The organism is Myxococcus eversor, assembly GCF_010894455.1.
GTDB classification, from domain to species: Bacteria; Myxococcota; Myxococcia; order Myxococcales; family Myxococcaceae; genus Myxococcus; species Myxococcus eversor.
Map to the genome: position 1 here is coordinate 1 of NZ_JAAIXY010000028.1, position 115343 is coordinate 115343.

Consider the following 115343-nt stretch of genomic DNA (forward strand, 5'->3'; position numbering starts at 1 on the left):
CCTGGCGGGTGTCGTGCAACCGCGCCAGCGCGGTGTAGCGCGCGCGGGATTCCACGTGCTCGGCCAGTTCGGAGAAGCGGCGCGCCAGATGCTCTCGCGTGTCGGCTTCGCGCCGGGCCAGCACCGCCTGCGCTCCAGCCAGCAGCACCAGCAGGCCGGCCACCGCCGCGAGCAGCAGCTTGCGCCAGTGCCTGCGCGTCAGCCGCGACAGCCGATAGGCCGTGCCCACCGCGCGCGCGAGGACCGGCTCCCCGTCGAGGAAGCGCTGCAGGTCCTCCGCGAGCGCGCGCGCCGAGTCGTAGCGGGCCGCGCGCTCCTTCTCCAGACACTTGAGGACGATGGCCTCCAGGTCCGCGGGGATTTCCGGCGCCAGCTCGCGCGGGGGCTTGGGGTCCTCGACGGGGATGCGGCTGAGCACCTCCAGCGCGTTGCCACCGGGGATGGGCGGCTGGCCCACCAACAGGGCGTAGAGCGTGGCGCCCAGCGCGTAGACGTCCGCGCGCCGGTCCAACCGGTTCACCTCGCCGCGCGCCTGCTCGGGCGCCATGTAGTGCGGCGTGCCGAGGATGGAGCCCGTGGCGGTGGCCCCTTCGCCCGGGTCCCTGGCGAGGCCGAAGTCCATGACGTAGGGCTTCCACTGTCCGTCGGCCGTGCGCTCCACCAGGATGTTGGAGGGCTTGAGGTCCCGGTGGATGAGGCCCGCGCGGTGGGCGGCGTGCACGCCCTCCGAGGACTGCGCCAGTATCAGCGCCTTCTGCTCCAGCGTGAGCACCTCCGCGAGCTCGTGCAGCGGCTTGCCGTCCACGTACTGCATGGCGATATAGGCCCGGCCCTGGACCTGGCCCACCTCGTACACCTTGCACACGCGCTCATGGTCCACCCGCGCCTGCGCCTGCGCCTCGGCGACGAAGTGCCGCGCGCGTCCCGTGTCGTCGTCCCGCACGAACTTGAGCGCGACGTGACGCCGCAGCACCGTGTCCCGCACCAGGAAGACGCGCCCCATGCCCCCCTGGCCCAGGAAACGGAGGGGCGCGTAGCGCTCCCAGCCCGGGACGGGGAAGGACGGCTCCGCTCCCGGAGGCTCCGGCTCCAGCGTCCTGGGCGGGCCGACGTGGGCGGTTGCCGTGGGCGCGCCCACCAGCGCGCCTGCCTGGAGGAGGGCCGCGCCTCGCAGCGAGGCGAGCGTGTCCTCGGACAGTCGCCCCCGCTCCTTCAGCAGCTCCAGGGGCGCGGTCTGTCGGCGCAGGGCCTCTGCCCGCAGCGCCTCCACCTCGTCGTCGGAGAGCAGGCCCTCGAAGAGCAATGCCCGCAGCTGCGCCTCTAGGTCCTCGCGCATCGCCCGTTCCCTGGCTCCCGCCTTGCGTGGCCTTCGTTCCCGAGACGTCGAGGGGAAGGGTTCTAGCACCCGCCCCGGCGCCATATCCCCCGTGCACGGAGCGCGAGGCGTTGATATGCAGGGGGCGCCGGACGGCGAGCGTCGTCGTCCCGCCTGTCCCCTGGAGGCTCCATGAACGCCGACATTCATCTTGCCGCGGTGGGAGTCCTGTTCACCCGGAGGACGCGGGCCTGGTAGGGCCGGCGTGCAGGCCCGTCACAGCGCGGTCCACGTCTCCGGGTGCCCCTGAAGAACCGAGGTGCGCCGCAGGCACCGCTCTGTCCGGAGTCCTTCCCCGTGTCACTTGAAACCTTTGGTTGGGGGCCCGAGCTGGCCCAGTCGTTCTCCACCGTCGTCGCGTCGTCCCCGCTTCCCCTCGTCCCCGGCCGCGTGGTGCGCCAGGAGCGTGGGCTCGTCACCGTGCTGACTTCCGAGCGCACCCTGTTGGCGCGCACCTCGGGAAAGCTGCTCCACCAGGCCCCCGGCGCCGAGTCGCTGCCCACCGTGGGGGACTGGGTCGCCATCCAACTGCCCCCCGGAAAAGGGGAGGGCATGCTGCACGCCGTCCTGCCGCGCCGCAGCGTGCTCGTGCGCCGCGAAGTCGGCGGGCAGCAGGGCGCGGGCCAGCTCATCGCCGCCAACCTGGACGTCGTGCTGCTCGTCTCCGGGCTGGATGGGAACTTCAACGCCCGCCGCATCGAACGCGCGCTCACCCTGGCCTGGAGCAGCGGCGCCACCCCCGCGGTGCTGCTCACCAAGGTGGACCTCCACGACGACGCGACGGCGCTCATCCAGGAGGTGGAGGCGCTCGCCCCCGGCGTCCCCGTGCTCGCGATGAGCTCGTGGACCGGCGAGGGGCTCGACGCGGTGCGAGCGCTCATGCCCCCCGGCAAGACGGGCGCGCTGCTGGGCTCCTCCGGCGTGGGCAAGTCCACGCTCGTCAACCGGCTCTTGGGTGAAGAGCGCCTGGCCACCCAGGCGGTCCGCGTGGAGGATGACAAGGGGCGTCACACGACGACGCACCGAGAGCTGTTCCTCCTGCCCCATGGCGGGCTGCTCATCGACGGCCCCGGGATGCGCGAGCTGGGGCTGATGGGGGACGAGGAGGAGGCGCTGGAGCAGACCTTCGCCGACATCCTCGAGCTGGCCGACGGCTGCCGCTTCCGCGACTGCACGCACCAGAACGAGCCGGGCTGCGCCGTGCGCGCCGCCATCCAGGCCGGAACGCTCCCCCCCGAGCGGCTCTCGAACTTCGAGAAGCTGCAGCGCGAGAAGGCCTTCCAGTCGCGGCAGACGAGCCCCGCCGCGCAGCGCGAGCAGCGCAAGGTGGAGAAGGGCCGCACGGTGACGGGGTGGGAAGTCTCCCGCTCCAAGCGCCGCAAGGGCTGAGCGCGGGGGAGAAAAATCTCCGCGGAAATGTCCCGCTCAAGGATTCCCGCGCGTCGCGTTTGGATATTTCGAAAGGTGGGGACATCCGGGCAGAGCCGGGATGTCCAAGGGGTTCAGACGCAGAGCGTCTGAAAGGCGGGTGGGGGGAGTGTCCGGGCGGTTCGCCGGCACTCGAGTTTTCGGACGCACCGCGTTCGAGGGGGGATGAGGCGCGCCGGGGGGCTCGCCTCTGACCTTGCGAGGGGGCGCCCCTGGGGAGGGGCGTGGCTTCCGGAGGGCATGCCGAGGGGCGCGCCCGAGGTTGGACCGGAAGTTCGACTTTGAGCAGTCCATACGGCGGGGAGCGCGTCGAGGGGGCGCGCTCCCCGCGGTTCTTTTCAGGGCCTGACGGCCCGCCGCGCGTGAGCTACCGCGCGGAGTCGGACGAGGGCATCAGCTTGATGGGCTGGCCGTCGTCCCCCGTCACCACGTCACCCTGGGTCTTCTGCTGCTCCACGCTGGGCTCGCCCACGGAGAAGCTGGCCACCTTCGTCAGGGGAGCGCCTCGGAAGGTGCCGCTGACAGTGACGACCAGGTGCGAGCGCCCTTCGCCCGGAGCCAGGTCCACCTCCAGCGTGGTGGTGGTGGCCTGCTCGAAGCGGGCGCCCCGCAGGGGCGTGGAGTCGCTCGTCACGCGCAGCCCGTCCACGCCGGAGAGGCCCACCTGGACGTCTTCCGCGGGGCCCTGGAAGCGCAGGGTGATGGTGGCCTTGTCGCCGGCCACCTTGGCGCCCACCTCCACGGGCGCGCTGAGCTTGGCCATGGTGGCCCCGTTCGCTTGCGACGAGGTGTCCGCCGTGCCGCCCCCAGCGGTGCTGCTCTTCGCCGGAGAGGTGCAGGCCACCGGCGCCAGGAGCGCGAGGAGGCCGGAGAGGACCGCGGGTGCGATGCGATTCATGAGAACTCCTGGGGGAGACTGAAAGAGGCGAGGTCCGTTCATGGGCTGGTGATGGAGACGGAGTAGTTGTAGGTGCCCGTGCTTTCCTTGAAGCCCGTCACAATCAGCACGTATTGACGGTCCGCCTGGCTGGAGAAGCTGAAGGTCTCCGTGCCGGTGAGGAACTTGTCGGCGGAGCCCGCTTCGGTGCCTTGCTGCAGGGCCAGGATGCCCACGTCCTCGGTGGAGTTGGCGGAGACGTTCACCGTCCTGCCCGTGCCGTTGAAGACGTAGTACCGGTTCTGCTGCTGCTTGTTGGACTCCTCGCCGCCCGTGAGGGTGCCGTTGCTGTTGTACGGCAGCGACGCCACGGTCGTGTACATGGCCGCCAGCCGGCTGTCGCCCTCTCCGAAGGCGGAGCGAATCGAGCCAATCTGATAGTGGGCCGCCAGCGTGTCCAGGGCCGTCGCGTTGACGCCCGGCTGCGCCTTGAGCCCGTGGATGAAGGAGCCGATGGTCGTCAGCGCGGGCGTCGTCTTCTGCGGTCCCACCAGCACGTCGTACAGCGTGCCGATGCCGACGGAGACCTGGTCATACGAGGACTCGGCCGCGGTCGGCCCGTCGAAGATGTCGTAGAGCAGCCGCATGACGGTGAACTCGGAGAAGACGCCCGGCGTCGCGTCATCCGTGGGCGAGGGTGGCGTCTCCATGTCGAAGCCGAAGGAGGTCAGCCGGCCCCCTTGCCAGTAGGTGTCCGCGTAGACGGGGTCTGGCAGGAGGATGGCGGAGAGCGCGTTGCCGTAGCCCTCGCCGAAGGCGATGCGCGGGTCCAGCACGTCGCCGCCGGTGTGCGGGCCGCCCGGGTTGTCCGCGCGGGAGAGGTTGGCCTCGAAGAAGTGCCCCCACTCGTGGGCGATGACGTGGTTGTCGAACTCGTCGGTGTCCACGTTCTCCTTGCCCAGCACGTAGACTTCATTCTCCGTGGGCGAGAAGTGCGAGGTGCCAATCTGCCCGCTGGCGGTGTTGCCGCGCTCCGGGACGTTGTTCGGGCTCCAGTTCACCTTGAGCGGCGGAAAGGGGACCGTGCGCACGGCGAGGAAGGCCCGTGACGCGGTGTACAACGTGTCCAGGATGGCGAAGGGCGCGGCGACGCGCTGGGCCGCGTTGTAGGAGGAGCCCGTCCAGCCGTGGCCCGCGTGCAAGTCCCTGCTCGTGGCGCCGCCGGAGATGGTGGCGGACACGGCCCAGATGGCGTTGCCCGACGTGTTGTCCTCCACCTGGATGGAGGGCGTCGTCGTCTTCGCCAGGGTCGCCAGCGTCAGGTTGGCGCCGGTGCCCGCGGTGTAGGTGAGCTGGTAGCGACCGTCCTCGCCCGTCAACGCCGTGCCGAGCACGACGGCGCCCCGCATCACCTGGACGGTGGCGTTGCGCACGGGCCTCACGCTCGTCTGCGGGAAGGCCAGGGTGCCTCCACGGGTGGGCGTGGTGGTGAAGGTGGCGGGAACGAAGTCGTACGTCACCCTGCCGCTGAGGGTGGCGGTGACTGGAGGGCCCGCATCGGGCTCGGGTACCCCTGAATCGGGCTGACCTCCCCCGTCGGGCTTGTCGTCGTCATTGTCATCCCCGGGACAGCCGAACACGGTGAGACTGAGCGCGAGCGCCAGAATCGCGCTGGTGCGGCCCCAGACCGATTTGCGAGACACGTACATTCCGTCCTCCCCCTTCCTTTCGCTTTCGATGGGTGGTGGGCATTCTCGGCGCGTCTCTCCGGAACTTCAAACGCCCCGACGCGACAAGTCCCCTCGGGACGCGAATTGTCGGGGAAGGATGGCCACCGGGGCGCCAGGAGCGTCCTGGCGGTCGGACCCGCCTTCGTGGCTCGCCGGGCGGGTTGGCCCGGGCCTGGGACCCGGGTGTGGGTTGGCGGTGGAGCAGAGCGCGCGCAACGTTGACCCAGGTGTCGCGCGCGGGCGGCGAGCGACCCGCCGACGCACCGTCTCCTCGCCATGCCCTCTTCGAGCGACAGCCCGAGCCTGCCCCTCCACGTCGGGAAGGGTGTGTCCGGCGAGGAGGAGGAGTGCCTCTTCGAGGCCGTCGTCACCAGCATGGCGGAGGGTGTGACGGTGGCGGACGAGCGGGGCCGTTTCGTCTTCGTCAACCCCACCGCGGCGCGATTGCTGGGCGTGAGCGTCGCCGACACGGACCTCTCCCACTGGTCCGAGCACTACGGGCTCTTCCTTCCGGACCAGCGAACCCCCTATCCCCCGGAGGACCTGCCCCTGGCGCGCGCCATCCGGGGCGAGTCGATGAGCCAGGTGGAGATCTTCCTGCGCAACCCGGTGAGGCCCGAGGGTGCCTGGCTGCTGGTGAGCTGCCGGCCGGTGTGGGACGCGCGGGGCGCCATCCGGGGCGGGGTCGCCGTCTTCAACGACATCACCGAATTCAAGCGGGCCGAGCAGGCCCTGCTCGAGAGCGAGCAGAAGTACCGGACGCTCTACAACAACACGCCGGTGATGATGCACTCCATCGACTGTGACGGGCGGCTGGTGAGTGTCAGCGACTGCTGGCTGGCCACGCTGGGCTATTCGCGCGAGGAGGTGCTGGGCCACCACTCGGTGGAGTTCCTGTCGGAGGAGTCCGCGAGGTATGCCAGGGAGAAGGTCCTCCCCGTCTTCTTCATGACAGGCACCTGCAAGGACGTGCCGTATCAGCTCGTGAAGAAGAACGGCGAGCGCATGGACGTGCTGCTGTCCGCCATCGCCGAGCACGACTCGAAGGGCAGATGGGTCCGCTCGCTCGCCGTGCTGCTCGACGTGACGGAGCGCAAGCGCACCGAGGAGGCCCTCCAGCAGAGCGAGCGGCAGCTGCGCGCCATCCTGGACAACGCCAACTCCCTCTTCGTCCTGCTCGACACCCAGGGCCGCTACATCTTCGTGAACCGGCAGTGGGAGCGGCTGTTCCATCGCACGCGCGAGGAAGTCACCGGCAAGACGGTGCATGACGTCTTCCCGCCCGACATCGCGGACGGCTTCCAGGAGATGACCGAGTCGGTGCTCCAACTGCGCGCGCCCCTGGTCCAGGAGGAGCGCATCCCCCAGGAGGACGGCGTCCACACGCACATCACCCAGAAGTTCCCGCTCATGGACGCCTCGGGAGTGCCCTACGCCGTCTGCGGCATCTCCACGGACATCACCGAGCGCAAGCGGATGGAGGAGGCGCAGCGGTTCCTCGCCGAGGCGAGCCGGGAGCTGGGCACGTCGCTGGACTACGAGGCGACGCTCCAGCACGTCGCGGAGCTGACGGTGCCCCGGCTGGCGGACGTGTGTGTCGTCTTCATCCCGGGAGAGGGCGCGCGACTGCGGCCCGTGGCGGTCGCGGCCCATCAGCCCGGCCAGGCCGAGGACGTGCGGGAATTGCTCGCGGCCCACCCGCTGCTTCCGGATGCGACGCGGGGGCCGGTGGCGGTGATGGCGACGGGGCGCTCGGAGTGCTCGCTGTTGCCGGGGGGCATCCTGGACGACCAGGGTGAGCGGCTGGACGCGAAGCAGTGGCGCCGCGTGCGAGAGCTGGGCGGGCGGCCCTCCCTCAGCGTGCCGCTCCATGCGCGCGGCCGGAGCCTGGGGGTGCTGACGCTCCTGGCGGCGTCGCGGTCCTCGCGAAACTTCAGCGAGGACGAGGTGGCGCTGGCGGAGGAGCTGGGACGCCGCGCGGCCTTCGCCATCGACAACGCGCAGCTCTACCGCAAGTCCCAGGAGTCCATCCGCGTCCGCGATGAGTTCCTCTCCATCGCCTCGCATGAGCTGAAGACGCCGCTCACCTCCATGAAGCTGCGCATGCAGCAGATGGGGGCGCTCCTGTCGCGGCCCCGTCCCGACTCGCCGCTCGCGGCCCGGCTGTCGAGCATGCTGCTCGTCTGCGAGAGCCAGCTCTCCCGGCTGTCACGCCTGGTGGAGCACCTGCTGGATGTCTCCCGCATCCACGAGTCGCGGCTCGCGCTGCGCCTGGAGGAGATGGACCTGGCCGTGGTCGCGCGCGACGTGGCGGCCCACCTGCGGGAGCAACTGGAGAAGGCGGGCTGCGAGCTGGTCCTGGAGGCGCCGGAGTCGTTGCCGGGCCGGTGGGACAGGCTGCGACTGGAGCAGGTGATGATGAATCTGCTGACGAACGCGGTGAAGTATGGGGCGGGCCAGCCCATCTGGTTGCGGCTGGCCTCCCACGGCGAGCGGGTGTGGCTGAGCGTGGAGGACCGGGGAATGGGCATCCCCCGGGAGGCCCAGGCGCGCATCTTCGAGCGCTTCGAGCGCGCCGCCTCACCCAACTACGGCGGGCTGGGCCTGGGCCTCTTCATCACCCGGCAGATTGTCGAGGCCCATGGCGGCCGGGTGTGGGTGGAGAGCGAGCCGGGGCGGGGCGCCCGCTTCGTCGTCGAGCTGCCCCAGTGGACTCACGGCAGCGGGCCTTCCACCAGCCGCAGCACGTCCGCCAGCACGCCGGACGCCGTCACCGCCGCGCCCGCGCCGTAGCCCCGGATGACCAGCGGCGTGGGGCTGTAGCGCTCGGAGAGGAAGCTGAGCGCGTTCTCTCCGCCCTTCACCGCCGCCAGCGGGTTCTCCAGCGGCACGGCCTTGAGGCCCACCGCGCAGCCTTCCTCCCCGACGCTGCCCACGTACCGCAGCACCTTCCCCTCGTCGCGCAGGCGCTCCACGCGGCGCTGGAAGTCCGCGTCGATGCTCGGCAGGCGCGCGAGGAACGCGTCGAGCGGGCCCGTCGCGTCGAAGTCCGCGGGAAGGAGCGACTCCAGGGCCACCTGCTCCAGCTCCACGACGCGCCCCAGCTCCCGGGCGAGGATGAGCACCTTGCGCGCCACGTCGGTGCCCTGCAAATCGTCGCGAGGGTCCGGCTCCGTGAAGCGCTTCTCCATGGCCGTGCCCACCGCCTGGGACAGCGGCACGCCCTGCTCGGTGAGGCCGAGGATGAAGGACAGCGAGCCGGAGAGGATGCCCTCAATCCGGCGCACCTGGTCTCCGGTGCGCAGCATGTTCTTCAGCGTGTCGATGACGGGCAGGGCCGCGCCCACGTTCGTCTCGTACAGGAAGCGGCGCTGGTGGCGGGAGGCCGTCTCGCGGATGGCGCGCCAGTGGGCCATGCGGCCCGCGTTGGCCTTCTTGTTGGCGGTGACGACGTGGAGCCCCGAGGCCAGGAGGGACGGGTAGGCGAGCGCCACGTCCTCGCTGCTGGTGCAGTCCACGAAGATGGGGCGTCCCGGGCGTCTCTCCCGCGCCTGCTCGCGGAAGGCGTCCATCGACGCGGACACGGTGCCCGCCTCCAGCTTCTCCTTCCACTGCTCCAGGGGGATGCCCGCGGGCTCGATGACGCCCTTGCGGCTGTTGGCGATGGCGCACACGCGCAGGTCCACGCCCTGGGCGCGCAGGTGGGGGGCCTGCTGACGAATCTGCCGCATCAGCTCTCCGCCCACGCTGCCCACGCCGGCCACCAGCAGCTCCACCACCTCCGTGGTGCCGAAGTAGCGGTGGTGTACGTGCGCCATGGCGCGGGGGCCGTCCGCCTCGGTGATGACGGCGGAGATGCTGCGCTCGCTGGAGCCCTGGGCGATGGCGGCGATGCTGCAACCCACGTCCGCCAGGCCGCTGAAGAAGGTGCCGGCCACGCCCACGCGGTGGCGCATGCCGTCGCCGACGATGCTGAGCACCGCCAGCTGTCCCTGGCGCTCAATCGCGTCCACCTTGCCGGCCTCGCGCTCCACCTCGAACTCGGACTCCAGCGCGCGCACGGCGGCCTCGGACTCCGCCTGCTGCACGCAGAAGCTGATGGAGCACTCGCTGGAGCCCTGGGTGATGAGGACCACGGAGATGCCGGTGCGGGCCATGGCCGCGAAGACTCGCGCGGCGGTGCCGGGGACGCCCTTGAGGCCCGCGCCCGCGATGTTGATGAGCGCCACGTCGCGCAGGAAGGACAGGCCTCGCACCGGGTGGTCCGGCGGGGCGGCGGAGTCCGTCACCAGGGTGCCGGGGTGCTCGGGGCGGAAGCTGTTGCACACGCGCACGGGGATGCCGCGCTCGCGGGCGGGGGCAATCGTCTTGGGGTGGAGTACCTTGGCGCCGAAGTACGCCAGCTCCATCGCCTCCTCGAAGCTGACTTCCGCCAGCGGGAAGGCCTCCGGGACGAGGCGCGGGTCGGCGCTGAAGATGCCGTCCACGTCCGTCCAGATTTCGAGCAGCTTCGCATCCAGCGCCGCCGCGGCCAGCGCCGCCGAGTAGTCCGAGCCTCCCCGGCCCAGCGACATCGTCTTGCCGCGCCCGTCGCCGCCGAAGAAGCCCGGCATCAGCAAGAGCCCGGGGCCCGTGTCATCGCGCAGCGAGGCGAAGCGCACGCGAATCTCGTCCATGCGGGGCGTGGCCTGCAGCGGGTCCCCCGAGCAGATGAGGATGTGACGCGGATCCACCGCGTGGGGCGCCAGCTTGCGCGCCGACATCAGCGCCTCCAGCAGCAGACAGGAGGCGCGCTCACCCAGGCCGGACAGGTGGGCGAGCACCGAGGGAGAGCACTCGCGCAGCAGGCCCACGCCCTGGAGCAGCCCGCGCAGCTCGGTGGAGATGGCCGCGAGCCCCAGCTCCAGCGGCGCGAGCGCCTCCAGCTCGCTTCCCAGCTCCCGGGCGATGGAGAGGTGGGTCTGCTCGAAGCGGGAGAGCGCCGCGTCCACCTCGCCGCCCTCCTGGGCCACCCGCGCCGTGTCCACCAGGAGGTTGGTGATGCCGGTGACGGCCGAGGCCACCACGCACACCCGCGTCTGCCTGCGCGCCTGCTCCACCAGGTCCACCACGCGCCGTATCTGCGCGGTGCCGCCCACGCTCGTCCCCCCGAATTTCATCACCCGCATGACGGCACCTCGCGGCGGACGGAGGGGCGCGAGGCGGCGGACTGTCGGAGCGTCGTCGGAGTCTGGGTCTGCATGGGGTTCCGTCTGGGTGTGGAGGGAAACGAAAAAAGCCCCGCGCCGGGGAGCGCGGGGCCAGGTCGGAAGTGCTGCCGGTTCCGAGCTAGACCTCCCGCGCTCCGCGGGGAGTCGTGGTGGTGGTCGTCGTAGTCGTCGTGGAGGGAGCGGTCGCCGCGCGCGCGAAGGACGAGGACGTCTGTCCCGGGGTCCACGCGAAGTCGGAGCGCATGCCGTTCACGAAGTGGAACGCTGACCGATGACCCCGGTGCGAGTCAAGCCGCCCTCCCAGCCGGGCAGGCGAGGGCCGCGTCGCCTCAACCGTCCCAGGCCACCTGGTGGAGCGTCAGCGCGTCCTGCTTGCCCTTGACCCGGGTGGGCGGCAGCGTCGTCAGGCGCCATGTCGAATCGCGCAGCCGCGTGCGCGTGGCATCCGAGAGGACGACCTCTCCCGCCCGGGCCACGCCGCACACGCGACTGGCCACGTTGGTGACGTCGCCCAGGGTGGCGTACTGGAGATAGCGCTCGGAGCCGATGTTGCCCGCGGCGGCGGGCCCGCTGTTGAGGCCCACGTGGATGCGCAGCTCCGGATGTCCCTTGGCGCGAAAGCGCGCGTTGAGCGCCACCAGCGCGCGCTGCATGTCCACCGCGGCGCGCAGGGCCCGGTCCGCGTCGTCCTCGCGGGAGAAGGGCGCGCCCCAGACGGCCATCAGCGCGTCGCCGATGTACTTCTCCAGCGTCCCCTCGTGGCGGAAGACGGCGTCCGCCATCACCGGGAAGTACTCGTTGAGCATGTCCACGACTTCGCGCGGACGCAGCGACTCGGACAGCGGCGTGAAGTCGGAGATGTCGGCGAAGAGCACCGTCACCTCCGTCTCCACCACCTCCAGCATGGCGCCCGGGGACGCGTTGAGTCTGCGCACCACGGCGGGCGGGAAGAAGCGCAGGTACGTGTTGCGCAGCACGGCCTCCTCTTCCAACCGCCGCGAAAGCCTGGCGTTGTCGATGGCGACCGCCGCCTGGTTGGCGAAGGCGGTGAGGAACTCCAGGTCCTCCTCGGTGAAGAGCCCGCCCTGCGAGCGGTTGTCCACGTAGAGCACGCCCAGCCAGGTGTCGCGGGGCCGCAGGGGCACGCACATGGCGGAGAGGATGGCCTGCGCGCGGATGGAGGCGGAGCTGTCCAGGCGCAGGTCGCCCTGGGCGTTGGCGAACAGCGACGCCAGCCCATGCTCCCTGACGAAGTCGACGATGCGCTGGCTGTAGAAGCGCTCGGGCGGCGTCTCACCGTTGGCCGCGCGTGTCACGCGGGGGCGCAGCTCACCGGTGGCCTCGTCCACCAGCAGCAGCGCCGCGCGGTCCACGCCGAGGATGCGGAAGACGAGCTGGAGGATGCGCTCCAGCAGCGTGTCGAGCGCGCCAGGGGACGAGAGCAGCTGCGCCACGGCGAGCAGCACCTGGAGCCGCTCCCGGGTGAGGTCGCCCGCGGGCTCCGGCCGCACCCGCAGCCTGGGCGCGTCCGCGTCCAGCAGCGTCTCCAGGGGAGACAGGGTGAAGCGCGTGTCCAGCGTGCGCGTGTGCAGCGGGCTCAGCTCCTCCTCGGGCGCCGGGTCGCCCGCGAGCAGCTGGAACCACACCTCGCCGCAGCGGAAGGCGTCGCCCTCCTGGAGGATGTGTCGCTCGACGCGGACCTCGCCCAGGAAGGTGCCGTTCTTGCTGCCCTGGTCCACCAGCACCACGCGCGAGCCCTGGCGCTCCAGCCGCGCATGGCGCCGCGAGAGGCTCTTGTGGAGCACGCAGACGGAAGCCTCGTCCGTCCTGCCGATGGTGGTGGTGCCCTCGGGGAGCAGGAGCTCCTGCTCTCCCTCCCGCCCGGGGTTGAGGATGAGGCGCATGGAGCGGGGGATGCTAACACCCGCCCGCGGGCCTCCCGAAGGAAGTGGCCGGCGCGGGCGGGCGGACGCGGCGTGAGGCTCAGCTCGCCAGCCGGACGACAATCTGGGTAAGCCCGTAGACGAGCAGCGCCATGAGCGCGGCGGCGGGGATGGTGATGACCCAGGCCCAGATGATGCGACCGGCCACGCCCCACTTCACCGCGCGCCAGCCGCGCGTGGAGCCCACTCCGACGATGGCGCCGGTGATGGTGTGGGTGGTGGACACGGGGATGCCCAGCTCCGCCAGGGCGATGATGGTGACGCCGCCGCCCGTCTCCGCGCTGAAGCCGCCGATGGGCGCCAGCTTCGTGAGGCTGTGGCCCATGGTGCGGATGATGCGCCAGCCGCCGAAGAACGTGCCCAACGCAATCGCCGCGTGACAGGAGATGATCATCCACCAGTCGATGTGGAACGGGCGGTCCTTCCAGATGGTGCCGAAGAGCACCACGGCGATGATGCCCATCACCTTCTGCGCGTCGTTGGTGCCATGGCTGTACGAGAAGATGGCGGACGACACGAGCTGGAGCCGGCGGAACCACCGGTCCACATAGGTGGGCGTCTGCTTGTGCACCACCCAGGTGCTGATGAGCATCAGCGTCATGCCCAGGAACGTGCCGATGAGCGGCGAGAGCACGATGAAGGCGGCGATCTTCGCGATGCCCGCGCCCATCAATCCCTTGAAGCCCAGCACCGGCACCGTCGCGCCAATCATTCCACCGGCGAGCGCGTGCGACGAGGAGGAGGGCAGGCCCCACCACCACGTCAGGAGGTTCCAGGCGATGGCGCCCATCAGCGCCGCGAAGATGACCGACAGCACGGCCGAGGGGCCCGCGCCGCGCAGCATGTCGAAGTTGATGATGCCCTTGCCCATGGTGTTGGCGACATGGACACCCCCGCTGAAGGCGGCGATGAAGTTGAAGAAAGCGGCCCACGCCACGGCCAGGTTCGGTGACAACACCCGGGTGGACACCACCGTGGCGATGGAGTTCGCCGCGTCGTGGAAGCCGTTGATGAAGTCGAAGATGAGGGCGACTCCAACTATCAGGATGACGGCCGCGAGTAGCATCTCAGGAGTGCTCCAGCACCACGCCCTCGATGACGTTCGCCACGCCCTGACACTTGTCCGTGGCGGTCTCGATGAGGTCGTAGATCTCCTTCCACTTGATGATGGTCAGGGTGTCCACGCCGCTCTTGAAGAGCCGGCCCAGCCCGGAGCGCAGCACCTCGTCCGCCTGCGTCTCCAGCCGCTTGATTTCCTTGCAGCCGGCCAGGATCTGCTCCGGCTTCTTGATGAGCCGCAGCGCCGCCACCACCTCCTGCACCTTCTCCGCGGACATCACCAGCAGGCGCGCCAGCTCCGTCGCGTCGGGCAGGCTGCTCTGGATTTCGTAGTAGTGCAGCCGGGACGCGGCCGCGTTCGCCAGGTCCAGCACGTCGTCGATGCGCGACAGCAGCGAGTGGATCTGCGTCCGGTCGAACGGGGTGATGAACTGCTTGTGCAGGCGATTGAAGGCGGTGTGGGTGACTTCGTCGCCCTGGTGCTCCACGTCCTTGAGCGCGCGGACCCGTGCGGGCACATCGCGATAGTCGCTCAACAGTTCGTACAGCATCTTCGCGCCTTGAACTGTCGCGGCGCACTGCTTGTCGAAGTCGTCGAAGAACTCATCCGACTTGGGCATCAGCCTTTCGAGCATGGCTACCTCCCGGTTGGGCACGCCCGGGATGTCACCTTGTCGTGACGCTCCCGTGGCGCGCCCGTGACTACCTCACCTGAGGATAATCGCCAGCCTTCCTTTTTGACTTGCAAGTGAAAGCTGGCTCGCCTCAGAGGGCGGCCGTACTCACGGCAGGTGCTACAGGCCCGTCTCACCCGAGGTGGGCAGCTGTCGTCCTGGCGCTCCTCTGACTCCAACCATGAGCCGGCCTTCACGGGCCGCGCGCGACGGCGCGACTCAGAGCCAGGCGAGCAGCTCCTGCTCCAGCCGGGCCCGAGGCATCGCGCCCACGAGCTGCCGGACCACCTTGCCCTCCTTGAACACGAGCAGGCAGGGCAAGGCGCGGATGCCGTAGCGCTGCGCCGTCAGCTGGTGGGCGTCCACGTCGATTTTCGTCACCTTCAGCCGGCCCCGGTATTCGATGGAGAGCGCGTCCAGGATGGGAGAGATGAAGCGGCACGGGGGACACCACGTGGCGGTGAAGTCCACCAGCACCGGCCCCTTCGCCTCCAGCACCTCCCGGTCGAACTCCGCGTCTCCCAGCTCGATGACCTCCGCCGCCATGTCCTGTCCTCCTCGTGGGGCACGGCACCCGGGCCGCGCCTTTGCGTGTGGAGGCAAGGTGTAGTGGCCGGGCGGCGTGGGGACGAGAGCCCCTGGCGGAACGCTGGGTTGCGGCAGGTGCCCTTACCGCGCGCGCGTGGGGGAGGTGGCCTCTTCCCACGGCAGCGCGGCACCGCGCTCCCCCAGGAGCGTCAGGAAGGCGCGGACCTTGGGCGGAAGCTGCCGGCTGCTCGGGTAGACGGCGAAGATGGGGATGCCCGGAGGTGTGGCGTCCTCCAGGACGGGGACGAGCAGTCCGGTCCTCACGTCGTCGACGACGAGCGACGCGGGCAGCCGCACCACGCCCAGTCCCGCGCGCGCCGCCGCCTGGCCCGCGCGCACGCTGGGCACTCGCAGCCTTCCGGTGACGTGCACGCTCCGGGCGGTGCGGCCCTCGCCGAAGAACCAGACCTCGTCGGTGCCGGGCTCGGCCAACACGACGCAGGCGTGGCCCTGGAGTTCAGAGGGTGTCTTCGGAGTGCCCTGCCGGGAGAGGTAGGCGGCGCTGGCGTAGTAGCCGGTGCGCAGGCGTCCCAGCTTGCGCGCCACCAGCGACGAGTCCGCGAGCGGCCCGGTGCGCAGCGCCAGGTCGTACTCCTCCGCGATGAGGTCCACGTGGGCCTCGGCCAGGGAGACCTCCACGCGCAACAGGGGGTGGCGCAGGAGCAGTTCGGCGATGACGGGCGTGAGCAGCTCGCCCAGGAGGGAGAGGGTGGCGATGCGCAGGGTGCCCTGGGGCGTGGCGCGGGACTCACCCAGGGCGCGGTTCACCTCGCGGGCCTCGGCGACCAGCCGCGCGCAGTGGGTGTGGTAGTCGCGCCCGGCCTCGGTGAGCCGGAGGTGGCGGGCGTTGCGCTCCAGGAGGCGCACCCCCAGGCGTTCCTCCAGCGCGGAGAGCCGGCGGCTGACGGTGGACTTGCGCAGGCCCAGGCGGGTGGATGCGGCGGTGATGCCGCCCGCGGTCACCACCTCCGAGAAGAGGAGCATGTCATCCAGGAGGGGCGGGCTCGGGGGCACGGGGGCAGCCTAGCCGGGACGGTTGTCCGGCTCCTCTCCCTTCGGGCCCCCGGGCTTCACTGGGGGGTGGGCAGGGGAGGGAAAGCCGGGTAGATGAAGTCCGATGCCTTCCCGACTCATGCCGTTGTGTGTCGCGCCGATGATGGACTGGACGGACCGGAACTGCCGGTACTTCCACCGTCAAATCAGCAGGCACACGCTGCTGTACACGGAGATGCTGACCACGGGCGCCGTGCTCCATGGAGACCGCGAGCGGCTGCTGGGCTACGAGGCGGCCGAGCACCCGGTGGCCATCCAGCTCGGAGGCTCGGAGCCGGAGGCCCTGGCCGAGTCCGCGCGCATCGCCGAGTCGTGGGGCTACACCGAGGTGAACCTCAACGTGGGCTGCCCCAGCGACAGGGTGCAGTCCGGCCGGTTCGGCGCGTGTCTGATGGCGGAGCCGGAGCTGGTGGCGCGGCTGGTGGGCGCCATGCGCGCGGCGGTGAAAATCCCGGTGACGGTGAAGTCGCGCATCGCCATCGACGAGATGGAGGAGTGGCCCACGCTGGAGCGCTTCGTGCGTCTGGTGGCCGCCGAGGGCTGCACGCGCTTCATCGTCCACGCGCGCAAGGCGTGGCTCCAGGGCTTGAGCCCCAAGGAGAACCGGGACGTGCCGCCCTTGCGCTACGACCTGGTCCACCGGCTCAAGCAGGAGCTGCCCCACCTGGACATCAGCATCAATGGCGGCATCAAGACGCTGGACGCCGCCGCTGAGCACCTCGCGCAGGTGGACGGGGTGATGATTGGCCGCGCCGTCTACGAGAACCCCTACCTGCTCGCGGAGGCGGACCGTCGCTTCTTTGGCGCGGAAGAGGCCCCGCGTGAGCGGCACGAAGTCGTGGAGGCCATGCTCCCGTACATCGAGCGGAGCCGTCAGCGGGGCGCGCCGCTCGGCGCCGTCACGCGGCACATGCTCGGACTGTTCCAGGGACTTCCGGGTGCGCGCGCGTGGCGCAGGCACCTGAGCGAGAACGCGCACAAGCCGGGCGCGGGGCCGGAGGTGGTGGTGGCCGCGCTCGCGAAGGTGCGTCGCGAGCCGGAAGCGGACGTCGCTGCCTGAGCGCCGCGTCGCGCTGTCGGCGTGGGCGTGGTGGTCCTCAGGGAGGCGAGAAGCGCCCGATGCGTCCCGCCTCCTCCGCGAACCACAGGGCTCCATCCGGCCCGACGGTGATGCCGTGGGGCTCCGCTTTCTGAGTGGGAATGGCGTACTCGGTGACGACTCCAGACGTCGTCATCCGTCCGAGGTGATTGCTGCCCCACTGCGTGAACCACAGGGCCCCATCGGCCCCCGTGACGATGGCGTGGGGACGCGCTCCCGCGCGGAGCAATGGGTACTCGGTGATGCGCCCCTCCGTCGTGATTCGGCCAATCCGGTCCGCGAGAATCTCGACGAACCAGAGCGCGCCATCCGGCCCCCACGTGATTCCCACGGGCCCCGCCTTGGCAGTGGGCAAGTCGTAGCCGGAGACCTGTCCATCCACGGTGATGCGCCCGATGCGGTTGCCCTGATTCTCCGTGAACCAGAGCGCGCCATCCGGCCCCGGGGTGATGAACGAGGGATAGCAACCGGCCTGGAGCGCGAACTCGGTGACGTCGCCTTCCAGGTTGATGCGTCCAATCCGATGCACGGTCATCTCCGTGAACCAGAGCGCTCCATCGGGTCCGGCGCAGATGCCGAATGGACCGGCTTGCGGCGTCGGCAACGTGAACTCCGTCACCGCTCCGCTCATCGTCACGCGGCCCACGCGGTTCGCCTTCTGCTCGGTGAACCAGAGCGCGCCATCGGGCCCGGCGGTGATGATGGACGGCCCGGCTTCGGGTGTCGGGAGCGGGAAGCCCGTCACCCGGCCATGGATGTCGATACGACTCACACGGCCCACGTGAACCTCGGTGAACCACAGCGCCCCGTCCGCTCCCCCGACGATTCCGTAGGGGCCCGTGGATGCGGACGCGAGGGGGTACTCGACGAACTGGCCATGCTCGGAGCCAGGGGCCTGCGGCATCGGGTGTCTCCAGGAGGATCGTGAGGTGGCCGCCGAACCCTCTCCCGCGCTGTCACCGACGTCCAGCGAGGAGCGACACCTGTCGCGCGCGTGTTCCCCTCAAGACAAGACAAGGCCCGGGCCTCCTCGCGGGGACCCGGGCCTTGGGCGAAGCGGTCCGGCTCAGCCGATGACCAGCTCGCCGGGCAGCGGCTGCTTGCCGCCGTCCATGAACAGTCCGAAGTAGCTCTCCGCCAGCTTGTACTCGTTGTACGCCGGCGAGCAGGCCATGGTGCGCACCGCCCACAACGCGTCGGTCGGCTTGCCGTCGTAGTCGGTCAGAATCATGTTGATGCCCATGTGCCCGCCGTTCTCCGCCTGGATGCCGGAGCGGCGCTGCAGCTCCTTGACGTCGTCGGGGGTGAGGTTGAGCGTGATGGGCCGGTCGTGCTCGCGAGCGGCCTTCGCCTTCTCCGCGTCACCCGTGTACGAGTACACCAGCAGCTCGCGCGCGTTGTCGTCCGTGGTGTCGAACTTCATCGCGAACTTCTCGGAGCCGGGGATGAGCTTGCCGTCGGTGCCGTACTTCTGCTCGATGGTGATGTCCGGGTGGTCGCCACCGTAGGTGATGTCGGACGTCATCGACTTCGTCCCATCCGGGTGGTGGGTGATGAGGTACTCGCCGGTGTTCGTGGTGCCGTCCGACTCGATGCTGAAGGGACCCACGTCGATGCCGACCTTGCCGCCCGTCGACTCGTAGTTGATCTTGTCGAAGCGCAGCGTGTTGGCCACGCCCGGGCCTTCCTTCTCCGGCATCCGGCCGTCCTTCGCGAAGGCCTCGTAGGCCTTCTTCCCGTCCGGGTTGGACAGGTCGAACTCGGCGGTGCGCAGCTTGTACTCCTTCAGCGTGTCCGAGCGACCCACGCTCACGGACACCGGGCCCACGCCCAGGCTCACCTTGCCGTTGTTCTCGATGAACTCCGTGGGGCCCGCCGTCATCGACAGCTTGTCGCCGTTGCGACTCACTTCGATGGACATGCCCTTGCCGGACTTCACGTCGCCGGAGATGCCCAGCTCGGCCGCGTGGTAGGACAGGCCCACGTCCAGGCCGTAGCCGGCGAACTGACTCTGCTCCATCTTCACGGAGGCGCCGTCCGGAATCGCCTCGGCGTTGAGCGGATGCGGAGGCGCGATTTCGCCCGCCTTCAACTTCTCGTAGTCCGCCTCCTTCATCTTCACTTCGTACGTCATCGTCTTGCCGGCCTCGACGCTCCCCTCCACGGAGGCGCCCACGCCGACCTTGGCCTTCTTGAACTCCACCGACCCGGTCGCGGACACCGACGTCTCGGCGGTGATGGAGACGGTGACGTACCCGTCCTCCTTCTTCACGTCCTTCTCGAGCGTGTCACTGAACTCGACTTCCACCGGCCCGGCCTGACCCGGAATCTTGATTTCGTGCGGCTCGGTGGTGGCGGCGTTGGGCGCGGCGCCGATGTCCGCCGGGGAGTCGGCGACCATCATCTTCTGCAGCTCGGGGGACACGTTCGCGTCCGCCAGGGCCTGGGCGCGCTCGGGCGAGCCGGCCTCGGTGGAGAAGATCTTCGCGGCGGACGTGCCGGAGAGGGTGCCCGCCTCGCTGTAGTGCGGCTGGTCCTTCAGGTACGCCGGCATGTCCTCGTAGCTCTTGCCGTTGCTCGGGTCCAACACGCGCTCGCCCTGGCGAACGACGACGTGGCCCGACTGGCCCTCGGCGCCCGGGCGCGAGTCCTTGAGGAACACCAGGTCCGAGCGGCTCTGCAGCTCCGGCGAGGACTTGCTGACGAAGTCCGCCGCCTTGTCCAGGCAGTTGACCTTGCTGTCCTTGCTGTTCTCATTGAACAGCGTCGACGAGGGGGCGCCCTGGCCGTCCAGCTTCAGCTTGTTCTTGGCGCCCGCGGGCTCGAAGGACGACTGGTTCTTCAGTCCCTCCGCCACCTTGCGAGCCGCCGCGGCGGCCTGCTTCGCCGCTGCCTCCGCCGCCTTGCGCGCTGCCTCCGCCGCCTGACGCGCCGCGGCCTCCGCTGCCCTGCGAGCCGCTTCCGCCGCCTGACGTGCCGCCGCTGCGGCTCCACCGTCGCCAATGCGCTCGGTACCCATGGTGTGTCTCCTCGAAGTCGTACGGATTTCCCAATTCTCGGGAGATGGGGCTGGAGGTTGCGTCCCGGCTGGAAATTCGGAGGTTTTTCCCTGGGAGCCCTGTCACGGAGTGAGAAAGCGGAGCTGTGCCCGTACCTGGGGCGTGGGGAGTCACCGGCCGTGCGGCTGGCGTGCTCACGCCACGTCGAGGCGGTGGATCAGCGCTTGGAGGGACTGGCGCGGAAGCGCTGGAGCTTGGTGCGGTTGCCGCAGACGGCCATGGAGCACCAGCGTCCGGAGCGGTTCTTGGAGGTGTCGAAGAAGGCTTCCTGGCAGGCGCCGGCCGCGCAGACTTTCAACCGGGGCCAGTGGCCGTCCTGTTGGGTGGAGACGATGGCGGCGAAGAGTCCGCCCAGGACCTTCCAGCCTCCGGTACCGGCGGGACGCAGCCGCACGCTGTCCGGGCTGAAGCCCAGGGTGAGGGGACTCAAAGCGGCCACGCGGTCCAGGGTGCGGAGTTCGGCGGGGGGCAGGGGCTCTCCGGTGTGGGAGAGCAGCACGGCGCGCAGGGCCTCGCGGGCCTCGATGGCGGCCTTGAAGGCTTCGGGGGAGAAGGTCTCTCCGGGGGACAGGAGGCCGCGCGCGCGGGACCAGGTGGCGAGTGCGTCCGAGGTGGGCACCGCGTCGACGAGCTTCTCCACGTCCAGCGTGTTGACGAAGTCGAGCAGCAGCACGACATCCGTCGGAAGCCCGGGGCTCTGCGCATCGGCCATGGCTGGGGCCTATCGCGTCCTGGGCGTGGGCACCAGGGCCCCCAGCCCCGTGGCCAGGCTGTCCACCAGCGCGCGGGCCGCGTGCCGCTCCGGGTCCAGGCTCGGGTCATAGATGGTGACGTCCATTCCCACCGCGAGTCCGGACGCGACGAGGTGGGCCACCAGCTCGCCCAGCTCCTCCACGCTCAGGCCGTCGGGCTGGCGGGAGTCGACGGCGGGCATGACGTCGTCGTCCATGACGTCGGCGTCCAGGTGCATCCAGAAGCCGCTGACGCCGGAGGCGCGAAGCCGCGCGACGGCCTGCTCCACGCTGGCGGCGATGCCCTGCTGGCGCAAGGTGCCCAGGTCCAGCCAGCCCATGGCGGTGTCTCGCACGTGCTCGGCGGAGACCTGCGCGCCCCAGTGCTCCAAATCCCTGACGCCGAGCACGGCCACATCCGCGTCCCGCACCAGGGGCCCTCGTCCTTCCAGGTTGGACAGCACGGCGGGGCCGCGCCCGGAGGAGAACCAGAGGTCCATGCCGGCCACGCCGCCCAGCTCGGAGGCCTCGGGGGGCCAGAAGTCGGTGTGCCCGTCCATGAAGGCGAGGCCGTGGTGGGCGCCGGTGCGCTTCAGGCCGAGGAGGCAGCCGAGAAGGATGCTGCAATCACCTCCGAGCACCAGCGGGAAGCGCTTGTCCCGCACGACCTCTTCCACCACGTCGGCGAGCCGTGAGCTGAACTCCGCGATTCCGCGCGGGTTGATGACCCGGGTCTCCTGGTCGCGCTGGGGGACGTAGGGACCGGGCTTCACGGTGTGCTCGACCTGGGCCTTGAGTCGGCGTCCCAGGCCGGCTTCCAGCAGGGCCTCCGGCAACAGGTCCACCCGGGGGGTCCGGCTGTCAGGGCGACTCAGTCCCAGACCGGAGGGCGCGGCGATGAGGGCGATGGGCGGGGGCATGGACACTCCTCGGGTCAATGGGTAACCACTGTATGTGTATTGGTGGTTTTTCGAGGGTAGGCCCTGTGTCGGGCGGTTGCAACCACTAAAGATGAATGAGTGGTTACTTGGGGTTGATGGACGGGATGGAGGCCGTGGCCCGCCCGAGGCGCGAATGTGCGTGTGGATGGAGCCCTTCGCGCTGGTCTGGAAGGGTACTTCTCTGGGAATCATGGGCTTCCGTGGAGCGGCCCCGGCCATCGACAGCTGAACGCGTCACATCCATGACGCGAAGGGTCGCATCGCCGTGTGGAACCCGTAACATTCCCCGCCATGCACTTGCGACGCTCGCTCCTCTTCTTGTTGGTTGTCTCCCTCGCAACCGTTCCCGCACTCTCTGGCTGTGGCTCCGATGACGACACTCCGACGCCGGACGAGGGCCTTGATGCTGGCACGGGGTCTGACGCTGGCACGAAGCCCGACGCGGGCACCGGGTCCGATGCGGGCACCGAGTCTGATGCAGGCACCGCGTTCGACGCCGGTACCGAGTTCGACGCCGGTACCGAGTTCGACGCCGGCACCGAGTTCGACGCGGGCACCGGGTTCGATGCAGGCACCGGGTTCGATGCAGGCACTGAGTTCGATGCAGGCACTGAGTTCGATGCGGGTACCGCGTTCGATGCGGGTACCGCGTTCGATGCAGGCGCTGAGTTCGACGCCGGTACCGTGTTCGACGCGGGTACCGTGTTCGATGCAGGCGCCGAGGTCGATGCAGGCACTGAGTTCGACGCAGGCACTGAGTTCGATGCAGGCACCGAGGTCGACGCGGGGACGGTGTCCGATGCAGGCACTGAGTCTGACGCTGGAAGCGAGCAGGATGCTGGTACCGCGCAGGATGCGGGGACGCCGCCTGATCCCTTCACCGTCTGCGAGGGCACCTGCCGGCAGACCGAGGCGACGGTGCAGATGAACGGCAACGAGCGTGTCCTGACCAGTGCCTACTTCGGCTATGAGGAGCCCTCGGACCCGAGCGACCCATGGACGCTGTGGATCGAGCTCAACAATGGCACCCCGGGCATTTGCCCCTCCCCGGACTCAGAGGTTCCGCCCCAGCTCATCAATGTCTACTCGGTGACGGTGCCGGTGGATGTGACGCCGCAGACCGGCACTTCCGCGGGTGAACCGAGGGCAACCCTGGTCGACTTCGAGGGCGAGCTCAGCACCGCCTTCTTCGTCCACAGTACGCAGCTCACCTTCACGCCCGTGGCGGCCTCGCTCTGCCCCACCTGCGCCAAGGAAGGCACCCCTCCCGCGTCACACTTCGTGGCCTTCGATGTGAACGCCTCCTACGAGGAGGGCACTTTCGTCGGGCACGGGTTCGCCACCTACTGCCCCTCGCTCGACGTCTATCAGTAGCGCATTGGTCATCGGCCGCGAGGCCGCGGGTCCTGGGTCGATGAGGCCCAGGACCCGTGAGACACAAGAGGGCTCAGCGGCCGCCGGCCTTCACGCGCTGGAGGAGGGCGGCGGTCCCCGTCTGCGTGGAGTCAGCCTGGGCCCGTGGGCCCGAAACCGCGGGGTCTTCCACGGGCGGACCGGAGAGCTCCGAGTAGACATCGATGACCACCGGCCCGCGGCCGCATTCGCCCGTGAGGACCGCATGGAGCGCGAGGCTGAGGACGTCATTGGTATCGAGGGAACCCCATCCAAGGGTGTAGTTCATCGTGATGGAGCAGCCCGGCTCCGGGCTCGCCGTGCAGGAGCCCGGCAGGACGAGGAAGGAGCGCGGGCCCACCATCACCGCCGGGGGACCGCACAGGTCGAAGGAGAGGGGGGCGACCTTCAGTCGGGGCGAGGGACCTTCGGGGAGGATGGCGAAGATGTCTTCCGTTTCCATCGCGTCCGTCTGACCATTCTCGGTGAAGTACATCAGCCCCGTGACGAAGTATTCGCCTGTCACCCAGTCCCGAGGGTCCATCTTCTGGGCACTCAGGGCACTCGTCTCCGAGACCTCGACGTTCGTGGCGTCTTCCGCGCCACCGCACGCGCCGAGCAGAATCGAGCCAATCACAATCCATCCATATGAACGCATCATCGTTGTTTCCTCCTGGTGATTCAGAGCGCGGGTCGCGCCCATGAGCCGGGCCGCCGCGAGGACGCGGAGACCTTTCTTGAAGCCCTGACGCAGCGGAAATCGCAGAACCTTTGTTTCCGTGTGGCGAGGAGCTGGCAGGCTCCCCTGGGGTGGATGCAGGGTTGTCCCCCTGCCACGGAGCCAAAGGTAAGCGAGTCCTTCCTGCCTGTCCGAGACCCGGGGACGAAGCGAAGAGAGCCAGGGATGAATTGAATTTCACCAGGGACGAAGTGGGACGCACTCCCGCTTCAGCGTCCGAAGACGCGCAATCCCTCTCGCGGACCCCGTCAGAGCGGGCAGTGACCGGTGCGCCGCGACAGCAGGGCCTGAAGCCGACGGCGCCCCTGGGGAATCGTCCACCGCTACTTCTCGCGCTGGCGCAGCCAGGTGGAGATGGCCTGTCTGCATTTTTCGTGATGGTCGAGAAAGGCGAAATGACCGCCAGGGACCTCCGCGTAGGTTGCCATGTCACCCAGCCGCCGGACGTAGGCCTGTATGGACGCGGTGGGCATCATCGTGTCGGTCCGCCCCTGAACCACCAGCGTGGGCACCTGAGGGATGGGGGCGTCGGTCCACGCACCCGACACGAGGATGAGCCCGCGCAGCTCGAGCCCTGGATGGGGGACGCGGTGGACGAGCACGCTGGCTCCCGCACCCCCGTTGGAGAGTCCGGCCAGGTAGACGCGGCGGATGCCCTTGCTTGCCAGCCACGCATAGGTGGCCTTCAGCGTGTCCTCACCCTGGCGCTCCCACCATTTCCCAGCGGGTCCCACGGAAGGACAGACGGTGAGCGCGGCGATGCCTTGCACCGCCTGCGCCATCTCCCAGCAGTACACGGCGAAGTTGCCGGCATATCCATGGAGGAAGACCACGGCCGTGCGCGGCGCGGCCTCGCCCTCCGGTGAGACGACGAGCGCGTCGAAGGAGTCCGCGGACTGGAGCCCCAGGTAGGTGGCGATGGCGGGCGTGGCGACCAGCCCTTCGGCGGAGTCCATCCGGTCGAAGGCGCCCTCCAGCGAGAGGAGGAAGTCGCGCGCGTCCGAGCGCGGCAGTCTCCGGGTGAGCAGCAGCGCATGTGCCGCGAGCAGCGTCCCATCCTGTTCGTCGACGACTCGATTCACCCAACGATGGCCGCCGCCCGGCAGATGAAGCGTGTCCAGGTGTGTGCCCCGCGCGAACACGAGCCTCGTCGAGACGACGAGGAGCAACAGCGCGAGGCCCGCCCAGCACAGCCACCGGCGACCCCGGACCAGGAGCCCCAGGCAGAGCCCCCCAAGGCCCGCCACGTAGCCCCAGCCGGAAACCGAGGGCCCGACCCACGCCGCGAGCCCTCCCAGGCACAGCGCCACGGGCGCCATGAGGAGCCCCAGGCAGAACGCCAGACGGCTGCCCCACCTCGGAGGCCTCGCCGTTTGAGCCAGGGCGTGAGGGGAAGGTCGTGACTCGGAGGCCAGGGCGGAGGGCGCCATGCCCTCCATCCTCTCGGTGCCCGCTGGCGAAGTGGCGCCGTCGAGCCCGAGCGGTCCAACGTGGGCTGGAAGGGCTCCGGAAGGCGGGTGGACGGTCGCGGCCCGGCGTGAGCGGTCCCCCTTGTCTCGCGCCGAGCTCCACGGCTCATGGAAGCAATTCCAACGAAGGCGACAGCCAGCTTCGTCCTCCTGACTGTCGCCCCTCCAAGGGGTGCTACTGCGCCAACGCGGGGCGGAAGGAGGCCAGGGTGCACCGCATGCGCTGCACCTGCTCCGCGCTGAAGCCCGTCATGCAGGCATCGTCCGTCAGCTCCATGTAGTTCTGGATGGGGACGGGTACGCCACCGCAGCTCGTGCTCGCCGTGCAGCCCTTGTGCGAGGTGGCGTTGGGCTGCGTGTCACAGATGCGGTCGCCCGTGGTGTAGCAGGCCGGCGCGGTGGCGGTGCCACAGCCCGAGTAGTACGTGTGGAACAGGCCCAGGTAGTGGCCCACCTCGTGGGTGACGGTCCTCCCATTGTGGTACGGCGGAAACGGGCCGACACGTCCGAATGCCAGCCAGTTGATGACCACCCTGTCCTGAGGCTGTCCCACCGCGCCCGCCGGGTCCGCGGGGAGGAAGGGCACATACCCACGCGAGCCACCCGCGCTGTTGGTGTAGAGGTTCAGGTAGCGCGTCGAGTCCCAGGCGATGGTGAGCCAATAGCTGCCCTGGTCCTGGTACCAGGTCGTGTTGCAATAGCGCCGGATGCCCGTCGTCGGATTGCCCGCCGGGTCCACGGTGGCGAGGAAGAACTCAATCTTGCTGTCCACCCCAGCCCCGCCAGGGCTGCCCGCCACGGCGCGAAAGTCTTCGTTGAGGACCGTGAGCTGACTGTGGACCAGGGCATCCGTGACGTTGCCATTCGCGCACGCCGCATCCGAGATGACATGCACCACCACGGGGATGCGCCGCAACGCCGTGGGCTGCCACAGCGGACCCGGAACCGTCTGGTCCATGGAGCAATCCGAAGGGGCGAAGCTGGCCCCCCGGAAAGAGGGAGCGGGCTCGGGGGCGGTACAGCGGTCGGAGTGGAGGGAGAAGGCATCTCCAGACAGGAGCGCCAGGACGGAGACAATGAGGGAGTGGGCTGGGAGCATGGGAGCCTCACGCTATCGAGTCGCCCCGACACCCTCCAACCCATCTGCCTCGCGGCGACAAGCCCGCTGGAAGATTCCTCTGTCCCATGTTGCTGGCGTTGCGCGCCACCGCTCCGAGGACGAAGTGCCTCGGAGCGGCGGCGTCAGGCTTCAGGGAAGCTCGAGCTGGCAGGACGCACTGCGGCCGTCCTGGCCGCGCAGGTTGCCATCGTCGCACTGCTCACCGGCGGCGAGGTGGACGACTCCGTCCCCGCAGCGAGGACCGGTAGGAGGAGCCCGTGGTGTGGCGCTCCGCCCGGAACACGGCGAGCTGATATGCGAGTCCAAGACTCGCATCGGGCCCATGTCCCCGTCGACTCGCCGGGGCGTGCAGGTGTCGGACTCCCTCACCATCTCGAGTCGATAGATGCCGTCCCCTCCCTCCTCGTTCTCGCCTCCGCCTCCGCACGCGGTGAGAGACAGGGCTGCCAGCATCACTACGACAGTCGCGCGACAGCTCATCAGGGCCCCAGGAAACGAGGGAGGTGGCGCAGCGACGTGGACCTGCTCCGGATACTCATCCGGATTTCGGCCCCACTTTTCGCGGCGGCTCGCGGAAAGGGCGCGGCATGACACCCAGGGGAAGGAGATTGCGCAAACAGCGGGCGGGTGCTTGCGCCGTGAGAGGCATCTGGCGCCTCCAATGGGGGACCGGGGTTGTCCGAGCGCGGTTCGGATGTCTTTCTTTTCCGGGAGGTTCTCGTGCGGACAAGGCTCGTGTTGTGGGTTTCGGCGTCTGTCGGATGGCTGGTGGCGTGCCAGGGCGGCGGAGTGGATGCGGCGGCGGAGCTCGGAGGGGGCGAGCCGGGCGTCATCGCCTCCCAGCCGGAATCAGTCTCTGGCCCGCTGGTCCGTGCGGCGGACACGGTGTCGGTGAAGCGCACCACGCGCTTCTTCACGGCGGTGGGGAAGGGTGAGCAGGCCGAGGGGGGCTGGCCCGTCGACCCTCCCGTGCTCTTCATCCCCAGCGAGGACGGCTCCACCTTCACCCGGAACCTCGGCTCGGCGCGGAGAGGCGAGTGGTTCTTCCAGGGTGTTCCCTCGCGGCCGTATTTCCTGCGCACGGGGACGACCTACATCCTCACGGGCGAGCGCGAGGTGGATATCGGTAACAACAGACTGGGGCGGATGTATGCCATCTACACGCCGGATGCCCCTTCCACGTACGCGGAGGTCCACGTGGAGAATCTGGCGCCGTGGCAGCCCCGCGTGAACAACCAGCATCCGGGCTCCAGCCTCCAGTTCGTCTCCAGGCAGGTGGACGTCTCCGGCCCGATAGATTTCTTCGAAGAGCCCTTCGCGGGGCAGACGTCCATCCACACCGACATGGCCTGGGCCTCCTCGTACTTCGGGGTGATGCCCATGTTCGAGGCGGCGGAGGGCGACAAGGTCTACATCAACCAACACAGCGAGCTCAGCGCGGGCACGCTGCCTGGCGGCACGTCCCTGGGCTACTCCGCGGTGGTCCGCTCCGTGGAGACGGAGGCGTTCAACGCCTACCCTGGGGGATACCTGCCGCTGACGGGCGTGCTGGAGCCGTTGCCGATGCGCGAGGTCTCGGTGGATTGGCGGCTGCCCGAGTACACCCGCCATGCGAACGAGGTGCACCCCGGGGCCCGGGGTGTCGTGCCCGTCCTCTCCATCTCACCCGCGGCGCACGGCCTCGCGAACGGGTGGGTGGGGTACTCCGGCGAGCTGCTCAACCTGTATCTGCCCCTCGGCTCGTCGTTCGACTTCTCGGCCCCCCTGCGGTTTGGCAATCCGTTCCCCTCGGACTGGGGTGTCGCCGCCGCCGTGACCTATCCCTTCCGCAGCCTGCGGCCAGTCCCAGATGATTCGGGGAATGCCGTGTACGTCCGGGGGGCCCTCACATCGTTCGTGTCTATCGAGGAACTCAGCGCGGGGCCGGTGGCGCCCCAGATGACGCCGCCGCTGTCGCTGACCCTCGACGGGATGCCCGCGTTCACGGTGCGCAAGGTGCTCTCCACCAACCCGGTCCTCGCGTGGAGTCCGCCGAGCGTGGGTGTTCCCTCGGCGTACCGCGTGTTCGTCTATGAGTACGAGCCGAGCCTGAACCAGCCGGTGTACCGCAGCTCCCTCTATGTCCCCGGCTCCGTCACCCAGGTGCGGCTGCCGCCCGACATGCTGGACCCTGCCTCCATCTACTATCTGCGCGTGAGCGCCATCGCCGCGCCGGGCTTCGACGTCGAGCGCTACCCGTTCAGCTCATGGAGTTACCTGCCCCAGCACAGCGCGGAGGTCGCCAGCACCCTGTTCCTCACTCCGTGATTCGCGCGGGCCGGCCCGCTGCTTCCTCCGCGCGGCAGCGGGCCAGGTCCTCGACGTCGAGGACGGCGCACCGCGCCACCCGCACCGCGACGAGCACAACGCGGTGCGGCCACCCAGGCCCGCCCACGACGGAGCGGGCGTCTCATGCTTCGCGTCATCCAGTCCGTGCCTTGTTCGTTTTCCGAGAAATCAAATATTCTTGGGAAATGACGGTCAGTGCCGTTGTTCAGGTGAAGCAAGACAGCACCGTTCCGCGCCAGTCAGCCCCTGGGCTGGCGCTGACGGGGACCCGGGACGAGCATCCTGGCGGCCTGCGCGATGCGACAATGTTGCATCTGTATCGGCTCATCGACTCCTTCGCCGCGAGCCCCCTGCCTGTCCTGGTGATGGGCGAGACAGGCGTGGGCAAGGAGGTCTACGCGCGGACGCTCCATGCCCGCTCCGCGCGAGCCGGCCAACCCTTTCTGCGCGCCCACTGCGCCGCATGCTCCGAAGCGCAGCAGGAGGGCGAGCTGTTCGGCGCGGAGCCCTCGCGAGCGGGACTGTTCGAGTCCGCGGACTCGGGCACGGTGCTGTTGGACGAGGTCGGCGAGCTGTCGCTGCCGCTCCAGGCGCGGCTGCTGCGGTTCCTGGAGAGCGGCGAGGTGGTCCGCGTGGGAGGCGTGACGCCCCGCCGCGTGGACGTGCGGCTCATCTGCGCCACCCACCGGGATTTGGAGGCGGAGGTCGCCGCGGGCCGCTTCCGGGCGGACCTCTTCTTCCGGCTGGCGGGGCTCGGCTTGTACCTGCCGCCCTTGCGCCAGCGCCCCGACGATATCGAGGCTTTGGCCCGGTACTTCCTGGAGCGCTCCACCCGGCGACTCCAGGGCCATGAGGCGCGCCTGCTTCCCTCCGCGCTGCAAGCGCTGCGAGAGCACCCCTGGCCCGGCAACATCCGCCAGCTCCACCATGTCATGGAGCGCGCGGCCGTCTTCTGTGGGGGACTGCCGGTGGGCCCGGAGCACCTCGCGCTGAGCGTGCTCGCGCCGAGCGCCCCACGGCGAGCGGGCACCGTGGCCACGCCTCCCGGCGAGCCGCCCGGCCTGCGCGCCCACCTGGTGGCGGCGGAGCGCCAGCACATCCTGGAGGCGCTGGAGCAGTGTGCGGGCAACCAGACGCGCGCGGCCCGGCTGCTCCAGCTCTCGCGCCGGGGTCTGCTCAAGAAGCTGGACGCGCTGGGCCTGCCCCGGCCGCGCAAGAAGGGCCAGGAGGAGTGAGCCCTACTGCTCGCCGCTCTCCTCGGAGAGGACCTCGTCTCCGCTGTCCTGGTTGGCGAAGCGCGCCGGCTTCCTGACGGGGTAGTAGACGTTCTTTCCCGCCTCGCGCTCCTCGCACTTGAGGTCCACCACGTAGCCCATGTGGTGGGAGAAGTCCGCGTCCGGAGCGACGCGCGGCGTGAAGATGAAGCCCGTGGGACCGGAGGCGAAGATGATGCCCACGTCGATGCCCCCCGTGAGGGGCTGGTCGGTGTGCTTGGCCGCGTACCCGACGCCGAGCAGGATGGACGAGCCATACGGGTTGTTGTTCGTCGACAGGGGCATGAACTGGGTGTGGGGCCAGATCTCCAGCGAGGCCGCGCCCTTGGACGTGCAGAACTTCCGGTGGCCGGGAGCCGCCCGGTTGTTGACGAAGACGCACGAGGCCTCGCCCAGGAAGTTCCAGTAGTGCCGCGTGTCTCCTCCCGCGACGTTGTTGAACCCGCGCAGGCTCTGCGTCACCCGCTCCGCGTTCGCCAGACACGCCGGCACCTGGATTTCCTCCAGGCCGTTCTCCGTCACCACCGGCATCGTCTTGCCCGGCTCGTAGTTGGGGTTGGGGACACACCAGGCATTCCACTTGAACCACACCTTGGTGCCGTGCAGTTGCTTGTCCGCGCACGCGCTGTTGGGGCAGGGGAGGATGGTGCCGTCCATGTGCTCGTTGTGGCGCACGTGGTGCTCGTCGGAGAGCACGGCGATGCCCGTGGCCAGGGGCATCTTGTCGCTTACGCACTTGGGGGGCGCGGCCTGGGGCGCGCACATGGCTGCGGGCTGCCTTCCCGGTGCCGGCGCGGAGCGGAGCGCGGTGGGTTCGGCGTCCAGCGCGTCGCCGGGTCCGCAGGAGGTTAGCGCGACACACGCGGCCGCGCACAGCAATCGCACGATTCGCATCGAGCCTCTCCTCGTCAGTTGCACGTGGTGCCGTTGGGCGTCGTATGGATGCAGCCCAGGGCGGGGTCGCATTCGTCCAGGGTGCATGCCTTGCCGTCCTCGCAAAAGACGCCGCTCTGCCCCACGCACTGTCCATTCCAGCAGACGTCCGACTGGGTGCAGGCGTTGCGGTCATTGCAGGCCGCGCCGTTGCTCACCGCCACGTGCTTGCACCCCGACTCGCAGGTGAACGAGTCGACGGTGCAGGGGTTGTTGTCATCGCAATGCTGGACGGTGCAGGGACACGGTCCCGTCGGAGGCACGCAGCCGCCCGGCGGGCATCCGCCATCGGGTCCGCCGCCGGGTGGGCCGCCGTCCCCCGAGCCGCCGTCTCCACCGCCACCGTCGCGCGTCCCACCGTCGCCGGAGCCGCCATCGGAGCCGCCGTCGCCCTTCGAGCCGCCGTCTCCACTGCCTCCGTCCCCGGCGCCACCATCGCCACCGCCACCGTCCCCGGCGCCGCCGTCCCCCGCACCGCCGTCTCCCGCACCGCCGTCTCCACTGCCACCGTCTCCACCGCCACCGTCACCGGGGCCGCCGTCGGAGCCACCATCACCGGAGCCGCCGTCCCTGGGCCCTCCATCCGCGCCGCCGTCCGCGCCTCCATCCCCTGGGCCTCCGTCGCGACCGGCGTCCGGGATGCCGCCATCCCCACAGCCGCCATCGCGCCCCCCGTCGGAGCTACAGCCCGCGTCGCGGCCCGCGTCCCCGGCATCCGTGCCGACGACTCCCCCGTCCGCCGCCGCCAGCGCCTCGCCGTCTTCCCATGTCGTTTGTTCATCCCGAGACGCGGGAACGTCGCCACAGGCGAGCAGCGCCGCCAGGGGCAGCGCGAAGCCGAGTAGCAGGTGCGACAAAGAGCCCCGACTGCTCATGGCAACCTCCTCGGTCGCGCAATGACTTGCATTGAGTCGTGAAGAGACGGGTAGCAGATTCATCACCCCGGGTCCAGGCCCGCTCTCGTGCGAATCCACCCCAGGCATGGCTGTCTTTGCGCGCATCCAGGCTCGAAATGAGCATTCTCGCGCGCCGATGGCCCTCCGGGTGCGCCAACTGTGCACGCCGGTGCACCGCGTCCGTGGACCTCCTCGCTTCATATCCTCGTGCCGCTGGCGCCCGGGCCCCCTAGAGTCCGTTCCGCGCGAGCCGGGAGGAGCCGTGAAGGGGATTTTCACACAAGGGGCCTGCATCCTGATGGACCGGCGGGTGGGGCTCGACGAGGCCCTCGCCGTCCTGGGGCCATTCGCTCCCGGCCACCGGCCCGCGACGGGCACGCCCTGGCTGTTCGAGTCCGGCGCGCTGGCCATTCCCCTCCCGGAAGACTCGGGCGGAGCCATCCTCGTCGACACCATCCCGAGCCCGTTTCCGGACGGCATGGGGGACACGGAGGACGCGCCGCTGTTCTCCGCGTGGGCCCTGGGCGCCTTCGGCCCCTTCGCCTGGCCCGGCGCCCTGGAGCGCGCGCTTCAACACGGCCCCGACAAGGCGCTCGTGAAGGCCACGCGGCGGCATCAAGGCTTCGTGCGCGTGCTCACCTCGTACAGCCAGGGCCATGAGCACAGCCCCTTGCTTCCCGAGCGCTATGACGCCCTGCTGGAGCTGCGCTGCCTCACCGACGTCGTCACGGCGCTGCTCGCGCTGCCCGGAGCGCTCGCGGTGTTCTTTCCCGGGGGAGAGAGCCTGCGCTCACCGCGAGAGGCGCGCCAGGCCGTGGAGGCCTTTCGCCAGGGCGGGCCGCTCCCGCTGCCCCTGTGGTGCAACACGCGCCGCGCCACGCTCGCGCCCACGCCGGACTGGGCCCTGGTGGACACCGTCGGCATGGAGCAGTTGGACCTGCCGGACTTCGAGGCCTGCATCCCCCGCGCGGGCCGCCCGCTGGGCGACGTGGAGGGCCTGCTGCTGGACATGGCGCTCTATTCGCTCCGGGAGCGGCGCTTCTTCGATACGGGCCACACGCTGACCGACCCCGGGGGACGCCGCTGGCGCGTGCGTGTGCTCGCCCAGGGCTTGCGCGCTCCGCCCCGGCCCGTGTTCCGCTGGTTCCTCGACGACGTGGCCGTCCCGAGCGTGCTCGAGGCCGCGCCCCCCATGCCCGCGCCCGACGAGGAGTTGGAGCCGCACTACGCGCTGTGGCTGAAGCGCCAGGAGTGAGGCCCCCCTCCTGGCGCTCCGGGGTCAATCTCGTGGGTGTCCTCCCACGGGGTTGGCGGGCAGATTGGGCACGTAGTTCTGGTTCAGGTTGACCTGGATGGCCGGGTTGAGCTGGCCGCCATTCACCCAGATGGGGACGGGCTGTCCGTCGGGCCCCTTGGGCCGCAATTCCGGGTGGTACTCGAGGATGGTCTCCACGGCCCGGTGGCGGACCTGGGTCACCATCGGCTCCGCCTGCTGCGAGAAGCCATTCATGCGGCGGATGGAGGTCTCCAGTTGCGTGAGGTACTCGCCGTGCGTCGGCCTATGGCCCTGCGGATAGACGCCATTGGTGTCGGTGCCCAACCGCTTGCCTTGCACCACCCGGCCCATGTCCTGGGTCAGCACGGGGCTGCCTCCGCTGCGGCGGCCCATTGCCCGGTACTCCCAGAAGCCCACGCAGACGTCGTTGCCGTTGACGCGGAAGCCCTTCTCGAAGGTGCGGTGCTTGAGGAAGTGCGCGGAGACGTTGGAGCCGGGGTCCGTGGCGCTGTGGCCGGGATAGGCCGGGTCCACCAGGTTCTGCGAGGCCCGCCCGTACACGGGAAGGCACGGCGAATCCCCCCGGGGAATCCGTCCGCCGTGGTCCTTGCCGTACACGGCATCCTGGAGGAGGTGCTCGGACTGGAAGCCCGAACCCTTGAGCGACTTTATCTGTTGGGTGTACGGCTCCAGTTTGAAGCCATAGCCCTCCCGCAGCCGCAGCAGGCGGCCGTTGGGCATCTCCGTCGCGGAGGCCACGGGCTTGGGCGCGGAGATGGCCGCCGGCCGCTGGCGCGTCGTGGCGGGCTTGGGCGCGGCTGGACGGACGGGTCCATCCGCCATGGCCAGCATCACCGTGCCGCCCGTGTCCGGGTAGCCCCGGCCGCTGTTCTGGACGTAGCCGGCCGAGATGACGAGGCCGGACTCGCAGCCCTGCGTGGGCCTCAGCGTGGTGGCGGGCTCGCCGCTCTCGTTCTCGCCATCCCAGAAGTCGCCGCTCTGGGTCGAGACGATGCGGCCCGTCTGATACCACTCGCCGGAGCGGATGATGCCGTCGCCGCCGAGCCACTGGTTGTAGACCTCGCACGCCAGTTGCTCGCAGGCGGAGCCCGTCGCGCCCGCGCACCCGCCCTGGATGCAGACGTCCCCACCGGTGCAGGAGTTGCCGTCGTCGCACGCCGTCCCGTCCGGCAGGGGCTGGTAATCACAGCCAGACTCCGTGCACGCCCCACCGGTGTAGCAGGGGCCCGGAGGCTGGCAGGCGCCTTCCTCCGCGGGCTCGTGCGAGCAGGCCCCGGTGGAGGGATTGCACGAATCGGAGGTGCACGCGTTCTGGTCATCGCAAGGGATGGCCGCGCTGGTGCATCCGTTCTTCGGATTGCAGTAGTCCGTGGTGCAGGCGTTGCCGTCGTCGCAGGCCGAGGGCGGCAGCGGATCGTGCTGACAGCCCTTGCCGTAGTCGCACCAGTCCTTGGTGCACGCGTTGTCGTCGCTGCAATTGGTGGCGCCATTGCACGGCTGGCCGCCATCCGTGCCTGGACCGGTGCCGCCGTCGCTCCCAGGCCCGGTGCCACCGCCGTCGCCGGGATGGGTGCCTCCGTCGCCACCGGGCCCCGTACCGCCACCGTCCGAGCCCGGTCCGCCACCACCATCCGAGCCCGCGCCGCCGCCATCGCTCCCCGCGCCGCCGTCACCGCCCGCGCCGCCGTCACCGCCCGCGCCACCGTCGCCACCCGCGCCGCCATCCCGAGGGCCACCATCCGCGCCCGGGCCCCCGCCGTCCTGGGCGGGGCCACCATCGAGGCTCCCACATCCGCCGTCGCGTCCACCGTCGCCGGCACAGCCCGCGTCTGGCGCTCCCGCGTCGCGACCCGCGTCCAACGCCGGGCCGCCATCGCTCGCTGTCACCGCGGCCCAGGAGTCGCTGCCCTCCAACAGCTCGCGCTCTTCCTCCAGGGTGACGCCGCAGCCGCCGCTCGCGAGCGCGGCCACCCACAACCCCAGCAGGAGCCGCCACGAGGCCCCTCCCGTCAGGAGCCTCCGGGCCTCACGAGACCTTCGCACCATGGACAGCTCCTCGCTCGCAATGGATTGCAGCAGCGCAGCGACGCTGGAGCTATCAAATCCTCACTCGTGATTCCAGGCGCGCTGTCCCATGTCTCGGCGTGAGTCATGTGTCGAATCACGCTCGAATCGAGAAGGAATGGGCGGGGGCCGGGCCCGTCGTGCGCCAATTGCGCACCGGCGTGCACAACCGCGAGACAGGTGCCGGCGGACGCTCACTTGCAGTCGCAGATGTAGGTGCCTGGTGAGCTCTCGGGGGAGGGGTTGGGGCGGATGGTGCAGGGCTCCTCACACACCTGCACGAGGCTGTACCTCAACAGAAGCGAAGCCTCGCAGTCGCTGTCAGGCAGTCCCTCGAACCGGCTCTCTGAAGTGAGCCCGCAGCTCGCCATGTCCGAATAGCGTGTCTTGTAGCGGACCTCGACGGGACCCACGTCACTCAACAGCTCCAGGGACATCCATCGCCGCAGCTCCGGACAGTCGTGGATGCCCACGGACTCCTTTTCGAAAGGGCGGTCCTTCGGAACCCTCTCGATGAAGAAGCCAATCGGCACTTCTCCTTCGCCTACCAGGGGATAGAAGAGGGTGTACTGGTCGGGCTCGTGCGTGAGCGGCACCTGCCCGAAATCGCCCGTGCTCCGCTTGGGCGTGCAGGTGTCGGACTCCCTCACCAGCTCGAGCTGATAGATGCCGTCCTTGCTCCCTTCGTTCTCGTCTTCACCGCCTCCGCATGCCGTGAGGGCCAGGGCCGCGAACATCACCAGGACAGTCGTGCGACAGTTCATCAGGGCACCAGGAAATGAGGGTGGTGGCGCACCGACGTGGACACGCTCCGAATATTCATCACGCTTTTCTTTGCCCAAGCAGCTTTGTCAATCTGTCACGCGTTTCTGGGCGTGCATTTCATGGAGTGACAATTTGTCGCATGAGAGGGTTCAGCGCGTGACGTGGTTGCCAAGGCCGCGAAGGTGCTCGCGCGGCGCTTCAATCAGTGGCCCTGAGAGGGTGGGGCGCTGGAGGGCGTTCGGGATGCAGGCCTCCCGGCTGGATGAAGCAAGGGCCCCGGAGCGCCTGACCGTGCCCGAGGCCCCCCTCTTGTTCATGACGCAGGGGTCAGCCCGCTGGCCGTGCTACGGGAGGCGAACGAAGCGCAGGCCGTACCAGGAGCCGCCGATGCGGGTGCGACCGTAGAAGCTCCCGGCCTTCATCGAGTACTTGTAGTTGACCTGGGTGGGCGGGGTGCCCGGAGGCCCGGCGACGCCGCCATTCTTGATGTACCGGATGCCCGCATTCGCGTCGAACCACCAGGTGTTCTCGTGGCTGTAGCACTGGGTTTTCTCACCCTGGCCGGAGACCCACCTGAGCTTGTGCGCTTCGTTGATGTCACTCACCATCTTGGTGTGCGCCGCGTACCGCGTGTTGTAGGTCGAGTCGATGGCATCCATGACGTGCCGCTCGATGGTCTTCCAGATGTTGGTGTAGACATTTCCGATGAGCGTGTTGATGGCCCCGCTGATCCAACCCGTGACATCCTGAGTGGTGATGGGGCCACCAGGGCCGGGAGGATTGAGATTCACGGCGATGTTCGCCGCCTTCACCACCCAGTTGCCAATCTTGTAGTCAGCCAGACTGCTGAGCTTCGGCTTGACGAGGGTGTTGAAGTATTGGGGATAGGGAACGATGTAGCTGGTCTCGAGCTTCATGTTGTCCATTCCCACGACGAGCTCGTCGCCGTAGGACGGTCCCCAGTATCCGATGCCCAAGAAGCGCTTCTTGCGCTGCAGCTTGGCCTTGATGTCGATCTTGTGGAACCCGATTTCAATGCCGAGAATCTTGAACTGGAAGCCGGGTGACTGGGCCTTGAAGACGAAGCGCCTGTTGTCGGGCATGCCGACCGACTCGGAGCGACTGAAGTTCGAGCCGACCGTGTAGACGGGCATGTTGAACGCAGGCGGCGTCTGGTTGCAGCTGGCCGGTGGCGTGCTGGCGCCGTCGCAGATCCACTCCTGGAGGCCGGTGCCGGAGTACGTCTGAGTACAGCCCGCGGTGTTCCACAGGTTGGGGGGCTTGGCGGTGACGGGCACCGCGGTGACCGAGCTCGTCCCCGGGAAGAACTTCCGACAGTACGTGAGCGGCGCGATGCTGGCGCCCGAGCTGCAATCGGAGTCCTTGAGCCAGGCTCCGCCCGCGGCCTTGTGCGCGTTGACCTTGCCGGACCAATACGAGATTCGACCCAGCTCCGTGCCCTTGTCGCCCAGCGCCCGGACCCGCGAGTCATCCTCTGCCTGGGGTGCGCCCCGTTGCCGACCGAGGAAGTCCGCGACCTGTGCAGCCCCACTCGCCGCGGAGGGCTCTCCGGCGAAGTCCGCCATGGTCAGCGCGGTGCCGCCGCCGCCGCCCTCGGCATCGACGCCGAGCAACTTCACCGACGGCGTGCCGAAGTTTCCAACCGTGCGGATGACCCCCGGCAGGACTTGATACGAGCCGTTGGGGAGGGCGACCTCTCCTGGAATCGACAGGAAGCTGGGGTCGGTATTCATCGCATAGGCATGGGTGTTGAGCCAGGCGCGATAGGCGGGAATGGACGCCGCGTCGACCTGGAACACGCCCAGGTTGGTGAGCTGGTAGAGCTGGCCTTCGATCATCACCTGGAGGTCCTTGTCGACGATGCGACGCAGGGTGTCGTCCTCGGCGAGGAAGGCCTTGAGGTCATCGACGAACTCGGCGTAGTCGACGTCGACGATGGCATTCCCCGGCTGCTCTCCCGGGCGGGCGTTGTCCAGATACGTCTTCGCGCTCACGAACCCGGCCGGCGGCATCTGGTCCTGACCGGGCGCCGCGGTGATGGTGTAGACGACCGTTCCCTGGCAGTCGCCCGTCGAGAAGCATCCGAGCCGTACCTCGAACGTGCCCGTGCGGTCCGCGGTGTACGTGATGCGACTGCCGTGGTCGCTGCAGGCGTCGTCACTGCCGAAGATGTCGACATTGCCGTCGGCGTCGACGAGCTTCAGGTACGTGTCACCCACCAGGCCCGAGCCCGTGAGGCCGCAGGTGCCAACGTCGAGCACCTGCCCCTGCGTCAGGTTGAGGACCAGGGTGGAATAGTTGGCACTGGCGTTGTTCGTGTTCGAGCCCGTGAAGGTCCGTGCGCCGATGAGCGCCCCGTTCGCGTCGGGTGACAGGACCGAGTAGCTGACGCTGCCGCTGCAGGCGCCGGCCGAATAGCAGCCCATCCGGACTTCGTAGACCCCGTCGCTGGGGGCCGTGTAGGAGATGCGGCTGCCAGTGCCGCCGCAGGCGTCATCGCTGGACGCGACCTCGGAGCCCCCGACGAGCGACAGGCGAAGGAGGGTGTCTCCCGTGAAGGAGGCGCCGTCCAGGTCGCAGGTGCCGACCTCGAGCAGCTGTCCGGCGTACAGCCTCACCAGGAAGCTCGGGGAGTTGGTGGTGGTGCTTGCCGTGGCGGAGGCGCTGAAGGGGGTGAGGCCGCTGCTGCCGGTGCTGGTGGCGCTCCCGCCGGTGACTGAATCCATCGCGGCGTAGAAGGCGATGAAGTTGCTGGCCGTCCCGAAGTTCAAGACGCCATTCGGGAAGTTGCTGTCCACGAGCACCGTGGGTGCCGTCCATGGGCGCGGCGGATAGACGCCATCCAGGTCGATGGAGCCGCTGGCGGCTTGGAGCCGGGAGGAAGGTTCTTCTGGAGCAACAGCCTCTTCGCCGCCACAGGCCAGCAGCCCGAGCGTACAGACTGCAATCAATAACCTTCTCACACGAGTTGTCTCTGGGTTCCGCATGGAGTCTCCGCTGGAAGCCGGCGCGAGCCACGGTATGTCCGTAACTGATGCAACTGTGGAACCGCCGGGAGACCGCCCATACCCTATTTCAGGAGACACGCCAGGACGGCTCGGAGATGTCACGGCGGGCATGCCAGGTGTGGTGCCTGTTTTGACATTCCGAATCGCCCGGGATACCGCGCGCGACCCCGCGGAGGCCCAGGGAGGGATGCCGGCTCCCGCGGGGTCGGCCCTGGACAGGGCTCAGTCGATGCGGTTCGCCAGGACTGCTCCCCAGGGACTGCCTGGGAGCGGCGTCACGACGTGGCGACCGTGCCGACGTCCTCGACCAGGGGAACCGTGAAGCGGAACGTCGCGCCGTGTCCCCAGTCGCTCTCCGCCCAGATGCGGCCGCCGTGTGCTTCGATGATTCCGCTCGAGATGGCGAGCCCCAGGCCCATCCCCTCGTACCGCGCCTCGTCGCTGCGCCAGTACCGGTCGAACAGGTGCTTGAGGTCCTCGGCCCGAATCCCTGGACCCGTGTCCGCGACCGCGAACATGCACTCGTGCTCGCGCGCCTCGGCCGTGACGGTGATGCTCCCGCCCTCCGCTGTGACCTTGGTGGCGTTGCCGACCAGATTGGTCAGGACCTGGAGGATGCGGTCCTTGTCGCAAAGAATGAGCAGGGGGCGAGGCGCGACCTCGGCGGTCAGGGTCAGTCGTTGTTCCTGCGCGATGCGCTCGAAGCTCGCCAGCGTCTCGTTGACCAGCGTGCCCGCGTCATTCGGCTGACGCTTGATGGAGAGGTGCCCGCGCTCGATGTTCGCGAAGTCGAGCAGGTCGCTGATGAGCCGCATCATGTGCTCGGCCGCGCGTTGGATTCGCTCGACCCCCTGGGGAACGGGAAGCTCGGTTCGCCGCTTCGCGGCGGCACCCTGCTGTGCGAGCGCCCCGGTGGTCATGATGATGGTCGACAGGGGAGTCTTCAGGTCGTGAGACACCACCCTGAGGATCTGCTCACGCTCTCTCACCGCGACCTGCGCCTGTTGGTACAGGCGGGCGTTCTCCCTGGCGAGCGCCTCGTATCTGTCACTCGAATTCTCGGCGACAAGGCGGCCCCGGTCAGCCACGGCGCCTCGTGCCTCCGCCTCGGCACGCTCCTCCTCGGCGTCCTCGCGCCGTGTGATGTCTTTGCGCCACGCGCGGTCACGTTCGAGCGCGATCGCGAGCTGATTGGCGATGGCATTGACGAAGACCAGGTCCTTCTTGTCGAGGGAGAGGGCTCCTTCGAGCTGAAGGGCTCCGAAGAGCGAGTGCTGGGCCACCACGAGCGGGATGACGATGAACCGCTTCTCATGGTCCCCTCCCAACTGCGCCTGCCAGGGCAACAGGGTCTTTCCCGGTTGCTCACTGAGGCCGAGCGACTCGGTCGACTTCGCCCCGACGAGGTAGGCGTAGGAGGCCTCCGCGTGTTCCTTGACCGCTCGCAGCCGTTCGGAGTCACGAAGCTCGGACGGCCAGATGATCATCCTCGAGTGGCCGTTCTCCGTCTCGATGAGGACCGCGCTGTGCAAGGGCAGCGACTTCGCGACGATGCCAAGCGCCGGGTCGAAGGACTCCGCGACGCTCTCGAAGCTCGCGAAGAGCTTGCTGATTTCATACAGGTGCTCGAGCCGCCGGTAGGCCTGCTCCAGGCTCGCGAGCGAAGGGTCTAAGGGTGGGTCCCGCGTGCGCTGCCCGTCCGTCGCTGCTCGCGAATCAGGGGACGGGCCCTTCTTTCGCCGACCAGAGCTCATCAGCGCCTCGTGTCTTCGTGGGCGGCCCAGGAAGGCGTCTGGAGCTCGCTCACGGACGAACCGATTCGCAGCCCTCCCCGGGCGACTGTCATGAAGTGGGTGCGGCGATCATGCTCACTGCCGCGCGTCTTCACGACCGTCAGCGTAGGCGCCAGCCGGCCCGCTGCCTCCTCGTAGCGCAGCATGAGCAGGTTGTCGGCGATGGGGGAGAGCCCCTGGTCGGTGACTCGCTCCATGGAGAAGAGCGAGGACGACTCGAGCGTGAGGACGCTGGTGATGCCGAGGGTCTTGAAGCGGACCACCAGCTTGTAGAGGACGTGACGGAACTCGTCGATGGGTGTGTGGGCCGTCAGCAACTGCGTCGCGGCGTCGAGCACGACGCGTGAGGCCTTCAGCGCCTTGATGCGGTCCGACAGCACGGTCAGGAACTGGCCCGCGCGCAGGTGCTCCCGGGAGACGTAGAGCACCTGGATGAGGCCCGCGTCGAGCTGCGCGCGCAGCGGTAATCCCAGGGCCTCGGCGCTGGCGAGCAGTTGCTCGGGCCCTTCCTCCATCGAGACATGGAGGCCCGGCTCCCCGACCCTGGCGCCCTCCAGGAGGAACTGGATTCCGAAGGTGCTCTTGCCCACGCCCGCGCTGCCGGAGACGAGGGTGGCGCTTCGTCTGAGCAGCCCACCGCCCATCAGCCCGTCGAGTCCGGGAGTGCCGGAGCCCAATCGGGAGGAGATCTCCAGCGCGGGGGGAGGGGCCTCCACGCGGAGCTCTTCCCCGTAACGAGGGAAGATGGAGACCCCCCCGGCGCCAATGGCCATGGCGTGTCGGCCCTTGAGGTGAGCGGTGTTGCGGAGCTTGTACACCTCGACGTAGCGCTCGCGCTCCAGGCCCTCCTCCGTGGAGCTGAGGATGATGACGCCGTCCACCACGGTCTCCTCGACGCCCCTCCGGCTGACCTGATGGGAGCCGTAGGGGATGTCGGTGGGGAAGAGGCCGACGGCCTGGGCGTTCTGGACGATGCTGCAGAGGTGGAAGATCTTCTCGCGGCTGAGCTGCGGGTCCGTCACCTTGTCCAGGAACACGGAGACGGAGTCGATGACCACTCGCCGGGCCTTCATGGCCTTGATGCGCTCGCGAATCATCAGGAGGTGGGCCTCCACCATGATGTCGGGCTGGGGGATGAAGATGATCTCCACCATGCCGCGCTCAATCTCCCGGTCGAGCTCCCAGCCGAGGCCCTTCGCGGCGGCGCGGAGGCGCTCCTCGCTCTCCTCGAAGGAGAAGAGGATGCCCTTCTCGCCCGCGAGCGCGCCCCGGTAGATGAACTCGAGGGAGAGGACGGTCTTTCCGGTGCCCGCGACGCCGCTGAGCAGGAGGCTCGACCCCCAGGGGATGCCGGGCCCGAGAATCTCGTCGAGCTTGGGGATGTGCGTCTTGCAACGCTCCTGTGACTCCTCCGGAATCGACTCGCGTTTGATGGCCTCGCGGGGAGCGAACAGCTCCAGGCCGCTGGAGGTGATGAGGAAGGGATGCTCGTCCCGGCTGTGGTCCGTCCCCCGCATCTTGACGATTCGGAAGAAGCGCTGCTGCTCGCCCTGGGACACGCGCTGGGAGAGGACGAGGAGGCCGTCGACGATGGAGAAGAGGGGATTGTTCTCGTAGTCGGCGGGCCCGTACTCGCCGAGGAGCAGCGCGGTGGTCTCCCAAGCCATCAGGTTCACGGCGATTTCATAGCCGAACGTCCGGAGCTCCTTCCTCGAAGTCGCCAGGTCGTCAAAGGCCTTGAAGCTGTCGATGACGACGATGTCTGGCTTGACCTGCTTGAGGTTGTCCATGATGAGCGTGAGGGCCGCATCGAAGCTCTTCAGCCGCAGCATGGCGCCGAGGTCCACGAACTGGACGCCCTCCTCGAACTTCTTCGGGTCGAAGAACGAGAACTGCTGGAGGTGCCGCAGCGTCTTCGCGGTCGGCTCGGAGAGGGTGTTGAAGGCGAGGACGCGGTGGGAGGCCGAGGCGTTGTGGAAGCAGAGCTGCTGGGTGAGGGTCGTCTTGCCCGAGCCGGGCGGGCCGCACACGGCGGTGACGGAGCCCTTGGGCAGGCCGCCCTTGAAGAGTTCATCGAGGTTGGGGACGCCCGTCTGGAGGCGCGGGATTTCGAATCGCTTCGTCATGAAGTTGTGTCCTCGCCCGCGGCGACGCGTGGACGAACCGCCTCCGGAAGTGCGACTTTGGAGAGCTCCGCATGCAGCTCCGGCGTCAAGATTTCAGCGGTCAGGTTGCCGAGCACGGTGAGGAACTCCACGAGCACGAATCGGCTGCCCTCCCTCAACCCGGAGTCGTCCCCGGCGCGGATCCGCTCCCGAAGCGCTCCGAAATGCAGCCCCGTCGGCCGTTCGACCTTGAGGGAGGAGAAGAGCGGGAACTGCTCGGAGGCATTGTGCAGAACGCGTCCAGCGATGGCGGTCAGGGTCACTTCTCCCAGCGTGGTCAACGTCTGTTTCCAGAGCACCGTGAGTGCCGCTTCGAAGAGCTGGAGAAAAGCCTCTGTCGACAGATTCCCACCGGCTCGGTCGAGCCAGGCGTCGACACAGGCCGCGTGCTGACCTTCATCAAGCAAGGCTTCCCCCAGCCGCCCGAGCGACCCGCGCCTCTGCTGGACGGGCGTCGCCCCCGCCCTGAAGGCGGCACGTTCTCTGCGTGGTGGAGGGGGGGCCTGAAATGTTCTGAATGCCCATCGCGTGATTTCCCGCTCTCGTCATTTTAGACGTCCCGCCGGGGTAGACCGGGGCCGTACGGGCTGCGGCTCAGGTGGGCGAACGAATGCGTCAGCCCGCGTGAGTCGCGGGCCTGGGACTCCGAGGCAATATAGGGTCGATTATTTATCGATGAGCGGTTGACAGGCGGAATGTGCGCCTATTCGTATGCCAGTCAATACGACAAGGTGGGTCGCAAGGGCTCCACCGCCCGACCTCCAGGAATGTTCCGCTGCCGAGCGCCGCGCCGTGCTCGAGCGGAGCCGAGGAGGTCCGCTGACGGGGCCGGCCGAGCGGCCGCTTCGGGAGCAGCCTGCCCCTGCCGCGCTCCCCTCGGGTGCGTAGCAGGGCTCGGACCTCCTGGCTGTATTCCTCTCAAGGCTGAGACGTGGGATTTGCGTCTGTGATTGCTGGATACAGGCGCGATGACCCGGGGCGACCTCTGATAACATGAGGAACACATGGTATCGAAGCTCGTGACGCCTCTTCCCGAACCGGCTGAGCCGGACCTGTCCATCGCCTTCGAGCGCAACCTCCTCGACGAGCAGATTCGCGTGGCGAGGCGCCTGGGGGCGCTGCGTTTCGTGGGAGTGCTCGCCTGGCTCTGCCTGAGCGTGAGCCTTTCGTGGCCCGCATCCCCGGTGGCGCTGGGCGGATACCTGGTGCTCGCGGGGGTGCTCTGGGCGGTGGCGGCGGGCTTCGTCCGCTCGTGCCGGTATGCGGGCATGGCCGTGGCGCTGGTGGACGCGCCCATGGTCTTCCTCCAGCAATACTTCACCCTCCAGGGCGGAGTGCCCACCGACCTCGTGGGTCCCCTGGCCTGCGGGGTCTACTGCGCGCTCCTCGCGCTGTCGGTGTTGTCGCTGGACGTGGGCATCGTGGCGCTCTGCGCGGTGATGAGCATGGGCTTCACGGTCGCCCTGATGCAGTTGGGCCCGCCTGGCGCGTGGAGCCTCGCTCCCACGCTCGTCGTCATCCTGGGTGTCACGGCGCTGGCGCTCGGCTACGCCACGCACCGCATCCAGCGTCTCTTGCACGGCATCTCCCGCGAGCAGTCCCGGTTGGAGCGGCTGGGGCGCTATTTCTCCCCGGAGGTGGCCCGCCATATCGCCGAGCGGGGCACGGGACTGGCGAATGGCCAGCATCGCGAGGTGACGCTGCTGTTCTCGGACATCCGTGACTTCACCTCCATGTCCGAGCAGATGGACAGCCCCCGGGTGGTGGCGTTGCTCAACGAGTACCTGACGCGCATGGTGGAGGTGGTGTTCCGCCATGGCGGGACGCTCGACAAGTTCATCGGCGACGGCATCCTCGCGTACTTCGGCGCGCCGTTGGACCACCCGGACCATGCGCGCGCGGCGGTGGCGTGCGGGCTGGAGATGCTCGATGCGCTGACGGCGCTCAACACGGAGCGCGTGGCGCGGGGCGAGGAGGCGTTGCGCATTGGCATCGGCATCCACACCGGGCGCGTCGTCGTGGGGGACGTGGGCAGCACGCAGCGGCGCGAGTACACGGTGATTGGCGACGCGGTGAACCTGGCCAGCCGCATCGAAGGGCTCACCAAGCAGGTGGGAACGCCGCTGCTCGTGTCCGCGGCCACGCGCGCCAACGCAGGAGAGACCTTCACCTGGTCCCCAGCGGCCCCGGTTGCGGTGAAGGGCAAGAGCGAGCCGGTGGCCACCTTCGTGCCCGGCGCGGGCATCGCGCTGCCGGTGGCGCCTCCGGTTGGGCGGGTCGTCATCCCGCACGGGTGAGGGGGACGTCGGCTCCGCCTCTCTCCAGTTCGTCCCCGGCCCCACTCCTGGCGGGGCCGCTGCTCGCGCGACTTCTCGGGAGCGTGGGCGATTGGGAGAGGCCCCGCGCACTCAGTTCGTCCCAGTCGGTGGATCGGACTCCTTCGCTCATGCGTTGGTTCGCTGTCCCTCGACCCAAGGACTTCCGTGCTCGCTCATGTGTTGCTGATGACCCTCCTCTCCGCGACACCTCCGGAGAAGGAGCCCCCATCGGCCTGTGCGGGGCCGGTGAGCGAGGAGGAACTCGAGGAAGAGAGCCTCCTGACCCACCCCTACTGGAAGGAGTGGCTCACGGAGGTCAGGGTCAAGTCCGTCGAGGGTTCAGGCTCCCGTGAGGAGCTCGAGCTGTCCTTCACCGCCGTTCATCCTCGGTCCGACGCGCCCCCTCGTTTCCGCGCGCCGTTGGCGCTGCCGCCGCCGTTGACGGGAGCGCTGACGGTGACGTTCGCCCCCTCCGCGCGGAAGCGGGAAGGCGATACCTGCATCCAGATGTCGCTCACGACGGACCCCGACCGACAGGTGTTGCGAGAACTGACGATGGAGAACGCGCCGTTGCGGTTCCGGGCCTCCGTGAAGAACGCGGGCCTCCCCCTCCTGGACGTCACCTGGGAGGGCCAGGAGCTTACCTACAGGGAGGAAGCGGCCCACGGGCAGAGGGCTCTCTTCATTCCCTCTCCACCCACGGCTCAGTCAGGGCTCAGGGACCGCCTCCAAGTCCTGCTCGGAGATGCCCGTGCCTTCACCCAGGTCTTCGAGTCGCAGGACGAGCACGGGATGGCGCTCCTGTCGCTCACGGAGTTCGGCCTCACCTGGGAGAAGCTCCTGCGGTCTTCTCCTCCCGCGCGGGTCTCACGAGATTGGCGCCAACTGGTGCTGGAACTGATTCACAAGGACCTGGCCGGCCCGCTGGACCCAAGAGATACAAGGCGCGCGGAGAGAGTCAGGATGCTCGAACCGCTGCTCCCCCTCCAGGTCGACGCATCCGCCGAGCCGCTCTGGGGACCGCTTCTTCGCGCCTGGGCTGCTCGCCTGCGGCCTCCCTCCCGTCCTCGGGCCTCCATCGGCCAGGCCGCGCTGAGCCTCGTGCCCGCGGCCGGCGGGAACGGGACGAATGGCTCCATCGATGAGGTCTGGGTCGACGGCCGGCGCATCCTGTGCCCTGGTTGCTCCGAGCCGACCTTGAAGGGCGTCACCACCGCCATGCTCGACGTCCCCCCGGAGCGTGCCGTTCGGCTGTGGGTGCGCTGGAAGAACATGGATGGTTTCCAGGAGAGCGAGGAGTGGATGCCCCTGCTTCCCGGCACGCGCTACCGACTGCGCTACGCCTGGCTCTTCCGCTCCGCCAGCGATCAGAAAGGTCGCATCGACATCGAGCCCGAGTCTGGAGCTCGCGGAGAGCAGCCCGCGTGCGTCACCATCGAGGCGTCGGCACAAGTGGCTCCTGGACTGGGTTGGGCGGAGCTTCGAAATGCCTATGAGTCCGAGGTGGGGCCACCGTCGGGCGCGCGTCTGGTCGCCTTCGGCGCGTCGCTGCCTGCCACATCGAAGAAACACCGCCTGGCCATCTTCCCGGTGCGCGGCGCGACGGAGCTGACGCGAGACCTGTGGACGATGCTGCCCGTTCACTACGTTCATGCGGGGAGCTATCGGCTCGTACTGGAGAAGGACGGCACCGTGCGGCTCCGCTTCTCTCCCGAGGCCGTAGACTGCGCAGCTGGGCCCTGAGCATGTTGACGCACGGCCCGGAGGTCGTTCGACTCCGGACCGCATGCGCTCTCCTGGGACTGCTTCCGTGCGTCGCGCGGCCTCGCCGGAAGGGGAGCCCCCTACAGACAGTCCGCGAGGCACGCCGTCGTACACGCCGGGTCGTTGGTGCCGCACCGCTGGCGACAGAATCGATTGCAGAGGCAGGCCTGATTGTCCTCACAAGCCTGGGCGCTCACGTTGGAGTCGGCCTCCGCTGGCTGTTCGCTCACAGGGACTTGCGACTCCTCGGGCAGCGGTGCTCCACATCCAACCATCAGACCGAGCGCCGTCACTGCGGCCAACCACATGCCTGCTCTCTTCATTCTGTCGTTCCTGGTGGAGCGCGCGTGAGTGCGCGACCACGATTGTAAGGCCAGACAGCTCGCGAGGGCCAGGGTTGCGGTGTCGGCAATCACTGGAGGTCTGATGCGTTCTTGTGCGGTGGCTGACGCTCGTGGGCTGACGCACCGTCCTATTCGCATGGCTGGCTTTGACAAATCGGCCTTGCTCATGGGGCCGATTTCGCCGTCTATGCGGGCGTCGTCCTGCGTGACCTGGGGGCGCCGTCGGGCCTGTCCGGCTTCGGTGTGTCCGCGCTCGCGTTCGAGGGCGGCGGCAAGGGCTGGAAGCTCAAGGAGGTCAGCGGCCCCGAGGGCCTGGACCTGGTGGACGGCGTGGTGCACGACGGCGTCCTCTTCGGGCTCTGTTCACAGAACGGCCTGGGGCGCCTGGTGCCCGAGGGCAAGGGCCTGAGCCTCGAACTCGTTAGGGAAGGGCAGTCCGGCCTGCGCGGCCTCTTCTCCCACGGGGGCACGCTCTTCGCTTTCGGCCGCGATGGTGTGTGGATGCTCCAGGACGGAGCCCTGGTGCGGCGTCATGCCTCGCGCGCTCAAGTGCGGAGCATGTGTGCGGCACCCGAGCAGGGCGTCTACCTGCACACGGACGCGCACGCCTGGTACCTGCCTCGGAAGGGCAGGGCCCGGAAGCTCCCGCTCCCCAAGGGCGGCATCCACTCGCTGGCCTTCTTCAAGAACCGGCTGTTTGTCAGTGTCGGAGAAAAGGTGCTCCGGATGGAGAAGCACCGCGGCGTCGCTCTGAAGCTGCCCGCCCCCGCTCCTGGCTTCGCCAACCTCGTCGTCGCTGGCGGTCGGCTGTGGACGGTGTTCCCCCACCATCTGGCGTCATCGAGCGACGGGAAGCGCTTCGAGCCCATCGCGTTTCGCTGAATCAGCAGGAAAAGACTCACAAGCGCCGGAGGTCTCCCGAAGCCCCGGGCATTTCCGGCCGCATGGATTGGGCCGGACTGCCGCGCCGTACGCTCGCGTTGTACATTTTTGCCTGCGCTCGTCGTGATGCCAGGCGTCGAGGGTTGCCAGGGATGTAGGCTGCCTGGGTTCACTCCGCGTGGACAGTCTTCCCCGGGAATTGTGTAGTCTTTGGGGGGATGAACACCCTGGCCCAATCAATCTTTGCCATGGAGCGGCGTCCCGAGGATGTACTGTGGGATGTCGTCGAGCGGCATCTGGAAGAGGCGTCGTTCCTGTGGGAGCAATGGGCTCGGCACCTCTTCACGGTGGACTTCACGTTGGCGGAACTGGAGGAGCGCCTGGAGTCGCGATTGCTGGCGCATCTCCAGGGGTTGGTGGTGGGAGGCGCGCCGGTGGCCGAGCGGCTTTTGTTGCCGTTGCTCGAACTCGAAGAGGACTCCGTGGAGGAGGAGCCTTTGCGTGTCAGCGCCGGGGCGCGAGTGCTTCTGGATGGTTGGAATGAGCCCGCGGCCCATGCGGTGTTCGACTCCTTCGCGCGTGCTGGCCCGGTCCTGAGAAGTGCTCTCCAGCGGGCCCTGGAGTTCAGCGAACGGCGGGATGTCGCCAGACGCCTGGGGCCGTACCTCGTGGAGGGTGGGCCAGAGCTCCAGTCCGCCGTGCTGGAGGTCCTGGCCTTTCGTGAAGAGGCGCCTCAAGTGTCGCTGGAGGCCTTCCTGCTTGGAGAGGACCCCCGCGTCGCGCTGTCTGCTTTACACCTGCTCGAGGCCCTTCCTCAGCTCCCAATCGGGGCTGACGTGTTGCGAAAGCTGTTCGCGCACCCGGCGCTTCGCGAGTCGGCCCTCGCGGTGGGACTCCTGCGGGGGCATCGAGAGGCCTGGACCCAGTGTTCACAGGCTGTCGCCGCGCGTGTGCCGTGTGAGCGCTCGTTGTACGTCTTGACCTCGCTTCTGGGCGGACGCGAGGACCTTCGATGGTTGGTCGAGCACCTCGAGACGCCTCGGCTGAGAGGGGAGGTGCTCTGGGCGCTGGGGTTCAGCGGACGCGTGGAGGCTGCCGATGCGTGTGTGGAGTTGCTCGGGGACAAGCTCCACGGGCGCGTTGCCGCGGAGGCATTCCGCGCCATCACCGGACTGGTGCTGGAGCAGCCATTCGTCCAGGAATCTCCCGATGATGGATCGGAGGACCTCCCTCTGGAGGAGGACCTCGACGCGGACCTCGCGCTCACTCCCGAGGCCAGCCTGCCGGTGCCGGAGCCCGAGGCCATCCGCGAGTGGTGGCGGACGCAGCGGAGTCGTTTCGACGTGAAGACTCGCTACCTGGAGGGCAGGCCCTGGAGCGGCGAAGTCCTCATGGCGGCGCTCGAGACGGTGCCCATGCGGCGTCGACACGTGCTCGCCAGGCAACTGGCGCTCGAGAGCCGTGGGGCCTTCCGGCTGAACACTCTCGCGAGTACGCGCCGACAACGACGACAACTCACACACCTCCAGGAACTGCTCGCGTCAGCAGGACGCGCTGCTGGCTCTTGGAGGCCCTGGAGGGGGCATGATGATTGATAACCTGCTGGCACCGTTCCAGGCGGAGCTGGCTCTCTCCACGGACAAACACGGCCACGAGCACGTCGTCGCCGTCGTCAAGGGCACGTTCGACGTCGGGCCCGATGGGACGTGTACGCCCGCTGCGGAGCAGCGGCCTCTCGTCAGGGCCGACCTCTTTCATGGGGAGCCAGGTCTCAGCAGCGAGCGATGGGAGTCGGACTTCGCGTTGCGAAAGCCCCGCACGGATGTCCTCGTGCTGGGCCACGCCTGGGCACCCGGTGGCAAGCCCACCGAGTCGCTGCTGGTGGGGCTGAAGCTCGGCTCCGTGCGCAAGGTCCTCCAGGTCTTCGGGGACAGGGTCTGGGAGCGCGGATGGGTGGGAGGACTGCGCCCGTCGAGCCCTCGGCCCTTCCTCAAGGTGCCATTGCTCTACGAACGAGCCTTCGGGGGCGCGGATCGCACCCACTCGGATGCTCGGCGGCATGTGTACGAGGAAGCCAACCTCGTGGGCGTCGGCCTTCATGCCCGTGGCCATGAGGGCATTCGTGACACGCCACTGCCCAACCTGGAGGACCCGCAGCAGCTCATCTCCCGTCCCACGGACCGGCCTCGGCCGATGGGGCTGGGCTTCATCGGACGCAACTGGTTGCCCAGGCGCACCTATGCGGGCACGTATGACCAGGACTGGCGTGACTCGCGCTACCCCTTCCTCCCGCTCGACTTCGACGACCGCTACTTTCAGGGAGCCCCGGAGGACCAGACCTGTGCACACCTCGAAGGCGGTGAGCAGGTGATCCTCACGGGGATGACTCCCGAGGGCCGCTGGCAGTTCACGCTCCCCGTCCGCTCCGTTCCCGTCACGTTGCACTACCACTCGGGCCCACGCACGTTCCCGGGACGGCTCGACACCCTCGTGCTCCTTCCCGACGAGAAGCGGTGCGCGCTGGTCTGGAGGGCCACCGCCCGACTGGAAGGCAAGCCCACCCATCTTCGAGAAGTCCAGGTGGGCACGACCCCTGGGCGTGAGCGCGCGGCGCGAACTGGCAAACGCTACATCCGTTGGGGACGGGGGGCGGCATGAGCGTGTTGGAGCGCGGGGCGCCGGGGGCGAAGCTGCTGGTCCAGGGCGTGGGCATGGTGTGTTCCGTCGGCATGGACGCTGCCTCGGCCAGCGCCGCGGTGCGGGCTCGCATCCGCCGCTTCCAGGAGCTCCCATTCCACGACACACAGCATCGCCCTATCATCGGCGCTCATGTTCCCGAAGCCACTCGCTCGGTCCAGGGCTTCCGTCGATGTGTGCCCCTGTTGGTTCGCGCGCTGGAGGAATGCAGAGCGCGTCACGAGAGCTGGGTGGGGGCCGCGAAGAAGCCCGTGCCCTTGCTGCTCGCGCTCGCCGGACCGGAGCGAGACGACCTTCCCGAAGATCTGGGCGCTCGGGTCCTGAAAGAGGTCCAGTCACAGTGCGCGGAGCCGTTCGGTCCGGGGTCACGCGCCTTTCGAATGGGAGCAGCCGGTATCTTCCACGCCCTGGAGACGGCGGCAGGAATGTTGGCGCGTCACGAGTGCGATGCCTGCCTCGTCGCCGCGGCGGACTCCCTGGTGACCCACAAGGCGCTTCACTGGCTCGAACTCCAGGACCGCCTGAAAACGGAGACGAACTCGGATGGCGTGATTCCCTCCGAGGCCGCCGCGGCGCTCTGGGTGACGCGAGCGAAGCCGCAGACGCCCTCGTTGCTGGACATCCTGGGCATTGGGCAAGCAGAGGAGCCGTCGTTCGGGAAGCAGGACGTCGCGAATCTGGCGGAGGGGCTGGCCCTCGCGCTGCGCCGGGCCTTGGTTGATTCGAGACTCCCGCTGGGCGACGTGGACTTTCGCGTGGGTGATGTCGCCGGCGAGAGGTTGGCTTTCATGGAGGCTTCCACCGCCTTTGCCCGGCTCCTTCGCGAGCCGAGGCCTTCGTTTCCGCTCTGGCTTCCCGCAGAAGTCCTGGGGGACGTAGGGGCCGCGCTTCCCGCGAGCATGTTGGTTCTCACGGCAGTGGGCATGGCGCACGGGGACGCACCGGGACGCACGGCCCTCTTGTTCGCGTCGTCACGAGGTGCGGAGCGAGCCGCATGTGTGGTGGCTGCGCCCGGAAGGAGCGGATGATGGGAAACAATACCTATGCGAATGGACGCTCCATCTCCTGCAAGACAGGGGCGGGGCAGGTGACGGCCGCGTTCCCGGATGTCTGTCTTTCGCCGCCGGGGCCGCCCGCGGGGCCTCTTCCCTTGCCATACCCGGTCTTCTCCTCCTCGTCGGACATGACGGGCGGCAGCAAGACGGTGCTCATTGGCGGCAAGGAGGCGATGCTCCGCGACAAGTCTTATTTCAAGAAATGCACGGGGGACGAGGCGGCCACGAAGTCCTTTGGACAGGGCGTCGTCACCCACCAGCTCTCAGGCAAGGTGTATTTCGCGTCGTGGTCCATGGACGTGCAGTTCGAGGGCGAGAACGTTGTCCGTCACCTGGACATGACGACCTCGAACCACGCGAGCACACCCGGCAACGAATCCGTTCCCACGCCCGAGTTGGAGTCCATGGCGCCGCCAGACCCGGCGAAGTGCGCCGAGGTCCTGGCCCGCTATCCGGTGGAGTCGTATGGGGAGCAGAAGAAGAAGATGAAGAAGGGGGCGTATAAGGGGTCTGAGTCCCACCATCTCGTCCAGAACGCCCACTTCCAGGAGGGGCGTGGTTCGCGCCACGTCAAGACGGTTGCCGGAGGGTGCCCGAACTACACGGAGAATGCCGGGCCATGCATTCCGCTCGGTGCTGGGTCCGAAGGCACCACCGAACATGGGTTGATTTCCCGGATGCAGAAGGACCGCGCCCGCTTCTATGTGCGGCGCCACAAGGCGACAGGAAAGAATGTCACGTACTCGGAGGCCCGCAAGGACTGCCAGGACCAGCTCTGCTCACCGACTCCCGGACCCGGACTGACGAAGGAAGAAGCCGAGTGCATCCTCATCGAGGTCGATAGGAAATTCATTGAGATCTGCGGCGGGACTGGCAACCTGGAGCTTCGCCCCCCTGGCCTGCGAAAGAAGTGGAAGCCACCAACGCCGTCCACCGGGGCGAACGAGGGTGCGAATTTCTAGTCACGCCGGACTTGAATGGGATTCTGGAGGGATGGAATGAGCACCGAGCCGGACCATCGTACGAGCTTCATCAGTATCGTCGGGACGAACCTCCGTGACCTGCAGATGCTGGCGAACATGTCGCCGCCCGTGGATGACCCCGAATCCATTGTCACGGTCATCGTATCGCTGGTCCATGAGGGGAACATCACGTGGACGAAGCTGCAGGAGGTTGATGTCTGGGCGACGGACCTGTCACGGTCTCCTTCGGGACGGCTGTATGCGGTCGACATGGATGGGCAGCTTCACTTCACGGATTCGAAGGGGGGCTGGAAGATCCGGGACCTCGGCTGTCCGGATGGATTGGTGTCACTCTGGGTGGCGTCGGATGACGTGATGTTCGTCGCCGGGGACCACGGGGAGCGCGTACGAGTCTCCGGGACGCAGGTGGACGTCGTCCGGGACGAACAGGAGCGTCGGCTGAACGCCGTGCATGGCTGCTCCGCGGATGCGGTCTACATGGTCGGTGAGAAGGGCGCGCTCTTCCGATATCGGGGACAGACATGGTCGGAGCTGGAGTCTCCGACCAACTACACCTTGCTCACGGTCCTCTGTCGTTCGCCCAAGGAGGTCTATGTCGCAGGGGCTCGCGGCGTGTTGTTCAAGGGAGACGGCGATACCTGGGAGCAGCTCAATGCGCCCGTGGTGAACATCACCAGCCTTGCCTGGTATCAGGACGCTTTGTATGTCGCAGCGGGCAAGGACGGCGTCTTCCGCCTGGGCCCCCGGGGCCTCGAAAAGATCAAGGACGTCACGCTCTATCGGTTGAGTGCGATTGGGGACCATCTCTTCGGCCTCGGCGGGCGGCTCGTCGCACGGTTCGATGGCAAGGGGTGGTGGGGCGGTCAGGTGACCAGCCTCTGATGAGGACCGGAGGGCCTTGTTTCGGAGGCCCACCGGGAGCTGCTCCCGCGTGGCGGTGGAGTGCGCTTGCGCTGCTCAGGGGCAGCGCAAGCGGCATCTGTCTGGTGTTATGGGGTTGTTGCCGCGCGCCATGCGCAATCTTCGTAATAGTTTTCGACCGCATAGTCGGTCTGCGTGCCCGTGCGCGTGGGTGTTCTGTCGCAAACGCACCGCTCGGTGCCGACCGCCGTGGTGAGGGTGGCGTCACTGTAAAAAGTGATGGAGTAATTGGCGATGCAGCGAACCAGTGAATCTTCGCGTGACGTCAAATCGGACTGCGTCCCTGGGTCGGCTTCGCCTGCTCCGCAGCCGAACTGAAGTCCGAGGACGGCAAGACCCAGCATCAACAATGAACGCATTGCTCCTCCAGAGGGATGAGGCGCTCCATGTGGCTGTTGCATGAGCAGCATGCCACAACTCCTTGCGCGGCTGCATGTGGGCGAATCCGATCCAGGATATGTGAAAGACTTTGGCTTGCCTGGAGTCGGAGCCGCTGCCGGGGCCGTCAGGCGCTCTACGACGTCTGCATGAAGAGGGTGGCGTAGCTGTCGTTGCAATCCACCGCAAACAGTTACTCAGTGCCAGTCGACAGGATTCCGCAGGCCTTGCTCGGGCTTCCCAGGCGCTTCCGCCCCGAGAAGATGTTTTTCTCGGTCACCCCCTTGGCGAAGCCCCCGAAGAGCGTCTTCCAGCCTTTCTCGGGCACGAATGATTCCAGCTCGACTCCGCGGAGCGGTTGAACTCCACGGGTCGCATGGACAAACACGAAGACCGTTGTCCATGGCACTTCCTTTGACACCTTGAGATGGCTTGGATTCAGAGCGCGTTGAGCGCCGAACGCAGCGCGGCCGGCAGCGTGTCCGGGTCTCCCCGGCGCAGGGCGGACAGTCCCGCCTGGAAGTCCGCGCGCGCGCCGTCGACATCGCCGAGCCGTGCGCGCAGCACGCCGCGCTCGTGAAGCAGCTCGGGGTCGATGCCCTCTCCCTGCTGCGGGGCGAGCGCGGCCGTGAGGTCCTGGATGGACTCGGCGAGCCTCCCCAGGCGGGCGCGACTGGCGGCCCGCTGCTGGAGCAGCCAGGGGTTGTCCGGGTCCTCCGCGAGCGCGAGCGTCCAGTCCTGCTCGGCCTGGGTGTCTCGGCCCAGCGCCTCCAGGGACTCGGCGCGCTTCATGTGCAGCACGAGCGCCTTGCGATAGCCGCCGTCCACCAGCGCATCGAAGTCCGCGACGGCCTCGACATGGCGACCGAGCCGGGCGAGGCACAGCGCCCGGTGCAGGCGGGTCGTCCGGTGTCCAGGCGCCAGCTCCAGGACGCGCTCGAACCAGGGAAGGGCCTCGGCGGGCGCGCTCCCCCAGATGCCGAGCGTCATCGCCAGCTCCAGCACCACTCGCCCCAGCTTCGGATTCGCCTCCGCGAGCGAGCGGGCCAACGCGAGCGCTGTCGCGTGCCGGCCACTCCTGCGCAGCCGGTCCAGCTCGCGAAGCTTCTCCGCGACGTCGGGAGGACACGGCTCGCGTCCATTGCGCTCACCGTCCTCCGGCCGCTCCAGTGGACGAGGCCTTGGGTCGTCCCGCTTCGTCATTCCGCCTCGGACTCCCCCGGGAAATCACGGCAGAGGGCGTCGTAGTCACGCCACCACGCATCCAGCACCTTCATGTCCGAGGTCTGGGGCTCGTCGCCCGGTCCCGCCATCTCCAGATATGCGTGCAGGAGCGGCCTGAAGTGCGGATGCGCGCACTGGTCGATGATGTCCATGGCCCGCCGCCTCGGCGAGCGGATGTCCATGTTGAGCGCGTAGCCGTGCTCGGTGACGACGCACTTGATGTCGTGCTCCGTGTGGTCGATGTGCCGCACGTACGGCATCACACAGCTCACCGTCCGGCCGTCCTTCAGCTTCCGCACGGAGGGCGTGTGCACGATGCTCAGGTACGCATTGCGGAAGAAGTCCCCGGAGCCGCCCAGCCCGTTGACGATGCGCGAGCCGTCGATGTGCGTCGAGTTGACGTGCCCGTAGATGTCCACCTCGATGGGCGTGTTCATCGCGATGACGAAGAGGCGGGAGATGATTTCGGGGCTGTTCGACAGCCACATCGGCCGCAACACCAGCCGCTCCCGACACCGCTCGAACATCTGCTGGAACTTCGCGCGCCCCTCGGCCGAGAAGGACACCGCCGTGGCGGACGCGTACTCGAACTTCGCGTCGTCCTCCACGTAGCGCAGCATTCCGTCCTGGAAGACCTCGGTCCAGAATCGAATCTTCTGGAAGGGTGACGCGTACAGCTCGCCGATGATGGCGTTGGCCACGTTGCCCACGCCGGACTGGATGGGCGGCATGCGCTTGCCCCACTGGAACTGCTCACGGCAGCGCAGCAGGAACTCCACCACGTTCTGTGCAATCCGCTTGTCCGTCGCGTTCGCCGCCTTGAAGGGCACCGGGTGGTCCGGCGTCCGCGACTCCACCACCGCCACCACCTTGCTCGCGTCAATCTCCACGTAGGGATTGCCGATGCGGTCCCTCACGTTGAGCAGGGGCAGCGGCCAGCCCACGTGCGGGTGCACCGTGGGCAGGACGATGTCGTGGAACCCCGTGTAGTCCGGCACGGAGGTGTTCACCTCGAGGATGATCTTCTTCGCCTTCGCGAGCGCCTCCGCGCTGACGCCCACCGACGAGCCGAGGATGACGCTGCCGTTGGGCCGGATGCGCGACACCTCCACCACCGCCACGTCGATGTCGCCGTAGAAGCCATACATCAGGTTGCGCGCGAAGGCGGACAGGTGGACGTCCGTGAAGTCCATCTCCCCCGCGTGGATGCGACGGCGCGACGCCGACGAGGACATGTAGGGCCCGCGCTTGCGGATGAAGGGCGCCATGGGCCCCTCCACGTCCTCGGAGAGCGAGGCGCCCGACAAGAGGGTGATGCGCGTCTGGGGCGCCGTCCGTGCCAGGTGCGAGGCCAGCGCGGGGAAGAACGTCTTGGGCTCCCCCGACTTGGTGAAGCCGCTGATGGCCACCGTGTTGCCATCGGTGACGTGCTTCACCGCCTCCTCGACGGGGACGACCTTGGCCAGCAGGCCGGCGTTCTGGATGCGGTCCTTCAGCGTGCTCGGTGCGTTCATGGGCGGCGGGAGGATGACACACCCTCGTGCCCGGTTCCTCAGCGGAAGCCCGGGGGGCGCCGCTTGTCCTCGTCCGACTCGTCGTCATCGACCTTCAGGCGGGCGCCCGGGGACAGCTCGAACACCAGCCCGAACTGCCAGAGATTCACCCGCTCCAGGAAGAGGATGTTGTAGTAGTCCTGGCCGTGGATGTAGCGCGCGAAGACGCCGAAGCCCGCGCCCCAGTACGGCAGCGCGGTGGCCTCGGCGCTCACCGTGGCCCCTCGGTGGGGCGTCTCTCCGAAGGGGGCTGACACGGCGATCTCCAACTGGAACCGGTGCTGATTCCAGAGGCGCTCGCCCAGCACGCTCACCCCCCAGTTCCCGTCGCCGTAGACGTTGCGCTGGTAGTCGGCGATGCCGCCGGGACCGACGGCCGTGTTCAGCTCCAGGAAGCTGCCGCCGCCCACGAGCCAGGCGCTGTCCAGTTCCTGATCCGCCGCCAGGGCGCCCAGTGCGTGCAGCTCTCCGCGCAGGAAGTTGGTGGAGAAGCTGCCGGTCAGCTCGTTGAGCGGGAGTTCTCCTTGCTCGGGCGGGGGCGAGCAGGCGCCGTTCACCCTCATCTGATTCGAGAAGTAGCACCCGTCCTGGCCATTCGAGTAGTGGCCCACGATGAGGTTGGCCGCGAGCATCAGGCCCCGCCGCGCGCGGGCGTTCTCCTTCGGGCCCGGCAGCATGCGCAGGTGCGCCACCTGGAACGTGGCCTTGGGGATGTAGGACGGCGGGATGACGGGAGCGCTGGGCGTGTTGAGCAGCCGAAGATGGATGGACGGTGTGAGCACCGCCGACAGGAACCACTCGCCCGTCTTCTTCCGGAAGTGACCCGCGTGGAGCTGGGGAAAGAAGAGATTGGGGGCGACCTGCGCCTCGAACAGCAGCGGCGCGGGTGAATACGGGTCTCCCACGCGGCGGATGTGGCTGGGTGAGCCGAAGACGTAGCTGCGGTCCAGGAAGAAGGGGGTGGGGGCGCTGAACTCCCATCTCCAATCCGACCCGAAGGCGGGGGCGGCGACGAGCAGGAGGGCGACCAGTGCTGGCAGCGATGTCCTCGCCCTGGACTGGCGTCTTCCTGTCACGTTCCACATGGGGCGCTCCCGCCGACGAAGGGGGGCGTGAGTCGCCCGGACCGCGTCGACGGATGCTCTAGCCCGCTTCAAGGGGGCGCTCACCCGGACGGCGGGGCGTGTGTCCGCGGCCGGGAAGAGTCAGCCCCCTGAACGTGTTGGGCGCCCCGATTCCGTGCTTTGGTGCACACCCCTTTTCGTCGGGAGAAACACTTTTCATGCGCAACCTCTTCTTCGCCAGCGCGGGCGTGGCCGCGCTCGTCTCCTCCGGCTGTGCGACGACGTCCCCGGAGCCTCGCCCCGAAGTCGCCGCTCCGGCCGCTCCGAGCGAGGCCGCCGCGCCGGTGGCCCCCCAGATTCCCCTGCTGGCGAAGTGGTCCGGCCCGCACGGCGGCGTGCCTCCCTTCGCCCAGGTGAAGGTGGACGACTTCAAGCCCGCAATCGCGGCGGCGATGGACGAGTACCGCCGGGAGCTGGCCGCCATCGCGAGCAATCCCGCCGCGCCCGACTTCGAGAACACGCTGGCCGCGCTGGAGAACGCGGGCCGGACGTACGCGAACGTGGAGACGCTCTACGGCATCTGGGGCTCGTCCCTGAGCAGCCCGGAGTTCCAGGCCGTGGAGCGGGAGATGGCGCCCCGCTTCGCCGCCTTCGAGGACGAGGTCACCCAGAACGAGGGCCTCTTCCGGCGCATCGAGGCCGTCTACCAGTCCCCCGACAAGGCGAAGCTGTCGCCCGAGCAGCAGCGGCTGGCGTGGCTGCACTACACGCGCTTCGTGCGCTCCGGCGCGAAGCTGGACGCGGCGGCGAAGACGCGGCTGGGCGCCATCAACCAGCGCCTCGCGTCGCTCTACACGTCCTTCAGCCAGCACGTGCTCGGCGACGAGGAGGGCTACACCGTCGTCCTGGAGTCCGAGGCGGACCTGGCGGGCCTGCCCGACTCCGTGCGCGCGGGAGCCGCCGCCGCGGCCGAGGCGCGGGGCCAGAAGGGCAAGTGGATCATCACCAACACGCGCTCCTCCATGGAGCCGTTCCTGACCTACTCGTCGCGCCGTGACTTGCGCGAGAAGGTCTGGCGCAACTACGTCAACCGGGGCGACAACGGAGACGCGCGCGACAACAACGCCATCATCTCGGAGGTCCTCAAGCTGCGCGCCGAGCGCGCGAAGCTCCTGGGCTACGCCACGCACGCGCACTGGCGCCTGGAGAACGCCATGGCCCGCACGCCCGAGCGCGCCATGGAGCTGATGGAGGCGGTGTGGAAGCCCGCCGTGGCCCGTGTCCGCGAGGAGGTCGCCGACATGCAGAAGGTGGCCGACAAGGAGCGCGCGAAGCTGAAGATTGAGCCCTGGGACTACCGCTTCTACGCGGAGAAGGTCCGCAAGGCGAAGTACGACCTGGACCAGAACGAGGTGAAGCCCTACCTCCAGTTGGAGAAGCTGCGCGAGGGCATGTTCTGGGTGGCCGGTGAGCTGCTCGGCTTCGCCTTCACGCCAGTGACGGACGTGCCCGTCTACCACCCGGATGTCCGCGTCTGGGAGGTGAAGGACCAGGCCACCGGCCGTCACGTGGGCCTGTGGTACTTCGACCCGTACGCGCGCCCGGGCAAGCGCTCCGGCGCGTGGATGAACGCGTACCGCAACCAGGAGCGGTTCCGGGGCGAGGTGACGACCATCGTCTCCAACAACTCCAACTTCGTGAAGGGCACGCCCGGCGAGGCGGTGCTCATCTCCTGGGAGGACGCGAGCACGCTGTTCCACGAGTTCGGCCACGCGCTGCACGGCCTCAGCTCGTCCGTGACCTATCCGTCGCTGGCCGGCACCAGCGTGGCGCGCGACTACGTGGAGTTCCCCTCGCAGCTCCTGGAGCACTGGCTGGCCACGCCCGAGGTCCTCAACACCTTCGCGCTGCACCACCAGACGGGCAAGCCCATCCCCCAGGCGCTGGTGGCGCGCATCGAAAAGGCCGCGACGTTCAACCAGGGCTTCGGCACGGTGGAGTACCTGTCCTCCGCGCTGGTGGACATGAAGCTGCACCTGGCGGGTGACGTGAGCATCGACGCGGATGCCTTCGAGCGCGACACGCTCAAGGCGCTGGGCATGCCCAAGGAAATCGTCATGCGCCACCGCACGCCGCAGTTCGGCCACGTCTTCGCGAGCGACGGCTACTCGGCGGGCTACTACAGCTACCTGTGGTCCGACACGCTGACGGCGGACGCCTTCGAGGGCTTCACCGAGGGCAAGGGCGCCTACGACAAGGCGGTGGCGGAGAAGCTGCGCAAGAGCGTCTTCGCCGTGGGCAACACCGTGGACCCGGCGGAGGGCTACCGTGCCTTCCGCGGGCGCGACGCCGGCATCAACGCGCTGATGCGCAAGCGCGGCTTCCCGGTGCCCGCCGCCGCGCAGACGAAGTCGCAGCCCTGAGCGACTTCGTCCGGTGACACCCCCGGGGGCGCGAAGCACGGCCATCCGCCGCTTCGTGCCCCCGGAGCTTTTTCAGGGGTCCAGGAACGCGCGCTTCACGTCCATGAGCAGCTCGTGCCGCTTGCCCTGGGGCTCCCCGTCCCGGTGTCCCTGGTTGATGGTCCAGATGATGGTGCCTCCCAGGCCCTGCGAGCGCGCCCACTGGCCCTTGGCGAAGACGGACTGGCCATCCTCGTAGGAGATGTAGTTGCAGTGGCCCGGGCCATTCACGGAAGGGGAGGAGAGGTAGGGCGAGGCGGCCTTCTCGTCCCAGTGCCGCTCCGCCATCGGGAAGTAGTTCTTCATGATGTTGGCGTAGCTCATCGCGTTGTCGCTCTGGCCCTCGAGCACGTCGGGCCGGCCGTCCAGCGGCGTGCGAGGCTCCGTCACGCCCTGCCAGCAGGTGCCGAAGAACCCGATGCCCACGCCCAGCCGGCCGCGCGGCACGCCCGCCTTCAGGTAGCCCTCCACGGAGTAGGCGACGGAGGTGGGGCGGTTCGGGGCCTCGTCCTTGAGGGGACTGGAGTGCCAGCTCTCCCAGCCGCCCCAGTGGCCGCTCATCTTGTAGGACATGATGTTGAGCTGGTCGACGCGCTCGGCGAGCCGGGCCATGAACTTCTCCTCCACCTCCGGCATCCCGAAGTTGGAGTTGAGCCAGTTCACCGGCACGGTGATGATGATGTCCGGGCGCGCCGCGCGCAGCTCGTCAATCAGCGCGATGAGCAGCTCTCCGTCATTGCCCGCGGGCGGCAGGTTGATGGGCTCCCAGTCCAGGTCCAGCCCGTCGTAGCCCAGCTCCTCCATCGCCCTGATGAGCTCCTTCACGAAGACGATGCGGCTCTCCCCCGTGGACGCCAGCACGAAGCCGTCGTGCTCACCGAAGCCGCCCACCATCAGCAGGGACTTCTTCCCCGCCAGCCGGGCGCCCGCCGACAGCGCCTTGGCGATGATGGGCCCTTCGTAGGCGGTGACGTCGAAGTCCGTGAACAGCGTCCCGTCGTACCGGGGGCGCACGCGGCCCACCACGATGTGGGTCAGCCCGCTGAAATCCACATCCGCCGGCTTCAGCATGTCGCGCTGGTAGCCCACGTAGTAGCCCGACACCCAGCTCGCCGGCGCACCACCGGGGCGCGGCGTCACCGGGCCGGCCATCGCCGTGGGGCCCTCGCCCACCTCGTTGACGGCCCTCACCGTGAACACGTGCGGCTTGTCATTGGTCAGGTCCGGGATGCTCACGCTCGCGGCCGGCGCGTCCACCGTGACGGACCTGCCCCCGGGCTCGGCGGTGATGACGTACTTCGTGAGCGCGCGGCCCCCGTAGCTCGCCGGCTGCAGCCAGCTGACATAGGCCTGCCCGTTGCCCGCCGTCGCCCGCACGGAGCGCGGCTGCCCGGGCACCGTGGGGTTGCTGATGGACATGCCCGGCATCGGCATCACCGGCACGGACGGGACGGAGGAGATGCCCTCGCCCCGGGCATTCACCGCGGAGACCTTGAACAGGTACTCGAAGCCATTGTTGAGGCCCATCACCGTGGCCTGACGCTCGCCCGCGCTGACGATGGCGCCGCCGCACGCGGGCTGGCAGCGCACCACGTAGTACAGGAGCGGATGGCCCCCGTCGCTCGTCGGAGGCGTCCACGTCACCAGCGCCTGGGAGTCCGCTGCCTGTGCCTCCACCGCGGACGGCTCGGCCGGAAGGCCCGGGCCCTCGTCACTCTTGCCGCATCCCCCGAGCAGCGCCCCCACTCCCACCGCCAGGACGAGCTGCCACTGCGCTGCGTGTCGAGTCTTCACCTGCGCACCTCATGGACCAAGCTACCGATTATACGGGGAAGCCTGACATTTCCTGTGCTGGAATTGTGTAGCAATACTGCATGTGATTACCCCAGGACAAGGGTTTGGCCTTGTCTCATATCTTGAGAAACCGAAGGCCGGGAAATGGACGTTCCCAGGTCGCCCGGTAGCTCCTTTGCTAGGTTGGGCGCACCCGCTCATGAAACGACTCCTCCTGTCCGTGGCCCTTGGGGTCAGTCTCCTCGTCGTGGTGCTGGTCGTCCGGACGCTGACGTTCCGCTCCCGGCAGGTGGTGCCGGAGCCAGCGACGGCGCTGACGGTGGACGCGGAGGCCCTGGCCTCGCGCCTGTCGGGGGCGCTGCGACTCAAGACGGTGGCCGCATCGGAGGGCACTCCCGCGGACGACGCGGCGTTCGAGGCCCTGCATTCCTACCTGCGAGAGCACTTCCCGCGCGTCCATGCCGAGCTGAAGCGCGAGCCGGTGGGGGCGCACTCGGTGCTCTACACGTGGCGGGGCACGGACGCCTCCCTGCGGCCGATGATGCTGCTGGGGCACCTGGACGTGGTGCCCGTGACGCCCGGCACGGAGGAGGCGTGGGCCCATCCCCCGTTCGACGGCGTGGTGGCGGACGGGTTCGTCTGGGGGCGCGGCGCGCTGGACGACAAGGGGAGCGTGCTGGCCCAGCTGGAAGCGGTGGAGGCGCTGCTGGCGGCGGGGGAGAAGCCCCGGCGCACGGTGCTGCTCGCGTTCGGCGCGGACGAAGAGGTCGGCGGCCAGGCGGGCGCGGTGGTCATCGCGAAGCTGCTCCAGGAGCGCGGCGTGCGGCTGGAGTCCGTGCTGGACGAGGGCGGCGTCATCACGTCCGGCACGGTGCCCGGCGTGAGCGCGCCGGTGGCGCTGGTGGGCACGTCCGAGAAGGGCTTCGTCAGCGTGGTGCTGACGGTGAAGGGGGAGGGCGGCCACTCGTCCATGCCGCCGCCGAGCACCGCGGTGGGCGTGCTGGCTTCCGCCGTGTCGAGGCTGGAGGCCGCGCCCATGTCCACGCGGCTCCAGGGTGGCAGCCGCGAGCTGTTCACCCGCGTGGGGCCGGAGATGCCGTTCGGCATGCGGCTGCTCTTCGCCAACCTCTGGCTCACCGAGCCGCTCGTGGTCTCCCAGCTCACCGCCAGGCCCACCACCAACGCGGCGGTGCGCACGACGACGGCCGTCACCGTGTTCCAGGGCGGCGTGAAGGACAACGTCCTGCCTCCGAGCGCCCGCGCGGTGGTGAACTTCCGCATCCTCCCGGGCGACAGCGTCGACAGCGTGCTCGCGCACGTGAAGGCCACCGTGGATGACGCGCGCGTGGAGGTGGGCACGCTGGACTTCCAGAGCGAGCCCTCGCCGGTGTCCCCCACCACTTCCGAATCCTGGCGCGAACTGGAGCGCTCGCTGCGCCAGGTGTTCCCCGAGGTCCTCGTGTCGCCGTACCTCAACGTGGCCGCCACCGACTCGCGGCACTTCGTGGGCTTGAGCGACAACGTCTACCGCTTCTTCCCCGTGCTACTTCAGCGCGAGGACCTGGCGCGCATCCACGGCAAGGACGAGCGCATCGCGGTGACGGCCTACGCGCAGGCCGTCCGCTTCTACGCCCAATACCTGCGAAACGCCGCGCGCTGAGACACCGCTTGAGACAGGCCCCCTGGCATCCAGGTCAGGGCGGCCGAGTCCGGGTCCGACACGTGCGCCATGGACGGGGATGTGGGTTTGAGACACGAAAACAGGTGATTCAGTCCGCTCTTCCTTCACATCTTCGCAATCCCCGCATTTTCACGGGTGGTGCGGGATGGTGGATGCGCAACCGCGTTGACACGCACCGCGTGCACTTCCAGCATCGGTGTCCATGGCGACCGTCCCCCCTGTTGGAACGCGGCTCGCGAGTCTCGTACTCGCCTCTCTTCTCTTCTCGATAATCGCATCCTCCTGCGGAGGCAGTGGCAGTGATGGCAAGCCCGACGGCGGTGGCGGTGGCCTCCCCGACGGTGGTGATGGCGGCGTCCTCTGTGACGGCGGCCCCTGTACGTCGGACCCCTGCGGAAACGGCACCCGCGAGACGGGTGAGGCGTGCGACGACAGCAACAAGGTGAGCGGTGACGGCTGCACCGCGACGTGCACCATCGAAGAGGGCTGGTCCTGCGAGGTCCCCGGTCAGGCCTGCGTCAAGCTGTTCGGCTGCGGCAACGGCAAGGTGGAGACCCCCGAGCAGTGTGATGACCGCAACGTGCTGTCCAACGACGGTTGCAGCGAGACGTGCACCATCGAGCCGGGCTGGAACTGCCCCTCCGTCGGCGGCCGGTGCCACGCCGCCAAGTGCAACGACGGCTACCGCGTCGGCGAGGAGGAGTGCGAGGACGGCAACGTCACCCCCAACGACGGCTGCTCGCCCACATGCAAGCTCGAGGAGGGCTGGAAGTGCCCCACGGTGGGCGCGGCCTGCGCGAAGACGACGTGTGGTGACACCGTCATCGAGGGCACCGAGGAGTGCGACGACGGCAACAAGGACATGGGCGATGGCTGCTCGCCCACGTGCAAGCGCGAGCCGCGCTGCGCCAATGGCGTGTGCCAGGCCACCTGCGGCGACGGCATCATCCTGCCCAACGACACCTCCGAGCAGTGTGACGACGGCAACGCCCGCTCGAACGACGGTTGCTCCTCCACGTGCAAGCTCGAGACGGGTTACGTGTGCCAGGTCATCCAGACGGAGCCGCCCACGACCATCGCGCTTCCCGCCGTCTTCCGCGACTTCCGCGGGGCTGACCTGCCGGCGAGGAACGGGTTTCCGGCGGGCCACATCGACTTCGAGAACGGGAACGGGTCCGAGAGGGGCATCGTGAAGACGAAGCTGGCCACGACGCTCGAGGGCAAGTCCTACCCGGGTGGCAAGCCCGAGTACGCCAAGACGGGGGTCACCTCCGGCACCACGCATGGCGCGGCGGCCTTCCACCAGTGGTACACGGATGCGCCCCAGTACAACAAGACCATCGTCGGGACGCTGGACATGGTGCGCCAGGGCAATGGCTCGTACGAGTTCGACCAGGGGCGGTTCTTCCCGTTGACCAACCACCCGGGGAGCTGGGTGGCCGCGGGCATGGAGAATCTGCGCGGCGACAACGGGAATCCCTCACAGCAGCACAACTTCAGCTTCACGAGCGAGGTGCGCTACTGGTTCCAGTACAAGGGCACCGAGGTGCTGAACTTCCGTGGCGATGACGACGTGTGGGTGTTCATCAACGGCACGCTCGCGCTGGACCTGGGCGGCGTCCATGGCGCCGAGAACGGCGAGGTCCGGGTGTCGAACCAGGCCACCGCGCTCGGTCTGACGGTGGGCGGCATCTACGAAGTCGTCGTGTTCCAGGCCGAGCGCCACACGTCGGCGTCGTCCTACCGGCTGACGCTCAACAACTTCGAGACCAAGCGCACCGTCTGCGCCGCCACGTGCGGCAACGGCGAGGTGGACACGGGCGAGGAGTGCGACGACATCATCAACGCCGGTGGCTACGGCCAGTGCGCGCCCGGCTGCGTGCTCGGCCCTCGCTGCGGCGATGGCAAGACGCAGTCGGAGGCTCCGGGCAACGAGGAGTGCGACGACGGCAACACCAACAGCAACGACGGCTGCAGCTCCACCTGCAAGGTGGAGATCGGCTGAGTCGTCTGTCGTGACGAGTCGCTCCTGGCCTCAAGCGCCAGGGGCGGCTCGGGCCCCGCCGCCGCGCGCCAGGGTGTGAGGCCCGGCGCGCGGTGGGGGCGAAGCGCAAGGCCCACGCGCTGGAGCCCGGCAGGTCCCCTGGTCCCCCTGGGAACGGGCGTGGCCCTGGGGTCCGGAAGACCGCGAAGGCGGACGAGTGGGCGTCTGGTATCTTCCGCGCGACTCCATGATGTCCCTGCTCCCGCCGCGCGTGTTGCTGCTGCTGTCCCTGGTCCTGGCCGCTCCGGCCAGCGCCGCCAGTGGAAAGAGCACCCAGCCCGCCGCCGACGAGGTCATGGGCATGCTGCGCAAGGTGGAGACGGGCCGGGTGCGCGGGACGCTGCGCGTGCTCGACAGTGATTTGGAGGAGCAGGGGCGGACCCGACCCCGGGACCTCATGCCGCGCGTCTATCGGGCATGGCTCACCTTCCCGGCGGACACCTGCTGGAACGAGTTGAAGGCCCTGTCCACGCTGGAGCCGGAGAACCCCTGGCCGCACCTGGGCATGGGGCTCATCTACATCCGCTGGGGCCTCTTGTCGGAGGCGAGAGGGCCGCTGGCCGCCGCGAAGCGGACGTCGCCCGACTTCGCGCCCGCGCTGTGGGGCGAGGCGCTGCTGCTCCAGGCGGAGGGCAAGCCCGAGGAGGCGGAGGCGCGCCTGCGCGAGTCGCTCTCCAGGCTGGACGCGCCCCAGGTGCGCACCGCGCTGGGGCTGTTGCTCGCGGCCAGTCCCGGCCGGGAGGCGGAGGCGCGCGCGGAGCTGTCGCGCTCCGTGGACGCGTGGCCGGAGCAACCCGAGGCGCTGCGCAAGCTGGCCTCGCTGGCCCAGGCGGCCAAGGACGTGCGCGCGGCGGCGTCGGCGGGAGAGAAGCTGGTCGCCCTCAAGCCCGCGGACAGAGAGGCCCACCGGCTCCAGGCGGACCTGTGGTTCGCCGCGTCCGAGAAGGACAAGGCCGCGCGCTCGCTGGAGCGGTACGTGGAGCTGGGGGGCGCGGAGCCCGGGGCCCTGGCGCTGCTCGCCCGTGTCTACGCGGAGCTGTCGCGGCCCGCGGACGAGGAGAAGGCCCTGGTCCGCCTCATCGACGTGGAGCTGAAGGACGCGCAGCCGCTCTTGCGACTGGCGGAGCTGACCGAGGCGCGGGGAGATGCCGCCGCCAGCGAGGGCTTCCTGGTGAAGGCGTCCGAGCGCGCGCCGGAGCGCTCCGACATCCACGTGCGCCGGGCCCGGCTGTGCATGAAGCAGGAGCGCTGGAAGGACGCGCTGGTGTCCTACCGCGCGGCGCTCGCGGCCCCGGAGCGGAAGGTGCCGGAGGCGGAAGGAGAGACGGCGGAGTTGGTGCGGCGCTTCCGCCTGCCCGCCACGCCGGCCAAGGGCGCGTCGGACAAAATCTACAACCGGGTGTCATTGGGCCTGGTGGCGCTCTACATGGAGCGCCTCAAGGAGTTGCCGGAGCTCAAGGGCAACCTCAAGCTCGGCGTCCAGGTGGACGCGTCCGGGAAGGCCACGCAGGTGAGCGTGCTCTACGACAGCCTGGGGGACCCCTTCATCGCGGGCCACGCGTACTTCGCGTTCCTGGACGCGCAGTACCCCCCCGGCCAGGACGAGCCCGTCTTCCAGTACGTCTTCCGGCCGCCGCCCAGGTAGCGGCGGCCGGCCGGAAGGACTCCGTCCCGCGTCACTCGCCGTCGGACGGGCCGCTGCCGCCGTAACCCCGTGCCTCGCCGTTCAGCTTCTCCCAGTCGCTCCGGGCCTGGCGCTCCACGCGAAGGCGCTCGTCCACCTGGCGCTGCGCCTCCTCCGTGTTGCGCTGGGCGTTGGCCACCGCGCTGGTGAACTCGGCCTCCGACAGCTCCTTGGCGCGCACGTCATCGCTGTTGCGCAGCGCCACCAGCTCGGCCTGACGCAGGCGCGCGTCGGCCAGCTCCAGCTCGCGCTGGCGCAAATCCTTGCGGGCCTTCTGCGTGTCAATGGCGCGCTGACGCCACAGGAGCTGGGCGTGAGCGGCCGCCTGCTTCGTCTCCGTGGTCTTCAGCTCGGACTGGGCTTGCGAGATGTTGGAGGCACGGCCGGTCGCCTGCGCGGCCTCGACGGCCGTCTTGTTCGCATCCGTGGAGAGCCTGGCGGCCTCTTCATTGCGCTCGGCGACCTTTTCCGCGCGCTCCGCGTCCTTCACGGCGACCTCCGCGCGCTTCACCTCGTCCTGGGCCTTGAGGCGCTCCGCCTGGGCGTTTCGCACGTCGCCGAGCTGCGACTCGGGCACCCGCGCCATCCAGGACTCGTCGACCTGCTGTTTGCTCGCGGAGCGCGATGAGCTGCATCCGCCGAGCACCAGGGCCGTCCCCAACACCACACCTGTCAGCACCTGACGCCTTCTGTTCTGGAACATGATTCCTCCTCACCTGTCGCGAGTCGTTGCGTTGCCTGCTCGACACGGTAGGCACTCAGCGGTGGTGAGGCAGACGGCACTGCTGTGTTGCGGATGTTCGATCCGCCAGGAGCCAGGCGATGGCCGTGTCGGTCTCCTGGAGGGCGGTACCTCGGGAGAGGGCTCGTTCGCCGGCCTGCTCTCCCCAAGCGTCGCGCGGGCTTCAGCGCTTCTCGAGGATGACCGCGTAGAACTCGATGCCGACGCCCTCGCGGTCCTCCTCGGTGATGTGGTTCAGCGGCAGGCCCAGGAACTCCCGCACCGTCATCACCCCGCCGGGGCCGGGCGTCCACGGGCCGCACAGGTCCAGGTACTCGCGCAGCGAGTAGAGCTGGAAGGACTCGCCCATCTTCTGGAACATGCCGACGAACTGCTCCCACTTCGGCGTGCTCAATCCCGGGGCCTTCGTCTCGAAGGTCGCGAAGAGCTTCGAGCCGGGCGCGGCCCAGTCATACAAGTCCTTGAAGAACTTCCGGTTCTCCTCCGAGGAGAGGAACACGGTGATGCCATTGGCGCCGAAGGCCACGCGCCGCTCTCCGTCGAGGAAGGCCTGCACGTCCGGGCGTTGCAGGTAGTCGCCCGCGGAGCGGATGTCGCATTCCAGGTAGCGCGTGTTCGGATTGTCCCCGAGCAGGTGCTTGCCGGTGGCGATGGTGAGCGGGTTGATGTCGCTGTAGAGCACCTTGGCCTTGGGCAGCACGGAGTGGACGTGGTCGCTCGTGGGCAGGCCGGACGCGAAGTCCACCCAGTGCCGGAAGCCGTCCGAGGACAGGCGCAGGGCGGCGGTGCGCAGGCAGCCGCGCAGCATGCGCAGCCACTTCCGGGTGGAGGGCACCAGCGAGAACATGAACTCCGCGGCCTGGCGGTCCACTTCGAAGTGGTGGGTGCCTCCCAGGGTGTAGTCGTAGATGCGGGCGGCGTCGGGCACGTGGGGGTTGACGCCAGGGATGCGAGCCAGCTCCGGGTTGTCCATGCTGTCTCCGTCGGGGTGTGTGCTGAGGGAAAGAGGGACGGCCTTCAGGGCCGCCAGACCTCGGAGGTCGTCTCCAGCGAGCCATCGGGCGCCACGCGCGTGGTGCCCGCGACCAGGTACGCGCCGTCGCCCAGCGGGACGACCAGGTGCCCGGCGCGGCCGACGGCGAGCGGCATCCCGGGGCTCCATCGCCCGGTGTCCGGACTCCACACCTCCACGTCGGTGGCTTCACCGTAGGGGTCCGAGCGCAGCCCACCGGACACCGCGGCCCGTCCGTCCGCGAGCGCGGTGAGCGTGAAGCTGGAGCGGGCGAGGCCGAGCGCGCCCGTCGCGGTCCACTGCTCGGTGCGCGGGTCGAAGAGTTCGGCGCTCGTGAGCACGGTGCCGTGGTTCCAGCCGCCCACGACGAGGATGCGTCCGTCGGACAAGGTGACGCCGGCGGCATCGTCCCGTTCCTCGGTGAGCGGATGGGGCGCGGTCCTCCACGTCCGGCCCGAGGGCTCCCAGACCTCGGTGCTCAGGTTGAGTGGGGGCGCCAGATGCTGGCCTTCGATGATGGCGAAGCCGAAGCCGTTGTCGCGTCCACCGGCGATGATGATTCGCCCTCCGCTCACGCACACGGGGCCGGTGTGGAAGATGCGAACCGTCTGGCCCGCGGGCTCCCACGCCGTGGCGCCGGGGCGCAGCATCTCCGCGCGCGTTCCCCGCTCCAGGTCATGGTCATGGTCCGAGCCCAGCACCACCACGGTGCCGTCCGGCAGCACGTGCGCGACGGGGTTCGAGCGCGCCGCCAGCAGCGTCGGACCCGGAACGAAGCGCCGGGTGTCCGGTTCCCAGAAGAGGGTGCTGTCCAGCTCCGGGCGCGGGTTGTCCCTGCCGCCGATGAGCAGCACGCGGCCGTCCGGCAGCGCCACCGCGGCGTGGTCCTGCCGGGGCTCGGGCAGCGCGGGCACTTCCAGCCACTCCTCCCGCGAGGTGTCCCAGAACGCCGCGCCCGCGGAGGTCCGGGGCGTGGAGCCACCGCCGTCCTTGTGCCAGCCCTGTCCCCCCGCGAGCAGCGCCCCGCCGGCGACGGCCGTCAGGCTGAACCCGTCGAGCCAGAGGCCGGAGTAGGGGACGCGCCTGCGCGCGGTGGAGGGTGGTTTCACGGTCATGGCGCCATCGTATTCCGGCCCCGCCCCTGGGCGCTCCAGGGCGGGGGAGGTCTCCGGTGACCTGGAGGCGAGGTGGCACGGGAGGCTGGCGGGGCTCGGAGTCACAACCTGGGAGGGTGGGCGAGGCGTGGGTGCCCTGGGCAAAGGCTTGTCTCTCGAGCATGTCTGGTGATTCTCTGGCCGTTCGAGCCGTGCCGGGAGGGGGAGCCGACGTGGATGTCTGGGGTTGTCAGCTCGGGGCCTTCCCAGCGCGCCGGGGCTCGTGACAGGAATTGCAAGACTCGTTGTCTGGAGCAGGGGGACTCATGCAAAACAGTGGGAGAAGTGTGTCTGGCCTCATGGCGTGGTGCGGGGTGTTGTGCGCGATGTGGCTGGTGGGGTGCACCGAGCGCGGTGCGAGTGACAGCGCGGCGCGGCTCGCGTCGTCGCGCGCGGCGGAAGGGGTCGCCCGCCAGGGCACGGTGCTCGCGGGGCGGAATCACACGCTGGCGCTGCGCTCGGATGGGACGGTGTGGGCGTGGGGTGGCAACACCTTCGGGCAATTGGGCCATGGCACCATGCGCCCCCGGCCCACGCCGGTGCGGGTGTGGCGGCTCTTCAACATCAGCGCCATTGGAGCGGGTGAGCAGCACTCGCTGGCCTTGAAGGCGGACGGGACGGTGTGGTCCTGGGGCTGGAACAACAACGGCCAGCTCGGGGATGGCGGCCTCGTCTCGCGCGCGGTGCCCGCGGCCGTGTCGGGGCTGACGAACGTGGTGTCCATCGCGGCCGGCTTCTCCCACTCGCTGGTGCTCAAGTCGGACGGCACCGTCTGGGCCTGGGGCCTCAACTCAGCGGGACAGCTGGGGGATGGGACGACGACGCGACGGCTGTCACCCGTCCAGGTGCAGGGCCTGTCCGGCGTGGTGGCGATTGCCGCGGGCAACGTGCACTCGCTGGCGCTCACGGCGGACGGGCGACTGTGGACGTGGGGCGGCAACGTGGATGGCCAGCTCGGCACCGGGACTCTGGTGGGCCGCACGCTGCCCGGGTTCCTGTCCGGCATGTCGGGCGTGACGGCGCTGTCGGGCGGAGGCTCGCACTCGGTGGTGCTGAAGAACGACGGCACGGTGTGGAGCTGGGGGAAGAACGACGAGGGACAGCTCGGTCTGGGCTCCACGACGGCGAGCCTCGTCCCCACGCAGGTGCCGGGGCTGACGGGCGTGGCGGCGGTGGTGGGCGGCGGACAGCACTCGGTGGCGCTGAAGGTGGATGGCACGGTGTGGGCCTGGGGCAGCAACCAGCGCGCGCAACTGGGTGACGGGACGCAGACGCAAAGGCTGTCACCTTTCCAGGTGCCGGGCCTCACGCAGGTCAAGGGCGTGTCGGCGGGAGGCGGGCAGCACTCCGTCGCGGTGAAGGCGAACGGCGACTTGTGGGCCTGGGGCTCGAACACCGAGGGCCAGTGCGGAGATGGCTCGTATCTGATGAAGCTCGTGCCCACGTTGACGCGAGGGCTGTTGGACCGGGTGGAAGTCTCGGAGCACTACTCCCATTCCGTGGCGACGAAGGTGGATGGGACCTCCTGGGGCTGGGGGGCCAATGGAGAAGGTCAGCTCGGGGATGGCACGCTCACCAGCCGCTGGGCGCCAGTCCAATCCACGGGGCTGTCCCAGGTGGGTTCGCTCTCCGCGGGCTTCTCGCACATCGTCGCGCTCCAGGAGGATGGAAAGCTGTGGACCTGGGGTGGCAATGGTTGGGGCGCGCTGGGTGACGGGACGACGACGTCTCGCACCGTGCCGGCGCTGGTGCCCGGGCCCGTGGTGGCCATGTCGGCGGCGGCGGGCGGCAGGCATACCCTGGCGGTGAAGACAGACGGCTCGGTCTGGGCCTGGGGTGAGAACGCCTTCGGTCAGCTCGGAGATGGGACCCAGGTGACACGCACCTCGCCCGTGCGAATCGCGGGCGTGGATGGCGTGGTGTCCGTCGTCGCGGGCACCTCTCATTCCGTCGCGCTGAAGGCGGATGGCACCGTCTGGAGGTGGGGCTACAACGACACGCCCGAACTGGACGACGTCACGGGGACGGAGTTGCTCGTGCCCACGCAGGTGGCGGGGCTCACGGACGTGGTGGCCGTGGGCGCCGGGCTCTGCCATTCGCTGGCCTTGAAGGCGGATGGCACCGTCTGGTCCTGGGGGAACAATGACAATGGCCAGCTGGGTGACGGCTCCTTCACGTCCCGGCTGGTGCCCGCCCAGGTGCCAGGGTTGACGGGCGTGGTGTCCCTGGGCGGCGGTGGGTTGCAGTCGGGGGCCTTGAAGGCGGATGGCTCGGTCTGGCTCTGGGGCGCGAATGGTGGCGGGCAGCTGGGCGGAGGCATCTCCGCGTCGCGCGCCGTGCCCACTCAGGTGGTGGGCCTCACGGGGGTGCGCACGCTGGCGGTGGGCGGGACGCACTCGCTGGCGGTCAAGGACGACGGCACCGTGTGGGCCTGGGGAAGGAACACGACGGGGCAGATTGGCGACGGGAATCAGAACCGCCTGTCGATTCCGGCGCGTGCCACGAGCATCACCGTCCGCTCCGTGGAGGCGGGACTGGCGCACTCCCTGGGAGTGACGTTGGACGGGCGGGTCCAGGCGTGGGGGGCCAACGGCGCGGGACAATTGGGCGATGGCACCGTGACGTCGAGGCCGTTGCCCGTCTTCGTGTCGGGGCTCACGAACGTCGTGGGCGTCTCGGCGGGACACGGGCACTCGCTGGCGGTGAAGGCGGACGGCACCGTCTGGGCCTGGGGCTCGAACGACATGGGAAAGCTCGGCGACGGGACGACCACGGCGCGTCTGGTTCCGGTGCAGGTGACAGCCCTCTCGAATGCCCTGGCGGTGTCGGCGGGGGCGCAGCACTCGCTGGCGCTCCTGGGCGACGGCACGGTGTGGGCCTGGGGCTCGAATGCTTCGGGGCAGTTGGGGGATGGCACCTCCGTCACTCGCACCACGCCAGTGCAGGTCTCGGGGGTGGCCGAGGCGTCCTCCATCTCCGCGGGCAACAACTACTCGCTGGCCCTGGATGTCTACGGAATGGTGCTCTCGTGGGGCAACAACTCGCAAGGACAGCTGGGGACCGGAAACTCCACGCCTCGGAACTACGGCGACTACGTGGAGGAGATGAACTCCGTCGTCGGCATCGCCGCCGGAGAGACGCATGCGCTGGCCCTGCGCACGGATGGAACGCTCTGGTCCTGGGGCACCAATACCTACGGAGAGGCGGGCACGGGCCAGGCGGGGTTCAGCAACGAGTGGCCCGTGAAGGTGAAGACGCAAGCGGGCGCGGTGTCCCTGGCGGCGGGCGCCAACTACAGTGTCGCGGTGCTGGCGGGAGGCTCGGTCTGGTCCTGGGGGCGCAATCACCTGGGCCAGTTGGGGGATGGGAGCACCGTCACGCAGCGGCTGTTGCCCGTGAATGTCCCCGGCCTCGCCGCGCTGTCCGTCACCGCGGGCACCGCGCACGTGCATGCCATTCGAGGAGACAGGGGTGTGTGGTCCTGGGGTGACAGCAGCTCGGGGCAGCTCGGGACGGGCCTGTCTCCTGTCCGGGTGTTACCCGTGAGGGTCTGGTAGCGCGGCGTTGTGAGTGGAAGTCCTCGTCGTCGTCGGGCTGTCTGAAAAGGGGTGTGCCATGGGCCGTGTCGCGAGACGTGTGTCTGGAATCCCGCTGTCGTGGCTTTTGTGCGTGGTGTGGCTGGCGGGGTGCGCGGAGCCGGGCGACTTCGAGCAGGCCGGGTTGAGTTCCAGGCGCGCCGCGGAGGGCGCCTCGCGGCAGGGCACGGTGCTGGCGGGCCGTCACCACACCCTGGTGTTGAAGTCGGACGGGACGGTGTGGTCCTGGGGTGGCAATACCTTCGGGCAGCTCGGCACGGGGTCCACCGACGCGAATCCGATGCCCGCCCGGGTGTGGCGGCTGTTCAGCATCAGCGCCATTGGCGCCGGAGAGATGCATTCGCTGGCGCTGAAGTCGGACGGGACGGTGTGGGCCTGGGGTTCCAATACCAATGGCCAGCTCGGAGACGGGAGCACCACGTCGCGCTCGGTGCCGGTGCAGGTGCCGGGGCTGGCGAACGTGGTGTCCATCGCGGCCGGGTTCTCCCACTCCATGGTGTTGAAGGCGGACGGCACTGTCTGGGCCTGGGGGCTCAACGCCGCGGGACAGCTGGGCGATGGGACGATGGTGCGACGACTGTCACCCGTGCAGGTGCAGGGACTCTCGGGCGTGAAGGAGATTGCCGCGGGCAACGTGCACTCGCTGGCGCTCACGGCGATGGGGCGGCTGTGGACGTGGGGCGGCAACGTGGACGGCCAGCTTGGCACGGGCACCGTCACGGGCCGCTCCCTGCCCGGCGCGCTGGAGGGGATGTCGGGCGTGACGGCGATGTCGGGCGGAGGCTCCCACTCGGTGGTGTTGAAGGAAGACGGGACGGTGTGGAGCTGGGGGAAGAACGACGAGGGACAGCTCGGTCTGGGCACCACGACGACCCGCCTCGTTCCCACGCAGGTGCCAGGGCTGACAGGCGTGGCGGCGGTGGTGGGCGGAGGCCAGCACTCGGTGGCGCTGAAGTCGAACGGGACGGTGTGGGCCTGGGGCAGCAACGTGCGAGCGCAGTTGGGGGATGGAACGCAGACGCAAAGGCTGTCGCCGTTCCAGGTGCCGGGCCTCACGGAGATGAGAGGCGTCTCGGCGGGAGGGGGGCAGCACTCGGTGGCGGTGAGTGGCACCGGAGAGGTGTGGACCTGGGGCGCGAACACCGAGGGGCAGTGCGGGGATGGGTCCTATCTGATGAAGCTCACGCCCATGTTGACGCGGGGGTTGTTGGAGCGGGCGGAGGTCTCCGCCGGAGGACATCATTCCCTGGCCATCAAGGCGGATGGCACGGCGTGGGCCTGGGGCTCGAATGACCAGTCGCAGCTCGGAGACGGGACGGTCGTGGCGCGCTGGCAGCCCGTCCAGGTCTCCACGCTGACGCAGGTGGCGACCGTGGCGGCGGGGACCTTCCACTCGGTGGCGCTCAAGGAGAACGGCTCGGTGTGGAGCTGGGGCTCGAACAGTTGGGGCGCGCTGGGAGACGGGACGAACGTCACCCGGAACCGGCCGGTCAAGGTGGCTACGCTCACCGCGAAGGCCGTGGCGGTGGGGGCCTTTCATTCCCTGGCATTGAGCACGGATGGCTCGGTCTGGGCGTGGGGAGACAATGAGCTGGGACAGCTCGGGGATGGAAACCCCCCGTTCCTGTCCCGGACGGCGCCTGTCCGAGCGCAGGGCCTGGACGGTGTCGTGGCGCTGTCGGCGGGCGTGGAGCACTCGCTGGCGTTGAAGGCGGACGGCACCGTGTGGGTCTGGGGCCGGCAGGACACGTGTGAGGACATCGAGGAGTTGGGCCGGCTGGTATGGGTTCCGGAGCAGGTGCTCGGGCTGACGGAGGTGGTGGCGGTGGGCGCGGGTGTCTGTCATTCGCTGGCGTTGAAGGCGGACGGCACCGTGTGGGCCTGGGGAAGCAATGCGAAGGGCCAACTGGGGGATGGCACCTTCACGGCGCGACTGGCTCCGGCGCGGGTGCCGGGGCTGACGGGCGTAGTGGAGTTGTCCGTGGGCCCCGAGACCGTCCTGGTGCGGAAGGCCGATGGCACGGTGTGGGGCTGGGGGGACAATGCGCGAGGGCAGGTGGGGGGCGGTGCCTCGGCGGCGCGGACGACTCCCGTTCAGGTGCCCGCGCTCACCGGCGCCAGGGCGGTGTCGGCGGGTGCCCAGCATGCCCTGGCGGTGCGGGACACCGCGACGGTCTGGGCCTGGGGCTCCAATGCGGAGGGCCAGGTGGGAGATGGGGTGGTGAACTGGCAGGTGCTGCCGGTGCTCTCGGGGCTCGCGGCCTCACGAGGCCTGTCCACGGCGTATCAGTTCTCACTCGGCATCGCGCTGGATGGGACGGTCCAGGGCGCCGGGGCGAACGGCTCCGGACAGCTGGGGGATGGGAGCGTGGTGAATCGCGCGACGCCCGTGGCCTCGGTGGGGCTCACCGGGTGTCGAGCGATTGCCGGAGGGCAGGGGCACGCGCTGGCGCTCAAGACGGACGGGCGCCTCTACGCGTGGGGCTCGAATCAGGAGGGCGAGCTGGGGGACGGGACGACGGTGTCCCGGGCGCTGCCCATGTTGATTCCGTCGCCAGCGGGAGTGATGTCCATCGCGGTGGGAAGCCGGCACTCGCTGGCCCTGCTGGGAGACGGGACGGTCCAGTCCTGGGGCTCCAACCTCCAGGGTCAACTGGGGGATGCGACGACGGTGTCTCGAATCGTGCCGGTCCGCGTCCAGGGGCTGACGGGCGTGTCGGCGATTTCGGCGGGCGAGGGCTTCTCGCTGGCGCTCAAGCACGATGGCACCGTGTGGGGCTGGGGGAACAACTCCCTGGGACAGTTGGGAGATGGGACGACGGCGCGACAGTCGGTGGCGGTGCAGACGCAGGGGCTCACGGGCGTGACAGCCATCTCCGCCGGGCGCACGCATGCGCTGGCGTTGAAGGGAGATGGCACGCTCTGGAGCTGGGGTTCCAATACGTATGGTGAGCTGGGGGATGGCACCCAGGTGCGCAAGCTGTTGCCCGTGCAGGTGAACGCGGTGACAGCGGTTGTCACCATGGACGCTGGGGAGCATCACAGCCTCGCCGTGACGACGGGCGGCAAGGTCTGGTCCTGGGGCAGCAACCAGCATGGACAGCTTGGCAGTGGCGTGAAGTCCAACTGGCGGCTGTTGCCGGCGCAGGTGGCGGGGCTGACGGGCGCGGTGTCCGTGGGAGCCGGAGGCGAGCATTCCTTCGCGGTGCTCTCGGACCGGAGTGTCTGGGGGTGGGGCAACAGCAGTCAGGGGCAGTTGGGCACGGGCCTCTCCGACGTTCGCGCGGCGCCCGTGCAGGTCTGGTAGCGCTGGGAGTCAACCCCACCCGTGACGACGCTGGCGGCTCTTCAGCCAGCGTCGTCAGAGGTGGGGCGTGTCGTCCTCAGCCCGGCGTCGGAGTGTCCCGACGCCGTCGGTTCAGCACGAGCAACAGCAACATCAGCAGGGCTCCGCCCGGTGCGCCGGACTGCCGACAGCCGCAGCCGTCGTCGCTCTCGTCAGCAGGTGCCTTGGCGGGCAGCACCTCCAGCGACAGGGGCGCCGCGTCGACTCCACCGAAGCGCGTGTCGCCACTGTACGCCGCGCTCAAGGTGTACTTCCCCGGAGCGAGCGTCGCGAGCGCATGCGTCGCCTCGCGTCCTTGCAGGGTGACGACCTTGAGAACCTCGGTGCCGTTGAAGAACGTCACCGTCCCCGTGGGCTCGCCCTGGCCGCCCACCACGCGCGCGGTGACGGACACGGCGTCGCCCGCGTACGTGGGATTGGCCGAGGCCTGGAGCTGGAGCGTGGCCTCCTGGAAGTCGGAGGAGCGAGCGACGGCCACGGTGTAGCTCCGACTCGCCGAGCAACGCCCTCCATCCGTCGCCGTCAGCGTGAAGGGGAAGCTGCCCGGCTGCGTGGGCATGCCCGTGAGGACTCCGTCGCGAAGCTGGAGCCCTCGGGGCAGGGCCCCGTCGATGACGAACGTCGTGGTGCCCTCGCCGCCCTCATGCACGAACGCCGTCTCCGCGAAGACCTGTCCGGTGGTGCCCGCCGCCAGGCCGGTGGGGCTCAGCGACATGGGCGGGCAAGCGACGGAGAGCGTGAAGTCACGCGAGGCCGTGCAGCCGTTTCCATCCGTCACCGTCACACTGAAGGGATAGTCGCCGCCCTCCTCGGGAGTGCCCGAGAAGACGCCGCCCTCCAACCGGAAGCCCCGAGGCAACGTGCCCGACACCGTCGAGGTGACGCTGCCCATCGCTCCCAGGACACCGAGCTGCATGGGCGCGAAGACTCCGCCCCGGGGAAGTCCCGGCAGCGCCGCGGCCTCCAGCGAGACGGCTCCGGCGGGACACGTCGACGCGGAGACCCCCGCCATCCGGTTGTCGCCGAAGGACAGGACGGTGCCCGTGCCGATGAGCCGCGTGCTGGCGAGCACGTTGGCGTCCACGGCGGTCCGCGACAGCCGCAGCAACGTCTGACTCCCGCTCCCCACCGAGGCCGCATGCAGGCCCACGCCATTGTGTGTGAGCCGGGCCCGCTCCACGTTGAGCGAGGCCTTGCCGCCATCTTCCGTCTGCGCCCAGATGCCGGCCTCGGTGTTGTCGGACGCCGTCAGCTGAGACACCGTCGCCGTGCTACCCGCACCGAGCCAGAGCCCCTGACGGTTGCCGGAGAGCGTGCCGCGCGAGATGAAGGCCGTCACGGCTCCAGCGGTGCCGCCCACCCGGACGCCCGCGTTTCCGTTGCCGGAGACCACGACATCGTCGAGGAAGAGCTGGCCACCCGCGGCGGGCGCGAAGCGGATGCCGTCCTGCTGGAAGCCACGGACTTGTGAGCGCTCGACATGCAGCGCCTTGCCGCTGTTGAACACGATGCCTGTCGTTCCAAGCGTGGGCCCGCTCCCGTTCACGGAGAGCCGGCGCAACACCACCACGTCCTGGGCGCCCGCGTTGATGGTGATGCCCTGGGTGCCGGAGGCGAGCACCTTGCCTCCATCCAGTCCGCCATCAATCGTGATGGCCTTGGTGATGACCAACGCGCCGAAGGAGCCTGGATCCATCGCATCGATTTCTCCGCCCGCGGCCGTCTTGGAGATGGCCCCCGCGAAGGTCTTGCACGGCGCGGTGCGGGAACACGGATTCGCGTCGTCGCCCACGCCCGACACCCAGGTGCGGGTGGCCTGGGCCAGCGCGGGAGTGGACGCGCAGAGCGCGGCCACGAGGATGCAGCGCAAGTGGACCCCCATCGCGCGGCTCAATTCTGCGGCAGCGTGGTGGAGGGGGAGCCATCCGTGCCGTTGCCCGCGGCGACGCGATTGTTCCCGAACGAGCCGACCGGGCCGTCCAGCCCCAGGCCGGTGTTGTGGCCCACCGTCGTGTCGGAGATGCGCACCTGCGCCGGAGCCTCCGCCTTGATGCCGACACCGTTCTGCGCCACCACGGCCCGCTCCAGGGTGACCTGCGCCCCACCCACCGCCAGGATGCCCTGCTCGGAGTGGCCCACCACCGTCGTGTCATTCACCGTGACGCGCGCGCCGTTCAGCGCGTGGAGGCCGATGAGGCCGGACGCAATCTGGCTGTTTCCAATCACAGCCCCGCCGCTCGCCACCTGGATGCCGCCCGAGGTGTCGCCGGCGTTCGTTGGCGCCTTCATGGTCGCGCCGTTGACCGTGGTGTTGCGCACGACGAGCTGCACGGCCCCCGCGGAGGGCAGCACGTTGATGCCCGAGTTGATGAATCCCTGAATCGTGCAGTTCTCCAGCAGCACCTTGCCCGCCGCGAGGATTCGGATGGCGTCCAGCCCCGTGGTGCCGCCGTTCAGGGCGACGTTCCTCAGGATGACGGTGGCGCCCGCCGCGTTCACGACCACGCCATTCGTCCCCGAAAAGAGGATGCCTCCGGCGTAGGGCCCGCCATCAATCGTGATGGACTTGGTGATGGTCACCGCGCCGTAGCCACCCGGATCCATGGCGTCGATCTCCCCGCCCGCGGCCGTCTTGGAGATGGCCCCCGCGTACGTCTTGCACGGCGCGGTGCGGGAGCACGGGTTCACGTCATCTCCCACGCCAGAGACCCAGGTGCGGGTCGCCTGCGCGGAGGCGGAGGACCCCAGCAACACACACAGCAGGGCGGGAAGCGCGAACAAACCCGTCGCGCGAGAACGAACAGAGCCAGGAGTGGACATGGTGAGCCACGCTACCTCGCTCGTGTTCCGTCCACGAACGACGCAAGTCCGTGATTCACCCCGAGACGGCCTGAGTCCTTCGGTCTTCAGATTCTTCACGGTGTTTCAGCCTTTCCCATGAAAGCTGAATGCACCGAGGAGGTGTTTCAGCCTTCGCACGAGGCTGAACGCACCCGGGAGAAAAGCTTCGCCCGGGGGCGCCCGCCAGCATGCGAGCGTCCCCGGGATTCTCTCCAGACGGACTACTTCGTCTTGTTGTACTCGCGGCTGGCGATGACGCCCTGCACTTCGGCCAGGGCGCGGGCGCCGGAGGCGGACTCGAGCGCCTTCTCCGCGATGGTCTGCACCTGGCGCTTGGCATCCGCCAGCTCCGACTGGAGCGCCTGGATGGCCTGGGCCTGCTTGGTGCTCGTGTCCTTGAGCGAGGCAATCTCCATGCTGGCCACGCGCTGCGCCGTCTCCGCGTCCTTCGTGGCGAGCGTGAGCTTCAAATCCCACTCCGACTTCACGCGGTTGCCGACAATGGCCGCCGCCGTGTCCGCTTCCTTCTTCAGCACGGCGGGGAACTCCGACACCTGCTTGCGCAGGTCCTCCAACTCCTTCTCGCGCAGCTTCAGTGCGTCCTCACGCGCGGCCCAGTCCTTCTCTACCTTCTCCTTGCGATCTCTCTCGGCCGCGGACTGCACGCGCAGGCTCTCCACGAACGCGTCCTGCTCCTTCTTGCGCTGGTTCTGGACGTCGTAGGCGTACTGCTCCTCGGCCCGCTGGCGCGCCACCTTGGCGAGCTCGTGCTCGACGGCGTGCTGCTGGGCGAACTTCGCGCGCGCGTCGGCGATGTCCTTGTTCATCTGCTCCGTCTCCGCATGGAGCTCCGCCTTGCGCTTGTCATACTCGGCCACGAGCACGTCCACGGCGCTGGCCGCCACGTCCTTGCCGTGCAGCTCCGACAGCTCATCCGTCTTGAGCTGGATGGCCTCGTCCAACTGCTTCATCTCCTCCACCAGCGAGATGACCTGCTCGTTGATGCCCGCGAGCGTCTTGTTGATGGTGAGGCCCGCCTCGGTGACTTTCTTCACCGCGGACTCAGCGGACAGGGTGGCGACGTCCGTCAACACGTTCTTGGCGTGGGTGTCCCGGGCCTCCTGCTCCTTGGCGGGGACGACAGGCTTGTTGCGAGCCTTGCGCGCCAGGTCCTCGAAGGCGGCCTTGGTGGACTCCGAGGAGCGGTTGCGGGCGGCGGACTTGCGGGAAGCGGACTTGCGGGTGGCCATGTGACTCTCCAGGTAGGGCACGGCCAGGCGGGCCGGGGCGGCTCGCGAATGACGTGCGGGTTTCGTGGGATTCGTGGTCCCCTTTCCGGGCGACCATGAGAGAAGAATACCCGTGGGGTCTGACACTGCCTGGCTGGGTTCCAGGCCTCCGGACGGGCCCGGAAACGGGCCTCCTGGGGGCCGGAAAGCCACGCCGGGCTTGTCCTTCGGGCCGGCGCGCGGCTAACTCGCCCCCCGAATCCGCTCAAGGGAGAGCGTCAATGCAGGTCGTCAGTGTGAAGCAGGTCCTCGCCGGCGCGGTGGAGGCAGGGACGAAGGTGGAGGTCCGTGGCTGGGTGCGCACCCGGCGCGACTCGAAGGCGGGCATCAGCTTCGTCAATGTCAGCGATGGCTCGGTGTTCGACCCCCTCCAGGTGGTCGCCCCCAATTCGCTGCCCAACTACGAGAAGGAGATCCTCCACCTCACCGCGGGCTGCTCCGTCGTGTGCCGCGGCACGTTGGTGAAGTCCCAGGGCAAGGGGCAGGCCTTCGAGGTCCAGGCCGAAGAGGTCCAGGTGCTGGGCTTCGTGGACGACCCGGACACGTACCCGATTCAGCCCAAGCAGCACACGCTGGAGTTCCTGCGCGACGTGGCGCACCTGCGCGTTCGCACCAACACGTTCAGCTCGATTACGCGCGTGCGTCACCGGGCGGCGCAGGCCGTCCACCGCTTCTTCGACCAGGAGGGGTTCTTCTGGGTCAACACGCCCATCATCACCGCGAGCGACGCGGAGGGCGCCGGGCAGATGTTCCGCGTGTCCACGCTGGACACCGTCAATCCGCCCCGCACGCCGGAAGGCAAGATTGACTGGCACAAGGACTTCTTCGGCAAGGAGGCGTACCTCACCGTCTCCGGCCAGCTCAACGTGGAGGCCTACGCCATGGCCATGTCGAAGGTGTACACCTTCGGCCCCACGTTCCGCGCGGAGAACTCCAACACCACGCGCCACCTGGCCGAGTTCTGGATGATTGAGCCGGAGATCGCCTTCGCGGACCTGAACGCGGACGCGGACCTGGCCGAGCGCTTCCTCAAGTTCGTCTTCAAGGCGGTGCTGGAGGACTGCGGCCCCGACTTCAAGTTCTTCGAGGAGCGCGTGCAGAAGGGCGTCACGGAGCGGCTGGAGAAGTTCATCCACTCCAGCTTCGAGCGCCTGACGTACACGGAGGCGATTGAAATCCTCAAGAAGGCGAAGAAGAAGTTCGAGTACGCGCCGGAGTGGGGCAAGGACCTTCAGACAGAGCACGAGCGCTACCTGTCCGAGGAGCACGTGGGGAGGCCCGTGGTGGTGATGAACTACCCGGAGGAGATCAAGGCCTTCTACATGCGCATCAACGAGGACGGGAAGACGGTGGCGGCCATGGACGTGCTGGCCCCCGGCATCGGCGAAATCATCGGCGGCAGCCAGCGCGAGGAGCGGCTGGACGTGCTCGACGCGCGCATGAAGCGCTTCGGCTTGGATCCGGCCCACTACGGCTGGTACCGGGACCTGCGCCGCTACGGCACGGTGCCGCACGCGGGCTTCGGGCTCGGCTTCGAGCGGCTCATCGTCTACATGTGCGGCCTGCAGAACATCCGCGACGCCATTCCCTACCCGCGCGTTCCGGGCTGGGCGCAGTTCTAGTCGGGTGGAGCGACCGGGCGCCCGGGCCGGTGACGCGTATGACGGCCATGAGGTGCTCGATGCTCCAGAGTCTCAATGCCGGTGGGTGGAGTCGCTCCGCCCGCCGGTTCTTTCTTGCCCCGCTCGTGGGCCTGCTGTTGTCGTCGTGCTCGGAGACTCCTGCTTCCTGTGGCGTGGCCTGTGCGCCGCCGGACGCGACGCTGGAGGACGTCCCCTGACGCACTCGGGCGACGGGGGGGCAGACGGCGTCGATGACGTTTGGCGGGCTCGTCGTCGACCTGCGCTGACGCTTCGGGCCCGCCTTCCTCGTCACGGAAGCTGGGACTGGAGCGCGGGCCAGCGGGTGCGGACCCACTGGCGCACGTACGCGAGCTCCTCCTCGTAGGTGAGGAAGTCGGTGCGCTGGTACCAGGCGGGGAAGTTGCCTTCGCCCACGGTGCCGGGCGCGCCCATGGCGCGATACTCGAGCTGCCAGCGGGCCCAGTCGCGCTTGGCGACGGCGGACGTCTCCTTCTCGTAGGTGTCGATGAGGGCGAGCACGGCCTCCATCTTCAGCTCGTCGCGCAGCAGCGCCTGGTAGCGCTGGCGCATGGGCCCCGCGAAGGTGGGGTCCGCGAGCAGCCGCGCGAAGATGCGGTTGTTCCCGGTGAAGTTGGAGCGCGTCGTCGGCGAGGTGCGCGTGGTGTCGAAGTTCTGGCCGAAGCTCGCGTCCAAATCCCACGGGATGAAGCGCCACGGGCCCTGCGTCTTCGGGTCATACGCGTGATAGGCGTTCTTCGAGTGGGAGTCCGTCCCGAGGATGAGCGAGTTGAAGATCCACCAGTCCTCGTAGTCCCGCTGACGGGTGCGCCGCGGGAAGCTGGTGCGGAACGTGGCGTCGTCGGAGTCCGCCACGAAGGTGATGAAGGCCTCCAGCGTGTCCCATGCGTGGGGCTGGCCCATCTCCGGCTCGCCGACCTTCTTCTCGAAGCCCTCGCGCAGCGACGCCTTGGGCTCGCCGTTCTTGCGGATGCGGGAGAAGTTGGCGTCGTTCTCCACGGCCTTGAACAGGTCCGAGTCCTTGTCCATGCCGTTCTCCGCCATCATCCGCTTGTGGGGCAGGTCCGCCGCCGTATAGAGGCCGAGGTAGCGGTTGTTGGCATAGAGCACCGCGCTGAAGGTCCGCACGCGGATGTGCTCGGGTGACATCTTGCTCCAGAGGTCGAACGCGAGCCGCGTGCGCACGTAGGAGTTGTCATTGAACGTGGTGACGAGCGCCACGCGCTTCTTCTTGAGGAAGCCGTCGCCGAAGACGGGCTCGTTGAAGAGGTCCTCGTCGGGGAATTCCAGCGTGAAGCTGCGCTTGGGGAAGGCCCCGGACGTGGCGCCCCGGTACTTGGCTTCGATGTTGTAGGTGCGGCCCCGGTAGATGAGCTGCGCGGGCTTGTCGCTGCCGGACGTGAGGGGCGGCGTGTAGATGAGGTGGAAGACGGGCAGCCCGTACTCTTCGGTGTACGTCTTCGGGTCGACGATTTTGACGTTGCCCGGGGCGCCGTCGTTCTCCGCGACACCCACCTTGAGGATGCCCGTCTCGTTGCTGGTGTGCTCGCGAAGGACGAGGTTCCACACGGCGGCCTGGTCCCTGCCGGGCGTCCAGCGCAGGGTGGCGGTGGCCTCGTCGAAGGCCGCGCCGGGCGGAAGGTTGTCCACGCTGAAGCGAAGCCCCGTGCTGGTGTTCCCGGTGGAGCACGTCACGGTGGCCGTCACGAGCTGGCCCTCCGTCAGCCACCGCGTCTCGCCCGCGGTGGGCGCGCAGACGGTGGGCGCGGAGCCGGCATCCGGAGGACCCGCGTCCGGAGGGGTCGGCTCACCTGCGTCGGGCACGCCCGCGTCTGGACGCTCCTGGGGAGTCGTGGGGTCCGGGTCGGGTCCGTTTCCCGACGGTCCAGGCACCTCGTCCGGAAGCTCACCCCCGGGTCCAGTGGAGGTGCCACCCCCACAGGCCACCGTCAGACAAACGACACACGCCAGCACGCCTCGAGACAAGCTTCTTCCGGCCACCGTGTTGCTCCCCCGCGTCCACCCGCCCATGTCGGAGCGGAAGAGATAGGCATCCAGGGAAGCGCTGACAGGCCCCGCCCCTTGTAGGTGTCGGCTCATGGACGCGAGGGGTGCTATCCCTGCCTGGAGGTGTTTCCGTTTCGTCGAGTCCGTTCAACCGTGGGAGAGGACCGCACCGATGGCCACCCAGTTCCCGCACCTCGAGCCCATCCACCGCGACTTCATCCTGCGCCAGCGGATGTTCTTCACGGCCTCCGCCGCCAGCACCGGTCGGGTGAACCTCTCCCCGAAGGGGCTCGACTCGCTCCGCGTGCTTGGCCCCAACGAGGTTGTCTACCTGGACCTCACCGGCAGCGGCAACGAGACGGCCGCGCACCTGCGCGCCGATGGACGCCTCACCCTCATGTTCTGCGCCTTCGAAGGGCCGCCCATGATTCTGCGCCTCTATGGACGGGGTCAGGTGCTGCGCCGGGGCAGCGCCGCGTACTCCCGGCTGTTGGCCTCCGAGTTCGGCGGCGTGGAGCCGCTGGGGGCTCGGCAGATGGTGAAGCTCGACATCGACCTCGTGCAGAAGTCCTGCGGCTACAGCGTGCCCCTCTACGAGTTCACCGGCGACAGACCCACGCTCACGCGCTGGGCCGAGAACAAGGGCGAGGAGGGGCTGGAGGAGTACCGACGCCAGAAGAACGCGAGCAGCCTCGATGGCCTGCCTACCGGACTCTTCGACGAGGACGATACGACTCCAGGCGAGCCGTAGGCGCCGGGCCGTGGCTCAAGAGGAAGCCCACCTGGACCTCTCCGAAGTCCAGCGTCTCGGCCTCGTCCCGGGTGCTATCCCGCCCTGAGGCGCGCGGAGTCCTCCGCGTGTTTCTCCAGCGCCGCGGCGATTTGTGGCGCGGTCCACAGCGGGTCCAGACAGGGGCAGAAGTAGCCAGGGCCCGCCTTTTCCCGCACGGCCCACTCGAAGAAACCGCGAGCCGTGGAGTGCAGTTCCTCCGGGAGGAAGAGGGCCGCGACGTCATATTCGGTGAAGCGCAGCAGGCCCGGCACGCGCCACTCCCGCTCCCAGTCGAAGCGATAGCTGTAGGGCGCGTTGTGCTTGTCGCCCTGGATGTCCACGAAGGGCGTCATGGCCCAGAGCGGATGGGCCCGCGAGTCCGACGCCGCCAGCGCCTGGTCCATCTGGTGCTTCAGGGAGAGGTGCGCGGGCGACGCGTACTGGACGTACCAGACGGGGCCACCCCCCTGGGACAGGATGAAGCTCTTGCTGAAGCCGATGCCATACAGGCTGCGGCGCTGGACGAGCCGGCCGAGCCGGTCGAGCGGAATCTCGCTGAGGCAGACCGCGCGGTGCCGGTCCGCGACCTGGGGCTCCTTGCGCGCGAGCCCAAAGCCCTGGGCACCCGGGATGAGCGTGCGCGTGCCCAGGATGTTCATCATGTTCTGGTAGGCGTCATGGAATGGCGGTCCGGGCTTCGTGAAGTGCACCACGAAGTCAGACATGTCCCGCCACTGTGAATTCGCCTGATAGCCCAGCATCGTCAGTCCGGAGCCAATGTCCCGGAGCGGGGAAGTCGATGCAACCCGACTGCATTCGCACCTCCGTCGCCTGCCCGCCCTCCCGACGGCGGGGCCGGTGCTCGGTGATGGCTGGCGGGTGTCTGGGATGAGGCTGGCGAAGCCATTCGAGCGCTGGCTCCACCAGGCTGGGGTGTTGATTGATGGGTGACATCGCAATCGTTCATCGAGCGGAGCGGACCTCCGCTCGGGGGAGCGAGCGATGCGCCACGATGGGCGGTTGTCACCGGTCGAGCTGATGCGGCGTCTCACCCTGTCGCTGGAGCGCATCGCGGCGCATGGGCTCACGAGCGGGGCCATCCAGGGTGCCTCGGAGGGACTCCAGGCGGAGCTGCCGGGGCTCGACGGGCAGCTGCGTGAGCTCGTCCAGGATGTCGTGGCCCTGCTTGCTCGCGAGGTCGAGGAGGCCGCCGAGCGACCTCCCGGCACGTGGTCCCGCTCGCTCGCGGAGAGCGCGGTGAAGGGCGTGGTGGCGGAGCTGCGGCGCTCGATGCCGGGCGCGGATGCGCTGTCCCATGAGCTGCTGGAGCGGGTGAACGGGTGGTTGGACCGCTCGGCGCGGGTGGCGGATCAACGTCAGCGGGAGCTTCGGCAGCCTGGCGCGCGGGCTCGGACGCTGGCCACGGGGGCGGTGCGCGGCGCGGTGCTGGAGCTGGCGCACGAGATGCCCGTGCTGGCGCCCATCGCCTCGGAGGTGGCGTCCCAGGCGGGGCGTGGGCTCGTGGAGGGATTGGGCACGGCCCTGGATGCGCGCACCGAGCGCATCGACGAGGTGCTGGAGAGCGCTGGGCGGCGGTTCGTCCACGCCGTGGTGGAGCAGCTCGAGCTGGAGGTGAAGGCTCGCCGCGAAGGCTCCGAAGTGGACGTGGGCCTCGTCGTGGCGACGATGGCCGAGCGCACGGCGACAGCGACGGTGCGAGGTGCCTCCGAGGAGCTGCGGCGTCAGCTCCGTGCCACGCGGGACGAACTGGGAGGCCCTTCGCTGCGGGGTGCCAGCCGTGAGGTGACGCTGGGCGTGTTCTCCGCGTTGTCGGAGCGACTGAAGGTTCCGCTCGCCATCGCGGTGGGCGCGGGTGGGGCGCTCGTGCTCACCGCGTTCACCCTGGCCCGGCGACGCTGAGCTGCGTCGCGCTGGGCTGAGCTGCGTCGTGCTGGGCTTGCGTCACGTTGGGTCGGGCTGTGTCGCGCAGGGCAGCGCCTCGCTGCGTCGAGCTGAGCGGCGCGGCGCCGCGCTGCTCTCGTGGCTTGCCTTGCGTGCGCGGCAAGGGAGCCCGCGGCCCGCGAGCCGCTGCGCATCGTCTGTGAATGAGGCTAGGCTGACCGGAAGACACAGAGTCGTCCGGGGGTGGTCTCGCGCATGTGGCGAAGGCTTGGAGTCGGCGGGGGCCTGTTGCTCCTGGGAGTCGTCCTGGCGTGGGTCGTGCTCGGTGGACCGTCGGGGGAGGGGCAAGAGCGCGGGAAGACCTCCGCTTTGGAACCTGACGCGGAAGGCCGGCGCTCGTCATGGGCCGCGCTGCTCGCCGCGCCCGTGTCCGCGCCCCGAGGCGGACAGGTCGTGCGAGGAGTCGTCATCGATATCGCGGGCCCGGTCGTGGGCGCGGTGGTGGTGGCGACCGAGGATACGCCTCGCAAGCCATTGAGTGCCCTGCCTTGCGACGATGACATGTCGTCGCTGAACGCGCGGTGCCCGGTGCGGGAGGTGTTGGACTGGTTGGACTCGGGCGAGGGCGCCATGCCTCCCCTGGCACGTACCGTGACGGACTCCGAGGGCCGCTTCACGCTGGCGGGCCTGGAGGTTGGAAGGTACGCGGTGTGGGCGGAGGGGCCGCGGAGCGTGGCGCTGCGCGAGGATGTCCCCGCTGGAACCGAGGACCTCGAGGTGTGGTTGGACGAGGGGCCCTCGCTCGCGGGCGAGGTGCGGGACGAGTATGCGCGGCCACTGGAGGGAGTCCGCGTCATCGCCCTCCTGGCGGCACACCGCCGCGCCTTCGAGGTGACCACGGCACGGGACGGACACTTCGAGTTCGGGGACCTGCCGGACCAGGATTACAGCGTCCTCTTCTCCAAGGAGGGACTGCTCCCGGTGCACGTGAAGCCGCGCGGCGCGGACCTGCTCGCCATGGACGTGACGATGTCGCGCGCACGCCTGCTCTCGGGCCGCGTGGTCCATGAGGACGCTCCTGCCCCGGGGGCGAAGGTGCGCTGCGAGGGCCCCGACTGGAGTCGCGAGGTCGTCGCGGATGGCGAGGGTCGCTTCACCTTCGAGGGCCTGCCCCCTGGGCGCTATTCGTTCTCCGCCAGCGACGGCGAAGCGGTGGCCGAGGAGAGCGTGGGCCTGGGGCCCAGCGGCGACTACCCCGAGGTCGTGCTGGCGCTTGGCAGTGACGTGCTCCTGGAGGGCGTGGTGCGAGACGCCCGGGGGGCGCCCATCGTCGGGGCGAGCGTCCTGGCCTGGAGGCTGGGCGTGCCCTACATCCCCAGGCAGAATCACGCGACGAGTGACGCTCGCGGGGTCTTCTTGTTGGGACCGGTGTCGCGAGCCCTCTACTCCGTCAAGGTCGATGCCCCGGGGTTCCTGGTGCACGAGGCGCAGCTGCGGCTGGGCGCGGACGGCGCGCCGCTCGTCTTCGTGTTGCGCGACGCCTTCACGGTGGAAGGCACCGTGGTGGATGCCGAGGGTCATCCCCTGGAGGGAGCCCACCTCTCCGCGGTCTCCCCTTTGGACGAGCGTGGCCCGTTCGACGAGTCACTCAAGGGACGCGATGACCTGGTGGTGGAGAGCACCGCGACGACAGGGAAGGAGGGCGCGTTCGTGCTCTCCGCCGCCGAGGCCGGGGCGCGGGGCATCGTCGTCAGCCATGCGCTGTATCGGTCGACCTGGCTCTCCGTGACGTCGCCTCGAAAGGGGCTCCGGGTCGTGCTCTCGCCGGGCGCCACGGTGAGCGGCGAGGTGCTGTTCGAGACAGACTACCCGGTGCGGTCCGCCCACGTGACGCTGGTGTCGCGACTGCGCGAACCGGGGGACGCTCACGAGAAGACCGGGAGTACGGATGCGAAGGGACACTTCACGCTCCAGGGCGTCGCCGAGGGGCGGTATCGGCTCGTCGTCACGCCTCGGGAGCTGGCCTCGCGGCGTCAGTTGTCCAAGCTGCTGGAGGTGAAGGGGCTCGCACCCGTGCATGCGCGGCTCCAGTTCCTCGCCGGCCGCTCACTCGCGGGCGTCGTCGAGGATGGGGAGGGCAAGCCCCTCGCGGGTGTCTCGATTCGGGTCACTCCGGCCGTGGAGAACGTATCGGTGCGAGCGCGAGGCGCGGACTTCGTGATGCACCCGGGTGTGGCGACGGGCAGCTCCGATGAGGAGGGGCGCTTCGAGCTGAGCGACCTGGTGCCGGGGTCCTACTTGCTGGTGGCCTGGCTGAATGGCCATGTGCTGGAGGTGCCCCCCGCTTCGAAGGCCTCGAAGCCCCGGGGCTCGAGCCTGCCCTTCGTGCTGGTCGAGGCCGGAAGCGCTGAGCTGCGGCTGGTGATGCGCCGCGAAGTCGGCATCCGGGGGCGCCTGGTTCGGGAGGACGGCACCCCCGTCACCCGGTTCGAGGTGAACGGCGTCTCCACCACGAGCCCGCGAGGTGAATTCTTTCGAGGCCCCCATGGAACCAGGCCGCAGGAGTTCCGCTTCTCCGCGCCCGGCCTCGCGACCCTCTCCATGAGGGTGGACGCGGTGGAGGGACAAGCCCTGGACCTGGGCGCGGTGGTGCTCCGTCCGGGGCGCCAGGTCCGGGGGCGCGTGACGGACGCGGCGACCGGAAGGCCCGTGGTGGGGGCCCTGGTGGACGTGGGCGACGTCCCCACGGATGCGAACGGCTGGGCGGATGAGGCGATGCTCCACGAGGAGGATGGCGTGGTGAGGACGCGGCCGGACGGCACCTTCACCCTCCCTCATGTGCTGGAGCAGCCGTATGCGCTCGTCGTGTCGCATGAGGCGTATTCGCAGAAGCGCCTGTTGCTCGGTGCGAAGCAGGACGAGGTGGAGGTGGCGCTCGCGGTGGGGGCCCTGCTTCGCGGCACGGTGAGCGACCCGGCGGCGGACAACACCACGGTGATTCTCTCGGGCTCGGAGAATGGCTACGTGCGGGAGCTGTCGGTCATCTCCGGACAATTCGAGCAGCCAGGCGTCCCGCCGGGTCCCTATCTGGTGGCGGTCCGGAGAGACAACACCGAGGACAGCGACACCCCACCTCCGGTGTTCCTGCCCCGGCGCGTCCAGGTCCCCGCCTCCGGCACGGTGACGGTGGACTTCGTGCCGCAGTAGGACGGGGCGACGCTCCACCTGCGCGTCGCGGACGCGAGCGAGCACTCCGTGGTCATCCTCGCGCAAGGGACGGTGCCCGCGCCGAGCACCCGGGCGGACCTGGAGCAGCTCCAGTCCCTCAAACCGCGTGAGCTGGGGCGGGGAGGGGCTGGACGTTCCGCTCGCAGCCGGAGGGGACCTATACGGCCTTCGTCTTTCGACGCGGTGAGCCGCATCCCTTCAGTTGTGTGCGAGAGGAGTTGATGCTGCCGGGCACGGGTGAGGTGACGCGGGAGCTGACGCCTTCGTGGATGCCGCTGCCTGCGATGTCGTTGTCGAGCATGGAGTGGTACTGATGGCGCCAGGCCCCTTCGCGGCGGAGTTCCTGGCGACTACGATTGGGTGCCATGTCCCGCCTCCGTCCACTGTCTCTCGTGGCCCTGCTCACGCTGGCCTTCGCACCGTTGGCGCTCGCCGCTGCTGGCACCCCCCAGCTCCAGGCCTTCTTCCAGCCCGAGCTGACCCAGGCCAGCTATCAGCAGAAGGCCTATGCCCAGGTCGCCGGCAAGTGGAAGCAGCCGGCGCGCAAGGGATTGCCGGCGGTGGGCCGCAGGACGGTGGTCCAGGCTGTGATTGGCCGCGATGGCAAGCTCGTCACCGCGGTGGTCTCCCAGGAGTCGGGCTCCAAGGTCTGGGATGACGCCGCGCTGGCCGCCGTGAAGAAGGCCGCGCCGTTCGCCCCGCTGCCCAAGGACTACGCGCTGGCCACGCTCGATGCGCACTTCCATGTCGCGTGGGTCGCCGCTCCGTGAATGTCCTCGCGCGCTCGTCCGTCCCGGCCCCATCGATGACATTCCGGTCCCACTGCCTCGCGCCCCTGCTGCTGCTCGCGCTCGCCCTGGTGGCCCCACCCGTCGAGGCGGCGCGCAGGCCTCGAAGCGTCCAGAGCGCGACGAGCGTCGTCGGCCTCTGGTCCGAGTCGCAGCACGTCTATGTGAAGGGGGACGTCGGCGTCTCCTCGGGGCAACTCGCGGACCTGGAGGTGTGGCTCACGAAGAACGCGCCTCACTGGACGGTGGTGTTCCTGGAGAACGCGGAAGGTGAGCGCTTCGTCGACGCGGAGGGCACGCGCTTCACGGGCATCGACGCCGCGTTGCATGCCCTGGGAAAGGGGCTGTCCAATCGCACGGGCTTCGGCGAGTTGAAGCACCCGAGGACGCGGGAGCCGGACGGCGCCGTGTTCCTTCTGTCCCTGGCGGAGAGGAACCTGTCGTACTTCGGCTCGGAGGCGCAGGACCGGCGCAAGGCGGGAGACGCCCAGTGGAAGGGTGACCTGGATGCAGCGGCCATCGAGGCCATGCGCAATGGCGGGCGCATCATCGACGCGGCGAAGAACACCGTGACGCTCGTCGATTCGCGGGTGGCCGCCGCCGTCGACCAGGAGGAGGCTGAGCGCGCCCGACTCATCGAGGCCCTGCGCGGCCGGCTCATCGCGATGCAGACGGAGCTGCCGCGTCTCTCCGAGCAGCGGCTCGCGGCCTTCGGGACGGTGTTGCCCCCGGGACTTCCGCGCGCGGCCGTGGACCTCGCGGGCGTGGCGCCTCAGATCGCCAAGGCCCTGGCGCTGCTGACGCCTCCGGAGAAGGCCGACCTCGCGAAGGCGACGGCGGTGCATGACGGCGTGCGGGCGAGCCTCGACGGGCTGCGCTCGGCGATGGAGGAGCACCGGACCGCGTCCGAGCGACTGAAGGCGCTGGAGGCCGCGCGGGTGACGCTGGCCGCGAATCCACTGGCCGCGTTCGCTTCCGAGGGGCTCTCGGAGCTGCGCGTCGTGACGGAGACGGCGAGCGGCGCGGTGCGTGACATGACGCCTGCTCACGGTGCCGCGCTCACCACGGCCGAGGCGGTGCGCGCGAAGGTCACCGAGACGCTGGAGGCGGCGGGGCGGGATGGCCAGCGACTCAGTGCACTGGCGAAGCTGTTGGATGACCTGGCGGCGAGGCCCGAGGTGGAGGTCTTCCAGGTGTCGCTCGACGAGGCCCGAGTGGCGTGGGGAAAGGCTCGCGAGGCATTCGTGGCGAGGGTTGGCACCTACGGCGTGCTGCTCCGGGCGAGCGAGGAGTCCTACCAGCGCGCTGTCGTGGCGGCGGACGAAGCGGAGCTGGCGCGGAGGATGCGCACTGGCGGCGGGACGGCGGGTGGCGCGGGCCTGCTCATCGCGGGCCTGCTGGCGCGTCGTCGGCGCAACGCGAGCCGGCTCAAGGCCACCGAGCTGCATGGCCGCTGGCGCACGGCCATCGACGAGAAGACGCATGCGCTCTTCGGGCTCCTGGAGCGCACGCACCTGTGCGCCGGCGAGTCCCGCGACGACATCGCGAGGCGCTTCGAGGGCCTCACCCGGGAGCGGGGGCAACAGCTCGCCTCCGACGTGGACGAGCTGTTCCTCCTCGCCACCGCCGCCGCGCGCGTGCTGCATCGGGCCGAGGACCTGCTCACCGGCTCCGGGATGACGAACGCGCTGGGGGCCCACCTGGGGACGGCTCGCTACGAGCAGGTCACCCGCCTGCTGCGCGACGAGCCCATCGTCTTCCACCCCGACGAGGGCGTGGAGGGCGTGCTGCGCGGGCCGCGCACCGAGGCGCAGCGGCTCATCGGCGACCTGAAGAGCTATCAGCCCTTCTCGCTCTCCTTCGAGGCCTTGCTGGAGGCGTTCAACACCCACGCCGAGCGGGCCCTGGTGCTGCTGGGCTCCCTGGAGACGGCTTCATTTACTTCGGTGGAGGCGTTGACCGCGCTGAAGGACTTCATCGCCGAGCTGCGGGAGGTCCCTCCCGGGGACGCGGTGCTGCGCGTGAAGGAGGTCACCGGTCAGGTCGTGCCGTGCCTGGATGCGCTCGTGAAGCAGGCCCGGCCCCTGTTGAAGGCGGACCCGCTCGCCGCGCTGGAGGGGCCGCTCGCGGAGGGCGGACGGCGGATGGCGGAGGCTCGGGCGCTCATGACGGTGCTGACCATGGCCGAGCGCGAGGTGCTCCCCGTGGTTTCGCGAGCGGGACGGGCGCTCGTGGACGCGGGCCTGTCGCGTCGGTGGTTGGATGACGCCGTCGCCGCGTTGGGACACACGGCGGAGGAGACGGCCAAGGCGCTGGTGGACCGGCCGGCGAAGGACGCCGTGGAGGCGCTGGCTCAATCCTTCACGGCCCTGGCCACGCGAGCGAGCGAAGCGGACGAACTGGTGGCGCTCGCGGCCCGGGCCCGGGATGCCCTGGCGCGCGTGGAGCGGGAGACGGCCACGGCCCGCGAAGAGCTGGGGACGTCGATGGACAAGCCCGCCTCGGCGATGCTGCGTGAGAAGGACGCCGACCCGTCGGACCGGCACGCCTCGGGTGTGGGCTCGCTGCGCGAGGCGCGCGAGGCGCTCGGGGACGGGAAGCTGGATGCCGCGCTCGCGGGACTCACGGCCTCGCTGACGCGCGTGGGCGAGGTGGAGGCGCTCCTCGCTGACAGTCGCGAGGCATCGAGGACCTTCGCCGCGCGTCGTGACGCGTGTCGCGAGGAGGCCCGTCGGCTCGAGGCTCGCGTGGTGGACGGCACCGTGCTGCTGGAGACCTTGATAGCTCGCTATCGCCCCTCCGCGCTGCGCCTGCGGCCAGAGGACCCGGTGCATCCGGAGGCCAATGGCACGGTGCGGGACAACGCCTCCGAGGTCGCACGGCATCTCGGCGACGCGGCGACGCGCCTGACGGAGGCGGACCTGGCCCATGCGGAGGCCCGGTTGCTGGCCTCCGTCGCGCTGCTGTCGGAGGTGGAGGCGCGGCACGCCCAGGCCCACGCCCGGCTCGACGAGGTCGACGAGAAGTCGCGGCGGCTCCAGTCCATCGAGGAGGGCAACGCCAGGACGCTCCTGCTCGCCGAGGGGCTGAGCCGCGCGTGTGACGCCGACGCGTCGGACGCGCGCACGATGCAGCCCACGCACAGGGCCCGTGACGCCGCCCGACAGGTCCTCCTGGCGGCGGTGACGGCGGCGGAGTCACGGCCCGCGGACCCCTTCGACGCCGCCGAGCGGCTCGCCTCCGCCTGTCTGTCGATGGAGCAGGTGCGGCAGGCCGCCGCGTCTGACCGGGCCCACCATGCCCAGGCGGAGGAGAGCCTGGCCTCGGCCGACCGCGCCGTGTCCTCCGCGGACCGTTGGATTCGCCAGGCCGCCACCGACGGCATCGGCGACAGCCGCGCGACGACGGCGGCCATCAGCGGCCTGGCCACCCTGCGACACGAGCTCGACTCGACGAAGCGGGCCTTCGCGACGCCCCATGGAGACTGGGTGGCCTTCGACAGGGTGGCGGACCGCATCGCCTCCGAGGCCGCGCGCAAGACGGCGGACTTGCGGGGCGAGCTTCGCGCCGCGGAGGAGGCCTCCGACGCCATCCGGTCCGCCGCCAGCATGGTGCAGTCCGCCGCGACGTGGATGGGCAGGGCGGGGGGCTCCCAGCTCGACTCCGCGCGCCGCTCGCTCGACAAGGGGCTCTACGCGGAGGCCCTGCGGTCCGCGGACGCGGCGACTCGCGAGGCTCGCGACGCCATCGAAGAGGCCGAGCGCGAGGAGGAGCGCCGTCGCGACGAGGCCCGTGAGCGGGAGCAGGCCCGCGCGGCTGCCTCCTTCTCCAGCTCCTCTTCTTCCAGCTCCTCTTCCTCGAGCAGCGGGTCCGGCTTCTCCAGCTCTTCCTACGGCAGCGGTTCTTCGGGGAGCGGTTCGGGCTTCGGCAGTTCGAGTTGGTAATCGCGGGCAGGCGCACGGACGGTTATGGTGCGCCCCCATGGCAACTCCTCATATCTCCGCGGCGCCCGGCGACTTCGCCGACGTGGTGCTGATGCCCGGTGACCCCCTCCGGGCTCGCTATATCTCCGAGCGCTTCCTGACGGACGCCCAGGGCGTCACCTCGGTGCGCAACATGTTCGGCTTCACCGGCACCTATCAGGGCCGCCGCGTCTCGGTGATGGGACACGGCATGGGGGTGCCTTCCATCTCCATCTACGCCACCGAGCTCGTCAAGGTGTACGGCGCCCGCGTGCTCATCCGCGTGGGGAGCTGCGGCGCGCTCCGCCCGGACGTGAAGCTGCGCGACGTCATCGTCGCCACCGGGGCCGGCACCGACTCGAAGGTGAACCGGATGCGGCTCATGGACCACGACTTCGCGGCCGTGCCGGACTTCCAGCTCGCCCGGTGGGCGATGGAGGCGGCGGAGCGACGGAACAAGGCCGTGCGCGCGGGCACTGTCTTCACCTCGGACTTGTTCTACCACCCGCAAGAGCAGCTCACCGCCACGCTGGTGCGCATGGGGGTGCTGGCCATCGAGATGGAGGTCGCCGGCCTGTATGGCGTGGCCGCCGAGTTCGGTGCGCGCGCCCTGGCCCTGCTCACCGTGTCGGACCACCTCCAGACGGGCGAGGCCCTCTCGCCCCAGGACCGGCAGACCTCGTTCGACGAGATGATTGAGCTGGCGCTCGACGTGGCCCTCAAGGTGCCCGCGCCGACGCCCTGACGCGGACAGTCGTCACTCGGGAAGTGTGGCCTCGGCCACGCCCGGAGCGCCCCCCAGGGCAGGGGGGCGCCAAAAAATCTGGGAGGGGCTTTGTGCTCGAACGATTCTCGGGCCATCCTTCGGCCCGGTGCGTTACCCCCTCTGGCTCCTATTGGTTTGCGCCGGCTGTGCCGCGCGCGTGGTTCCCCCCTCTGGCGGCGAGTCCGCCCTGGCGTCCGTGCGTTCGGAAGGACTGACGCCCGCTCGAGAGCAGGTGCCTCCGGCACCCGTCGAAGCGGTGCCAGGAGTTCCGGCGGCGGGAGCGACCGCGGAGGCCGCGGCCGTCGTGGCCCAGGCCTCCGACGAGAGCTGCGCGCTGTCGGCGGAGGACCTGGAGGACGAGGCGGCGGAAGCCGGCGAGGGTGAGGGCGACGACGGCGAGGGCGAGACGCCGACGGTGGGGGGCGAGGTGCCCACCGGGCCGGTGTACTCGGCGGAGATCTCCGACGACGACCTGACGCGACGCTGGAAGGAAGACATCGCGTCGCTCGGCTCGATGGCGGTGGGCTTCGCGCACAGCGGGCGGCTGGTGAACTCGGTGCAGTTCCCCCGGGGTGACGACTGGATTGTCGTCTCGCCGGAGATTGCGTGGGGCACGCAGGAGAGCATCGACTACCTGGTGACGGCCATTCGCGAGGTGCGCTCGAAGTACCCGGAGGCGCCGCCCATCCGCGTCAACGGCATCAGCAACAAGGAGGGCGGCTACAAGCGTCCTCACAAGAGCCACCAGAATGGCCGGGACGTGGACGTCGGCTTCTACTACCCGACGGTGGACCCCATCCGGGAGCGCGAGCGCGAGCGGTACATCAACGTGCCGCTCAACTGGGCGTTCATCCGGGCGGTCGTCACCAAGACGGACATCCAGCTCATCCTCGTGGACAAGCGCGTACAGAAGGTCCTGTACGAGCATGCGCTGGCGGTGGGTGAGGACAAGGCGTGGTTGGACTCGTTGTTCAGCCCGGTGGGGATCATCCGGCACGCGCGTCGGCATCGTGACCACTTCCACCTGCGGTTCCACAACCCGAGGGCGCAGGAGCTGGGGCGCCGCGTGCAGCCGCTGCTGTCGTTGCAGCCCGAGCACAACGTGATGCTGCACCGCGTGCGCTCTGGCGACACGCTGGGGGGCATCGCGCTGAAGTACGGGTCGACGGTGTCGATGATTCGCAAGGCGAACCGCATGAAGAACAACTTCCTGCGTGCAGGCCAGCGGTTGTCGGTGCCGCTGAGGGGCCCGTGCACCAACTGCCCCGTGCCGCCGCCCTTCGTGCTGCCGCCCCGGCAACTGCCGCCCGAGACGCAGGCTCCCGTGGTGGCCGCCGCCACCAGCGCCGCGCCCACCGTGGAGACGGCGCTGGCGACGAACTGCGCGAAGCCCACGCCGGTGGTCGAGGTCGTGAAGCCCACGGGCGCCGCGCCTGTCGCAGAGATGGTGAAGCCCGCTGCCGCACCTGTTGCTGAGACGGTGAAGGCCGCTGCCGCGCCTGTCGCAGAGATGGTGAAGCCCGCTGCCGCGCCTGTCGCCGAGGCGGTGAAGCCGGCTGTTGCGCCTGTCGCCGAGGCGGTGAAGCCGGCTGTTGCGCCTGTCGCCGAGGCGGTGAAGCCGGCTGTTGCGCCTGTCGCCGAGGCGGTGAAGCCGGCTGTTGCGCCTGTCGCCGAGATGGTGAAGCCCGCTGTTGCACCCGTCGCCGAGGCAGTGAAGCCCGCTGTTGCTCCTGTCGCCGAGGCGGTGAAGCCCGCTGTTGCCCCTGTCGCCGAGGCGGTGACGCCCGCTGTTGCCCCTGTCGCCGAGGCGGTGAAGCCCGTCGCCGCTCCCGTGGCCGAAGCTCGCAAACCGGCGATTGACCCGGCGGTGCACACCACGGTTCCTGTCGCCGCGTCGGCGCAGTCCGCGAGCATGCCCGTGTCAGAGTCGGCGCCGTCCGCCGCGGCCACGGTGAAACCCGCGTCCGTGGCCTCACCGCACGGAGCCTCGGAGGGTTCGTCCGCGGGCATCTCCCACGGACGCTGAGCGTCGAGTGCTTCGCGAGTCCCGTGTCCGAGGCGGCGCCCAGTCCGCCTGTCGCCTCCGCAAGGCTCTTCGCGCGGAGCCTCGGTAGGTTCGTCCGCGGGCATCTCCCACGGACGCTGAGCGTCGGGCGCTTCGTCAGAAGCGCGTCTTCACGCCCAGCTCCGCACTGGGCAGGAACTTCACCTCCGAGAAGTCGTTCACGCGCAGGACGGCCAGGGGCAGTCGCGCTCCGAGGCTCATCGCCAGCTCCGGCATGAGGTACATGGAGACGGACGCCATGGGCGCGACAGCGGGCCCCACGGTCCACCCCGTCTTGCCGGACTGAGACTGCACGATGAGCTGCAAGCTCGCCTCGGCACCCCCGGCGAACTCCATGATGCGAGAGCGCTTCCGCCACGCGTAGCCCACGCCGAACCCGGTGATGAACTCGCGGTTCTCTTCCTGCGGGCCCTGGCCCATCTGGAGAGAGAGCGTCATTCCACTCACCTCGGCCCTGGCGGTCTCCAGCCGGAACGCCAGCAAGGCTCCACCCAGCTCGAGCGCTGAGTTGCGCACGCCCACGGAAAGGCTCACCTCACGGAGGCCAGAAGAGGCCAGCGGGCGAGGCATGGGCAGCGGCGGCAGCGGCAGGGCCTTCTCCAGCACCGGCTGCTCGGCGGCGAGCGTCACGGCTGGCTCCGGAGACGAAGCGGGTGCCACCCCGGCCATCGCCGCCTCCTCCTCCAGGGCCCGACGCAGCGCGGCCGTCTCCCAGGGCCGAGGCTCCTCTGGCGGCACCTTCTTGTCCGACCGCGCCCCCGGAGTCTGCGTGGGCTTCGCCGACGCTCCCGACGATGACTCAGGCCAGTTCCACTCCTCGGGCGAGGCCGACATGGCGGTCCGGGACGCGGGCTCCTCGCCCCCCTTCGTGCCACCCACGCTGGACGCGGGTGCCACCGGCTGCAGGTCCTCCCACCGCACCTTCCGAACCTGTCCCGCCGCCGTCCGCAAGGTGCCCTGGTGCTGCTTGCCCGCGCGCCACGCCCGCAGCTCGTAGTCCCCGGGAGGCACCGCGAGCCGAGGCACCGCGCCTGGCCCCAACTCCGCGAGCACCTGCCCCCGGCCGGGCCGCAGCAGCAACGCGCGCTCGAAGTCGTTGGGCAGCTCCAGCGCCGTGCCCGGGCTGGGAAGCTGCGTGAGGATGAGCTCGCCCTTGCCCGTCAGCCGGTAGTCATACGCGGGATGCTGCGCGCCCGTCAGCACGTCCGCCGTGGCGGAGACGGTATGCGCATACGCGTACTGATACGCCTCCGCCAGCGTCACCAGTCCATCGCCCGAGGCATCCGCCGCCCCGCGCAATCCAGACACCAGATGGTGCGTGAAGAGCGAGCCGCCCACCTCGCGAGACTCCAGCGCCAGCTCGTCCTCCGCGCTGGAGGTGAGCAGCGCATGGCCGGTGCTGTGCACTTCGTCCGTCAAGCGCAGCTCGAACGAGGGGCCCGGACGTCCTCCCTTGAAGCGCAACAGCGCGCCGCTGCGGCAACTGTCGACGATGGCGAGCCGCACATCCGCCTGCGTCGCGTCCAGCCACCGCCTCAGGTCCGCGTACAGCAGGCGCTCCGTGCCCAGCTCCAGGGCCACGCCATCCGAGTGCCCGGAGAAATAGAAGAGCAACACCACCCGCGTGTCCGGCAGGACGCGCAGCGAGTCCACCTTCTTCGCCGCGGCGTCCAGCGCGGCGCGCACCGTGGTCAGGTCCTGGCCCTGCAGGACGATGAGGTCCGAGGCGGGCACGTCCCCCAGCTCGGAGAGCACTCCGGCGAGCTTGACGGCGTCGGCCTCGGCGTACCGCAGAGGAGGTCGCTCACCGCTGCCCACGTTGTGACCCACCAGCACCGCGATGCGCCGGGTCCCCGCCTCGGCGGGAAAGGTGGCGCAGACAAGGACGGCGAGGAGGAGGCAGCGGATGGAGGTCATCACGGCTGGGTCTTCTCGAAGAGGAAGGAGGCCTGCGCCCCCGCGGGAACCGGCAACCGCGCGCGGTCCCGGATGACGTCGGCCCCCCCGGCTGACAGCTCACGCAGGGCGGGAGCCACGGACTCGAACGACAAGGGCTTGCGAGAGAACAGGGCAAACACTCGCTCGGGGCCCGGTGCGTTGTCGAGCACCACGCTCCCCGGAATCTCCAGCGGCAACCCGTGCGAGGGCAAGAGGCCGCTCTCGGTGCCGCCAAAGGGGAAGTAGGTGCTCACCTGTCCTGCCCCATCCACCGACACCACGAGCACGTAGGGCAGTCCCAGGCCCTCGACGACGAAGCGCACCTGGTCGCCAGGAGCCAGCGCCTCGCCTTCCTCCACCTTCCAGGTGCGCTCGCCCCGGTGCGCGAAGAGCTGCAGCGCCGCGCCTCCCTTGAGGGCGTACTGGGGCTCCTCGGGCGGCCTGGGCACGGCGACGAGCACGAGCAGCAGCACCACGGCCGAGGACAGGGCAAGGGCGGGGGCCCACCACCGCCAGCGAGGTCCCCAAGGGGAGACGCGTGTCGGGAGCCGGTCGGCGCGAGGAAGTACGTACGCCGTGAAGTGCCGGCGGTGCGACGCCAGCTCCTCCGCGCGGGTGCGACAGGTGAGACAGGCGTCCAGGTGGGACTGGGTGGCATCGCGCTCCTGGGGGGAGAGCGCATCCATCGCGAGGGCGTCCAGCTTGAGGCTGGAGACATGGGAGGGGGCGGCGTTCATCATGAGGGGGGCCTCCCGGCGAGCGCGTGCGCGTGCCGGTGGAAGTCTGCGAGCCGGTTGACGACGGTGCGACGGGAGATACCGAGCACCTGGGCCACCTCGTCCTGGGTCATCCCATCGGCGAGGTGCAGCCAGGCGACCTCGGCCACCTTGGGGGGAGCGGTGGAGATGAGGCGGCGAGCGAGGTCCCGGCTCTCCAACAGGCGCTCGGCGTCGACGCCCGGGGTGTCGGGCAGGTCCCCGACGGGCACGGCGCGGCGGCGCCTGTCGCGGGCCTGGTTGAGGCAGTAGTTGGTGGCCACGCGGTATATCCATGCGAGGGCATGGTGGGCGTCGGGGGCGCGGTCCAACTGGCGATGCAGGCGAAGGAAGGTCTCCTGGGCCGCGTCCGCCGCCGCGGCGTCGTCGCCCAGAATCTGCCGGCAGCGGGCATACAGGGCGGGCCCATAGGTGCGGTACAGCGAGTGGAGGCGGTCTTCGGACATGGTGGTTTCTGAATTTCCGGCCTCCCTACCAACACCCGGGTTGTCCGGATTGCGCAACAGGCGCTGCGGACCCGAGCGGGTGTGGTAGCACGGGGCCGCCCATGGCCCTTCCCCCCCGCCGTGGCCCCTCGCTGGCCCACAAGGCCCGCCAGCGCACTCCGGGTCACCACTACAACGCGAGCTTCCTGTCCGCCGTGGACCGGACGGACATCCTGAGCTGGCTCGGGGCCCTCCACCCGCTCTGGGAGGAGCGCTACTCCAAGCACTTCCCTCCTCCGCCGGGGCAGCAGCAGCGGCGCCTGTTGCGACCGGTGTACTGGCTGGGCAACTGGCAGTTCGCGTGCCTGGACTACTACCGCCCTCCGAAGGGCCTCTTGAACCGGTGCGTGAAGGCGGAGCCCTTCCCGGCGGTGCTCCAGCGGCAGGTGGACAAAGTCGAGGAGCTGGCGCGGCGCATGTTCCGGGGCCCGGACATGCCCAAGGGCTGGCACCTCAACACCTGTCTGGTGAACTTCTACGGCAGCCGGCTGGAAGAGGACCGCTGGGTGGACACGGCGCGAGTGGGTGAGCACAAGGACTTCGAGCCGGGGCCGGTGGCCTCGCTGTCCTTCGGCGAGCGGGCGCTCATCCAGTTCGTCACGTCCTCACGGCCCGGCGAGCGCGACGCGGTGGTGCTGGAGCAGTGGCTGGATGACGGCTCGCTGGAGTTGTTCGGCGGGACGCGGTGGAAGGAGGAGACGTTCCACCGGGTGCAGCGCGTGGACACGCGCGACGGGCATGACCTGGCGCCGAAGCTGCCGGACTTCCGCACGCGGCGCATCAACCTGACGTTCCGCTACGTGCCGGACGTGCATGTGATTCCCTTCGCGAAGCTGTCCGACGAGGCGCGCGAGGACGTGCGCGGCTACATGGAGCAGCTCGCGAAGGGCAGCGCCTTCTTCCGTGCGGAGCTGGCCCGGGAGCGCCCCGCGTCACCCTGAGGGCGCGAGTCGTCCCGGGACCTCGTGGCCCCGGTCAGCGCTGCTTGCGATGCGTCCGGGCGAGTCGTCCCGGGCGCTCTGGTCCGCGGTCAGCGCTGCTTGCGATGCGTCCGCGCGTGGCGTCCCGCGGGCTGTCGCTGCTCGCGCTGGGGCGGCGCCTCCGAGTCCTGCTGAGGCGGGCCCGGGTCCTTCTGCGAGGCGACGAACTGGTTCCACGCCTCCCGGAACACAGGGGAGTCGCGAGGCACCTCCACGCGGGGAATCTGCCCGCGCATGATGCGCTCGATTTGCGCGACGACGGCCTTGTCCTTGGACGTGGCGAAGGTGGAGGCCACGCCGCTGGCCTGCGCGCGCGCGGTGCGGCCGATGCGGTGTACGTAGTCCTCGGGGGAGTGGGGCAGGTCGTAGTTGATGACCTGTCCCACGTCCTCCACGTCCAGGCCGCGCGCGGCGATGTCGGTGGCGACGAGGCAGCGGTACGTCCCCTTGCGGAAGCCCTCCATCGCCTGGCGACGCTGGTTCTGCGTCCGGTCCGCGTGCAGCACCGCGCTCTTGTGGCCCGCGCGCTGGAGGGTGCGCAGCACCTTGTCCGCCCGCTCCTTCGTCTTGGTGAAGACGAGCGCGGTGGCCTCGTCCTCCGCCAGCAGCGTCAGCAGCAGCGCGGACTTCTCCTCCGGCTTGACGACGTAGAGCCGCTGCTCGGCGCGCTCGGCGGGAGTGCCGCTGCGAGTCACCTCCACGCGCACCGGCCGGTACAGCATCTCGCGAGCGAAGCGAGTCACATCCGGCCCCAGCGTCGCGGAGAACAGCAGCGTCTGCCGACGGCGGGGCAGGGCCTCGAAGATGCGCTCGAGCTGCGGGAGGAAGCCCATGTCGAGCATCCGGTCCGCCTCGTCGAGGACGAGGGCCTCCAGCTTGCCGAAGTCCACCATCCCGTTCTCCAGCAGGTCCACCAGCCGGCCAGGCGTGGCGAGCACGAAGGTGGGCTGGGCCTTGAGCGCCTCCACCTGGGCGCCCATGTCCTCGCCGCCGATGACCACGGCGTGCGTCAGGCCACGCGCCTCGGCGAAGACCTGCACGGGCTCGGAGATCTGCTGGATGAGCTCACGGGTGGGGGCGAGCACCAGGCCGAGCGTGCCCTTCTTGCTGTGGAAGCGCTCCACCAGTGGCAGCACATAGGCGGCCGTCTTGCCGGTGCCGGTGGCCGCGCAGCCGATGATGTCCTTGCCCGAGAGGGCCGGGGGAATCGCCTGGGATTGGATGGGAGTGGGCTGCGTGAAGCGCACCCGGCGCAGGGCGCCGAGGGTGGCTTTGGACAGTCCGAGCCGGTCGAAGGATTCACTCACGGCTTCGGGGTATCACGGCGCGAGGCCCCGTGGGAAAGAGCCTCGGCCGACACTGTCAATCTACTTCGTGGCCCGCAGCTTCTGGGCCCAGGGCTCCAGGGCCCGGAGGATGCCCTTCACCCGCTCGGGGGACTTGCCTCCGTCCCGCAGCCGCTTCGCGACGGCGTCGAGGTGGGGGACGGCGTGCTCGGTGAGGGCCACGAGGGCGGCGGCCACGTCGCAGGTGTCCACGGCGTCGTCCATGCAGATGACCCTGTCCCCCATGACGTTGCGCCAGTAGGCCTCACAGTAGCCTCGGCGCCGCTGGTCCGGGATGAGGAAGAACGGGTGGAACGTGCGCTCCAGCCGTTGGACGGCCTGGGCGATGGGCATGTCCTTGTCGAGGGAGTCGCCGATGAGTCCTTTCGCCTGGGCCATGGACACCTTGTCCAGGGCGGGCTCGTCACCCGTCATGAAGAAGTAGCCCTTCTTCCCGCGCTTCTCGAAGCAGTCCATCGCGGTGTGCTCGGCGGCGAAGTACATGCCCAGCTCGTACGACTCGCCGGGGTTCGAGCCACCGCCGCGCTCCAGGAACATCCAGGTGAGCCACTGGTCCAGTTGGTTTTCGGAGGACTCGAACTGGCCGACCTGGAGCGGGGCGCGGTCGAAGAACGCGTCACCCACGGCCATGAAGAGCACCTGCGGGTCGGGGATGCCGGCCTCCATGAGGTCCTTCATGAAGGAGGGGAACGTCTGTCGCGCGAGGATTTCGGGGATGTTGCCCATGGAGCCCGTCACGTCGAGCGCCATGACGACGGCGAGCGAGTTCGGATGCGCCTCGCTGTCGCGGCTCTCGCGGAACTTCACCCCCAGGGGGTCCATCTGGGGATGGCAGGCGCGCTGCTTGAAGACTTCCTGAGGCGGAAGCTCGCTGCGAGCCCGCGTCATCGCCTCATGTGCCTTGTGGCTGTAACTCCCGTAACCCATGGTTGCTCGACCCCCTCGGTGGAGACTCCGCGAAGGTGTCTCGCGGCGCCCCGAAGCTAGCCCGGACGGCGCGCCCTCGTCAGCCCCTGGGGCGCTTGTCCCGGGCCCTGGGCCCCTGGGACGTCACCGAGACGCGCACCCCCAGGTTCGCCTCCACCCAGCTGACGAAGCGCTGTGTCCGTGTGTCGGAGGTGTCTCCGAGTGACAACGTCGTCCGCTCGGGAGCACAGCGGGCGAGCGCCCTGGCGAGGCGGGCCTGCCAGGCGAGGTCCTGGGCCGCGCCGGGACGCAGCGCGGTGACGCGTCCGGCCTCGTCGCGCAGTACGAGCGCCTCGTCTTCCCGGGGGCCTTGCGGTGCGCGGTACGCGGAACACACGGACCAGTGCGGGGTGAGTCTGTCCACATGCGTCACGGCGAGCGAGTCCACGCCGCCGCAGACCTGGAGCGCATAGCGTCCGAGGACCGCATCGAACGAGCCCACACGGAAGCCGCCCTGCCAGCCTTCGGCGGTGTTGTGAGGTTCGGGCATGGCGGGCGCGAGCGACGGCTCCTCGGTGGGGAAGGGGCCCTCGCCGTGGCGCGTGGCGTAGGCGCGGAGCACGCCGAGGCGATGCACCTCCCCGTCGAAGCCCTGCTCGCGCAGCAGCGTCAGGGCCGGCTCGAAGGTGCAGGTGCTCCAGGTGGTGTGGGGGTGGAAGCCGCGCCACTCATCCAGGAGGACGCCTTGAGCGCCCTCGAAGACGGTGTGGCCCTCACGCAGCCGTGCACCGAGCCAGTCGTCGCCCACCACGCGCTGCTCGGGATGGATGACACGCACGGCCTCCACCCAGCGCGATGGGATATCGGAGTCCTCCAGCAACGCCAGTTCCTGCATGGCGTCGGGATGGCCCATGTCGGAGTGCCGCCAGTCGGCAACCTCCGCGCGGAGTCGCTCCTGCGCGGCGCGAGCCTTTCTCAACAGGACCGCCGGCTGACACATGTCTCCAGCGAGGACGGTGGCCTCTGGATGCGCGAGCGCATCGCGCACCGTCTCGCCCACGCCCACGCCGCAGGTGCCATGTCGATTCGCGCCCCGGCTCAGCTCGCGCAGCCGGCCAACCGCTTGATGGAACGGGGTGATGACCCGGGCCCGCTCGCTCACCGTCACACGCGACAGGCCGTCTGGCACGCCGCTATCAGCGAGGTACTGGGCTTCCACGTGAAGGGCCAGCGGATGGAAGACGGTGGAGTGCGCCAGGTGCGTGGCGACGCCAGGGACGAAGGTGCCCGCGCCGAGCTGCGAGAAGGTGTGGTGTCGGCCGTCATCGGTGACGACGTTGTGGCCCGCCTGCGCGCCTCCGTTGAATCGCACGACGAGGCGAGCGTCGTGCTGTCGAACCAGCCAGTCCGTGAGCGTGCCCTTGCCCGCGTCGCCGAAGCCGAGGTCGACGACGACGTGGGCCGCGCGGGGTGCCTTCATCGCTCGTCGAGAGGGCTTCGCCGGGGGCCGGGGATGCGCCGATGGCCGGAGTTGTAGTCATTCGTCGGCAACTGCTCATCCTCCAGCCGGGGCTGCGGCGTTCCGTCTCTCCCCAGCGTCGCCGCGAAGGACGTGAGCGCGCGGATGACGGCGCCGCGCCGGGCGCGCTCCAGCCCCCCCTTCTCCAGATGGCGGGCCAGCGCATCCAGGTCGGAGATGGCGCCCTCGCACAGGCCCACGAGGCTGGACGCGACATCCACCGTGTCGCTGGGGTCCTCCATGCAGATGACGCGGTCCCCGAGCAGCTCCCGCCAGTCCCGCTCGCAGTTGCGGCGTCGGGCCATGTCGGGGATGAGGAAGAACGGCTCGAAGCCGACCTGGAGCTCCTCCACCACCTGTCGCACGGGAATGTCCTCGTCCAGCGTGTCGCCGATGAGGGACGCCACCTGCTTGCGGGAGACGTACCCATAGGGGCGCTCGTCGCCCGTCATGAAGAAGTAGCCCCGGTGCTTGCGCTTGCGCCAGCAGTCCAGGTCCGTGTGGCGCGCGGCGAAGTACATGCCCAACTCGTAGGACTCGGTGCCGGGCGTGCCGCCGCCGCCTTCCAGGTAGCTGGAGGTCAACCACTGGTCCATCTGCCGCTCGGAGGACTCGAACTGGCCCACCTGGAGCGGAGCGTGGTCGCTGTTCGCGTCGCCCACCGCCATGAAGAGGACCTGCGGGTCGGGGATGCCCACGTCCATCAGCGACTTCATGAAGTCGGGCAGCCGGCGACGGGCGAGCAGCTCCGGGATGGAGCCCATGGAGCCCGTGACGTCGAGGGCGAAGACGATGCCCAGCGACTTGGAATGCGCTTCGCTGTCGCGACTCTCTCGCCACTTCACGCCGTGCGGGTCCATCAGCGGATGACAGCGCTCCTGCTTGAAGACGCGCTGGAGGGGGACTTCCTCACGCGCCCGGGTGAAGGCCGCGTGTGCCGCGTGGCTGTAGCTCCCGTAACCCATGGCTCGACTCTCCTTCCACGCGCGGACAGGCCGCGCTCAACGCCACCCAGGCAGGGTGAAGGGAACGTAACTCGGCGGACCGAAGGCCTCTTGCGCGGCGGTGGACACCAGCTCCTTCACGCTCCACGCATCGACTTCCAGGCCGCTCCCCCCCGAACTCGTGTGCTGTGCGCGCAGCAGCTCCGCCAGGGGCGCCGGCACGTGCGACGGCACCGAGCCCGTCGCCGGGTCTCCACCGAGCACCCAGGCGATGGAGCGCGCGCACATCGCCACGTCCGATGCCGGAGTGGGCACGCCTCCTCCGTCCCACATCGCATCGAAATAGAAGTCCCGATGCGACGCGCTGGTGGCGACAAGGGGCATGAGATTTCGAATCTTCCCGGCGCTGGACCAGCCGATCAGCATCAACCCGTGGTCCCGAGGGTGGACGAGCAAGTGGGGCGGCAGCACCGCGCCGTGGACGTAGCCCGCGCGATGCACGAAGCCCAACAGCTCCAGCGCGCGCTTCCACATCCACACCGCGGCGCGCGGGTCGACACCGTCGGGGTACACCTCGCGCACGTCGGCGAGGGTGTGCTGGAAGCCGCTCGTCCAGCGGTACACCAGCGCAGCGCGGGCGACGCCCTCCGGGTCCTTCACGGTGCCCCGCGCCACGGGCTGGGGGAGCAGGCGGGTGAAGTACTCGGCGCCCTGGGCCTTGGTGCGCTGCAGGTCCTCCAGCACCTCGTACTCGTGGGCGAGCAAGTCCTTGTCGACGAGGGCACGGGCCACCTTGAGCACCACCAGCTCGGTGATGCGCGAGTCGCGGCGCGCGAGGAACACGTCACTGCCGTCACCCCGGCCCAGACGGCCGAGCAGCACGTAGCGCGTGTTCGCCACGGTGACGCGAGGCCGGTCCGGAGCGAACGGCGGGTCGTCGGCGGGGCGAGCGGGCTTGGGCCAGATGGCCGCGCCCTTCGCGGATACCATGGCGCCGCAGTAGTCACACGTGAGGATGCCATTCGGCGAGGACGGGGGCGGGAGCTTCGCGCCGCAGCCAGGACACTTCAAAAGCTGTAGTTCCATCACCCCTCACTCAGTGCCGGACGAGCATACCTCGGCCTCCTGGAACCTGAATGTCCCCATTGGCTCCTCCGCTTCCCGTGGTGCTCGACACCAACGTCGTCCTGGACCTGTACGTCTTCGAGGACCCCGCGCTGCGTGTGCTCCAGACTGCTCTGGGGGCGGGCACACTGGTGGCCTGGGCGGAGGATGCGACGCTGGCGGAGCTGGGCTTCGTGCTGGCATCGCGCCACTTCCTGCCGGGGAGGAACATGGAGGGCCGGAGCACGGCCCTCGAACGCTATCGGGCGAGCGTGAAGGTGCTCCCGCCGGATGCGTCCGGAGCCGCGCTGGAGCTGCCTCGGTGCAAGGACCGGGACGACCAGAAGTTCCTCCTCCTGGCCGCCCGGGCCGGGGCCGCGTGGCTGGTGAGCAAGGACAAGCGCGTGTTGTCGATGGCGGACCGGCGGGAGCTGCCCTTCGTCATCCTCACCCCCCGCCAGGCCGTGGCGCGACTGGAGGCTCAGGCGCTGGTGACGGGCCGGTAGCGCAGCACGCGCACCGACTCGAGCCCGACGATGAAGGTGGTGATGGAGGTCAACTTCGCCTTGCCCCCGGCCTCGCTCCAGTCGAGCACGTGCACGTAGACGGGCTCTCCGCCGTCCTCCGCGTCCTTGTTTCCGAAGACGAGCACCGTGTCGGCCTTCTCGCCCGAGTAGGTGACGAGCGTCTGGCGGAAGTTGATCCACGACTCGCGGGCGCCGTTCTCCTCGCTGAGCCCGCGCAGGAACGCGGTGGGCTGGGCGAGCGTTCCCTGGACGAACTCGCCACCGGTGAGCTGGTGCTTGAGCTGCTGGCTCCGGGTGCTCAATGAGGTCTCCCGGTCATCCATGCAGCCCATGCACTGGTCAGCGCAGTCGCAGATCTCCTCGGACTCGGTGAGCGTCCTGCCCTTGCGGTCCGCCTCGCATTGATTGATGCAGGAGGAGAGCGCGCGGGCCTCCGCCTTGCGGGTGCTGGCGATCTTCGCGCGCATCTGGGCCTGGGTGGCGTCGGCCTCGAAGAAGGACGCGTCCGCCAGGTGCAGCAGGCCCGCGACGCGCATGAGCCCCGGGTCCTCCATGGAGGACAGCGCCGAACTGGCGGCGGCCTTCTGCGGGCGAAGCAGCGCGGACCTCACCCGAGACCACTTCGCGCGGGCCTCGGACTTGTCGCCGTCCCGGTTCAGGTTGGCTCGGTCGAACAGCTCCGCCACCGCCTTCGCGCGGGCCAGCTCCGCCTTGTAGGAGTCCTTCGCCGGCACCAGGGCCAGCCACTTCGTGGGGGTGCGCTCCGTCTGGTACAGGGCCGTTTGCTGCTTGTCGTTGTTCTTCTGGATGAGGAGGTCCTCGGTCTTGTAGCGAGGTGCCCACTCCAGCTTCGCTTGCGTGTCGTTGCGCGCGGCGGCCATCTTCCGCTCGTACGCGTAGGAGCGCACCTGCTCGAAGGCGGCCGTCTCCAGCTCCGCCTTGTAGGGGTCCTCGCCCTCCACGTACACGCGCAGGTCGCTCAGGCAGGTGTCGTCGTATGACGTGCCGGGATAGGTGGACACGAGGGTGAGCCGTACGCCCTGGACCTTGCCGGGCACGGGCAGCGGGACTTCCTGCCAGCCGAGCACGTCCTTCAGCTCCACCTCCACCGCGGTGCCCGTCGTCCGCGGCCCCGTCTCTCCCTGGACGAGCGGCTCCAGCTTCACGGCCTTGGGCCGGGCGTTGGCGCGGTAGAGCTTGTCCGTCTTCTGGTAGCCGTTGCGCAGGAAGACGCGGAAGGACTTCGCGCGCGTCAGCTCCGGGCCCCACCACTCAATCGCCTCGCCCACGCCGGTTCCCTTGGCGCCCTCCACCCAGGCGGTGGCCGGGTCATCGTCGGCGACATAGAGGGGGAGATAGTTCTGGGCGTGCTTGTTCCAGCCGTTCTCCAGGAAGGAGGACGCCGTCACGCGGCGGGGATGCAGGCGGTGGGCGGTGCCCGCGTCGGGCTCCAGGAGGATGGGCGGCGCGGCGGCGAGGATGAGCGACAGGAGAATCATGGCTTGCGCTCCAGGGATTCGCGGGGTGACGGAAGGGGCGCGGCCCACAGCACCAGCCGTGAGAGGCCCGGGGGATAGAGCCCCGAGTCTTCCTGCTCTCGGGACACCAGGTGGTAGACGACGCGGGCATAGCGCGCGCCAGCGGGCAGTCGGACGCGGCGAGGCGAGCCCGGAAGCAGCCGCGTGTCCTCGACGGCGCCCAGGTGAGGCAGTGTCTCGGGAGGCCAGGGGCGCGTTTCCAGGCGGCGGCCCAGCGTGGCCACGGTGCGCGAGGACTCGAAGAGGGGATGGTCGGAGACCTCCACGCTGACCCAGCGCATGACGTCACCGGAGGGGAAGGCGTGGCCCACGTCGCGCGTGGAGAGCAGGAGCGCGCCGTCCACAGCCTCCACGACGAGCGCGGCCTTGAGAGACTCGGTGCGACGGGTGCCTCCCAGTCCATGGTCGCCGCGCGGCATGTGACAGCTCGCGCAGTGGCGCGTGTCGCCCGTCTGCTTCTGCCACCGGCTCCATTCGCCCACGGTGTCCTGTTGCGATTGGGTATCGGAAAGCCGGACGCGCTGGCCGTCGGCCTGGAGCACCGGGAAGCCGAACTGGTGGCAGCCCGCGCAGGGCATCGCGGGAGTGGCCTTCGCGTCGCCGAGGGGCGCGTGGCAGCCCGCGCAGGTGACGCCGTGTTCCTCGGGCGGACTGTCGGAGGGGAGCGCGCCTCGCTCCAGGTTGCGTGCGAGGGGGGCGTGACATTGGACGCACCAGGCCGGGCGGTCCTCGGTGATGGCGACCTGGAAGACATCGTCCGTGCGCGCGGTGGCGTGGCCGCTGCGCTTCCAGGCGTCGACCTGGGGCGCGTGGCACTCCGCGCAGCGCTGGACGCTCCAGTCGGGGAGCCCATGCGGTGCGGGGCCGACCTCCATCCGCGCGGTGCCCTGGGGGAAGCGGGGGCCGGGCGCGGAGGCCAGCAGTGCGCAGGTGAGGAGGAGGGCGTGCACGGTGAGGCGGGGAGTGTAGGCGTCCTCCGCGTGCGAGCGCGACTCCCACCCTGGGGCGTGGGCGCGGTAGAACCCGACCCATGCGGGCCTACGAGATTCGAGACGGATTCGGGTTGGACAAGCTGGTGCTGGGTGAGCGGCCGGACCCCACGCCGGGCCCGTTCCAGGTGCGGGTGAGGGTGAAGGCGACGAGCCTCAACTACCGCGACCTGATGATGGTGGAGGGGCGCTACAACCCGAGGCAGAAGCTGCCGCTGATTCCCAACTCCGACGGCGCGGGTGTGGTGGACGCGGTGGGGCAGGGTGTCACGCGCGTGAAGCCGGGGGACCGGGTCGTGGGCCTCTTCTCGCAGGCGTGGCCCTCGGGAGAGCCGACGCGCACGGCGCAGCAGAACACGCTGGGAGGCCCGCTGGATGGAGCGCTGGCCGACACGATGGTGTTGCACGAGGACGGCGTGGTGCCGACGCCCGCGTATCTGTCGGATGAGGAGGCGGCCACGCTGCCGTGCGCGGCGCTCACGGCCTGGAGCGCGCTGGTGACCTACGGCGCGTTTAAGGCAGGGGACGTGGTGCTGCTCCAGGGGACGGGTGGGGTCTCCATCTTCGCGTTGCAGATCGCGAAGTTGATGGGCGCGCGCGTCATCATCACCTCCAGTCGCGACGACAAGCTGGAGCGGGCGCGGGCGATGGGTGCGCACGACGTCATCAACTACGTGAAGGCACCGGACTGGGACAAGGCGGCGCGGGCGCTCACGGGGAACGTGGGCGTGGACCACGTGGTGGAGGTGGGCGGAGCGGGGACGTTCGAGAAGTCACTGCGCGCGGTGCGGCCCGGAGGCACGGTGTCCGTCATCGGCGTGCTGAGCGGCGTCGCGGGCGCGGTGCCGCTGACGTCCATCCTGATGCAGAACCTGCGGGTGCAGGGAATCCTGGTGGGGCATCGCCAGGGCTTCGAGGCGCTGCTGCGCGCCTTCTCGCAGCACACGGTGCGGCCCGTGGTGGACCGCGTCTTCGCCTTCGACGAGGCGGTGGCGGCGTTCCATCACCTCAAGAGCGGCGCGCACTTCGGGAAGGTCGTCGTTCGCGTGGGGTGAGCCGGGGCCCGCCGTCGGTGTCCGCGAGGGCCCGGTGAGATGGATTGCTCACCGGGCCTGGGTGCCGACGGGCGCTCAGGAGCCCGTTTCGGTCGGGCCCGAGTCCGAGGGGTTGTTGGAGCGGGCGACGTAGCTCACCTGGGGACCCCCGCGAGGCCCACGGGGGCTGCCTCCCCGAGACTGAGGGGCGCGCTGCTGACGGGGGCCGTTCTGCCGAGGCTCGCGCGGCGTGTTGCCACCGGGGCTGGCGTCAGGCGCGTTGTTTTCGGAGCGGGTCTCCACGAGGGGCTGGGAGCCCCTGCGGTTGCCACCGCGCTTCTCGTTGCCCGGGAAGGGACTTTCGCCACCAGCCCGGACCTCGTTGCCATGACGCCCGTTTGGCGCGGAGGGCTGCTCATACGGAGGACGAGGAGCGCCGTTGCGCGAGTCACCCTGCGAGGAGCGAGGGCCGTTGCGTGAGTCACCCTGGGCGCCGCGAGGTCCTCCATTGCGCGGATTGCCTCGGCGCTGCTCTCCCGCGACAGGGCGCGAGGAGTCCTCACCGGACGGTTCACGCGATGCGCCGCGAGCCGTCTTGTTGTGCTGCGGACCCGAGGTCGACGGAGCGGCGTCGGCGGGATAGCCGCTTGGAGCGCCGTTGCGTGAATCGTCCGAGAAGCGCGGGCTGCCATTGCGCTGCTCGCCACCCCGGGTGCGTGGATTGCCGTTGCGCGATTCATCCGAAGCGCGCGGGCCGTTGCCGCGTGACTCCTCCGCGAGGTGCGAACCACCGTTGCGCTGCTCACCGCCAGTCGCACGCGGACCGCCATGACGCGAATCATCCGAGATGCGAGGACGGCTGTTGCGAGACGCGTCCCCGTTGCGCTGACCGCCACGGGTGCTCTGCTCGTCCTCCTGGGCACGCGGGCTGCCATTGCGCGAATCATCCGCGGCACGTGGGTATCCGCCGCGAGAGTCTTCCGTGGCACGACCCGTCACGCCGTTACGAGGCTCGCCCTGCGCGGCCCGGGGGCTCCCATTGGGCGAATCACCCGAGGCACGCTGCTCGACTGGGGGCGAGCGAGGTCCACCACGCTGCTCGACCTGTGGCGAACGAGGACCTCCACGCTGCTCGACTGGGGGCGAGCGAGGTCCACCGCGCTGCTCGACCGGGGGCGAACGAGGACCCCCACGCTGCTCGACCTGCGGCGAGCGAGGACCCCCACGCTGCTCGACTGGGAGCGAGCGAGGTCCACCACGCTGCTCGACCGGGGGCGAGCGAGGTCCACCACGCTGCTCGACCTGCGGCGCACGAGGACTTCCACGCTGCTCGACCTGCGGCGCACGAGGACCTCCACGCTGCTCGACCTGAGGCGAACGCGGTCCACCACGTTGCTCGACCTGGGTCGAACGCGGGCTTCCGTTGCGCTGCTCAGCCGGACCCGTGCGAGGTCCACCCGCCTGAGCTCCTCCCTGAGGCGGGCGAGCGGCACCCGCACCACCACCACTCCGCGGCGCGGAGGCCGGTGCACCAGGGCGGCTGTTGCCGGAGCGCGGCGGAGAACGACCCGGTCCGCGACGTCCCCCTCGCTGTGGCGGAGACGCTGGAGGCCTGCTCCGCTCGCCACCTCCCTGGCGAAGCACCAGGGCCTCCAGTTCGCGCAACTCGGCCTCTTCGGCCTCCTCGGGCGTCATGGGAGCCTTGGGTGGCTCGGGCAGCACTTCCACCGGTTCCGGCTGGAAGTCGCGACGTCGGTTGCCGCCCTCCATGCGCGCGTCCGGACGTCCGGCACCCGCGCGACGCTTCGAGTCGCGGAAGGTCCCGGACGGGACGAAGTCCGGCGTCAGCTCCCGCTTGTTGTACGCCGCCCAGATCTCCCCCGTGTCACCCGAGGCGCCGTGCAGCCAGGGCGCGGTGCCCGCGAGGAACTCGCGCACGTTGTCCAGGTCGCGCCGGAAGTAGAACTCCGCGCGGTTGTTGCGCGCGGCGGCGATGGTCTGCGGAAAGTCGATGATGGTGGGCCCCGCGTAGCCCATCAGGATGTTGTAGGGAGACAGGTCTCCGTGGATGAGGTCGGCGCACAACATGCTGACCACCTGCGCCCGCAGGTCCACGTACAGCGCCTGCGCTTCGTCGGGCGTCGCCGGGGGCGCCTCCACCAGCCGGGGCGCGGGTTGGCCCTGTGCGTCGAGCACCAGCTCCATCAGCAGGATGCCCTCGTAGAACATCACCGGCGTCGGCACGCG

83 protein-coding genes (1 of these 83 running past the window's edge) are annotated in these 115343 nt (G+C 69.3%); 33 read left to right on the top strand and 50 right to left on the bottom strand.

The window, feature by feature from the left end; all coding sequences use genetic code 11:
* Positions 1–1336 (bottom strand): serine/threonine-protein kinase (locus tag G4D83_RS39955; RefSeq protein WP_163870194.1); only part of this gene is annotated, 1336 nt, incomplete at its 3' end.
* 336 nt (positions 1337–1672) lie between these two features.
* Between G4D83_RS39955 and rsgA the strand changes: the two genes are divergently transcribed.
* A complete protein-coding gene (rsgA, locus tag G4D83_RS39960) occupies positions 1673–2764 on the top strand; it encodes a ribosome small subunit-dependent GTPase A (RefSeq protein WP_163870195.1) in 1092 nt (363 codons plus the stop codon).
* Between the two features lie 406 nt (positions 2765–3170).
* On the opposite strand, the gene G4D83_RS39965 is transcribed toward rsgA, so the two are convergent.
* Complete coding sequence (locus tag G4D83_RS39965) at positions 3171–3701, bottom strand: hypothetical protein (RefSeq protein ID WP_163870196.1); 531 nt, start codon at positions 3699–3701, stop codon at positions 3171–3173.
* 38 nt (positions 3702–3739) lie between these two features.
* Positions 3740–5389, bottom strand: a complete 1650-nt coding sequence (locus G4D83_RS39970) for a hypothetical protein (RefSeq protein ID WP_176437439.1) — start codon at positions 5387–5389, stop codon at positions 3740–3742.
* A 297-nt stretch (positions 5390–5686) separates the two neighbouring features.
* Here G4D83_RS39970 and G4D83_RS39975 point away from each other — a divergent pair, with 297 nt between their 5' ends.
* Complete coding sequence (locus G4D83_RS39975) at positions 5687–8203, top strand: PAS domain S-box protein (RefSeq protein ID WP_163870197.1); 2517 nt, start codon at positions 5687–5689, stop codon at positions 8201–8203.
* On the opposite strand, the gene thrA is transcribed toward G4D83_RS39975, so the two are convergent.
* The 6 genes from thrA to G4D83_RS40005 form a co-directional block, all read right to left on the bottom strand.
* Positions 8125–10578: a bifunctional aspartate kinase/homoserine dehydrogenase I gene (gene thrA, locus G4D83_RS39980; RefSeq protein ID WP_163870198.1), complete on the bottom strand. Its 2454-nt coding sequence runs from the start codon at positions 10576–10578 to the stop codon at positions 8125–8127. The genes G4D83_RS39975 and thrA overlap by 79 nt on opposite strands.
* 371 nt (positions 10579–10949) lie before the next feature.
* A complete protein-coding gene (locus G4D83_RS39985) occupies positions 10950–12524 on the bottom strand; it encodes an adenylate/guanylate cyclase domain-containing protein (protein ID WP_163870199.1) in 1575 nt (524 codons plus the stop codon).
* A gap of 79 nt (positions 12525–12603) precedes the next feature.
* The gene (locus G4D83_RS39990) at positions 12604–13629 is read right to left on the bottom strand and encodes an inorganic phosphate transporter (protein WP_163870200.1); all 1026 of its coding nucleotides are present in this window, start codon (positions 13627–13629) and stop codon (positions 12604–12606) included.
* 1 nt (position 13630) lies between these two features.
* Positions 13631–14257, bottom strand: a complete 627-nt coding sequence (locus G4D83_RS39995; protein WP_163870201.1) for a DUF47 domain-containing protein — start codon at positions 14255–14257, stop codon at positions 13631–13633.
* Between the two features lie 258 nt (positions 14258–14515).
* Positions 14516–14842: a thioredoxin gene (trxA, locus tag G4D83_RS40000; RefSeq protein WP_163870202.1), complete on the bottom strand. Its 327-nt coding sequence runs from the start codon at positions 14840–14842 to the stop codon at positions 14516–14518.
* Between the two features lie 123 nt (positions 14843–14965).
* Positions 14966–15868 (bottom strand): LysR family transcriptional regulator, encoded by a 903-nt coding sequence (locus G4D83_RS40005; protein ID WP_176437437.1) that lies wholly within the window; start codon positions 15866–15868, stop codon positions 14966–14968.
* A 133-nt stretch (positions 15869–16001) separates the two neighbouring features.
* Here G4D83_RS40005 and dusA point away from each other — a divergent pair, with 133 nt between their 5' ends.
* Entirely contained in the window at positions 16002–16997 is a 996-nt protein-coding gene (gene dusA / locus G4D83_RS40010) for a tRNA dihydrouridine(20/20a) synthase DusA (protein ID WP_163870204.1), read from the top strand.
* Positions 16998–17034: 37 nt separating this feature from the next.
* Here dusA and G4D83_RS40015 read toward each other — a convergent pair whose 3' ends face one another.
* From G4D83_RS40015 to G4D83_RS40030, 4 genes are all read right to left on the bottom strand, one after another.
* Positions 17035–17940 (bottom strand): Vgb family protein, encoded by a 906-nt coding sequence (locus G4D83_RS40015; RefSeq protein ID WP_205522837.1) that lies wholly within the window; start codon positions 17938–17940, stop codon positions 17035–17037.
* Between the two features lie 162 nt (positions 17941–18102).
* Positions 18103–20055 carry a prolipoprotein diacylglyceryl transferase gene (locus G4D83_RS40020; RefSeq protein WP_163870205.1) on the bottom strand — a complete coding sequence of 651 codons (1953 nt, stop codon included), beginning with the start codon at positions 20053–20055 and terminating at the stop codon, positions 18103–18105.
* Positions 20056–20252: 197 nt separating this feature from the next.
* Entirely contained in the window at positions 20253–20807 is a 555-nt protein-coding gene (locus G4D83_RS40025; protein ID WP_163870206.1) for a CGNR zinc finger domain-containing protein, read from the bottom strand.
* A 9-nt stretch (positions 20808–20816) separates the two neighbouring features.
* On the bottom strand, positions 20817–21746 hold the full coding sequence (locus G4D83_RS40030; RefSeq protein WP_163870207.1) for an arginase family protein: 930 nt from the start codon (positions 21744–21746) through the stop codon (positions 20817–20819).
* A gap of 312 nt (positions 21747–22058) precedes the next feature.
* Between G4D83_RS40030 and G4D83_RS47040 the strand changes: the two genes are divergently transcribed.
* Positions 22059–23141 (top strand): hypothetical protein, encoded by a 1083-nt coding sequence (locus G4D83_RS47040; RefSeq protein WP_163870208.1) that lies wholly within the window; start codon positions 22059–22061, stop codon positions 23139–23141.
* Positions 23142–23214: 73 nt separating this feature from the next.
* On the opposite strand, the gene G4D83_RS40040 is transcribed toward G4D83_RS47040, so the two are convergent.
* The 4 genes from G4D83_RS40040 to G4D83_RS47140 form a co-directional block, all read right to left on the bottom strand.
* On the bottom strand, positions 23215–23820 hold the full coding sequence (locus G4D83_RS40040; protein ID WP_163870209.1) for a hypothetical protein: 606 nt from the start codon (positions 23818–23820) through the stop codon (positions 23215–23217).
* Between the two features lie 401 nt (positions 23821–24221).
* Complete coding sequence (locus G4D83_RS40045) at positions 24222–25217, bottom strand: alpha/beta hydrolase (RefSeq protein WP_163870210.1); 996 nt, start codon at positions 25215–25217, stop codon at positions 24222–24224.
* 325 nt (positions 25218–25542) lie between these two features.
* Positions 25543–26325 (bottom strand): M43 family zinc metalloprotease, encoded by a 783-nt coding sequence (locus G4D83_RS40050; RefSeq protein WP_240357086.1) that lies wholly within the window; start codon positions 26323–26325, stop codon positions 25543–25545.
* 291 nt (positions 26326–26616) lie between these two features.
* Complete coding sequence (locus G4D83_RS47140; protein WP_338041970.1) at positions 26617–26967, bottom strand: hypothetical protein; 351 nt, start codon at positions 26965–26967, stop codon at positions 26617–26619.
* A 240-nt stretch (positions 26968–27207) separates the two neighbouring features.
* Here G4D83_RS47140 and G4D83_RS40060 point away from each other — a divergent pair, with 240 nt between their 5' ends.
* Positions 27208–28794, top strand: a complete 1587-nt coding sequence (locus G4D83_RS40060; protein WP_163870212.1) for a hypothetical protein — start codon at positions 27208–27210, stop codon at positions 28792–28794.
* Positions 28795–29120: 326 nt separating this feature from the next.
* On the top strand, positions 29121–30050 hold the full coding sequence (locus G4D83_RS40065; RefSeq protein WP_163870213.1) for a sigma-54 interaction domain-containing protein: 930 nt from the start codon (positions 29121–29123) through the stop codon (positions 30048–30050).
* A gap of 3 nt (positions 30051–30053) precedes the next feature.
* On the opposite strand, the gene G4D83_RS40070 is transcribed toward G4D83_RS40065, so the two are convergent.
* Positions 30054–30983, bottom strand: a complete 930-nt coding sequence (locus G4D83_RS40070; RefSeq protein ID WP_163870214.1) for a hypothetical protein — start codon at positions 30981–30983, stop codon at positions 30054–30056.
* Positions 30984–30997: 14 nt separating this feature from the next.
* Positions 30998–31897: a hypothetical protein gene (locus G4D83_RS45720; RefSeq protein WP_205522838.1), complete on the bottom strand. Its 900-nt coding sequence runs from the start codon at positions 31895–31897 to the stop codon at positions 30998–31000.
* Positions 31898–32180: 283 nt separating this feature from the next.
* Here G4D83_RS45720 and G4D83_RS40080 point away from each other — a divergent pair, with 283 nt between their 5' ends.
* On the top strand, positions 32181–33173 hold the full coding sequence (locus G4D83_RS40080) for a DUF4261 domain-containing protein (protein ID WP_163870215.1): 993 nt from the start codon (positions 32181–32183) through the stop codon (positions 33171–33173).
* 24 nt (positions 33174–33197) lie between these two features.
* Here the strand turns inward: G4D83_RS40080 and G4D83_RS40085 are convergent, their stop codons facing one another.
* The 6 genes from G4D83_RS40085 to G4D83_RS40110 all read right to left on the bottom strand — a co-directional run bounded on the left by G4D83_RS40085 (position 33198) and on the right by G4D83_RS40110 (position 43438).
* Positions 33198–35261, bottom strand: coding sequence for a hypothetical protein (locus G4D83_RS40085; protein WP_163870216.1), 2064 nt, complete (start codon positions 35259–35261; stop codon positions 33198–33200).
* Positions 35262–35473: 212 nt separating this feature from the next.
* Positions 35474–36043 carry a hypothetical protein gene (locus tag G4D83_RS40090; RefSeq protein WP_163870217.1) on the bottom strand — a complete coding sequence of 190 codons (570 nt, stop codon included), beginning with the start codon at positions 36041–36043 and terminating at the stop codon, positions 35474–35476.
* A gap of 345 nt (positions 36044–36388) precedes the next feature.
* Positions 36389–39016, bottom strand: a complete 2628-nt coding sequence (locus G4D83_RS40095) for a hypothetical protein (protein WP_163870218.1) — start codon at positions 39014–39016, stop codon at positions 36389–36391.
* Between the two features lie 332 nt (positions 39017–39348).
* Positions 39349–40827, bottom strand: a complete 1479-nt coding sequence (locus tag G4D83_RS40100; protein WP_163870219.1) for a sensor histidine kinase — start codon at positions 40825–40827, stop codon at positions 39349–39351.
* A complete protein-coding gene (locus G4D83_RS40105; protein WP_163870220.1) occupies positions 40827–42992 on the bottom strand; it encodes a DUF7125 family protein in 2166 nt (721 codons plus the stop codon). The genes G4D83_RS40100 and G4D83_RS40105 overlap by 1 nt, the downstream gene beginning before the upstream one ends.
* Positions 42989–43438 carry a hypothetical protein gene (locus tag G4D83_RS40110; RefSeq protein WP_163870221.1) on the bottom strand — a complete coding sequence of 150 codons (450 nt, stop codon included), beginning with the start codon at positions 43436–43438 and terminating at the stop codon, positions 42989–42991. The genes G4D83_RS40105 and G4D83_RS40110 overlap by 4 nt, the downstream gene beginning before the upstream one ends.
* Positions 43439–44035: 597 nt before the next feature.
* On the opposite strand from G4D83_RS40110, the gene G4D83_RS40115 reads away from it, so the two are divergent.
* The 8 genes from G4D83_RS40115 (at position 44036) to G4D83_RS40150 (ending at position 53956) form a co-directional block, all read left to right on the top strand.
* Positions 44036–45328 (top strand): adenylate/guanylate cyclase domain-containing protein, encoded by a 1293-nt coding sequence (locus tag G4D83_RS40115; RefSeq protein ID WP_163870222.1) that lies wholly within the window; start codon positions 44036–44038, stop codon positions 45326–45328.
* A gap of 207 nt (positions 45329–45535) precedes the next feature.
* The gene (locus G4D83_RS40120; RefSeq protein WP_163870223.1) at positions 45536–47092 is read left to right on the top strand and encodes a hypothetical protein; all 1557 of its coding nucleotides are present in this window, start codon (positions 45536–45538) and stop codon (positions 47090–47092) included.
* Positions 47093–47700: 608 nt separating this feature from the next.
* A complete protein-coding gene (locus tag G4D83_RS40125; protein ID WP_163870224.1) occupies positions 47701–48339 on the top strand; it encodes a hypothetical protein in 639 nt (212 codons plus the stop codon).
* A gap of 248 nt (positions 48340–48587) precedes the next feature.
* Entirely contained in the window at positions 48588–49934 is a 1347-nt protein-coding gene (locus G4D83_RS40130) for a TIGR02270 family protein (RefSeq protein ID WP_163870225.1), read from the top strand.
* Complete coding sequence (locus G4D83_RS40135) at positions 49924–50997, top strand: DUF2169 family type VI secretion system accessory protein (protein WP_163870226.1); 1074 nt, start codon at positions 49924–49926, stop codon at positions 50995–50997. The genes G4D83_RS40130 and G4D83_RS40135 overlap by 11 nt, the downstream gene beginning before the upstream one ends.
* Positions 50994–52064 (top strand): hypothetical protein, encoded by a 1071-nt coding sequence (locus tag G4D83_RS45725; protein ID WP_205522839.1) that lies wholly within the window; start codon positions 50994–50996, stop codon positions 52062–52064. Before G4D83_RS40135 ends, G4D83_RS45725 begins: the two co-directional genes overlap by 4 nt.
* Positions 52061–53053 (top strand): PAAR-like domain-containing protein, encoded by a 993-nt coding sequence (locus G4D83_RS40145; RefSeq protein WP_163870228.1) that lies wholly within the window; start codon positions 52061–52063, stop codon positions 53051–53053. Before G4D83_RS45725 ends, G4D83_RS40145 begins: the two co-directional genes overlap by 4 nt.
* A 36-nt stretch (positions 53054–53089) precedes the next feature.
* Positions 53090–53956, top strand: coding sequence for a beta propeller repeat protein (locus tag G4D83_RS40150; RefSeq protein WP_163870229.1), 867 nt, complete (start codon positions 53090–53092; stop codon positions 53954–53956).
* A gap of 107 nt (positions 53957–54063) precedes the next feature.
* Here G4D83_RS40150 and G4D83_RS40155 read toward each other — a convergent pair whose 3' ends face one another.
* The 4 genes from G4D83_RS40155 to G4D83_RS40170 all read right to left on the bottom strand — a co-directional run bounded on the left by G4D83_RS40155 (position 54064) and on the right by G4D83_RS40170 (position 58235).
* A complete protein-coding gene (locus G4D83_RS40155; RefSeq protein ID WP_163870230.1) occupies positions 54064–54354 on the bottom strand; it encodes a hypothetical protein in 291 nt (96 codons plus the stop codon).
* Between the two features lie 457 nt (positions 54355–54811).
* A complete protein-coding gene (locus G4D83_RS40160; RefSeq protein ID WP_163870231.1) occupies positions 54812–55576 on the bottom strand; it encodes a tetratricopeptide repeat protein in 765 nt (254 codons plus the stop codon).
* Positions 55573–57111 (bottom strand): acetyl-CoA hydrolase/transferase C-terminal domain-containing protein, encoded by a 1539-nt coding sequence (locus tag G4D83_RS40165; protein WP_163870232.1) that lies wholly within the window; start codon positions 57109–57111, stop codon positions 55573–55575. Before G4D83_RS40165 ends, G4D83_RS40160 begins: the two co-directional genes overlap by 4 nt.
* Positions 57112–57149: 38 nt before the next feature.
* The gene (locus G4D83_RS40170; RefSeq protein ID WP_163870233.1) at positions 57150–58235 is read right to left on the bottom strand and encodes a hypothetical protein; all 1086 of its coding nucleotides are present in this window, start codon (positions 58233–58235) and stop codon (positions 57150–57152) included.
* Between the two features lie 197 nt (positions 58236–58432).
* Here G4D83_RS40170 and G4D83_RS40175 point away from each other — a divergent pair, with 197 nt between their 5' ends.
* Entirely contained in the window at positions 58433–60637 is a 2205-nt protein-coding gene (locus G4D83_RS40175; protein WP_163870234.1) for a M3 family metallopeptidase, read from the top strand.
* Positions 60638–60709: 72 nt separating this feature from the next.
* On the opposite strand, the gene G4D83_RS40180 is transcribed toward G4D83_RS40175, so the two are convergent.
* Positions 60710–62470 carry a glycosyl hydrolase family 18 protein gene (locus tag G4D83_RS40180; protein ID WP_163870235.1) on the bottom strand — a complete coding sequence of 587 codons (1761 nt, stop codon included), beginning with the start codon at positions 62468–62470 and terminating at the stop codon, positions 60710–60712.
* Positions 62471–62669: 199 nt separating this feature from the next.
* Between G4D83_RS40180 and G4D83_RS40185 the strand changes: the two genes are divergently transcribed.
* The 3 genes from G4D83_RS40185 to G4D83_RS40195 all read left to right on the top strand — a co-directional run bounded on the left by G4D83_RS40185 (position 62670) and on the right by G4D83_RS40195 (position 67840).
* Positions 62670–64130, top strand: a complete 1461-nt coding sequence (locus tag G4D83_RS40185) for a M20 family peptidase (RefSeq protein ID WP_163870236.1) — start codon at positions 62670–62672, stop codon at positions 64128–64130.
* 223 nt (positions 64131–64353) lie between these two features.
* Positions 64354–66156, top strand: a complete 1803-nt coding sequence (locus G4D83_RS40190) for a DUF4215 domain-containing protein (RefSeq protein ID WP_163870237.1) — start codon at positions 64354–64356, stop codon at positions 66154–66156.
* A gap of 226 nt (positions 66157–66382) precedes the next feature.
* The gene (locus tag G4D83_RS40195) at positions 66383–67840 is read left to right on the top strand and encodes a hypothetical protein (protein ID WP_205522840.1); all 1458 of its coding nucleotides are present in this window, start codon (positions 66383–66385) and stop codon (positions 67838–67840) included.
* Between the two features lie 31 nt (positions 67841–67871).
* Here the strand turns inward: G4D83_RS40195 and G4D83_RS40200 are convergent, their stop codons facing one another.
* From G4D83_RS40200 to G4D83_RS40210, 3 genes are all read right to left on the bottom strand, one after another.
* On the bottom strand, positions 67872–68582 hold the full coding sequence (locus G4D83_RS40200; protein ID WP_205522841.1) for a hypothetical protein: 711 nt from the start codon (positions 68580–68582) through the stop codon (positions 67872–67874).
* 202 nt (positions 68583–68784) lie between these two features.
* Positions 68785–69594 carry an SAM-dependent methyltransferase gene (locus G4D83_RS40205; protein ID WP_163870238.1) on the bottom strand — a complete coding sequence of 270 codons (810 nt, stop codon included), beginning with the start codon at positions 69592–69594 and terminating at the stop codon, positions 68785–68787.
* 44 nt (positions 69595–69638) lie between these two features.
* Positions 69639–70748 (bottom strand): Kelch repeat-containing protein, encoded by a 1110-nt coding sequence (locus G4D83_RS40210; protein ID WP_163870239.1) that lies wholly within the window; start codon positions 70746–70748, stop codon positions 69639–69641.
* 338 nt (positions 70749–71086) lie between these two features.
* On the opposite strand from G4D83_RS40210, the gene G4D83_RS40215 reads away from it, so the two are divergent.
* Both G4D83_RS40215 and G4D83_RS40220 read left to right on the top strand, forming a co-directional pair.
* The gene (locus G4D83_RS40215; RefSeq protein WP_163870240.1) at positions 71087–74344 is read left to right on the top strand and encodes an RCC1 domain-containing protein; all 3258 of its coding nucleotides are present in this window, start codon (positions 71087–71089) and stop codon (positions 74342–74344) included.
* 58 nt (positions 74345–74402) lie between these two features.
* Positions 74403–77690 carry an RCC1 domain-containing protein gene (locus G4D83_RS40220; protein ID WP_240357087.1) on the top strand — a complete coding sequence of 1096 codons (3288 nt, stop codon included), beginning with the start codon at positions 74403–74405 and terminating at the stop codon, positions 77688–77690.
* Between the two features lie 76 nt (positions 77691–77766).
* On the opposite strand, the gene G4D83_RS40225 is transcribed toward G4D83_RS40220, so the two are convergent.
* The 3 genes from G4D83_RS40225 to G4D83_RS40235 form a co-directional block, all read right to left on the bottom strand.
* Positions 77767–79611, bottom strand: a complete 1845-nt coding sequence (locus tag G4D83_RS40225) for a putative Ig domain-containing protein (RefSeq protein ID WP_163870241.1) — start codon at positions 79609–79611, stop codon at positions 77767–77769.
* Positions 79612–79619: 8 nt separating this feature from the next.
* On the bottom strand, positions 79620–80549 hold the full coding sequence (locus G4D83_RS40230) for a right-handed parallel beta-helix repeat-containing protein (RefSeq protein WP_163870242.1): 930 nt from the start codon (positions 80547–80549) through the stop codon (positions 79620–79622).
* A gap of 242 nt (positions 80550–80791) precedes the next feature.
* A complete protein-coding gene (locus tag G4D83_RS40235) occupies positions 80792–81820 on the bottom strand; it encodes a coiled-coil domain-containing protein (RefSeq protein ID WP_163870243.1) in 1029 nt (342 codons plus the stop codon).
* 260 nt (positions 81821–82080) lie between these two features.
* On the opposite strand from G4D83_RS40235, the gene asnS reads away from it, so the two are divergent.
* Positions 82081–83481, top strand: coding sequence for an asparagine--tRNA ligase (asnS, locus tag G4D83_RS40240; protein WP_163870244.1), 1401 nt, complete (start codon positions 82081–82083; stop codon positions 83479–83481).
* A 59-nt stretch (positions 83482–83540) separates the two neighbouring features.
* A complete protein-coding gene (locus G4D83_RS40245) occupies positions 83541–83699 on the top strand; it encodes a hypothetical protein (protein ID WP_163870245.1) in 159 nt (52 codons plus the stop codon).
* A gap of 91 nt (positions 83700–83790) precedes the next feature.
* On the opposite strand, the gene G4D83_RS40250 is transcribed toward G4D83_RS40245, so the two are convergent.
* A complete protein-coding gene (locus tag G4D83_RS40250; RefSeq protein ID WP_163870297.1) occupies positions 83791–85551 on the bottom strand; it encodes a CotH kinase family protein in 1761 nt (586 codons plus the stop codon).
* 148 nt (positions 85552–85699) lie between these two features.
* On the opposite strand from G4D83_RS40250, the gene G4D83_RS40255 reads away from it, so the two are divergent.
* On the top strand, positions 85700–86278 hold the full coding sequence (locus tag G4D83_RS40255) for a pyridoxamine 5'-phosphate oxidase family protein (protein WP_163870246.1): 579 nt from the start codon (positions 85700–85702) through the stop codon (positions 86276–86278).
* Between the two features lie 74 nt (positions 86279–86352).
* Here G4D83_RS40255 and G4D83_RS40260 read toward each other — a convergent pair whose 3' ends face one another.
* On the bottom strand, positions 86353–87024 hold the full coding sequence (locus G4D83_RS40260; protein WP_240357088.1) for an abortive infection system antitoxin AbiGi family protein: 672 nt from the start codon (positions 87022–87024) through the stop codon (positions 86353–86355).
* 277 nt (positions 87025–87301) lie between these two features.
* Between G4D83_RS40260 and G4D83_RS40265 the strand changes: the two genes are divergently transcribed.
* Positions 87302–88219 carry a hypothetical protein gene (locus G4D83_RS40265; protein WP_163870248.1) on the top strand — a complete coding sequence of 306 codons (918 nt, stop codon included), beginning with the start codon at positions 87302–87304 and terminating at the stop codon, positions 88217–88219.
* A gap of 351 nt (positions 88220–88570) precedes the next feature.
* On the top strand, positions 88571–91408 hold the full coding sequence (locus G4D83_RS40270; protein ID WP_163870249.1) for a carboxypeptidase-like regulatory domain-containing protein: 2838 nt from the start codon (positions 88571–88573) through the stop codon (positions 91406–91408).
* Between the two features lie 178 nt (positions 91409–91586).
* Here G4D83_RS40270 and G4D83_RS40275 read toward each other — a convergent pair whose 3' ends face one another.
* Positions 91587–91796, bottom strand: a complete 210-nt coding sequence (locus G4D83_RS40275) for a hypothetical protein (protein WP_163870250.1) — start codon at positions 91794–91796, stop codon at positions 91587–91589.
* Between G4D83_RS40275 and G4D83_RS40280 the strand changes: the two genes are divergently transcribed.
* The 4 genes from G4D83_RS40280 to G4D83_RS40295 all read left to right on the top strand — a co-directional run bounded on the left by G4D83_RS40280 (position 91795) and on the right by G4D83_RS40295 (position 98971).
* Positions 91795–92199 carry a TonB family protein gene (locus tag G4D83_RS40280; protein ID WP_163870251.1) on the top strand — a complete coding sequence of 135 codons (405 nt, stop codon included), beginning with the start codon at positions 91795–91797 and terminating at the stop codon, positions 92197–92199. The two genes, G4D83_RS40275 and G4D83_RS40280, sit on opposite strands and share 2 nt — an antisense overlap.
* A gap of 35 nt (positions 92200–92234) precedes the next feature.
* Positions 92235–96161, top strand: a complete 3927-nt coding sequence (locus tag G4D83_RS40285; RefSeq protein WP_163870252.1) for a hypothetical protein — start codon at positions 92235–92237, stop codon at positions 96159–96161.
* A gap of 37 nt (positions 96162–96198) precedes the next feature.
* Positions 96199–96924, top strand: coding sequence for a purine-nucleoside phosphorylase (deoD, locus tag G4D83_RS40290; protein ID WP_163870253.1), 726 nt, complete (start codon positions 96199–96201; stop codon positions 96922–96924).
* Positions 96925–97141: 217 nt separating this feature from the next.
* A complete protein-coding gene (locus G4D83_RS40295; RefSeq protein WP_205522842.1) occupies positions 97142–98971 on the top strand; it encodes a penicillin-insensitive murein endopeptidase in 1830 nt (609 codons plus the stop codon).
* Between the two features lie 135 nt (positions 98972–99106).
* Here G4D83_RS40295 and G4D83_RS40300 read toward each other — a convergent pair whose 3' ends face one another.
* Genes G4D83_RS40300 through G4D83_RS40310 form a run of 3 tightly spaced genes read right to left on the bottom strand, consistent with a single transcriptional unit; the run spans position 99107 to position 102170 of the window.
* The gene (locus tag G4D83_RS40300; protein WP_240357091.1) at positions 99107–100927 is read right to left on the bottom strand and encodes a caspase family protein; all 1821 of its coding nucleotides are present in this window, start codon (positions 100925–100927) and stop codon (positions 99107–99109) included.
* Positions 100927–101688, bottom strand: a complete 762-nt coding sequence (locus G4D83_RS40305; RefSeq protein WP_163870255.1) for a DUF4384 domain-containing protein — start codon at positions 101686–101688, stop codon at positions 100927–100929. The genes G4D83_RS40300 and G4D83_RS40305 overlap by 1 nt, the downstream gene beginning before the upstream one ends.
* Positions 101685–102170 carry an RNA polymerase sigma factor gene (locus G4D83_RS40310; RefSeq protein WP_163870256.1) on the bottom strand — a complete coding sequence of 162 codons (486 nt, stop codon included), beginning with the start codon at positions 102168–102170 and terminating at the stop codon, positions 101685–101687. The genes G4D83_RS40305 and G4D83_RS40310 overlap by 4 nt, the downstream gene beginning before the upstream one ends.
* 101 nt (positions 102171–102271) lie before the next feature.
* Between G4D83_RS40310 and G4D83_RS40315 the strand changes: the two genes are divergently transcribed.
* Positions 102272–103150: an alpha-ketoglutarate-dependent dioxygenase AlkB gene (locus tag G4D83_RS40315; RefSeq protein ID WP_163870257.1), complete on the top strand. Its 879-nt coding sequence runs from the start codon at positions 102272–102274 to the stop codon at positions 103148–103150.
* Between the two features lie 89 nt (positions 103151–103239).
* Here G4D83_RS40315 and G4D83_RS40320 read toward each other — a convergent pair whose 3' ends face one another.
* The 5 genes from G4D83_RS40320 to G4D83_RS40340 form a co-directional block, all read right to left on the bottom strand.
* Complete coding sequence (locus G4D83_RS40320; protein ID WP_163870258.1) at positions 103240–104496, bottom strand: DEAD/DEAH box helicase; 1257 nt, start codon at positions 104494–104496, stop codon at positions 103240–103242.
* A 60-nt stretch (positions 104497–104556) separates the two neighbouring features.
* Complete coding sequence (locus tag G4D83_RS40325; protein WP_163870259.1) at positions 104557–105462, bottom strand: VWA domain-containing protein; 906 nt, start codon at positions 105460–105462, stop codon at positions 104557–104559.
* A gap of 79 nt (positions 105463–105541) precedes the next feature.
* Complete coding sequence (locus G4D83_RS40330; protein WP_163870260.1) at positions 105542–106921, bottom strand: adenylosuccinate synthetase; 1380 nt, start codon at positions 106919–106921, stop codon at positions 105542–105544.
* Positions 106918–107925, bottom strand: coding sequence for a VWA domain-containing protein (locus tag G4D83_RS46640; protein ID WP_240357089.1), 1008 nt, complete (start codon positions 107923–107925; stop codon positions 106918–106920). The genes G4D83_RS40330 and G4D83_RS46640 overlap by 4 nt, the downstream gene beginning before the upstream one ends.
* 36 nt (positions 107926–107961) lie before the next feature.
* A complete protein-coding gene (locus tag G4D83_RS40340) occupies positions 107962–108990 on the bottom strand; it encodes a protein kinase family protein (RefSeq protein ID WP_163870261.1) in 1029 nt (342 codons plus the stop codon).
* 50 nt (positions 108991–109040) lie between these two features.
* Here G4D83_RS40340 and G4D83_RS40345 point away from each other — a divergent pair, with 50 nt between their 5' ends.
* A complete protein-coding gene (locus G4D83_RS40345) occupies positions 109041–109514 on the top strand; it encodes a PIN domain-containing protein (RefSeq protein ID WP_163870262.1) in 474 nt (157 codons plus the stop codon).
* Here the strand turns inward: G4D83_RS40345 and G4D83_RS40350 are convergent.
* Both G4D83_RS40350 and G4D83_RS40355 read right to left on the bottom strand, forming a co-directional pair.
* Positions 109490–111034: an NADase-type glycan-binding domain-containing protein gene (locus G4D83_RS40350; protein WP_163870263.1), complete on the bottom strand. Its 1545-nt coding sequence runs from the start codon at positions 111032–111034 to the stop codon at positions 109490–109492. The two genes, G4D83_RS40345 and G4D83_RS40350, sit on opposite strands and share 25 nt — an antisense overlap.
* A complete protein-coding gene (locus tag G4D83_RS40355; protein ID WP_163870264.1) occupies positions 111031–112023 on the bottom strand; it encodes a multiheme c-type cytochrome in 993 nt (330 codons plus the stop codon). The genes G4D83_RS40350 and G4D83_RS40355 overlap by 4 nt, the downstream gene beginning before the upstream one ends.
* Before the next feature lie 80 nt (positions 112024–112103).
* On the opposite strand from G4D83_RS40355, the gene G4D83_RS40360 reads away from it, so the two are divergent.
* On the top strand, positions 112104–113117 hold the full coding sequence (locus G4D83_RS40360; RefSeq protein WP_163870265.1) for a zinc-dependent alcohol dehydrogenase family protein: 1014 nt from the start codon (positions 112104–112106) through the stop codon (positions 113115–113117).
* A 75-nt stretch (positions 113118–113192) separates the two neighbouring features.
* Here the strand turns inward: G4D83_RS40360 and G4D83_RS40365 are convergent, their stop codons facing one another.
* Positions 113193–115343 carry the 3' portion of an RIO1 family regulatory kinase/ATPase domain-containing protein gene (locus tag G4D83_RS40365; RefSeq protein ID WP_163870266.1) on the bottom strand. Its footprint extends 312 nt past the window's final position, so the window shows 2151 of its 2463 coding nt (coding positions 313–2463); its start codon lies beyond the right edge, outside the window; the stop codon is at positions 113193–113195.

What these genes read in the sequence shown, in the direction of transcription:
- G4D83_RS39965 (WP_163870196.1), bottom strand. Translation starts at nt 3,701, where the DNA reads ATGAATCGCATCGCACCCGCGGTCCTCTCCGGCCTCCTCGCGCTCCTG.
- G4D83_RS39970 (WP_176437439.1), bottom strand. Translation starts at nt 5,389, where the DNA reads ATGTACGTGTCTCGCAAATCGGTCTGGGGCCGCACCAGCGCGATTCTG.
- G4D83_RS39975 (WP_163870197.1), top strand. Translation starts at nt 5,687, where the DNA reads ATGCCCTCTTCGAGCGACAGCCCGAGCCTGCCCCTCCACGTCGGGAAG.
- thrA (WP_163870198.1), bottom strand. Translation starts at nt 10,578, where the DNA reads ATGCGGGTGATGAAATTCGGGGGGACGAGCGTGGGCGGCACCGCGCAG.
- G4D83_RS39985 (WP_163870199.1), bottom strand. Translation starts at nt 12,524, where the DNA reads ATGCGCCTCATCCTCAACCCCGGGCGGGAGGGAGAGCAGGAGCTCCTG.
- G4D83_RS39990 (WP_163870200.1), bottom strand. Translation starts at nt 13,629, where the DNA reads ATGCTACTCGCGGCCGTCATCCTGATAGTTGGAGTCGCCCTCATCTTC.
- G4D83_RS39995 (WP_163870201.1), bottom strand. Translation starts at nt 14,257, where the DNA reads ATGCTCGAAAGGCTGATGCCCAAGTCGGATGAGTTCTTCGACGACTTC.
- trxA (WP_163870202.1), bottom strand. Translation starts at nt 14,842, where the DNA reads ATGGCGGCGGAGGTCATCGAGCTGGGAGACGCGGAGTTCGACCGGGAG.
- G4D83_RS40005 (WP_176437437.1), bottom strand. Translation starts at nt 15,868, where the DNA reads ATGCTCCTCTTCTCGGAGGTGGTGACCGCGGGCGGCATCACCGCCGCA.
- dusA (WP_163870204.1), top strand. Translation starts at nt 16,002, where the DNA reads ATGCCTTCCCGACTCATGCCGTTGTGTGTCGCGCCGATGATGGACTGG.
- G4D83_RS40015 (WP_205522837.1), bottom strand. Translation starts at nt 17,940, where the DNA reads ATGCCGCAGGCCCCTGGCTCCGAGCATGGCCAGTTCGTCGAGTACCCC.
- G4D83_RS40020 (WP_163870205.1), bottom strand. Translation starts at nt 20,055, where the DNA reads ATGGGTACCGAGCGCATTGGCGACGGTGGAGCCGCAGCGGCGGCACGT.
- G4D83_RS40025 (WP_163870206.1), bottom strand. Translation starts at nt 20,807, where the DNA reads ATGGCCGATGCGCAGAGCCCCGGGCTTCCGACGGATGTCGTGCTGCTG.
- G4D83_RS40030 (WP_163870207.1), bottom strand. Translation starts at nt 21,746, where the DNA reads ATGCCCCCGCCCATCGCCCTCATCGCCGCGCCCTCCGGTCTGGGACTG.
- G4D83_RS47040 (WP_163870208.1), top strand. Translation starts at nt 22,059, where the DNA reads ATGCACTTGCGACGCTCGCTCCTCTTCTTGTTGGTTGTCTCCCTCGCA.
- G4D83_RS40040 (WP_163870209.1), bottom strand. Translation starts at nt 23,820, where the DNA reads ATGATGCGTTCATATGGATGGATTGTGATTGGCTCGATTCTGCTCGGC.
- G4D83_RS40045 (WP_163870210.1), bottom strand. Translation starts at nt 25,217, where the DNA reads ATGGCGCCCGTGGCGCTGTGCCTGGGAGGGCTCGCGGCGTGGGTCGGG.
- G4D83_RS40050 (WP_240357086.1), bottom strand. Translation starts at nt 26,325, where the DNA reads ATGGACCAGACGGTTCCGGGTCCGCTGTGGCAGCCCACGGCGTTGCGG.
- G4D83_RS47140 (WP_338041970.1), bottom strand. Translation starts at nt 26,967, where the DNA reads ATGAGCTGTCGCGCGACTGTCGTAGTGATGCTGGCAGCCCTGTCTCTC.
- G4D83_RS40065 (WP_163870213.1), top strand. Translation starts at nt 29,121, where the DNA reads ATGTTGCATCTGTATCGGCTCATCGACTCCTTCGCCGCGAGCCCCCTG.
- G4D83_RS40070 (WP_163870214.1), bottom strand. Translation starts at nt 30,983, where the DNA reads ATGCGAATCGTGCGATTGCTGTGCGCGGCCGCGTGTGTCGCGCTAACC.
- G4D83_RS45720 (WP_205522838.1), bottom strand. Translation starts at nt 31,897, where the DNA reads ATGAGCAGTCGGGGCTCTTTGTCGCACCTGCTACTCGGCTTCGCGCTG.
- G4D83_RS40085 (WP_163870216.1), bottom strand. Translation starts at nt 35,261, where the DNA reads ATGGTGCGAAGGTCTCGTGAGGCCCGGAGGCTCCTGACGGGAGGGGCC.
- G4D83_RS40090 (WP_163870217.1), bottom strand. Translation starts at nt 36,043, where the DNA reads ATGAACTGTCGCACGACTGTCCTGGTGATGTTCGCGGCCCTGGCCCTC.
- G4D83_RS40100 (WP_163870219.1), bottom strand. Translation starts at nt 40,827, where the DNA reads ATGAGCTCTGGTCGGCGAAAGAAGGGCCCGTCCCCTGATTCGCGAGCA.
- G4D83_RS40105 (WP_163870220.1), bottom strand. Translation starts at nt 42,992, where the DNA reads ATGACGAAGCGATTCGAAATCCCGCGCCTCCAGACGGGCGTCCCCAAC.
- G4D83_RS40115 (WP_163870222.1), top strand. Translation starts at nt 44,036, where the DNA reads ATGGTATCGAAGCTCGTGACGCCTCTTCCCGAACCGGCTGAGCCGGAC.
- G4D83_RS40120 (WP_163870223.1), top strand. Translation starts at nt 45,536, where the DNA reads ATGACCCTCCTCTCCGCGACACCTCCGGAGAAGGAGCCCCCATCGGCC.
- G4D83_RS40130 (WP_163870225.1), top strand. Translation starts at nt 48,588, where the DNA reads ATGGAGCGGCGTCCCGAGGATGTACTGTGGGATGTCGTCGAGCGGCAT.
- G4D83_RS40135 (WP_163870226.1), top strand. Translation starts at nt 49,924, where the DNA reads ATGATGATTGATAACCTGCTGGCACCGTTCCAGGCGGAGCTGGCTCTC.
- G4D83_RS45725 (WP_205522839.1), top strand. Translation starts at nt 50,994, where the DNA reads ATGAGCGTGTTGGAGCGCGGGGCGCCGGGGGCGAAGCTGCTGGTCCAG.
- G4D83_RS40145 (WP_163870228.1), top strand. Translation starts at nt 52,061, where the DNA reads ATGATGGGAAACAATACCTATGCGAATGGACGCTCCATCTCCTGCAAG.
- G4D83_RS40150 (WP_163870229.1), top strand. Translation starts at nt 53,090, where the DNA reads ATGAGCACCGAGCCGGACCATCGTACGAGCTTCATCAGTATCGTCGGG.
- G4D83_RS40155 (WP_163870230.1), bottom strand. Translation starts at nt 54,354, where the DNA reads ATGCGTTCATTGTTGATGCTGGGTCTTGCCGTCCTCGGACTTCAGTTC.
- G4D83_RS40160 (WP_163870231.1), bottom strand. Translation starts at nt 55,576, where the DNA reads ATGACGAAGCGGGACGACCCAAGGCCTCGTCCACTGGAGCGGCCGGAG.
- G4D83_RS40165 (WP_163870232.1), bottom strand. Translation starts at nt 57,111, where the DNA reads ATGAACGCACCGAGCACGCTGAAGGACCGCATCCAGAACGCCGGCCTG.
- G4D83_RS40170 (WP_163870233.1), bottom strand. Translation starts at nt 58,235, where the DNA reads ATGTGGAACGTGACAGGAAGACGCCAGTCCAGGGCGAGGACATCGCTG.
- G4D83_RS40175 (WP_163870234.1), top strand. Translation starts at nt 58,433, where the DNA reads ATGCGCAACCTCTTCTTCGCCAGCGCGGGCGTGGCCGCGCTCGTCTCC.
- G4D83_RS40185 (WP_163870236.1), top strand. Translation starts at nt 62,670, where the DNA reads ATGAAACGACTCCTCCTGTCCGTGGCCCTTGGGGTCAGTCTCCTCGTC.
- G4D83_RS40190 (WP_163870237.1), top strand. Translation starts at nt 64,354, where the DNA reads ATGGCGACCGTCCCCCCTGTTGGAACGCGGCTCGCGAGTCTCGTACTC.
- G4D83_RS40195 (WP_205522840.1), top strand. Translation starts at nt 66,383, where the DNA reads ATGATGTCCCTGCTCCCGCCGCGCGTGTTGCTGCTGCTGTCCCTGGTC.
- G4D83_RS40200 (WP_205522841.1), bottom strand. Translation starts at nt 68,582, where the DNA reads ATGTTCCAGAACAGAAGGCGTCAGGTGCTGACAGGTGTGGTGTTGGGG.
- G4D83_RS40205 (WP_163870238.1), bottom strand. Translation starts at nt 69,594, where the DNA reads ATGGACAACCCGGAGCTGGCTCGCATCCCTGGCGTCAACCCCCACGTG.
- G4D83_RS40210 (WP_163870239.1), bottom strand. Translation starts at nt 70,748, where the DNA reads ATGACCGTGAAACCACCCTCCACCGCGCGCAGGCGCGTCCCCTACTCC.
- G4D83_RS40215 (WP_163870240.1), top strand. Translation starts at nt 71,087, where the DNA reads ATGGCGTGGTGCGGGGTGTTGTGCGCGATGTGGCTGGTGGGGTGCACC.
- G4D83_RS40220 (WP_240357087.1), top strand. Translation starts at nt 74,403, where the DNA reads ATGGGCCGTGTCGCGAGACGTGTGTCTGGAATCCCGCTGTCGTGGCTT.
- G4D83_RS40225 (WP_163870241.1), bottom strand. Translation starts at nt 79,611, where the DNA reads ATGGGGGTCCACTTGCGCTGCATCCTCGTGGCCGCGCTCTGCGCGTCC.
- G4D83_RS40230 (WP_163870242.1), bottom strand. Translation starts at nt 80,549, where the DNA reads ATGTCCACTCCTGGCTCTGTTCGTTCTCGCGCGACGGGTTTGTTCGCG.
- G4D83_RS40235 (WP_163870243.1), bottom strand. Translation starts at nt 81,820, where the DNA reads ATGGCCACCCGCAAGTCCGCTTCCCGCAAGTCCGCCGCCCGCAACCGC.
- asnS (WP_163870244.1), top strand. Translation starts at nt 82,081, where the DNA reads ATGCAGGTCGTCAGTGTGAAGCAGGTCCTCGCCGGCGCGGTGGAGGCA.
- G4D83_RS40245 (WP_163870245.1), top strand. Translation starts at nt 83,541, where the DNA reads ATGCTCCAGAGTCTCAATGCCGGTGGGTGGAGTCGCTCCGCCCGCCGG.
- G4D83_RS40250 (WP_163870297.1), bottom strand. Translation starts at nt 85,551, where the DNA reads ATGGGCGGGTGGACGCGGGGGAGCAACACGGTGGCCGGAAGAAGCTTG.
- G4D83_RS40255 (WP_163870246.1), top strand. Translation starts at nt 85,700, where the DNA reads ATGGCCACCCAGTTCCCGCACCTCGAGCCCATCCACCGCGACTTCATC.
- G4D83_RS40260 (WP_240357088.1), bottom strand. Translation starts at nt 87,024, where the DNA reads ATGTCTGACTTCGTGGTGCACTTCACGAAGCCCGGACCGCCATTCCAT.
- G4D83_RS40265 (WP_163870248.1), top strand. Translation starts at nt 87,302, where the DNA reads ATGCGCCACGATGGGCGGTTGTCACCGGTCGAGCTGATGCGGCGTCTC.
- G4D83_RS40280 (WP_163870251.1), top strand. Translation starts at nt 91,795, where the DNA reads ATGTCCCGCCTCCGTCCACTGTCTCTCGTGGCCCTGCTCACGCTGGCC.
- G4D83_RS40275 (WP_163870250.1), bottom strand. Translation starts at nt 91,796, where the DNA reads ATGGCACCCAATCGTAGTCGCCAGGAACTCCGCCGCGAAGGGGCCTGG.
- G4D83_RS40285 (WP_163870252.1), top strand. Translation starts at nt 92,235, where the DNA reads ATGACATTCCGGTCCCACTGCCTCGCGCCCCTGCTGCTGCTCGCGCTC.
- deoD (WP_163870253.1), top strand. Translation starts at nt 96,199, where the DNA reads ATGGCAACTCCTCATATCTCCGCGGCGCCCGGCGACTTCGCCGACGTG.
- G4D83_RS40300 (WP_240357091.1), bottom strand. Translation starts at nt 100,927, where the DNA reads ATGACCTCCATCCGCTGCCTCCTCCTCGCCGTCCTTGTCTGCGCCACC.
- G4D83_RS40305 (WP_163870255.1), bottom strand. Translation starts at nt 101,688, where the DNA reads ATGATGAACGCCGCCCCCTCCCATGTCTCCAGCCTCAAGCTGGACGCC.
- G4D83_RS40310 (WP_163870256.1), bottom strand. Translation starts at nt 102,170, where the DNA reads ATGTCCGAAGACCGCCTCCACTCGCTGTACCGCACCTATGGGCCCGCC.
- G4D83_RS40315 (WP_163870257.1), top strand. Translation starts at nt 102,272, where the DNA reads ATGGCCCTTCCCCCCCGCCGTGGCCCCTCGCTGGCCCACAAGGCCCGC.
- G4D83_RS40325 (WP_163870259.1), bottom strand. Translation starts at nt 105,462, where the DNA reads ATGGGTTACGGGAGTTACAGCCACAAGGCACATGAGGCGATGACGCGG.
- G4D83_RS40330 (WP_163870260.1), bottom strand. Translation starts at nt 106,921, where the DNA reads ATGAAGGCACCCCGCGCGGCCCACGTCGTCGTCGACCTCGGCTTCGGC.
- G4D83_RS46640 (WP_240357089.1), bottom strand. Translation starts at nt 107,925, where the DNA reads ATGGGTTACGGGAGCTACAGCCACGCGGCACACGCGGCCTTCACCCGG.
- G4D83_RS40340 (WP_163870261.1), bottom strand. Translation starts at nt 108,990, where the DNA reads ATGGAACTACAGCTTTTGAAGTGTCCTGGCTGCGGCGCGAAGCTCCCG.
- G4D83_RS40345 (WP_163870262.1), top strand. Translation starts at nt 109,041, where the DNA reads ATGTCCCCATTGGCTCCTCCGCTTCCCGTGGTGCTCGACACCAACGTC.
- G4D83_RS40350 (WP_163870263.1), bottom strand. Translation starts at nt 111,034, where the DNA reads ATGATTCTCCTGTCGCTCATCCTCGCCGCCGCGCCGCCCATCCTCCTG.
- G4D83_RS40360 (WP_163870265.1), top strand. Translation starts at nt 112,104, where the DNA reads ATGCGGGCCTACGAGATTCGAGACGGATTCGGGTTGGACAAGCTGGTG.